Origin of the sequence: Paraburkholderia atlantica, from assembly GCF_009362785.1 — a bacterium.
GTDB lineage: Bacteria > Pseudomonadota > Gammaproteobacteria > Burkholderiales > Burkholderiaceae > Paraburkholderia > Paraburkholderia atlantica.
This window is the reverse complement of record NZ_WHNQ01000028.1, coordinates 1-94163: the sequence shown is the minus strand read 5'-3', so window position 1 is coordinate 94163 and position 94163 is coordinate 1. Positions and strand designations below refer to the sequence as shown.

The window sequence follows — 94163 nt, the reverse complement described above, 5'->3', positions numbered from 1 at the left end:
TTCTGCCGGGCAGTACGCAGGCTGCATGGCATGAGATGGCCGCCGCCGACGCATTCGTACTGTCGTCGCGCTTTGAAGGGATGCCGGTGGCGTTGATGGAGAGCATGGCGCTCGGTGTCCCGGCGGTCTCGTTCGACTGTCCGAGCGGGCCGCGCGAGTTGATGCGCGACGGTCAGGACGGTTTGCTGATTCCGCCGGGCGATGCAACGGCGCTCGCCGCCGGACTGCGGCGCATGCTGTCGGACCAGGCGCTGCGCGAAGAACTCGGCGTCAGGGGCGCGCGCTCGATCCGGGATCGTTATTCCGTTGCCCGTATTCTGGCGATCTGGGACCACCTGTTCGGTCAGCTGCGCCTGGGTTGAAGAGTTTTCTGGAGCACGATGATGCCGATGAATGAAATCGGTCTCGGCGGCTGTATCAGGCACTGTTTGACCCGGAGGATGCATGAGCAAGGTTTATAGGTACGTCTCCAAGGCGACGCGTTCGGACGCCGTTGCCAGGAGCCTTGACGTGGTCTCCCGATTCCCTCTTTCCTGTGTCGCCACGGCCCTCAAGCTGACAGCCGACGGCAGAAAAAAGCCAATGGACAAAATGGCATTGGAGGCACGCATACAGAAGCTGAGGCCGTATCGGCCGTCCGCTCCTCAGCAGTTGGCCTGCATGAACGAGGACACGGGCCTATGGCTTTCCATCATCGTGCCCGTGTACAACGCGCAAGCCTATCTGCTGAAGTGCATTGACTCGATTCTGACCCAGAACACCACACTCGCGTACGAACTGATTACCGTCGATGATGGATCGACGGACGGTTCTTCTGTCATTCTCGATCGCTACGCGAACCGCGCCCGCGTGACCGTGGTGCACATCGCGAACGGCGGCGTGGCGCTTGCCCGCAACGAAGGTCTCAGACACGCAAAAGGCAAGTACGTGATGTTCGTCGACGCGGACGACTACCTGCCGCCGGACTGCGTCGAGACCCTGCTCGCTCCCGCACTTCGACACGACGTCGATATCGTGCAAGGCAGTTACTGCGTCGTCGACGTGACTGACAAAATACATAGAACGCAGGTCTTCAACGACTCGGTAGCGACTCGCGCTGATCCGGATATCTTCAGTCTGTCGGGTTATCCGTGGGGAAAGATCATCAAGCGTGACCTTTTCAAAAGCGTGCAGTTTCCGGTGGGCATGGCGTATGAAGATTCGGTCGTCACGCTGGTGCTGCTTCCGCTGGCCAACGGCTATGCGAGCCTCAGTCAGCCGGTCTACTACTATCGTGAGAACCCGCGCGGACTGACGGCTGTCTTGACCAGAGATCCAAAGACACTGGATGCCTATTGGATCGTGTTGAAGCTTCTGTCGGACAGACGTTCATTGGGTTTGCCGACTGACAACCGCGTCCTCAACCAGGTTAAGAGTCATTTCGGTGCACTGCTCTACGGGAGACTCGCCAGTTTCGACAATGACGTAAAGCGAGCTGTCTTCTATCTATGCTGCCTTCAACTGGAAGCGTTGCGAAGGGAGTGCAGCGTTGGCATCAGCAGCGACAAGGGCGATAGGCTCGATTGCGCTTTCCGCACACGAAATTTCCTGCTTTGGAAGTTGCTTTGTTTTTTCGAGTTGTAATTTTCGCGATCATGTCTCGCGTTGCGCGGGATTGCCAAATGACTGGACGTATCCAGAAACACCGTCAGGCGTTACAGACGGGCATCACTGTCTTGCCTGCCTATCCACCTGACGGCGTCGCGCATCGCAATCCAGCGCGGCATCCGGCCGGATTACGAATCGATGTGCACCGACACGCCGGTCGCCGAATAGACAGGCGTCGCCTTGTGGCCATCGACTGTGATCGTCGTGAACTGCCTGGTCGCCCCGTTGCCATCGATCAGAGCGATGATGTCGCCGACCTTGGGCGCATAGCCGTTCACGAACTTCACGTATAGCGTGCCGCCTGCGATGGTCAGCTGATTGCCAACGTGCAGTTGGCCGGCGCCTTTTCCGTCGATGTCGAGTTCGAGTGTCGTGCCGGCGAGTTGCGTGTACTTGCCGACGATGGACACGGGCGAAGACGCAGCGATGGTGACGCCGCCCGCACCCACATACACGTCGCCCGTGCCGAACGCGTTCGGGGAATCGGCCTCGAGCACGCCGCCATTGACCTGGGAACCGCCCGACCAGATGTTGTTGCCACCGAGCTTCAACGTACCGCTACCCTGCAGCGTCAGCTTCCCCGCGCCGGAAATGTCGTTGCGCCACAAATCCGACGCGTTGAATCCGCCTTTGGACGCATCCATCGAAACGATGACGCTGCCATTGAACGCACCGTATCCGTCGCCGGCCGCGAACATGTTGAGGCGGCCCCAACCTTCCGCGTCATCCATGACCGGATAGCCGGAAGGAAGCTCGGTCGTTTTGAGCACTACGCGGCGCTGGGCGGCGCTCAGATACGGAAAGCGCGTCTCCAGTAATACCTCCGCGCCCTTCGGCACAACGGGCGGCGCGTCGGTCGATTCGATCGGCGCAAAGCCGAACGTCATGCGGCGAGTGAAGTCCGCTTTGTTCGTCGCATAGTCGGCGAAGCGGTCCGTCGCTGCCGTGCCGGAGTGGGCGAAAGCGGCGAAGTTCGTCGAATTGGTGTTGGTCGACTGCATCAGGGCTGCGTGCGCCTGGCTATATGCGCCGCTCTTCAACGTGGCGTTGCCCGGATCGGAAAGATTCGCGGCAGTCGCCGCAAGTGCAAACATCCGACCGGCAATGACGTCGAGCGGCGAATGCATCCCGGCAAAAATGCGGTTTTCGCCGAGTTCGAGGCCGCGGCTCGCCATCTCCTGGAATCGCTCCGGCAGCACGTAGGCCATCGTCATCGCGTCGCGCATCGCCTCCGCCTCGTGACCGCTGATATATCCGCCATCGGTCGAAGGCGTGGTGCTCTCGGCAGGCACCAGAGTCGGAGCTACCACGACATTCGTGCTCCAGCGGTACGGTCGCGCGTACTTGTAGAAGCGTTTGGCCGGCTCGGTCGACGCGTTGTTGCCCATGTTGTTGAGCAGGTCGACAACCTGGCCGAAACTGCTGTTGCCGCCACTGCTGCCGACGCCGACGTTGTTGCCGGCGTCGTTGTACAGCACGGTCCTCGCATCGGCAGGAATCGACGTGATCGTCGTTGTCTGCTGCGCCGCCGTGCGCCACGCATTGGTGAGCGGTCCCAGGCCATCGGTCACGCTGTAGCCTTTGCCGCGCCGGTCATCGTAGTAGGCTGCATCGGCCTGCGCCTGGGTTCGGTTGGTCGTCTCGGTGACCACGAATTGGATATTTGCGGCATGGACGGCGCTATTCACGACAGCCCCGCCCGGCGTACCGTCATTGGGTAGTCCCGTCCACGTGGACTGCACGACAGCCGGAAAGGAACCATTGGCGGGGGCGGAGACGCCCGCATCGACAATCTCGGTCAACGGTTGCCAGATATCGAGGAATCGCGAGACGACACGCACGCCCGCATTCGTGGCGAGCGTCGCATATCGCGCATCGCCGCGCTGGTTGGTCGCAATCGTGTCGACGAACGCGGGTACGTCGGGGATTGCGGCGTTGTCGATAAAACCGGGGTCGACAGGGGGCGCCGGGATCGAGGCCGTCGCCGTTGCCGTCGACGTATTCGAGGCCGTCGGCGTAGAAGAATCATTGCTGCCACCGCACGCGGCTAGTGCCGCCACGCTTGCGAGAATAGTGAGGCGCAGCGGGAGAGGGACGCGAAGATGGGTCATCACGAGACGTTCTTGTGGTTGTTGGTGGCGTCGAATTGTGCGGATGATTTATGACGGCATTGTTGCGACCTTTTTTGCAGGCAAGGGACATGCATTGCGGACGTCTGAGCGCAGAGAGAGAAAGCCAATCCCTAAAGCCAATCCCTAAAGCCAACCCTTTACCGTCGCCACTCGCCAGACGACAAACACGACGAGGCCCACCGACGCGGCGGTCAACAGAATGAAGTCAATCGAGCGCACTAGCTTTTTCATATCAAAGTGGGATCGGACGTGCGACGTCCGCGTGTGAACAGGGAGTGAGGGCCGACGGGGCGCCCGGCATTCAGCGTGTGTATGAAGTTACGCCCTGCAAGCTTAAAAGCCGCTTATCCCGTGTTCGAAGTCGGTCCCCTCGACGACCCGGGTTCGCCCCAGTCGCGCCGGCACTGCGGACTGACGCGCCGCAATGGCGAGTTCCGCGCCGGCCGGCAAACCGTGCCATCATGGCGAGCATTCAGCAGATGTTTGCGAGCGGACGGAAGCCGCGTTTGTTGCAAGCGCTTCATCAGTACCGCACGCTCCGACGCGCAGCACTGGCCAGCCGAAGCGGGACGCCCAGCCGGCGGCATCCGGCCATGTCATACAGCCGTGCTGCTCCGTCTACCAGCCGGACGAGGAGGTCATCATGCTCGCAGTTCACAAGGCGGTGTTTCCGGTCGCGGGAATCGACACGCGCTTTCTGCCGGCCACGAAGGCGAGTCCGAAGGAGATGCTGCCGGTCATCGACAAACCGCTGATTCAATACGCGGTCGAAGAAGCGGTTGCCGCGGGTATCACCGAGCTGATCTTCATCACGGGCCGCGGTAAACGCGTGATCGAAGACCATTTCGACAAATCTTACGAAGTCGAACACGTGCTGCGGGCGCGCGGGCTGCAGAGCCTCGCCGAACTCGTGCAAAGCATCAAACCGCCCAACGTCAACTGCATCTATGTTCGGCAAGCCGAGCCGCTCGGACTCGGGCATGCGGTGTTGTGCGCGCAAAAGCTGATCGGCGACGACCCGTTTGCGGTCGTTCTCGCCGACGATCTGATCGAGGGCGAGCCGCCCGTTCTCGAGCAGATGGTGCACATCTTCAGTCATTACGATTCGTCGGTGATCGGGGTCGAGGAATTCGAAGCGGACGGCGCTTGCTCGCATGGCGTGGTCGGTGGACGACATTGGGACGAGCGCGTGATCAACGTGTCGAGCATCGTCGAAAAGCCTGCGCCGGAAAAAGCGCCTTCATGCTTCGGTGTCGCGGGGCGCTATGTGTTGATGCCAGCGGTGTTCGACCATTTGCGCGCGCTGCAGCCGGGCCCGCACGGCGAGATTCAACTGACACCCGCCATTCATTCGATGCTCGAGGACGAGCAGGTGCTGGCGTATGAATTCATCGGCAAACGCTATGACTGCGGGACCAAACTCGGTTACCTGCAGGCGACCGTCGACTTCGCGCTGCGGCATAACGAAGTACACGATGCATTCGGTGCCTGGTTGCGCAAGCGCGTACACGGCGAGACGGCCGCGCCCGGGCACCGCGCATAGCGCCGCGAATTCGGCGATGGAACGGTCTGATCAAAGCAGCGCCCGGTAAATCTGTGCGCTATGGCACACACGCCGGCGCATCGAATGTCCATGATTTACCGATAAACGTCATTCATGGCAGTCGTCCCGGGAGTGGCCAACCGGGCTGGTTCCGATGGGTGTCACCATGGGCTTGCGCGTAACGCGCTATATTTGAATTCTCACTGCGCGATGCGGCGAAGCGCTACTTGCCGCGCGAGTATGCGCCGCGGAAGCTTCATCTATCGTTGTGAGCCTTGGTGATTTTCAATCCCCGGGATTAAACGGGCTCGTGTTGGACCGTTGCAGACAGGCCTCGCTCGGGTCTTCTTGTTAACCACGACTTCACAGGACGGCAATATGTCACTTCGTATCAATGACACCGCGCCCAACTTTACCGCGCGGACCACGCAGGGCACCATCGATTTCCACGACTGGATCGGCGACCAATGGGCGATCCTGTTCTCTCACCCGAAAGACTTCACGCCGGTTTGCACGACTGAACTGGGCTACATGGCGAAGATCGAGCCGGAGTTCACCAAGCGCAACGCGAAGCTGATCGGGCTATCGGTCGATCCGGTCGAAGACCATGAAAAATGGGCCAAGGACATCGAGGAAACGCAGGGCGCCGCCGTCAAGTACCCGATGATCGGCGACACTGACCTCTCGATCGCCAAGCTGTACAACATGCTGCCGGCCGACGCGGGCGATACCAGCGAGGGCCGCACCGCCGCGACCAACGCGACCGTGCGCTCGGTTTTCATCATCGGTCCCGACAAGAAGATCAAGCTGACGCTGACCTACCCGATGAGCACCGGGCGCAACTTCGACGAAATCCTGCGCGTGCTCGATTCGATCCAACTGACCGCCAAACATAGGGTTGCGACGCCGGTCAACTGGAAGCAGGGCGAAGACGTGATCATCACGTCCGCGGTCAGCAACGAAGAGGCGCAGCAGTTGTTCCCTGGTTTCAAGACCATCAAACCGTATCTGCGCACCACCAAGCAACCCGGCTGATCGGTGTGGCACGGCGGCCGTTCGCGGCCGCCGCGCCGATCTTCTCAAGAGATACAGATGATTTTTCGCCAGTTGTTCGATCCTGTTTCGTCGACCTACACGTACCTGCTCGGCGACAGCGGCGAGGCGGTGCTGATCGACCCCGTCTACGAGCAGGTGCCGCGCGACCAGGCACTGCTGCGCGAACTGGGCCTATGGCTGCTCACTACGCTCGATACCCACGTGCACGCCGATCACGTAACCGGCGCATGGCGCATGCGTTTGCGTTGCGGCAGCGAGATCGCGCTTGCCGCGGTCGTCGAGGCGAAAGGCGTGACGCGGCCGCTCGCGCATGGCGATCGGATCGACTTCGGCACGCGTCATCTGACCGTGCGCGCGACGCCTGGCCATACGAATGGCTGCCTGACCTATGTGCTCGACGATCAGAGCATGGCCTTTACCGGCGACAGCCTGCTGATTCGCGGCTGTGGCCGCACCGATTTCCAGCAGGGTAGTCCGCAGCAGTTGTTCGCGTCCGTGCGCGAGCAGATCCTGTCGCTGCCGGACGGCTGCCTCCTTTATCCCGCGCACGATTATCGCGGCATCACGGTGACGAGCGTGACCGAGGAGCGGCGCTTCAATCCGCGTCTGGGCGGCGACGTCGACGTCGGCGATTTTGCCGGGTACATGAACAACCTGAATTTGCCGCATCCGAAGCAGATGGCAATCGCGGTGCCCGCAAACATGCGTTGCGGGCAGCCGGAAGGCGGCGCCGAAGTCGCGACCGAAACGCCGGATTGGGCACCGTTGACGCTGCGCTTTAGCGGCGTGTGGGAAATCGAACCGATGGCGCTGCTCGAGCATGGCGCGAAGTTTCAGATCGTCGATGTACGCGAGGCGCCCGAGTTCATCGATCGCTTGGGTCATCTGCCGGACGCGAAGCTGGTGCCGCTGTCGCAATTGACAGGGCGGCTCGAAGAACTGGATCGCGAGCGGCCGGTGGTCGCGGTGTGCCGGTCCGGCGTGCGCTCGGCGCAGGCGAGCGTGTTGCTGACGAAGGCGGGGTTCGGCAAGGTGGCGAATCTCGCCGGCGGGATGCTGCGGTGGCGGACGGAGGGGTTGCCGGTTGCGTCGGACAGCGTTTGACAGGAAGCCGACGCGACCGAACCCCGCAAACTCAGCCTCGACCCTGAGGGCCCACAGCGACACCACCCTTCGAATAGCCGGCGCTCCGTTGCGCCGACCGCGTAACCAGCCAGATCCCCCCGCATACCAGCACCAGCGCGACGAGATTCTTCAATTCCATGATGTTCTCGTTCAGACAAATCGCGGACAGCACGGTACCGAACACCGGCACCAGGAAATTGAAAACGGTAACTTTGCCGACCTGGTTATATTTGAGCAGAAGACTCCACAACGTGAAGGCCGCCGCGGACAGCAACGCCAGATAGGCCAGCAATGCCGTCGATCCCAGTGTGAACGCGTGCAACGAACCACCGGTCGCGTACCCCGCCGCGAGCAGAACGACGCCGCCAAACCCGAGCTGATAACCCGTCATGACCATGACGTCCATGCTCTGCGAAATGCGCTTGCCGTAAATCGATGCGGCGGACAGCACGAATGCGGCAATCACGATAAAGCCTTCGCCGAGCAAGGTGAACGCAAATTCAAACAGACCGTCGCCGAAATTGACGACCATCACGCCGACGAATCCCAGCAGACATCCAAGCGCTTTGCGTGGCGAGACCTTATCGTTCTTGTAGATGAAATGGGCAAGCAGCACGCTGAAGAAGGTCGTCGTCGAGTTCAGGATCGAACCGCGCACGCCGGTCGTGTAGGCGAGACCGATATAGAAGAAAACGTATTGAATGGCGGTTTGCGTGAAGCCCAATAGCATCAGCTGTCCGCTATTGCGTCGATTTAATTCGAAAACAGGCTTTTTCGAAAAGGCCGCGAGAATCAATAACAACAACCCGGCGAGCACGAACCGGTAGCCTGCGAAGATCAGCTTCGAGGGGATATCGTTTTGTGTTATTCCGAGCAACGCGTAGCCGATTTTAATTGCCGGGTATGAGCTGCCCCAAAGCAGGCAGCATAGCGTCGCCACGATGACGAGCACTTTCGGTTGGGTGAAAAACCGCGCGGAATCGCGCGATCCGGTTGTGGCTGAAGGCACGGACATATTTCGAGTGATGTTGTCTTTGTGCACTATGTGGGCAGGCCACAGCAGTGCTTTTTATTGCGGTATCGATGATTTGCTTTTCAGTGATACCGTATGAAGGCTTCGCGAAATTATACGCAAATGCAATTGTAATGTCAGGAAGGAGCGGCTGCGTCGCCTCTCGCCATGCGCCGCACGTCAACGCGAATGAGGGCCGCTAATACCCATCGGCCATCGCGCGAAAGGCCACGGGCGACCGGACGTTACGCCGGCTGCTATGTCCGCATCACTGTGTCGGGCGATCTTCCGACCATACGCTGGCGAGTGGTGCGCACCTTCACACCTGCGGCGCAGGCACCCGTGGGTCCAGTCATTCTGCGCCGATCGCGCGATGCTCGCTTGCGCGGCTTCACGCAGTCCGCGCGCCGATTGTCGATCCGCGTCCGAGTCGCTCGTCGTAGAGATAAACCGATCAGGTTCATCGAGGTTCGAGTAAGCGCGAAGCTTCCGAACAACGCCTCCGAACAATGCCTATTTCTTCTTCACGTCTCGCGCTCGCCTGCCACTCGTCGCCGTATCCGCGAACAGGTCGATCACGACCTCGCGCAGCCAGCGATTGCCTTCGTCCTGATGGACCCGTTCGTGCCACAACAAATGGATCGGCGCGGCGGGCAGCGTCATCGGCAGCGCGCGCAGGCTGAGCGAGAACGGCGTGGCCAACTCCAGAGCGAGGCGCTCGGGCACCGTGGCGATCAGGTCGGTACGTTGCAGGATGTAGCCCACACTCATGAAGTGCGGCACTGTCAGTCGCACCTGACGCCGCACGCCGCGCCGTTTCAACCACTCGTCGACCTGACCGTGGCCAGTGCCGGCGGACACCACCACCAGATGCTCGGCTTCGCGCCACGCGGAAAGCGTGAGCGGCGCGTCCTCGAGTGGGTGACCGCGTCTGAACAGACAGACATAGCGCTGATCGAACAGTCGCCGCTGATAGAAGCCACCCTTCAACTGCGGCAACAGTCCGATCGCCAGATCGACGCGGCCATCGGCCATCTCGTTGCTCAGATTGACGCTCGTATTGCGGACCGTATTCATCGCGACGCCGGGCGCGACGCGCGACAATCGTTCCAGCAATGCGGGCAAAAACACGACTTCGCCGATGTCGGTCATACCGATCGTCATCGTTCGCATTGCGCGCAGCGGATCGAAGCCCGTCACCGGATTGAGCGCGGCGTGCAAGGTGGCCAGCGCCTGCGAGACCGGTTCCGCGAGACGCAGCGCGAACGGGGTAGGCACCACACCGCCCGGCGCACGCACGAACAGCGGATCACCCAGCAGGCGGCGCAGCTTCGCGAGCGCGTTGCTGACGCCCGGCTGGCTCATGTTCATCTGCTCGGCGACGCTCGCCACGCGGCGCTCCTGCATCAGCCGCTGGAATAGCAGCAGCAGGTTGAGGTCGAGATCGCTCAGTTCCATGGCTTCGGCATGACGTAAGGCTCATTCATTACGGTGATGAAGGAGATTCAGTTCATCTTATTGAGCAATGAAGGTCTAGTGCTGAAAATACCGACACGGCATCCGCATGCGACGCGCCGAGCGCGCGTCCCGAGCGACCGAATCGATAAACCCGCATATCGGAGACACAATCATGACCCGGATGGATCTGAGCATCGCGATCGTCGGCGCCGGCATCGGCGGCCTTACGCTGGCGCTCGCGCTGCGCGAGCATGGCATCGATGCCCAACTTTACGAGCAGACCGACGAGTTGCGCGAAGTGGGCGCGGCCGTCGCGCTGTCGGCCAATGCGACGCGCTTTTACGAGCGCATGGGACTACGCTCCGCGTTCGACGACGTATGCGCCGAAGTCCCCGGGCTCATCTATCGTGACGGCCGCAGCGGCAGCGTGATTGGTCATCATCGCGGCGTGCCCAGCTATCGCGAGCAGTTCGGCGGCTCGTATTGGGGCGTTCATCGCGCCGATCTGCAGGCGGTGCTGTCGAAGGCGGTCGGTCTCGAGCACATCAAGCTCAGCCATCGGCTGGTCGATCTCGTGCAGCATGCCGATCGCGTTAGCCTCGCGTTCGACAACGGTGGGCGCATCGATGCGGATCTCGTGATCGGCGCCGACGGCGCACGCTCGATCACGCGACGCTGGATGCTCGGCTACGACGACGTGCTGTATTCCGGTTGCTCGGGCTTTCGTGGCATCGTGCCGGCCGAGCGCATGGACCTGTTGCCCGATCCGGAGACGATCCAGTTCTGGGTCGGGCCCGGCGGCCATCTGCTGCATTATCCGATCGGCGACAACGGCGATCAGAACTTCCTGCTGGTCGAGCGTCATCCGTCGCCGTGGCCGTCGCGCGACTGGGTCATGCCGTCGACCGAAGGCGAGCAACTTCGCCTGTTCAAGGACTGGCATCCGGCCGTCGTGCAGATGATCACGGCGGTGCCGATCAGTCAGCGCTGGGGCCTGTTTCACCGTCCGCCGCTCGGCCGCTGGAGCAAGGGTCGCGTGACGCTGATCGGCGATGCCGCGCATGCGCTCGTGCCGCATCACGGCCAGGGCGCAAATCAGTCGATCGAAGATGCCGTGGTGCTGGCCGCGCAACTGGCCAAAGCGGGCCCAGGCAATTGGCGGGAAGCGCAGGAAGCCTACGAGCGTCTGCGCCGGGGCCGCACGCGCAAGGTGCAGTACGCGTCGATCAGCACTGCGGACGTGCTGCATCTGCCGGACGGCCCCGCCGCGCAGGAACGCAACGCGCGGCTCGGGGCGCGCGATAGCATGCTGCATCACCTCGACTGGATTCACGACTTCGATGCGCTCGCGCAGGAGCCGAGCGAGCGGCAAGGGGGTACGTGGCTTTGAGTCTGTCCTTTAGGCTGCGGTAGCGACGCGGTTGGCCGCGCGTGACGGACATACGCTGATCTACGGCATCGAGTATCAGGCAACGCGCGACCTATCGGCTCTGCGGCTTTTGGATGCGAGCCGTAAATCCGGAGTTCACGCGTTGCTTCGAAACCCGGCGCGTAATTCCCAGTAGAGAAACGTCGAATAGCGACAGCATTGAACCGCGTAGATCGGTCGTATTAGCTCGCCTCTGCTATTCGAGAAACTGGGCGCCGGTCGCAATTACACCTATGCCGCTGCGACTGCTGCGTTTGTTCTGCACCGGTTCGCAGTTGACGGTCATTTTTGCCAGCGGTCAATGGCCGGTAGCGGCAGGCGACACCACGCTCGGGGTCGCTAGCGTGTTGTTGCTCTTGGGCGCGGGGGTGTCGGACGTCGAGCCGGTGTTGTTGCTCGGCAGGCCGGAGTTCGGCGCCTTGGCGCCCATGCCGCTGTCCGAGTTGGTGTTGCCCGGCATGCCGTAGCCGCCCGACGTTGTGCCGTTCATCTGATTCGACGGACTAGCCGTGCTGCCCGCGGTGCCGGTCGAACCGCCGCCGCTCTGACCTCCGGCCATCTGCGCAAAAGCGCCGCCCGACAGCGAGAGTGCGGCGACGGCCGCGACTAGTGTGATGGTTGCCTTGTTCATGATCCGCCCCTCCTTGATTGGACTGGAAGATAGACGCAGACAGTTGTCGCCCGCGCTCCAGGAATGTCGCAATCAGCGTGCCGCGTGCTTTCTGCCGCGAAATAAGCCCCTCCGCCGGAATAAACGCCATGCGGTTCTCGTTCATTGACCGTTAGGTCCTTTGGGGCAGAACAAGGAGTGCGGTCATGAAGTCTCTACTCGCTATATTCAGCGTCGTTGCATGCGGCGCGGCCGTCGCGACTCTGGTCTCATGCGGCGGCGGGGGCGGCGGTAGCTCGAATTCGAGCAGCACGAGCCCGCCCGTGCAGTCGTCGTTCGCAGCGACGGCGCTCGTATCCGATGGCGCGGTGCCGGCCGCACACACCGACGCAAATCTGAAAAACCCTTGGGGCGTCGCCTTCAATCCCAAAGGTTTCGCCTGGGTCGCGGACAACGGCACCAATGTCGCGACGCTCTATGACGGCAATGGCGTGCCGCAATCGCTGGTCGTCACGATACCCGATGGCAAGAACGGCTCGGCATCGCCCACGGGCATCGTCTTCAACGGAACACAGAGCTTCCTCGTCACGGAAAACGGCAAGTCTGGAGTCGCGGCATTCATCTTCGCGGGCGAAGGCGGCACCATCACCGCATGGGCCCCCGCCGTCGGGCCGACCAATGCGTTCGTCATGTACGACGATGGGGCCGGTGGTGCCGTCTATAAGGGCCTCGCCCTCGCGGCAATGAACAACGGCAACTTCCTCTACGCGACGGACTTCCATAACAACAAGATCGACGTCTTCGATACCACGTTCACGAAGGTGTCGATGCCAGGCGCCTTCACGGACCCGGCGATGCCAGCCGGTTTCGCGCCGTTCGGCATTCAGGCGATCGGCTCGAATCTGTTCGTCACCTACGCGATGCAAGACGCAGACAAACACGACGATGTCGCGGGCGCGGGGCTCGGCATGGTCGATGTGTACGACACCGCGGGCAACCTGAAGCAACGCTTCGCGACAGGCGGTCCGTTGAACGCGCCGTGGGGCATTGCACAGGCGCCCGCGAGCTTCGGCTCGATGAGCGGCGCGATCATAATCGGCAATTTCGGCGATGGCATCATCAATGCGTTCAACGCATCGAGCGGTCAGTCGATGGGACCGATCAGTGGACCGAACAACAGCCCGATCGTGGAGCACGGCGTGTGGGGCATCGCGTTCGGCAACGACCTCAGCAATCAGCCTTCCAGTACGCTCTTCTTCGCCGCGGGTCCGAATGACGAAGCCGATGGCGTCTACGGAAGAATCGATCTGAATACAACAACGTCGAGTTCGGGCACGGGCACGGGCACAAGCGCGGGCGGAGGGGTGAGCGTTGGAATGTAGCGCCAAACGCGCAGTAGACTAGCGCCGCTCTTGATGCGAGAGCGGCGGTGATCTTTATCCTCGACCCGCGAGAGCGGGATCAATCTCGTTGTGTGTCAGGCCGAATGCCGCCACGCACGCACGATGCTCCGGCGAGCCCAGATATGAACGAAGGGCCAGGTTTACCGCCTGAATCAGATCGCTGTTACTTCTATTGAACGAGAATGCTCCGAGCGGCGGCTTCTGCTGCTGGCCCTTCGTTCCCCGTTCGTGCTCGACGGCCTCGAGCATCGAACCTCCGATCCGGCTCGCCACTATCCGATTTCCCAAGGCCGTGCTCGCATATGCATCGATGGCGCCACAGAGAACTGCTTCGATAGCGTCGGCCTGATGCTCGAAGACGGTGATCTGATCCTCGCTTACGCCAGATGCTCTCGCTGAGTCGTGCTGAACCTGTCCGGCTATGATGCCGAGGCGCGCATCGGCGCGTTTGGCGAGTGACGCGTAGCTGTCGAGCGCTTTCGGGTTTCCAGTCCGAACCAGGAAACCGTCTGCGATCCCCCATACCGGGACGCTGAACGCGACTCTATCGGCGCGTTCGCGCGTGACGAACAGCGGAACGTTCATATCCCACCTGCCTGCTTCGACGCCGGGCAGGAGTTCACTAAACGATGTCAGATGATGTTCGATCCGGGTGACACCGATCGCCCGAAGCACCGTGTCGGCCAGAGCGATGTCAGCACCTGTGGCAGTACCATTTGTTTCTGTCCAACCGAACGGAGGCTCTTCGATGTACGCAATCGTGACCTTCATCGCTGGATCTCCCATTTCTTGCTGTTACCTAATGGTCACAAACCTGTTACGCACTGCATCGCGCGAATCGGCAGTTTCTCAGCGAAAAGATTTTCGCGCTCGCCACAATATTCGCGCTTCTGAAACGTCTTCAGGTGCATGGAACCGCCACCCACCTCGCAGCCGATGACCGACCGAGACAGCGACATCGCCGCGACCGTGGTGCGCGAGCGCACGAGGCTCGTCAATTTTATCCGGCGTCGAATACGCGACCCAGACGATGCCGAGGACATTCTGCAGGATGTGTTCCACGAGTTCGTGCAGGCTTACCGGCTTCCCGCTCCGATCGAACAGGCGAGCGCGTGGCTTTTTCGCGCGGCGCGTAATCGCATCATCGATCGCTTTCGCAAGAAGAAAGAGCAACCGCTGACAGATCTGTTTGAGGCCGACGAAGATGCCAGCAGTGAGTACCGCCTCGACCTCGCGCTACCGGCGCACGAAGCAGGTCCTGAAGCCCTCTACGCTCGCGCTGTATTGCTCAAGGCTCTGCAGGACGCGCTCGACGAGTTGCCGCCGAATCAACGTGAGGTATTTATCGCGCACGAACTGGAGGGGCGGTCCTTCAAAGACATGGTGGCGGAAAGCGGCGTCGCGCTCAATACGCTGCTCGCGCGCAAGCGCTATGCCGTCTTGCATCTGCGCGCCCGACTGCAGGCCATTTATGACGAACTGGATATTTAGAGGAGTCGACGGATGAAGTTTCGAATCAGATGCGTGGGCAAAGCGCTGCTCGTGGTGGTCGCCATAGCCGTGCTCGGGTTGGTGGTCATGATGCTATGGAATTGGGTGGTTCCGGCGCTATTCGTTGGCGCCCGCGCGATCGACTTCGCGCATGCGTTGGGCTTGCTGGTTTTGAGCCGCATCCTGTTTGGCGGATTCCGCGGACACGGCGGCTGGCGCGGACGGCGTCACTGGCGAAAATGGGAGGCAATGACGCCAGAAGAACGCGAGCATTTTCAGGCGGCATGGCGATCGGGCCGCGACCGGCGCGCGGGAGATTGAACATGCGCGAGAAATCGACGGACGACTGCAAACAGCAGCCGGGCGCGATTGCGCCGGTTATCGACATGAAGCGTTGCGAAGGCAAGGGCGATTGCCTGGAGGTCTGCCCGGAGAATGTGTTCGAGATCCGGCGCATCGATGACGTCGATTATCGCGGCCTCGATTGGATGCATCGCCTCAAGCTAAGCGTGCATGGAATGAAAGTCGCCTACACACCGAATGCGCACGCCTGCCGGTCGTGCGGTCTTTGTGTGGCGGCGTGCCCTGAAGGCGCGATCAAGCTCGTCAAAACGGCATAGCGGTATTCGGCAAGGAGCGCACATGGTTTCATCAAGCACAGATCTTCTGCGACGGCTTCACGAACAGAGTCAGACGGAAGTGATAGCCCGCGCACGTGCGCAATTCCAGGGATCGAGTGAGGAGTTTCTGACTCTGTCGGAAGATTACGAAACTCTCGCACCGCGACTTCGTGGACGGTTTCTCGAAACGCTCGGACTATCCAGCGAAGATTTCGAATCGTCGCAAGGCACGCCGTTATCGTTAGCCGTGTCGGCGGAAACGGGAAGGTTTTTGCGCAACATGGTGCTTTCGCACAAACCAGCTCGAATCCTCGAACTCGGCAGTTCCTGCGGGGTGTCCACGCTGTATTTCGCCGAGGCTCTTCGCATTTTGGGCAGTGGCTCGGTTGTCGCGACTGAACTCGATGCTGGCAAGTGCGCGCAACTGCGGGCCCACGTCGAAATGGCGGGCGTAGACGCTTATGTCGACGTGCGGGAGGGCGATGTGTTCGAGACCGTTGCCGGACTGGACGGCACTTTCGACATGGTGTTCATCGACGTATGGGCCGACAGCTATCTGAATCTGTTCAAGCAGATCGAGCGCCTGCTGCGTCCGGGGTCGATCGTTCTCGCCGACAATATGTACACAGCCGAAGACGCCGTTCGGCCATACAAGCACTATCTGGACGACGATCCGCGTTTTTCGACCACGACGCTGAACTTCGAATCAGGGGTCGAATTTACAGTCGTCGTGTCTTAGCGAAGCGGCCACGCGCAGGCTCGCAATATGTCTCGGCGTCGGATGACTGGATCGCGTTTACCCTTCTTTTCATCGTCGGTGAGCGGCTGGTCTTTAACGGTCAGGAAACAAAGTCAGCGGCCCATTACTTCTGATTATTGGCACTTGGCGGATTTGCTATAGCCGTTGTCCGGCGCGCAGAGTCGGGCCGTTTGCCGAAGACATGGAGGCGGACCCGATGATGCGGTACGTGTCGCGCGACCGCTCTTGACGTTGGCTTCTTGCCGAATGCATCATAACCGTGATGCAGGCATCGAAGTTCTGTCAGTCGCAGCTTCAGGAATGTTGATACCCGTGCGTAGTCATTGTTGGGAGACGTGCAATGCACCACCCGTCCCAAGCCGTTGTTCAATGGACGAAAGACAGCGCGAAACAGCTTCTTCCTGATGCGGTTTTCCTCAGCTTGCTACATCGGAAGCGAATCGGGCGCTTCCCCAACCTCTTTCACCCCACAACCTACAACGAGAAGATCCTGCTACGTTGCTTGCGGCCAGACTCTCGCTACAGCGCGTTGACCGACAAACTGACCGTGCGCGATTACGTCAGGGAAAAAATCGGTGAGAAGTACCTTATTCCCATGATCTCCGCGCCCGCGGACTTTACGCAAAAGGAATTCGACATGTTGCCGAATTCCTTTGTCATGAAGGCAAATCATGGAAACAATTTCGTGGAAATCGTCCGGGACAAGTCGCAGCAGAGTTTCGAACATCTCCAATATCTCGCCAGCCAATGGTTATCCACCAATTTCTACCGAAATGCTCGGGAACGGCACTACCGAGGAATTCAACCACGCATTTACTTCGAGAGTCTGCTTCTCGACGAACACGGCATGATTCCAGCCGACTACAAGATTCACTGCTTTGCGAACGGGCCGGGGCGACCTGTGATGTTTATCTTCGTCATTTCAGACCGTTTCGGAAGTAACACTCGCGGCGACACATACGACGCACAATGGAACCGTATCGACCTCGAGTTTGCTCCCTACCTTCGCAGCACGAGGCCGCCACCGCGGCCGAACAATCTGGATCTGTTGCTTGATACAGCGGCACTGCTGTCCGAGGGTTTCGATTATGTTCGCGTCGACCTATACGCACCATCTGGCCGGGTGTTTTTCGGCGAACTCACTTTTACGCCGGGGGCCGGCGTAAGTCCCATGCTACCCGATCGTGTCGATTATGAATGGGGACGTCTTCTGACATGAGGTATCTGGGAAAGCTGGAACCACTCCCTGATCTGCGTCAATGTTCTTCAACGGGAAGTAGTGTGGTGTTTCGCGGCATCGACGCCGACGACATGTGTATGGGTTCCCCAAAGTGCTGACACGTGGGGCTCGCCGACCACATCAAAAGTCTCAGTGACACGCCTCGTCAATCCGATCGATAAAGTGTCGCTCGACGGATCTACCCAGGCCAGCGGACTTCTGGAATAAGCCTTCCGCCGCACACGTTTACTGCACGTATCGCGCAAAGCACAAAGCGCTCATGCCGTCGCACAGGCAGGGGTGTTTGCTTGTCCGATGAATTGGCCGCGGCAATCGCTCGACGTAGGGCACGCGCGATAGGTCGATGCAAAGGAGGCCATCATGTATGCCACTTACAGAATCACCATCCTCGCCGGTGTGATCGCGCTCGGGATGACATCGCACGCAAGCTGGGCGGAGCAAACCGTTAACGCAACATTGCTATCGGACTCGATCCAGCTCGGGACGCACACCGTCAAGGCGGGTCGCATCACGCTTGAAGTCAAGAATGCCGCGGACAACAACATGGAACACGAACTCGTCGTGCTCAAGACAGATCTCTCGGACGATGCACTTCCGGTCAGCAAAGGGCAGGTGCTGGAGCGCAGGCTGAATAAGATCGGCGAAGTCGAAGACATCGCGCCGGGCAAGAGCAAGCGCGTGTCGTTCAAGCTCGCGCCTGGCCACTACGCGCTAATCTGCAACAAGGCGGGACACTATGCAGCGGGAATGCACACGGTGCTCGTCGTCACGCCGTAATCTTTCGGCGTGGCGCCCCGAAAATTCCGCTTGAAATTAGCCGATCACTGCCGAATGCGGATGTCGCTGTTCGACTCCATCACAGTCATCCGGTCACGCGGAATCAACGTCGTCATCACGCTCGAGCCCAACGGCACAATTTCCCTAGCGCAACAGCTCGACTATCACGACATCGGTGTCGTCTCGCGCCACCAACGTAAGCTGCGATTGGTCGCGTACGGCAACTCCATCGCGCGGCGCGAGCCGGACTTTGCCGACATCGAGGCGACCATGATCGGTAACCAGATACGCCCGGCGTGACGTCGGCAGCACGTGGTGCAACGTCGTGCCTTCGCGTAACGTCGCGATACGCACGCGCGCGTCCGCATGGATGGGCAGCGCGCCCGCGCGCACATCGTCGGGATCGCCGCTCGCCAGCGTGACGAAGCGGCCTTCGCGACATCCGCGCGAACAGATGCGGGTCGCCCAACGGGGCGTGCCGCCCGGCGTGCGCGGATGCAGCCAGATCTGGAATAGCCGCGCAGGCACATCCTCTTCGTTACGCTCGGAATGGTGGAGCGCGGTGCCCGCACTCATCGCCTGTACGGAATCGGCGACCAGTCGCGCGCGATTGCCCGCGTCGTCTTCGTACGTGATCGCGCCCGAGCGCACCCATGTGACGATCTCGACGTCGCGGTGAGCATGCAGGTCGAAGCCTGAGCGCGGCGCGAACTCATCGTCGTTCCACACGTAGAGCGCGCCGAGCGGCGCATGGTCGGTTCGGCTGCATTGGCCGACCCGGAAATGCGCTCGCGTGTTGAGCCAGTCGCGCCTGACTGCGCCACACGCAAGATAAAGACGATGTTCGATCATGATGTGCTTGCGCTCGAATGCCGTATGCGCCGGGCGCGGGTGCAATCGTCGAAGACCGCATCCACGCGCCCGAGCTACGTTTAGATCTGCTGCTGGCCGCCATCGACGAACAACTCGATGCCGTTCACGAAGCTGGCATCATCCGAGGCAAGGAACAGCGCGGCGCTCGCGATTTCGCCGGGCTCGCCAAGACGTCCCATCGGGATCTGCGCGGCCAGGTAATTGGCAAGACCCTGGCGCTGGGCGGCGTCGTCACCGGCCAGATCGAGCAGGCCAGGCGTGCGCGTTGCGCCCGGGCTGATCGTGTTCACCCGGATCTGGCGCTCCTTGAGGTCCAGAATCCAGTTGCGTGCGAACGAGCGCACCGCAGCCTTCGAAGCCGAATACACGCTGAATGCCGCCGTGCCCGCGCTACCTGCGGTCGAACCCGTGAGAATCACCGACGCTCCCTTTGACAGCAGCGGTAGCGCCTTTTGCACCGTGAACAGCACGCCCTTCACGTTGCGATTGAAGGTGTCGTCGAAGTGCTCTTCGGTGATGTTGCCAAACGGCAGCATCGAACCGCCACCGGCATTCGCGAACAGCACGTCGAGGCGCCCCTGTTCTTCCTTGATCTGCGCATACAGCGCGTCGAGCTCGGCAAGCTTGGTGGAGTCGACGCGGGCGCCGGTTGCGTTGCCGCCCGCTTCGCGGATGCCCTTCACCGCGGCATCGAGTTCGGCCTGACGGCGGCCCGTGAGGTAGACGTGCGCGCCTTCGGCTGCGAAGCGCTGGGCGGTGGCAAGGCCGATGCCGCTGGTTGCGCCGGTAACGAGTGCGATCTTGTTGTCGAGTTTGCGTGCCATGGTGTTGCTCCTTTCGTGTCGTTCGGTGGAAGTTGAGGTTCGGTGTTGCGTGCTGCGATGTGAGGAGAATATCGACGCCCCGGGCTTTTCGAAATAGAATTGGTTGCAATCTAACGTTGCAAAAATGAAAAGATGAGGGGAAATGGCGAAGCTGCCTGATTTCGAAGGACTCGCGATGTTCGCGAAGGTCGCCGAGGAAGGGTCGTTCGCGGCCGCTGCGCGCGCGATGGGGGTGTCGGTGGCTACGGTCTCGCGTGGCGTCGCTCGTCTGGAAGACCGGCTGGGCGCACGGCTTTTCAACCGCACATCGCGCCAGCTTTCGCTTACCGAGTTCGGCCGGACCATCTGCGAGAAGGCCGGAGAGATCTACCGTCAGGCCGAAGAAGCAGAAAGCGCGGCGCGCGAGATGTCGGTGCAGCCGCGCGGACTGGTGCGTCTGGCCGTGCCGATGTCGTTCGGGCTGCGCTGGGTCGCGCCGCTGCTGCCCGGATTCTTTCGCGCGTACCCGGAGGTGTCGATCGACCTGCATCTTTCGGATGCGTCGGTCGATCTGGTCGCCGATGGCTTCGACGCCGCGCTGCGTATCGCTGCGCTGCCGGATTCGTCGCTGGTCGCGCGACGGCTGTGCGCGGTCACACAGTTCGTGGTCGCGTCGCCGGCGTATCTGAAGCGCGAAGGGCGGCCTGCGCACCCGCGCGAACTGGTGGAGCGGCCGTGCCTCTCATACGCGTACCGCGCGCGCAGCGATGTGTGGCGCTTCACGAACGACGCGGGCGAGGAGGAGCCGGTCATGCCGACCGGCCCGCTGCGCGTGACGAATTCCGATGCGCTGCTGCCCACGCTGCTCGACGGCCTCGCGATTGCCGAGCTGCCCGAATTCATCGCTGGCGAATATCTGGCCGATGGCCGCCTCGAAGCGATCCTCACCGACTGGTCGCTGACGAAGGGCGGTCTTTACTTCGTCACGCCGTCGGCGCGCGCGCGTCCTGCGAAGGTGGCTGCGCTGTCCGATTATTTTGCGGAGCATCTGTCCGAGCCGTCATGGCGATGGCCGAAGTGATGCCGCTCATGGCCGAACTCGGTCCGGCACGTCCGGCTCGGTTCGAGCCACTGCTGCCGGTTGCCATCGCGTGACTCTGGTGGCGCGTTTCGGAGGTACAGCGGCCATTCACGGGATGAATACGGGTGGCAACGGCGGCAGCCTGGGGCAGCCAACGTGCCACGAGGTCTATATTTCAGTGGCCAACCCGATATACGCGACCGCTATGGACGCCCTCCACGCTGCGTCGATAGGCCATTGCCACACGTGTCGCCGGCACGCCTTCGTAGCCGGGAAAGAAGCGACCAAACCGGTTCATGGATTCGAGCAGCATGGTCGGACTAACGGCATTGATTCGGATGCCCCGGCGAAAATCGCAAGCAGCGGCACGCACGAAGCCTTCAATCCCGGCATTCGACGCTGCGGCATGGGAACCCTGCGCAATCGGATCGTCGACGGCGATACCGGAGGTCAGCGTAATAGAGCCGCCGTCGCTGAGGTAATGCTGACCAATCAACGCGACGCGCACCTGGCTGAGCAGTTTGTCCTGCAAGCCTCTATGGAAATCGGCCGCTGTCATTTTCTCAACAGGAGCCAGGATGACATTGCCTGCAGCGGCAACGATGGCATCGATGGGGCCGATCTGCTCGAACAGCGCGCTCACGCTGTCGTCGCGGGTGATGTCAACTTGATGATCACCCCGGGTACGACCGACACGAATGACTTCGTGTTTGCCGTCACGCCCAAGCTCATCCGCCACGGGACGACCAACGTCCCCACCGGCACCGATTACGACGATCTTCATAAAACACTCCTTTTCGAATTCAGGTTGAAACGTCGCCATTCTTCCCCGAACCGAAATACCCATAAATGTGCTTTAATTTCCGGCACTTCTAACCCAGAGTTCGCAATATGGACAGACTGCGTGCCATGGAAACCTTCGTTGCCGTCGTCGAGGGAGGCAACTTCACCGAAGCAGCGCAGCGGCTGGACATATCGGCGGTCATGGTCGGCAAATATGTGCGCGAACTTGAAGAGCGTCTCGGTGCGCGGCTGTTGGAGCGCACTACACGGCGCCAGAGTCTGACTGATGCCGGCCGCGTTTTTTACGAAGACGCGAAGCGTGCGCTCGAATACATGCGTATCGCGGAAACGTCGGTCGAGCGGCTACGCGCATCACCGTCCGGCACGCTGCGTATCAGCGCGCCGATCACCTTTGGCGCCTGTGTCATCGCCCCGCTGGCCGCGACGTTCCGGCAGATGCATCCGCTCGTGCGCGTGGAACTGGAACTGAGCAATCGCAACGTCAACCTGATTGACGAGGGTTTTGATCTGGCGATCCGCATTGGTGAATTGGGCGATGCCGATCTGGTTGCGAAGCCGTTGACGATGTACCGCATGGTGATTTGTGCGTCGCCGGGCTATCTCGCTCAATACGGGTGTCCGGAGACTCCGCAGGATCTGGCTGCCCATCACTGCCTGTCTCATACGGTATGGAATAGCCCTGGCGGCTGGAAGCTAGAGGATGGGGACAGCCTGCGTCTGGCAACGGAATCGGTGTTCACGTGCAATGACGGCAACGGCTTGCGCATGGCTGCAATCGCAGGTGCGGGATTGTTGCTGCAACCGGAGGTCCTGGTGGCCCACGATCTGGCAAGCGGAACGTTGGTACAAGTGCTGCAAGCCTACTCGCCCAAACCGCACCCGGTCCACATCGTGTATCGACACGACCTGCGCCCCCTGCCGAAGCTCACCCGATTCGTTGCGCATCTGCTCGAGCATGTGCGGGAGCGAGAAGCGTCCCAGTGAGCTTTTTACGCTTGATGGTCCGCACGAAAATGGTGCCCCGTTTCGGCTGACAGAAGCGCCTCCGGCTAGAACATCGACGCCCGGCTTCAAAGATGTAACAGGCGCTCGCGCAAACAGCATTGGGTACGAGGTGGTCCGGCGGGCGGATGACCGCTTGCCGAGGGGGCGCTGTCATGTGGATATCCGACCAACGCATCTGACGAAGGTTGCGTCATGGCCGCACTGCGTCCGAGAGCGCTCAGTTCGACGCCTAGTTGCCGTTCGACCCGGTACCACGTCAACGGCAGCTTTCGAGGATCCAACGGCCGCCATCCATGAGCCTGGAGCGACCGGCAGGTTCTCAGCTTTTTGCCGGTCGGCGAGCGCACGGTTTTCGGTGACTTGACTATGATGATCTGGTAACGGCCTCGATTCTGTGGCAATACGGGGAGATCTCCAATCGGCGATTAGGGGAGGCGCAATGAGCGAGCAACAAAATGTTCAATTGGTGCAGCAAGCATACGATGCTTTCAGCAAAGCCGACATTGGCGGCGTCCTGAAAACGCTCGCCGACAATGTCGACTGGTTCATACCTGGGCCTACAGAGGTCATCCCATTCGCTGGTAGAAGGCACGGCCCTCAGGGGGTCGCGGAATTCTTCAGTGTGCTTGCTGCGACTCAGACTGCCGAAAGGTTCGAACCTCTCGATTTTGTTGCCAGCGAAGACAAGGTCGTCGTCCTTGGGGTGCAGCGCTGGCGCGTAAATTCAACGGGCATTACGTATGAAGATGAGTGGGCTCACGTGTTCACGATCGAAAACGGAAGAATCACGAAATTCAAGGAATACCACGACACGGCGCCTGAAGCGGCGGCCCATCGACGATAGAAATATTGGCCTGCATTGATTGAAGCGCCACGCAACGTTCAGCAGCCGCGGAACTGGTCGCCGATACAGGCGGGGCTTCGTTTAATGACCGCCCCAAAGACAACAATGACAGATCTCGGGTGTGGAGCGGTCACCCTAATGTCCGACCCACGCCGCGTGCGAGCGACTCTTGATGGCCGAGCTGAACCGGCCAATCTGCATCGTCCGTCCTATCCAGTCCAGAGTTTCACGTCTGAATCGTGGGAACGAAGTTTGAAAATGCCTCAAAAAATCAGTGGGCAATTTGCGGCTTGCGTTCCCATCTATCGGCCTCAAACCCTTGTCGGTAAGGATGAAGTTAGTCCGAAGATCGAATACCGGCTGGGCGAGCTTGGGTACTTCCCCGCATCAGCTCGCGGACCCCGCTTCCATAAGCTCGCTGACGCGCTGCTTAAAGCTTGGCAACAGAAGCCTGTTTGCATAGCCGCTGAGGTGATCGCCATCGAAGACGAGCGGCCGGCCGTCGGCGGTGTGCGTTAAGCAGACCGAGTCTGGGCACAGTGGTGGCAACGGGTCCCATACGCTAACTGCGGGGACCGCCTGCACGATGTGCGCATAGGATTCGAGCACCGGCGCCCGCAAGGCTTCCAGATCCGCACGGGCGATGCTGTCGCCGCCGGAACAGATCGGATTGTCGCGATTGAACCAGTCAGAACATCGGAACGGCTGGCTCCGGAACTCGGGTGTCGGCCCCTCCAGGATGACCTTCGCCCCTTTGGCTGCCAGTTTCTGCAAGATTGGAATGGCCTCTCGCACGCCGTCTACCCGGCTTTGCACGGCCTCTGGACCAAACATGTAGTCCCAGGCGCTCGAGTCGTCGAAGCGGGCCCACTCGTCGGAGAAACGTGGCAGCCGCAGCGAAGGCAGGAAGATCACGTCACCGGGCCTGACCTGCGCCTCGATTTGAGCGATTGCCGCATCCGTCCCCGGTGCGCAGCTCGCCACTTCATCTTGTTTGCGCGGCAGCAAAACCATGAACGGACAGCCACCATTGTTGTACGCGAAGACCTTCACGCCAGTATCCCGGGCGAATTCGCGCAACATCCTGTTGTAGGCCATCGCGTGCGAATCGCCGATCACGTACAGGCGCCCGCGATAGGTCGCCGGAAGCGAACATCCCGAACGTGAATATGTCCATACGCGCCCCCCGTTGAGCTTCGTCCTATCCCACGTGTCCAGACATCCGTCATTGCTGGCCTCGAGGGGGCGGCTCGGATACCAGTCGTCGGCACGTTGTGACACCACGCTCAGCGACAGATTCAGCTGGGCTACCTGAATGCCGATCCACAACAGCGCTCCGCACGTCAACGTAGCTACGCCCGCGCCTACGAGAGCGGGACGCCGCATGCCTTTCAGGACCGCCGAGCGCCGCACAGGATTCTCGACGTAGTACCAGGACGCTGTCGCCAGCGCGAAGGTCAGTACGACCGCAAGCACGCGCCAGACAGGCGCATCGATCCCCGTCGTCCACCGCAGCAGCACGATCACAGGCCAGTGCCAGAGATAAAGCGAATATGAGATCGCGCCGACGAAAGTCACCGCTGGTGAAATGAGCAGCCTGTGCAGCCAATCCCGCGGTGCTCTTCCGTGCAGCGCGTACAGTACGCCAAGCGTGCCGGCAACCGGCAGCAGCGCTCCCGGAAAAGGAAGCTGCTCCGGGCGCAAGACCGTGAAACCGGCCGCAAGCAGCACCAGCGAACCACCGAGCAACGCCATCGAACCCAGCGTCCCATTGCGGTCGATCACGCCGAGCGGGCGCTTCGCGACCGCGAGCAACTGGTATAGCAGGATACCGGATGCCAATTCCCAGAAACGCCCTGGAATCAGGTAAAAGTTGAGCCCTTCATTTCGCCTCGAAAGCCACCATGCGCTCAACACGGACAGAGCGAGCCCGCCGGCGAACAGAACCACGCAAAGCGTCTTTCTCGGACGTTTGGCCACCCACATGAAGAAAAGCAACGGAAAGATCAGATAAAACTGCTCTTCTACGCCAAGCGACCAGGTATGCAGGTACGGATTGAATTCGGCGCGTGGCGAAAAATAGTCATCACCGGCTACCGCGAGCACCAGATTGCTCAACCCAAAGAAAGCAAAGAAGCCGGTGTATTTGTTGGTATCGCTCAGCCACGCGTTTGGAATGAACAGTGCTGAAAACAGGCCGGTCACCAGCAGGCACGCCACGAGCGCTGGCACGATCCGCTGCACTCGACGCGAATAGAAATAGAACACGAAGCGCGAAAACTGCATCGATTCGAGATTTCCAACGGATGCACTTACAACAAAGCCGGAAACCACGAAAAATATGTCGACTCCTGCAAGCCCGCCGGGTAACCACCGCGCGTACAGGTGATAAACGATGACCGACAATACTGCGACCGCACGCAAACCGTCGATGTATTCCGCGTGCGCAGGACGGGCGAGTTGCGGCGCAGTAGTCGCGCTATGGCGTGGATTCATGGCATGAGAGTTAATGAGGTCGGTCGGAATCCGTGGACGCCAACGGGTTTCGCAGCGATCTTGCTCAAGTAGAAACGCTGCGTGAAAACCGCGGGAGACAGATAGTCAAGCTGTTGCCATTTCTCTCGTCTGCTTTTACGTACGAGTGTGACGTAAAAAGTTTGGGGACATGTATCGGCCCGCGACGTGTTTCGTGCGCTGCCCCTCAGAAGCGATAAGAAATGTCGACTTCATCGTCGAGGAACTTCATCGGCGCTATGGATTCCTCGCTGAGCGCGAGGCTAAGGGTGCTGAATGCAAATGCCAGTGCCAGCGCGAGCTGCAACTGGCTGAATTGCCGGGGGCCACAGGCCCTTGCAGAGAGATGGTTGCTGGCAACGGCGGTAGCCGCGTTCACCAGCTTTGCGCAGGCAACATCTGTAATCGCGAAATCGAATCTCGCCCTCGCGCGCAGCAGCTTTCAAAACTCCAAAGCGATGCTTTCGAAACACCACCGTACGGCTTTCTGAAAGCGCGACACTACTTGCTATGGCATGACTGCTCGACTGACCGCTACTGCCCGAATCGCTCTGGCCGATCAGACATCGCCTACCCGCGGAAAACCGCCGTTGATGTGCCGGTCTATTTGAGCCCCAAACGCTGTCTGACCAACCTATGCAACTCAGGAAGCGCTTTCTGGCGCACGAAGGATTCCGGGTCCTCTATATCGATTTCGTGAAGTGTTTGATTGGGTCCGGCTACGGGGGCTGAAATCGGCATGCCGGATATTGCGCTCTGAGGCGGTATCCAGGTTCCGACCAATCTGCCTTTTTGACTGATGACCGAGATTTTCGACATTTCAGTTCCAGTCCTGGATATTCAAATTGTGCGGAACCGGACGTGGACCGGGATTGGTGATCGTAATCGTGTAATTCAGACCGTTATTAGTCGCGATCACACCCTGATTGACGGTCACAAGCACGTCGCTGCCGATCACATCGTCGATGATGTTTGGAGCCTGAACAACGACGCCTCCGTCGAGCCCGCTGCCGATCGTCGTGGTCCAGGTGACCGTTTGCTCCGGCTCCAAAGTGAAAAGCCCGCCGACTGAACGATATTGAGCCATGGTGTTGGGATCTCCAATGCTCGCCTTGCGAACATGCAAAGATCATAGTCCATTCCAGCAGCAATAGATGTCGAACGCGCGCTCCTGGCCGAACTGAGTCCGATACCGTCCGATTCAGCTCGACCCACAACAGATGTTTGGCCGATTTGCTTAAGTCAGAGACCGAGCGCTTCGTAGTGAAGGAGCGAGGAGCGCGCGAGCCCTACCTCGCGAGCCAGTCGTCCGAGAGTCAGTGGTGTCATGACGGGCAGAAAGCGAGAGCGCGCATCGGCGCGGCGTCGGTGAAGTCGCGGGTAGTGTCCATCTGGATCGACAGGATGTCTGTTGAACATGATCTCGATCGTGAAGGTGACTACGGTAGTAGGGTCAAGCAACGCCGCAGCACGCGGCCCGGCACGTTAGCGTTTCTTATTTAAGCTTAGCTAAATTAGCTTTTCTCGTTTCACTGTTGGCCGCACACTTGCGCCATCGGACTCTCCATGTCCCCGATCCGACGTCGCAATTCAATGTGATCCAGTGGGCCATCCCGTCGGCCCGTCTTTGCACGATGCAAAGTGAGGAGGCAGTCATGGCTATCTATACCGGGAAGTTTGCCAGGTTCTATGGCGCAATTCATTATCGTCGTGAACCGGTCATCTACGCACCCACGATAGATGCCAGTAATAGATTGGCACTCTTTGCAGCGCTGGCTGAAAATCCGTCGTCGGCAGAACAGCTTGCAGAGATAACCGAAACAGAAGTCCGCTGCGTGCGCGAGTGGTTGGCCGACCTCGCTGCGGCTGGCTATCTCCAGTACGACGCGGCTAGACAGAGGTACTGGATGACCGAACAGCAGGCATATGCGCTCGCCGACAAACCCGGCAATGTGTACATCAAAGACGCATTTGCAACCTGGCGCAAAAAGAAGCTATTCGGCAGATGACGCAAAGCGATCAATGCCCCGCGCTTTTCGCCCGCGCGGCCAATCAATGAGCCGATTCGCGCCCGTCTCAGTTAGAGATAGCCCGAACCTGTCGCGATGCCGCCCGCATCCGTTGGGACTTCTCTTTTACCAACCATTGCAGCGATTCCTGCACGACCTCGGGCGGAACTTCCTTGAAGGACGCGTTGCGAATTAGCGCCTCGCTTGCGGCAATGTCGTTGAACTGCCCCAGCTTGTTCTGCACGGATGTCAGTTCCTTGATGGTGCGACCGTGTCCGCCTTTGATCACGGGTTGAAAAAACTCCAGCAGGTACCTGAGCTTTTTGCCTGCCTTTCTGACATCGTGCAGATCCTCTTCGTGGGTGTCCTCGCTGCGTGCGGCGCGTCTGCTGCGCTTTTGAAGCGCACGCTGCGCCAGACGGACACGCTTCTCGGCGAACGCCCGAATCGGTAGACCGTCGCAGCGCGACAGTAGTGTGGTTTGCGCGCGAAGCAGGGCGTCGTTCAGGAACGCCTCGACATCGTCGCTTTTGATCATCGTCTGGCTATGCACCACCGCCTGCGCGCGCTTCTCGCGCGCCGCGGCCATCAGCGGTTCGATCGAGACACCGGACTGCTGGGCGGCTTTCAGCAGATCGCCTGCTATGTCCCAGTCACGCGTTCCGCCCGCGACGGCCGCAAGACGCTTGAATTCCTCGGTGGCGTGCGCGGTCGATTCGTCGCCGAGGTATGGGGAGTACGCCCAGTACAAAGCACGAAGCTTTCTGAAAGCGACGCGAAGCTGATGAAACCCTTCTGCATCGCTCTTCGTGGATAGCTCTTTCGCCCTTTGCACGGCTTCGGCCACCACTGGCGCCGCGAGCGACGAGAAGGTACTGGCAATGGAACTCGATTTTGACAGCGATGGACCGGCCGTCCGGCGGTTGACCTTGAAGAGCGAATTTGGCCGTGGCAAGGACCAGTCACCATCCATATCCATTGCAGCCTCAAGTCGGGTAAAAAAACGCACTGCCGAGACCTTACCATAGGGAGCTTCGGCCGCCGAGATTGTGACGCGCCGATGACACGCATTAAGATTCCGCGCGCGCTTACCGTCCTCACTTCGAAAACATCACCGCATTCTGCGGTTCTGTATTAGCATGCTCAACTATGTCTGATACCGCCCGATACGCCGCCGCGTCGCGCACGTCTTGAGAGCATCCAGGGCATAAGTGGGAGTTCGGTTTGAAGAAACGCGCCACCGTGATCTGTCGCAGAGGTAAGCGAATCCTTCTGGTCGCACGTAGTGCATCAAAGTGGGCTTTGCCGGGCGGAATTCTCAAGCGCGGCGAACACCGAACGGACGCCGCACTTCGGGAACTCAAGGAAGAAACACAACTCTCCGGGAAGTCAGCCAAGCACCTGTTCGACTTCCGTGGCAAGCAGAAACACCACCACGTGTTTTCCTGCGAAATATCGAATCGCGCAAAAGCTCGTCCGAGTAACGAAATATCCAGGTGTCGCTGGTTTCATCTGGATGACATCCCTCGCCTCGTGACCAGCGGGCCGACGACCGATATCGTGAAACTGATGAATCAGCGGCGCAGGAAGTAGCCCTGCCCGCAGCCACGCGAGCGAGACCGGCGCACCGGCCTCGCTCCAGTTTCAAAGTCCCGCAAACTACGCCGCCAACTTCAGCGCCTGCGCAAAATCGGCAATCAGATCGTCGATATCCTCGATGCCCGCCGAAAGCCGCAGCATGCCGTCCGAAATCCCCATCGCCTTGCGCGTTTCCGGCCCGGCTTCGAAAAAGATCGTCGGCGCGACGGGAATGATCAGCGTGCGCGTGTCGCCGAGACCGGTCGCCTTGACCGGCAGCTTCAGCGCGTTGACGACTTCGATCATGCGATCCACGTTGAGCAATTCGAACGACAACAGCCACGACGCGCCCTTGAACAGCGTCTGAGCGATGTCGTATTGCGGATGGCTCTTCAGGCCAGGATAGAACACTTTGCCGATCGCTTCATGCCCTTCGAGAAACTGTGCGAGCGCGAGCGCATTGTCGCTGCTTTGTTTCACGCGCAATGCGAGCGTTTCCGCGCCCATCGCGATCGAGTGCGCCTGCTCGGACGACAATGACGCTCCCATGTCTCGCAGGCCCTTCTTGCGGATCTGCAGAAGCCCTTGATCTTTCGCCGCCGAGCGCCGATAGTCGTCGGCGATATTCGGATACGCGCTCCAGTCGAACAGGCCCGTATCCGTCACCGCGCCGCCGAGCGCGGCGCCATGACCCGCGATAGTCTTCGTCAGCGAGTTGATGACTAGGCTCGCGCCGACCGCCTTCGGCTTGAACAATGCAGGCGAGGTGATCGTATTGTCGACGACGTACGCGATGCCGCGCTCGCGGCACACGTCACCGATACCTTGGAGGTCCGGAATCTGCGTACCCGGATTCGCGATGGTTTCGACGAACATCATGCGCGTATTCGGCCGGATTGCGTTCTTCACGTCGTCGAGCTTGCACGCGTCGACGGTCGTGACTTCGACGCCGAGCGCGCGCAATGTGCCGAACAGACTATTGGTGTTGCCGAACACGTAGCGGCTCGACACGAGATGATCGCCCGCGCGCAGCAGCGTGAGGAACGTCGCGGTGATGCCGGCCATGCCGGTGCTGAAGCAGACCGTGCCGACGCCTTCTTCGAGGCTGGTGATCTTGCGCTCGAGCGCCGCGGTGGTGGGGGTGCCCTGCCGTGCGTAATTGAAGCCGCCTTTCTTCGTGCCCTGGAACACGCCGATCAGGTCCTCGACGCGCTCGAAACCATATTGCACGGACGTATGAACTGGCTGACGCAAGGCGCCGTGCTCAGTGCCCGCGGTTCTGTCGCCGTGAACGATGCCAGTGGTGAAACCTTGCTTGTCCATTCCTTCTCCGCCTTTTCAGATCGATTGCTTGCGACCGATTATCGCCTGTAACCGTCCGCCGGCGAAGTCTTTAGCGTCCCGCCCGCCGGCGCCGGACACTCCGAATGGGCAAAACGCGCTCCGCGATGTTGCGCTGGGGGGTTGACTAGCCTCGGTGGCACGCACAGGCTCTAAGTCTCCATCGACCACCACGGGAGGGAGCGTGGCCAAGCCGGATCATCCAGGCAGCAAGCCGAATACGGCGCGCATCATTGCCGCGCAGGCGAGTCCGTGCGACGAACTCGTCATCCGCACCCAGCCCCTCACGATTGACCGCCCGTGCCCGCGCAAGCGGCTCGCGCTCGCCGCGACCATCGCTGGTTCGAGCATGGCGTTCATCGATGGCTCCGTCGTCAACGTCGCGCTGCCGTCCATTCAGAGCGAACTCGGCGCGAGCGTCGCGGCGATGCAGTGGGTCGTCAACGCGTATCTGCTGTTTCTCGGCTCGCTCGTGCTGGTCGGCGGATCGATGGGCGACAAACTCGGCCGGCGCACGGTGTTCGTGGCGGGCGTCGCGCTGTTCACGCTGGCGTCGGCTGCTTGCGGGTTTGCACCGAATGCGCCGGCGCTGGTCGCCGCGCGAGCGGTTCAAGGCATCGGCGCGTCACTGCTGGTACCTAGCAGTCTCGCGATCATCGGCGCGGTGTTCGACGACGCCGCGCGCGGACGGGCAATCGGCACCTGGGCGGGCGTCGGCGCGATCACGTCGGCCGTGGGGCCGGTGGCCGGCGGCTGGCTCGTCGACGCGTGGTCGTGGCGTGCGATCTTCTTCCTGAACGTCCCGCTCGCGGCGCTGACGATCGCGCTCGCCATTCTGGCGGTGCCCAACAGCCACAGGGCCGATGCGCCTCGACAGCTCGACTGGCCCGGCGCACTGAGCGCGGCCACCGGACTTGCCGCGCTGACGTTCGGCCTGACCGAGGCGTCGGCGCGTGGCTTCGGGCATCCGCTCGTGTTCTGTGCGATTGGCGCCGGCGTACTGATGCTCGCGGTATTCGTGATCATCGAGGCGCGCAGCCCGAACCCGATGGTGCCGCTCGACCTGTTTCGCTCGCGCGACTTCACGGGTGCCAACCTCGTCACACTGCTGCTTTACTTCGGCCTTGGCGGCGCGTTCTTCTTCCTGCCGTTCACGCTGATCCGCGCGCATGACTACACCGCGACCCAAGCGGGCGCGGCGCTGTTGCCGGTGCCGGTCATCATCGGATTGCTATCGCGCTTCACCGGCGGTCTGACGAACCGCTTCGGTTCGCGCGCGCTGCTGACCGTTGGCCCGGGCGTTGCCGGAATCGGGTTCGCGCTGCTGGCGCTGCCGTTCGTGCGCGGCAGCTATCTGGCTGGATTTTTCCCCGCGCTCGTCGTGCTCGGGCTCGGCATGACGATCACCGTCGCGCCGCTCACCACGACCGTGATGGGCGCGGTGCCGAGCGACCGCACAGGAGTGGCGTCCGGCATCAATAACGCCGTTGCGCGCGTGGCGGGCCTGCTGGCGATTGCGGTGCTCGGCATCGTCTTCGTGTGGTCGCATCACGCGGCGCTATCGGTCCGCCTCGACGAACTGCATGTACCGCAAGATGTACGCCAGCGCGGGCAACTGCTGGCGCCGGTCGAGCAAGCGGGAGCGGCAGCGGGCGCCTCGCCTACGCCGCGAGAGGCAGCCGTGGCGCGCGCGCAAGCCGAGTCGATGACCGACGCGCTGCGCGCCGTCGCGCTCGTCTGCGCCGCGTGTGCGTTCGCTGGAGCGGGGCTTGCGATGGCCACGCTGCAGCCGCTGAAACGTCCGGCGGTAGCGCGCCCGCAGTGAGCTACGAAACTCAGTGGTGAACGGGCCGCACCGGCGAGCCCGTCGGCCGGATCACCGCAGCCTCTCGCGCCTCGATTCTTTCCGCGGACGAAATCGGTTGATGCGGAATGGTGGCGCTGTCGTACCCGTGCAGTTGCTCATCGATGACGAAGTCCGCGACTCTCATCGCATCCATCGTGTTGCCGTCCACGTCGTTCCACTCGCGAATCGCGCGATTGACCTTGGTTAGCGAGGTGACCGCGAGCAGGATGGCGTCGGTCTCGGTGATCTTGCCTTCGAGATCATCGACGAGGTAATCCGCAACACGCAGCGCCGCGCCGATCAGATTGCTGTCGTCGCTCAAGTCCGTCAATACCGCATGAACCACTGCGAGGCAAGCATCTTTGCGTGCAAGTGCGATGTCTGTCATGAGGTTCTCCAGAGTCGAGATGCCAACACAATTTACTCCGAGTGCTCGCTGCATGTCGAATGCGCGGGCGGCGAAGCCGCCACCGCGTTGCCGTTACCAGCGCTGGTGGACGTGGGGCGCGATATGGTGCTGATAGACGTCCCGGACCCGTTGCATGACCTCGTCGGACAGCGGCGCGAGGTTTGCGGCCGACACGTTCGACGCCGCCTGGGCCGCGTTTTTACTGCCAGGGATGATGACGGAGACGGCCTCCTCCATCAGGATCCAGCGCAGGGCCAGCTGCGCCATGGAGGCGTCCACGGGGACGAGGCCGCGCAGTTCGTCGACCGCTTTCAACGCGACGTCGTAGGGCACGCCGGAGAACGTCTCGCCGACGTCGAACGCCTCGCCATGCCGATTGAATGCACGATGATCGTCCGACGCGAAAACCGATTCCGCGGACATCTTGCCCGTGAGCATGCCGCTAGCCAGAGGCACGCGCGCGATGACCGCAACGTCTTTCTGTTGCGCCTGCCTGAAGAACAGATCGGCGGGGCGCTGACGGAACATGTTGTAGATGATCTGCACCGAAACCACGTTCGGGTATTCGATCGCCTTCAGCGCTTCTTCGACTTTTTCGACCGACACGCCGTAGTAGCGGATCTTGCCGGCGGCGACGAAGTCGTCCATTGCGTCGAACACTTCGGGACGGTAATAGACCTCGGTGGGCGGGCAATGCAGCTGCACCAGGTCGAGCGTGTCGACGCCGAGGTTCGAACGGCTCCGGTCGATGAAAGCTTCGAGCTCGCGCTTGTTCAGATAGCCGCTGGTCACATGCGGATCGAGTCGGCGCCCGAGCTTCGTGGCGACGATGGGGCGTTCGCCGCCTCGTTGCCGCAGCACGTCCCGGATGATCCGTTCCGAGCGGCCGTCGCCGTAGACATCGGCGGTGTCGAGGAACGTGACACCGTTGTCGAGCGCGGCGTTCAGCGCGGCCTTGGCGTCATCTTCCGCAACGCTGCCCCACGAGCCGCCGATCGCCCATGCCCCGAAACCGATTTCCGACACATTCCAGCCGGTACGACCAAATTTTCTCGTCGAAAGCGTCATTTGGATGCTCATCCTCTGTTTTTGCGAAGTTACGTCGCAGGTGCTTCACTACCCTTGCGGGAGTGCCGGCGACCTCGGTACGTAGTGTAGCAAGCGGGCGGCACCGTTGAAGTGGGTGGAATAGGCGTCGGGCGGAGCCGATGCTCGCTCCCGCGATGCGATGAAGTATGATTTCCACGGCATCGAAACGGCCGCTCTGACAACAGGACGTGGAACCGGGACAAAGGTGGCAGATGACAACCAGCACAGGTTCTGACGGCATCGCGAACGAGACCATCGCACCATCGCGAACCGCGCTTATCGTGATGCACTACCAGACCGACATTCTCGGACTGTTTCCATCGGTCGCGCCGGCGTTGCTCGCCAATACGCGCAGGTTATGCGACGCGGCGAGGGCCAAAGGCGTCAGCGTCTATTTCGCCAATCTCCGGTTCAGTCCGGGCTATCCGGAAGTCAGCCCGTTGAACAGGAATGGGCAGGGAATCAAAAACCTCGGCCTGTTCCTCGAAGACCGGACCGCGCCGGAGTTGGGCCAGCAGGCCAACGAACCGCTCGTCATCGCGCATCGTGCGAGCGTGTTCTTCGGCACCGATCTGGAGGCGCGACTCTCCGCGCAAGGTATCGATTCGCTGATCATGGTCGGCATCGCGTCGACCGGAGTCGTGCTCTCCTCGGTCGCGTACGCGAGCGACGCGGACTTCCGCTTGTACACGGTCAAGGATTGCTGTTTCGACCCGGACCAGGTGGTTCATGAACATCTGTTTGCTACGGCATTCGCTTCACGCACAACGGTGCTGTCGCTCGCGGATGCGTTACGACTGCTCGCATAGACCGATATCAACGACTCGACTCGTTATCGCACCGGCGCCTTCGGCCCGCCTGACGTGACCGAATAGCCGTCGTTCAGCGTCTGCAGGAATGCGATGACGTCGCGAATCTCCGTGTCGCTCAGCGCGGGCTTGCCGCCGAGCTTCCGATCCATCGGCGCGTCCGCGAGGTCGACGTTGTCGCGATAGCGCGGCGGCAGATCGTCGAATTTGTCGACCTTGCCGTTGGCTCCCTTCGGATACCACTTTCCCGGCTTGGTATCGCGCTCGACATAGAAGCGCAGCACGTCCTCCAGCTTATGAAAGCGGCCGTTGTGAAAAAACACCGAGCGCGTCGCGACGTTGCGCAGCGTCGGTGACTTGAACATGCCGCAGAAGCCGGTTTCCTTTGCCAGATCCGAGCGATAGGGGCCGCACAGCCCGAGGTCGAAATACTTCGGATCGCGATTGGCCGGAATTTCGGGGTTGCGCGGCACGCCCAGCGCGATGAACGAAAAGTCGGCGAACTGCGCCGGCCGTCCGCCGGGCCCCGGCGCGTCCAGATGGCACTTCGCGCAATTGCCCTTGTCGGGGTTGTTGAACAGCGCGTAGCCGCGCAGTTCCTGCGCGGTGAAGTCCGCATTGCCCGACATCGCCGCATCGAACTTGCTCGTGTACGGATGGAAGCTCGCGTCCTCGCTCTGAAATGCTTCGAGTGCTTCGCCGATGTGCGCGAACGCCTTATCCGTTTGCGAGAAGACCTGGGCGCCGAAGACTTTCCTGAAGGTGTCGGCATAGGCGCTGTGCTGCAGCTTCGCGACGACTTCGGCCGCGCTATGGTTGGCCATCTCGTTGGGATTGAGCATCGGCATCGATGCCTGATCGTGCAACGATGCGGCGGCTCCGTCGCGCATGAAGCCGCCCGTCGGTCCTTCGTCCTCGGTATCTTCCGAGGCGGGCGTATAGAAGTGCCGGGTGAACAGCGGCGTGTAGCTCAGATAGCGCAGCGACGGCACCGAACGCGTACTGGGCTGGCGCATGTCGGCGCCGCCCAGTTGCACGGCAAGGCCGTTAGGCGGACCGTAGGCATGCTCGGGACTATGGCAGCTCGCGCACGACATCTTCCCCGAGGCCGATAGCGACGCGTCGAAGAAGATCTGCTTGCCGAGTTCGGCTCGCGGGCTCAACGCGGCGGCGCTCGCGGGGTAGCGAACCCATCTTTGCACCGACACTTTGGCGGCCGCCCTGGGCGCCGCCTTCGACGCCGCGGCCAAGCCACTCGCCGCCGGTGTATTGCCCGACGGCGCTTGCGCGGTGGCCGAAAAGCTGATGCTCAGCGTAGAGGCGGCGAAGGCGGCAATGAAGCAATCTCGAATCATCTGCATGCGTGCGTCGTTTCAACGAAAAACGGTGGAGCGAAAGCCCCACCGTTCTTTCGATACCCTCGTCGATCAGAAATTGAACATCGCCATCAGGTCGCCGATCGAGGTCGTGTTGACCGGCAGATACGGGCTCTGCGTCGAGGTGACCGGATTCGGCAGCCGGTCGCGGCTACGCGTCGACAGCGGCTGCAGGCGCCAGTTGCGTTCGATGAATTTGAGCACCGACGCATGATCGTAGTACGTGTGGTCGACCATCCCCTTGCGGGCATACGGCGACACCACGAGCATCGGAATCCGCGGACCATCGCCAAAGAAATCGAGGTTCTGGATCGCGCCGGTGTCGAAGTGGCCGCCGCCTTCGTCGGTGGTGATCAGGATCGCTGTGTGCGCCCACAGCGCCGGATTGGCCTGCACGTTGGCGATCACGGTCTTCAGAAACGCCTCATAGGTGGCCGGGGCCGAATAGCCGGGGTGACCGCTGTCGAGGTTCTTGGGCACGACGAACGACACCGCGGGCAGTGTGCTGTTCTTGATGTCGTTGGTGAACGTCGTCAGATCGGTCAGGTTGGCCTTCAGCGCGGGCGTGCCCATCACCTTGCTCGACGCGACCAGCGGATCGCCGATCACGTTGTACTGCGCCGCCTGCGCGAGCGCCGCCGCCTGCGCCGCGGGCAAACCGTTCGCGAGTTGCAGCAGCTGAGTTTCGGCGGCAAGATCGCTGGCGGTGCGTCCGCCTGTGTACCACTTCCACGACACGCCCTTGGCGGCCAGCGCCTCGGCGATGGTCGGCACGGTCTGCGGCGGATAGTTGTAGTTGTTCGGACCGATCGGCTGGACGTTGCCGTTCAGGTCATAGCCGGGGTTGTAGTTGTTGACGAGATAGTACTTGCCCGCGTCGCAATTGCTGGCGACCTTCTTCGTGGCGAGGAAGTTGACGATCGCCGACACGCCGGGCTGGCTCGCATCCGAACAGTTCACGTAGGAGCCGCCCTCGTAGCCGTCCTGCGTGTAGAAGTTCTCCGTTTGCGCGAGCGGGTTCGGATTCTCGATCTGATTGGCCGGCGGGGTTGCGACGGCGCCGGCCGTGTTGAAGTACGGCAGGTCGGCCGTCGCGATCGAGAAGAAGTTGGCGCCGGTGCCGCCCATGACCGACTGGTGGTAGTTGTCACTCACCGCATAGGTTTGCGCGAGCGACTGGAAATACGGCGCATCGCCGCTCGACATGTTCATGAAGCCCATCAGTTCGCCGCCCTGCGACGGATTCTGCGGCGTGATGCCGGTCGTGTCGCCGCCCTGGCCGACCGTGGTGGCCACCCACGTGAACATGTCCAGCTTGCTGTTATCGCCGCCGGTTTGCTGCCACATCTGGAAGAAGCGATGCACCGGGTCGCCAGTCATCGAGTAGAGCGTCAGCAACGGCGTGACGGCGGTGACCTGCTGCGCGTACGGCACGTACTTGGTGATCTGGAACGGCCCGTTCGGCAGCGTGGCCGGGAAGCGCGTATCAGGCGTGCCGCCGCCGGTCGTGAAGGTCTGCAGGTTTTCGATGCCGATCTGTTCAGGCTGCGGCAGTGTCGCGTACGCGGCGCCGCGCGTCGGATTGATCGTGTAGGCCGTTTGCGGCTTGCCCTGGTTCTGCGCGGCCAGCGCGAAGTTCGGACCCGGCGTGCCGTCCGCGTTGATGATGCCTTCCGACAGCAGGTTCTTGACCGTCTGGCCGGCCGGCGCGACGTAGCCGCCGAACAGGCCGTCGAAAGTCTGGTTCTCGCCGACCACCACGATCACGTGCTGAATCGGCGTGGTGGTTGTGCTGTTGCTGAGTGCTAACGCCGAACTCACGGCGGCGGCCGGCATCGCGCCGGAGACCGCGCCGGTGGGCGGAATCGAAACCTGCGCGCGGTTGGCATCGACGCCGGCGGCGACCGTGCCGGCGTGCACCGTGAAGCGCGCGATATCGAACAGGTTGTCGAGCGGGTTGCTCGCATCCGCTTTATAGGGCGTGCCGATCGGGTCCGCGACGGTAGCGGCCGGCACGTTGAACGCGGTGAACAGCGGCTGCAACGCGCTCGCAACCGCCGCGTCGGCCTGGGCGATGCTGCTGGCGGAAATCTTCGCCGACGTGATTTGCGCGCCGGTGGGCGCGCCATTGGGCACGATCCCGAGCACGCGCTGCGTGAGCAGCGAGGTCAGCGGATTCAGATTGGCGACCACGGACACCGCCGCACCCGACGACGCGGGAGCGGGATTGATCACCGAGGACAGGGTGGCCGGCGTGCCGTCGATATCGTTGAACGGTGCGGTCAGAACGAACGGCGCCTTGCCCGTCATCGACACGGTGAACTTGCCGGTCGCATCGGTGAGGCTCGACTGCGTGCTCTTCCCGTCGCTGTCCGTGACCGTGACGCTGACGCCGACGATCGGCGCGCCCGCGGCGGCGATGCCCGTCGCGGTGACGCTGGTGCTGGTATTCGCGCTGGCACTCGAGCCGGTGGCGGGCGAACTGACATTGTCGGAGCCGCAAGCGGCGAGCGAAAGCATGACTCCCAAACCGGCGAGTGTCGAGGCGCTTCTTTTCATGGTCGTAGCTGGGTCGTGTGGGTTGTCGGTCGTCGTTTTTTTTCTTTGCCGCAAGACTCAACACCGCTCGACGTCGCGGGCCTGGCTGGCGTCGCGATCTTCCCAATGCCATATGACAGGGACGTGATGACGTCCCGCGGCCCGACCGACGGTTCGCTCTAATTCGTGATGACGGGCGGTCGCCTCGGCATGTGATTTGCTGACTAGAACCGGAAGACAAACCCACCAGGCGACAAACCGTGGCGCCGAAAGCAACGCACATCACCTCGTTTCAGATTTTCGAGAGCGTCGTCATCCGCTTGTACGACGGTGGGGTGCTGTCGCCGGCTGTGCTCGAACGTGTCGTCGGCGGTTTCGCGCAGGCGAATGTCGACTGGCATGGCACCGTGCAGGGCCGTTCCGTCGATGGCCGTTCACTGCACGAGATCGTCGCGCTGACGATGCTGCCCGGACAGCCGGTTCGATCGGCAACGGCATCCTTCATGTCCGTGATCGAACATATCGCGGGCGTCGCCTCGCACGCCGAACCAACGCCCGCGAGACGCGGCAGAAAAGCCGTACCGCCGGTGGACGAAACGGAAACGGAAGCGGAATCGCCAGCGCAAGCGGAATCGCAAGAACTGCTTGCGCAATTGTCCGGCAACCAACGACCCGGCAAGCGCCGCCGCGCGAATCAGCAAGCGGATCGGCCGGCGAGCCCGCACGGCTACAACCCGTTCGTCAACGCCCAGCCCCCGCGCTCGAAGAAGCCGTGAACCCGGTTGCGGCTCGCTTCGCAAGCGCGTGACGCTGGCAACTCCGCCAGTCCCGCTTCCGACGCTGCCGTACACTATCCGCTGGCCGCATCGCCCGCGGCCGTCAGCTCCAATCCATGCCCACTCCACTCAATCCCGCCAACTGGCTAACCGCCCGCCGCGATGCCGAAACCGGCATCGAGAGCCTGCGCGCGCATTTCAGCGGCCACGCGTACGATCCGCACGATCACGACGACATGTTGATCGGCTACACCGAGCAGGGCGTGCAACGCTTCCAGTGTCATCGGTCGTTGCACACGAGCGTGCCGGGCCGCGCGATCCTGATCGAGCCCGGCGCGCTGCACGACGGCCACGCGCCCGAGGCGGGCGGCTTCACGTACGCGATGCTGTATCTGCCGCAAGCCTGGGTCGAGCGCGCGGCGCACCGGCTCGATCTGCCGGGGCTGGCCGGCGTCGAAGCGGCGTTCGGCCATACGCTCGTCGATGACCGAGCGCTAGTCGAGGCGATCCGCCAGGCCTTCATCGCGCTTCACGGCAACGAGGGCAGGCTCGCGCGCGATCAGACGCTCGATCGTCTGCTGCTGCGACTCGGCGCGCAGTTGCGCGACGCGCCGCTCACCGGCGACTCCGCCGCGTCCCCGGCGATCGCGCGGGTGCGCGATCTGTTGCACGAACATATGGACGGCAATCTCGGGCTCGACGAACTCGCCGAACTTGCCGGCATCGACCGGTTCAGGTTGACGCGTCTGTTTCAGCGCGCGTTCGGCACGTCGCCGCACGCGTATCTGGTGCGCTTGCGCCTGCGCGCCGCGCGGCGCCTGCTCGCAACCGGCCGCACGCCCGCGCAGGTCGCCGCCGAAGTGGGCTTTGCAGACCAGAGCCATCTCGGCCGCTGGTTTCGTCGCGCGTACCGGATGACGCCAGCCGCGTATCGGCAGATGTGCACAAACGTTCCAGACTGATCGCGCGGCATCGTCGATCATGAGCGGCTCAACGAGGAGTCATCATGTTCGATACCAAAGTGGCGCTGATCGTGCGCAGCGATCTCGCGGTCTGGCAGAAGCTCAATGTGGTCGCGTTTCTCGCGACCGGCGTCGCGGCCGCGGCGCCCGATGCGCTGGGCGAGCCGTACGAAGATGCCGCCGGGCACCGCTACGGCCGCATGCTTGGCCAGCCGATGATGGTGTTCGCCGCCGACCGGTCCGGTCTGCAGGGTGCGCATCGGCAGGCGCTGTCGCGCGAGCTCAGAATCGTGCCGTATGTGCACGCGATGTTTTCGACGGGGCATGACGCGGCGAACCGCGCAGTGTTTCGCGCCGAGGACGCGGCGAATCTCGACCTCGTTGGACTCGCACTGCACGGACCGAAGAAAGCCGTCGACAAGGCCGTGAAAGGTTTGGCCTTGCACGAATGACTCAACGAGTGCGAGCGCCGCTCGATGGTCGGCGGCACTCGCGTCGAAGTTGAAAGAGAAACGTTTGCCGCACCGGACGCGAATTGCGTTAAAACAAAAAAAGCTTATTCGGCGAATGCACGAAGCATCAATTGCGGTTTCATTTCACATCGTTTCGAGTCTCGAAACGGTATTGCGTCAAAGCGCCAGTCTATCCAAAGGGCATAGATCAGAAACGCACAAGTAACGCACCCCCGCTATAGCGGATCGTGTCGCCGTCGTGGCAATGCAATTGCAAGTCTTTGTCGAGAAACGAATTGTCGGCGCTTGCGCCCGCGCGGTCGCCAACTCGTTCCAAATTATTTTTTGCAAAAACGGTTTTTCTATAGCATGGACATGCTCGCAAGAAAACCTTGCGTATACGTTTCGACCTGAATTTAACCTCAGTGAGAATTGAACCTGTTGATGTTACACTGCAAGCCGCTGGAGCCATTCTGGCAAAGGGCTTTGGTGTTTCCAGCTCAATTTTGGTCTGAAACGCGTCCACGACTTGTCGCTGGTGTCGTGCGTGCGGCAGCCATTCACTGGACTTCTCCAACACCCTGCTGCGTTCCCGGATTCCTCAGGTACTAATACCGTGTACTCTCAAACGCAAATCGACCCGGTGGTCAGCTTCCGCAACTCGCAGCGCGAGCATGTGCGTGGGACGATCATTAACCTCCAGAGAAAGTCTTTGGTCATGGAGGTCTATAACCCCTATTCCATCGTGCAGGTCAGCGAGGTGTTAAGCGAGCTGAGCGTGCGCATGGGCACCAAGAATGCCTATCTCGGCAAGGCAGTGGTGGTGAGTCTGGTGAACACCGGTCTGACCGCGGTGGTTTCACTGGCACTTATCGACGAATGGCGCGAACTTAGCGTTCTGCCTAATGAGGCGAAGTCGGTCGGGCGGGAAGCAGAACTCTTTATTAGCGACTGGGACGCGCGCTTCAATATCCGCCGCGACTATCAGATCGTCGTGAACGAGATGCGCGCATTCCTGTCGGAAGTGTCGCGCTGGGTGGAGCAGGTCGACCTGACCGAGAGCTTGCCGAAGACCGAAGGCGGCAGGCTGCGCGAGGACCTGTTCTACGAGCTCGCCACGCCGATCATGCTCAAGATCAAGTTCTTCCTCGACCGTCTCGAGGAAGAGGCCGAGCGCGTCGACGCGGAGATCGCACCCGTGCATCGCACGTATGCGCAATCGGCACTGCATCCGTTGCTGCTGCGCGCGCCGTTCGTCTACCGCACGTTCACCAAGCCGCTCGGCTATGCCGGCGACTACGAGATGGTCAACCAGATCCTCAGCGATCCGCAGCAGGGGCCGACCACTTACTTCCAGATCGTCAATACCGCGTTCCTGCAGGCGGCGGTCGCGACCGCGCACCGCAACCGCATCACACTGCTGATCGACTTCCTGACGCGGCAGGCCGAGGCGGCGCGCGCGGCCGGCAGGCCGTTCCGCATCCTCAACGTCGGTTGCGGGCCCGCTTTCGAGATCCAGCGCTTCGTGCGTGAATATCCGCATCCGGAGCTTCTGTCGTTCGAACTGGTGGACTTCAGCGAGGAAACGCTGGCGTTCACGAAGGACGCGATCGAGAGTTCGGCGCACGCCGCGGGCCATAGAGTCTCGGTGCAAATGGTGCATCAGTCGGTGCACGACCTGCTCAAGCGTAAGATTTCAACCGACCCGTCCGCGCGCGAATTCGACGCAGTGTACTGCGCCGGTCTGTTCGACTATCTGTCGGACAAGGTCTGCGCACGGCTGCTCAGTTACTTCGCCGCTCGCACGCGACCCGGCGGCCAGTTGCTGGTCACCAACGTCCATTCCGCGAATCCGGAGAAGTACGGGATGGAGCATCTGCTCGAGTGGTACCTGATCTATCGGAACGAGAGCGGCATGAGCTCGCTGCTTCCCCCCAACTCCACTGACCAGAAGCTCTACGTCGACGAGACCGGGGTGAATGTGTTCGCGGAAGCAACGATCCTCTGAAACCGTGTCGACATCCCTGTCCATGACTACCAGTCCCCTGCAGAGCGGCTATCAAACCGAGCTGGCCGACTTTCGCGTCACGTTCAGCCGGGGCGGCGCGTGCACCGCGATTGCGCTCGTGCTGCTCGGCGTGGGGCTGGATTACGCGCAGTATCCGCAGTATCAGACGTCGTTCGCGCTCGCGCGTCTGCTCGTGTCGTTGATGATCGGCGGTATCGTCGCCTTGCTCGACACCGACATGGGGCGACGGCTCACTCCATGGCTGACGCTGTCCTGGCTGCTCCTGCCGCAGGCGATGATTTCATGGATGATCTGGCGCACCGACGGTGTCCTGTCGCCCTACTACATGGGCCTGAATCTGGCCATCTTCGCGTCCGGGATTGCGTTGCCGTTCGGCTTGTGGCAAAACCTCGTGTTCGGCGTGCTGTCCTGCTTTCTGTATCTGCTGGCCTGCCTGTTGCCTCCGCATGGAGGTGTGCCGCTCGGCACGATGACCGTCAATGTTCTGCTGCTTCTGTTCGCCGCGGCCGCGAGCGCGGTCTACACGTTCTTCAACGAACGCGTGCGCTTCATGCTGTTTCGCCTGAAGGCCGAGGTGTCCGAGAAAAACGCGGAGGTCTCCGCGAAGAACGCCGAGCTCGAAGTGATCAATCGGCAGTTGCTCGACATCAAGGGCCAACTGCTGCAGCAGGAAAAAATGGCCGCGATCGGTACGCTCGCGGCGGGCCTGCTGCATGAAGTGAACAATCCGGTGAACTTCTGCCTGATGGCGATCGAGGTTGCGCTGGAAGAGCCGATCTCGAAGAAGGAGCCGACGCTGCAGGAGTGTCTGGTCGATGCGCGGCAGGGCATGCAGCGCATCCAGCACATCGTGTCGGACCTGAAGACGTTCGCGTATCGCAAGCCCGGCGCCGAGGCGGAACTGGGCACGCCGTTCCTGTTCGAAAAGGCGCTCGATTCGGCGATCCGGCTCGTCGGGCATGAATTGCGCGGCGTCACGGTGACGCGCGAGCTGCCCGCGGATACGCTGGTGCAGGGCGACGAGGCGGCCATCATCGGCGTGCTGATCAACCTGCTGTCGAATGCGGTGCTGGCGATGCGCAAGGCGGGCACGCCCGCGCCGGCGATTCACGTCAACGTCAGATGGACGGAAGAGCGCCTGCACGTGACGGTAAAAGACAACGGGCCGGGCATCGCGCCGGAGAACATCGCGCGCGTATTCGAACCGTTCTTTACCACCCGCGAAGTGGGACAGGGCCTGGGCCTCGGACTGTCGATCAGCTATGCGGTGATCGAGCGCCATGGCGGCCTGCTGTTTGCTGAGAGTGAGCTGGGAAGTTGGGCGGCATTCAGTTTCGATCTGTCGCCCGCGCCCTGACAAACACCATGAATGACATCCGACAGACACAGCCCACTCTTCTCTACGTCGATGACGAAGAGTTGGCGTGCAAATATTTCGCGCGCACCGTCGGTGCCGATTACGAGGTCCTGCTCGCGACGAGCAGCGACGAGGCCATCGCTATTCTCGAGCAGGACAGTGCCCGCATCGCAGTGCTGGTCACGGACTTCCGCATGCCGGGGCGCGACGGTGGCGACCTGCTGCGCCAGGTGGCGCTGGAGTATCCGCACATCGTTCGGATTCTGGTCACGGCTTACGCAGACGTCGAGATGCTCTTGCAGACGGTCAACACCGGCGAGGTGTTCCGCATCCTCGAAAAGCCGCTGAAGCCGGCGGCGGTGCGCGATACGCTGCAACTGGCATTTGACCGCTACCACGAACGCGCGATGCAGAATCAGCGTCTGATCGCGATCGACGAAACCCTCGCGTTCATCGCGCACGAACTGAACACGCCGCTCGCTGCGATCGCGTTGAACGCGCACAGCATCGAAGATCGCACCGACGCGGAGCGCGATGCCGAAGGCGAAATTCTCGGCGCCGCGAAATCGATGCGCGAGAGCGCGCAGTACTGCATGGCGGTGGTGTCGTCGTTCTGGCGCTCGGTCCACAACGGCCGTCGCCGGCAACAGGAGGGCGACGAGGCGCGTATCGAGAGCACCGCGCATGGGCTGATCTCGGCGTTGCTCGATACGTATCCGTTTACGACCGCGCAGCGCTCGTGGGTGCAGGTCGACGTCGAAAGCGACTTTGCCGTGCTCACGCAGCCGAATTGCGTGGCGCTCGTGCTGTCGTCGCTGTTGTCCAACGCGTTGCGCGCGCTCGCGGATGTGCCGTCGCCGTCGGTGCGCTTTACCGTAACGACGGAACCCCACCCGAGCATCGGCATCTGCGACAACGGGCCTGGAATTCCGCCCGAGATCAAAGACCGCCTGTTGACGGACCCAATTACAACGCACGCGAAATCCGGGGGGAACGGCTTGGGCCTGATTCTATGCAACCGTGTCATGCAGTCCTGTGGCGGCGGACTCAGGATCGAGTCCACGTCGGGGGGAGGCACCACCGTAGTGCTGGATTTCCCCCATATCAAAGGTCAAACGCACAGGAGTTGTTGATGAACGAAGCAAAAGCCACAGAGGAGTTGGCGCCGGCGATCATCTTTGTCGATGACGAAGCTACCGCCGTAAAGTACTTCCAGCGTGCCATCGGAAGCCTGGCGCCGGTCCTGACTGGCGGCTCGGTGGAAGAGGGCAAGGCGCTGCTCGACGAGCACGGCGACAGGGTCGGAGTCCTCGTCTCCGACCAGCGCATGCCGGGCGAGTTCGGCAACGAGCTGCTGCGCTATGCGAGCGAGCGCTTTCCGCATGTCGTGCGGATTCTGACCACCGCGTATTCGGAAATCGATCAGACCGTCGCGGCCGTCAACCTCGGCCATATCCATCGCTACATCAAGAAGCCGTGGGACATCACGGCGCTGCGCATGGAGCTGAAGCAGGCGCTCGAACTGGCCGAGCTGCGCAAGGAGCGCGACACGCTGGTGCGCGAGAAGCTCGGCGTGCTGCAAAAGCAGGTGGTCGCCACGCGGATTGGTCTGGTGCGTTCGCTGTCGGCTACGCTGATCGGGCCCGAGCGCTTCCAGCCGGTCGAGACGTATCTCGCCGCGGCGGTGCTCGCCGAAGTGCCGAACTCCGAGCCGGACTGGCTGCTGCAGGACTACTCGGATCTGATCGCGGCCGAGAGTGCCCGCAGCGGCGCGTTCGGTCATGCCGTGGTGACGCATCTGGCCACGCTGCGTAACCGGCACGGCGGCGCGAGCGTGACCGCGAGCGACGCGCTGACGGTGCTGGCCGCGGCGCTTTCGGAGGCGGGCATCAATGTGCGCCGCGCAGCCGATGGTCTCGTGTGCGACCAGCCGGCCACGCTCGCGGAGTTTCTCGCGGAGCCGGGCAACAACGCGGTGTCGAGCGGACACGCGGCATGGCTGGCGAGCCTGCTGTGGCTCGACGGCACTGACGGTGCATTGCAGCCGGCACGCGAAGGCAATGCGATCGCGTTCCGGCCGGCGCAGCGCGGTAGCGAGTTCGCCGCTGACCGCCTCGCCACGTGGATCGAGCAGTTCTGATTTGCCTGCTTCGAGGGCGCGCCATTCGACGCGCCTGCCCTGCTACCGGCTTCGCGGTGCAGCCCCCCGCGGCTAGCAGCGCGACGCTGACCAAGGCTTGCTCGAGCCGTTCCGACTCCAGTCGATTTCCCCCTTCGGAGGAGGGAGGGCCTTGTCGTGGGCATGCGCTCGATGCCCGGCAATCCATACGACGGTCAGATACAAAATTTCTGACCCTCCGGCCTTTTCGCAGGAAAGGCCGCGCCGAAGCGGGGCCCCTAGTCGTGTGCTGACGGGTTGATAACTTTGGTGCGCGGTGTCACCCTTGGATCATCACACATCCATGCGCAGCTATCCTTACAGATCGGATGCAACTCAACTTCGACCTGGCGGACAGCGAGTTCACCGTCAGCCCGCTTCACCACGAACCCATCCGTAAGAGTTTTCGGCACGATATAGATATTCTCACTTCTGATGCCGAGCTTCCTCAAATACGCTTGAACGTTTTCGCCGCGGCGCTCTTGCAAAACATCAAGATCGTGCTCGCCAATATATGCACCGGCCATCACGATCGCCTGAATCTGCACGTCAGGCCACTTGTTTGCCTCTTCCACGGCCTCTGCGATTGCGCGCCGATTTTCCATTGAAAGCTCTACCGTGTTGAATGGCAACTCAATGGCCGCTACCTCGCCGATAGTACAAGCATTAACCGGGCGTCCCAAGCAAAACCAAACGGCAAGCAATGCCGCGAGACAGCCGCCGCGCAATATCGGATGTCTACTCACGGTGCGATATTTACTCCATCGAATGTTGCTATGTAGCCAGCGATGCTGTCTGCGTTGCTAATTGCCTGGTGAGGCTTATTTCTCGCGAAGATCATCGCCCCGGCTTCGCTGTCGAGATACATGTGGTCTTGCGAATCAAAAGTGTCTGTAAAGTGAGTACATTCGTGGATTATCGTCTTGACCTTGCATATTCCCCACAACTGGGCAAACGGACTTCCACAAAACTTCGAGTAAATAGCGATAACCCGCTTTTCCGAGTCTGGTTTGCAGACTGCTGCGTGATTGACGCCTGAATCTGGTGTGATCGCACACGACAGGTACCTGTTTATTTCACTGTCCCAGCGCACAATTTTTTCCGGCTCGAGTTCCTGCATCGCTGCAAGCAATCTCGGAAGCCCTTCGCAAAGTACCTTCTTTGCATGTACATCCGCACTTGCAAAGAAGGTCGTCACCCGGTCCTGCTCTCTCGTGTCCCAACGGGCAAGGCCCGCAATGCGCTTTTTGATCAACTCGACGCCAATATCCCGTGCCCGCATTGCCTGTCTGCGGAACTCCTTGTTGGTCATGTTGGAGCAGATCGGGACGGTGTTAATGGTGACGTCCCTATTTGAACCGGGAATCGTGTTTGTAAATGCGGTGTCATCGAGAGTTACCCATTCGGTGCTGTCCTTCACTATGCTAGCGCTCCACTTCAATCGTGAGAAACTTGAAACCCTGTGTTGTAACGCGAGAAGTCTGCCCCGCTGCGTTCGTCTTGCCGGTACAGATTTCCTGGCCTTCGGCGACAATCCGGTATCGAACATCCGGTACAGGGGCGCCGTCGTTATCCCTAATGGTGAACCGTTCATCGAACGGGCCCGCCGGTCCCGGTTATCTGATCCCTCGAACATATCCGAAAAGCGAGCCTCCATTTCTGAAATGATCGCCTCTGCGGAGCGCATCCTTTCGTACATTGGACCCTCCATCGGTCAATTCAGGCTTTCAGCCCATTAGACCATTGAGCACACATAAGAGCACCAGCGGTTGCCGTCCGCGGTATGTTCAGATTGAACACAAGCTACGAATTAACAATGAAAAATGCGAGACGGTCAACGACTTTAAATCGAGATAAAGCCGTTTTGACATATTTCACGTTTGCTGTGCCTATCTCAATTTCAGATGCATTTTCCAATATCACCATTCAACAAAATGGCGACATCGAGCCGCTTTTCCCGAAAGTGATCGACGCCGGCTAGTGCTTTTGTCCACGAAGCGTGCATGTCTGCGAGTTTTCCGTTTGTCAGCGCCGATTGGTCTCTGACCCACCGGGGGGCGGACGAAAACTTGGACTAATATGCTGACGTGCAGAAGGCAATAACAGAGTTCTTCGAGCACAATCACCGTTGCTACGGACCTCGCCGGTCCGCCCCATCACCCCTGCTTTCGCACCACAAACCGCCGCGTGCGAATCCATTTGGTCGCCACCCACTTGTCCCCTGACCGCAGCGGCGTGCTCGCGTGCAGCGAGCTCGGATCGCACATTCCGTAGCGATTGCCGTATTCGAAGTAGAGCGCATGCCCACGCTGCGGCACGATCGACCACCCGAGCTGCGGAAACACCGTCTCACCGCCGCCTTCCACGTCTTTCAGATACATCAGCAGAGTGCCCATGCGCTGGCCGCTGCGCGCGATTGACTCGCGATTCGCTGCGTTGCCCGTCATCAGATAGTCGACGTGCGGCGTCGACTCGGCGCCTTCCTCATAGTGCAACATCTGCAGGCCCTCGCCGTTCTCGACCGGCGTTGCCGTCAGTTCCGCGATGCGTGCCTCGATGCGCGCGATCAACGGCGTCTCGCCCAAACGGAAAAACATCCCGTGACTGCTGCGATGAGTGGCGATCACGTCGCGGCCGGTCACCGGATCGACGACGGCCGAGCGGTCGAGCCGCGGCTGTGCCAGTGCGATCAGCTGCTCGCATTCATCGGCACTCAGGAAGTTGGCAAGGTGCACGGCGGCCGGCCGTTGCAGCCGCGACAGCACGCGCACCTTGCGCTCGCCGAGCTGGATCAGCGGACCGTCGGGCACGCGCAGCGGCTCCGGCTGGTAGCTGAGCGGCGCGCCGCCGACTTCGAGCTTGTCGCCGGGCAGCGCCATGCCGTGCACGAACGCCGACGCGACCGCCTCGACCATCGCCGCGGCGAGTTCGGTCGCGTTGTTGCGGCTCACCAGTTCGTTGACGATCGCTTGCGGCGCGACACCGCGCGAAAGGTTGGCGGCGATCCAGTCGCGGACTTCGGCGGGGAAATGGACAGTGATGGACATCGGGGCGAGGTGTGGGGGGGCGTGACAGTCGCGGCGCGCGCAACGCTGGCTGGCGATCATATCGGACGAATGTGACGATTCTGGGCGGACGGTCCGGTTTTCATTTGGCTGTCGTCTGTTACCGCATGTTGCGATGTCCCGGCGAGCTCAGAACTCGGCCCATGCGAATGTCCGCCGGCCACGCGCCGCCTGATCGACACCCCGATCCTTCCACCCGCCAACATGTTGCACCCCTGTAACTCAAGCCCGACGCAAGCCGGCTACATTCACGCATGCCCCACATCGAAGTCGCGTCCCGCTTCCTTACGTCTTCATAACAACAGGACCCGAGGGCTTCGACTGATGACAACGCGCGCGAACCGTGTCACTTTTGCGCAGTCCCGTCAGAGGACGAGCTTCCAGCCGAATCTCGACACCAATATCCGTGTTCCCGGAGATCAACATGAGCGATACCGTGTCCCCGCCGCCAAAGCGCTCCCGACGCGGACTCATCATCTTCGCGGTTGTCCTGCTCGTGCTGGTAGCGCTCGTCGTGGTTCATCTGCTGACGCGCAAGAAGCCGGCGCGCGAGAACGCGGCAATCGTCGTCACCGTCGCGCAGGCGACGCTCGGTTCGATGCCGGTCACGCTGAGCGAGCTCGGCACCGTCATTCCGATCGCGACCGTGACCGTGCTGCCGCAGCTGAGCGGCTATCTGACCGAGGTCGGCTATCACGAAGGCCAGGAGGTGCAAAAAGGCCAGTTCCTCGCGCAGATCGATCCGCGCCAGTATCAGATCAGCAAGCAGCAGGCGCAGGCGACGCTCGCGAAAGACCGCGCGTCGCTCGCGCAGGCGCGCGCCGATCTCGAGCGCTATACGCAGCTGAACGAGCGCAAGTCGATCGCGCAGCAGACCTACGCGGATCAGCAGTTCCTCGTGCAGCAGGACGAAGCGGCGGTGAAGGTCGATCTCGCCAACATCGCCCAATTCGATCTCGACCTCGCGTATTGCCGCATCACCGCGCCGATCGCGGGCAAGGTCGGCTTGCGGCTCGTCGATCCGGGCAACTACGTGACCGCGTCGTCGACGACCGGCATCGTCGTCATCACGACCGTGAAGCCGACCACGGTGCAGTTCACGGTGCCGCAGGATTCGCTCGCGTCGATCGTGCAGCGTCTGTCCACCGGCGCGAAGCTGCCGGTCACCGCGTATTCGAGCGACAACTCGCGCGAGATCGCGACCGGCACGCTGTACGCGGTCAGCAACCAGATGGCGACCGCGACCGGCACCGTGACGTTGCGCGCGACCTTCGCGAACGACGACGAAGCGCTGTTCCCCAACGAGTTCGTCAACGTGAAGCTGCTCGTCGACACGATGCAGAATGCGGTGCTCGTGCCGACCGCCGCGGTGCAGTCCGGCGCGCCGGGCGACTTCGTCTATCTGGTCAATCCGGATAGCACGGTGTCCGTGCACAAGGTCAAGCTGGGCCCAAGCGACGGCAGGAATACGGTGATCGAGTCGGGTCTCGCGGCCGGCAACCAGGTCGTGACGGACGGCACGGATCGTCTGAACGACGGCGCGAAAATCCAGCCGGCGCATCCGAAGTCCGCCGCCGCGGCAAGCGGCGCGGCCGCCGCCGACCCGAAGGCGCCCGCGGCGGCGTCAGAAGCAGCGCCGGCGTCGAGCGCGCCGGCCGCGCCTGCGCCGGCCGCGTCAGAAGCCGCTTCGTCGTAACGGACCGCCGCGCCGATGAACATCTCCCGCCTGTTCATTCTTCGCCCGGTCGCGACGCTGCTGTTGATGATCGCGCTCGTGCTCATCGGTCTGATCGCGATGCGCGTGCTGCCGGTGTCGTCGTTGCCAAACGTCGACTATCCGACGATTCAGGTGCAGACCTTCTATCCGGGTGCGAGCCCGACGGTGATGGCGACCACCGTCACCGCGCCGCTCGAAGTGCAGCTCGGCGAAATTCCGGGCCTGCAGCAGATGACCTCGTACAGCTCGGACGGCGCGTCGGTGATCACGCTGCAGTTCGATCTGTCGCTGAACCTCGACATCGCCGAGCAGAACGTGCAGCAGGCGATCAACGCGGCGAACAGCTACTTGCCATCTGGCCTGCCGGCGCCGCCGACCTACGCGAAGGTCAATCCCGCCGACCAGCCCATTCTGACGCTCGCGGTCACGTCGAAGTCGATGTCGCTGACGCAGCTCGAAGACGTCGCCAACAACCGCCTCGGCACGAAGATTTCGGAAGTGTCGGGCGTCGGCGTCGTGACGACGAGCGGCGGCAACGTGCCCGCGATCCGCGTCGAGGCCGACCCGCACAAGCTCGCCGCCTACGGCCTCAATATCGACGATCTGCGCACGCTGCTCAGCTACGTGAATGTGAGCCAGCCGAAGGGCAATTTCGACGGCCCCGATCTCGACTACACGATCAACGGCAACGACCAGATCACCGATCCGAAGGACTATCTGGACACGGTGATCGCCTATCAGAACGGCTCGCCGGTCTACATGCGCGACGTCGCGCGCGTGAGCCAGGCCGCGCAGGACGTCGAGCGCGGCGCGTGGTACAACGGCTCGCCCGCGATCGTGCTGAACGTGCAGCGCCAGCCGGGCGCGAACGTGATCCAGACGGTCAACCAGATCATGAAGGTGCTGCCGCAGCTCGAATCGACGCTGCCGGCCGGCATGAAAGTGACGGTGGTGTCGGACAGCACGGGTGTGATCCGCGCGTCGGTCGCGGATGCCGCGTTCGAGCTGATCCTCGCGATCGTGCTGGTCGTCGCGGTGATCTTCGTGTTCCTGCGCAACGTGCCCGCCACCGTGATACCGAGTATCTCGGTGCCGGTCTCGCTGATCGGCACGCTCGCGGTGATGTACCAGCTCAACTACTCGATCGACAACCTGTCGCTGATGGCGTTGATCATCGCGACCGGCTTCGTGGTCGACGACTCGATCGTGATGATCGAGAACATCGTGCGCTATCTGGAAGAGGGCATGTCGCCGCTCGAAGCCGCGCTCGAAGGCGCGGGGCAGATCGGCTTCACGATCCTGTCGCTGACCATTTCGCTGATCGCGGTGCTGATTCCGCTGCTGTTCATGGGCGGCGTGATCGGGCGCCTGTTCAGCGAGTTCGCGGTGACGCTCGCGGTCACGATCGTGATTTCGGCGGTCGTGTCGCTGACCGTGGTGCCGATGCTGTGCGCGCGGATGCTGCGCGCGCAGGCCGAGCGGCATCCGAGCCGCTTCGAGCGCATCAGCGAGCGCCTGTTCGACAAGACGCTGGCCGCCTACGAGCGTGGCCTGCGCTGGGTGCTCGACCATCAGACGCTGACGTTGATGGTCGCGGTCGCCACCGTCGTGCTGACCGGCATCCTGTATGTGGTGATTCCAAAGGGCCTGTTTCCGGTGCAGGACGTCGGCGTGATCCAGGGCATCAGCGTGGCCGACAACTCGGTGTCGTACGCAGCGATGGTGAAGCGGCAGAGCGCGCTCGCCGATGCGGTTCTGAAGGACCCCGACGTGGTGTCGCTGACGTCGTACGTGGGCATCGACGGTACCAACGCGACGCTGAACAACGGCCGCTTCCTGATCAATCTGCGCGACCGCGACAAGCGATCCGACACCGCGCAGGAAATCGCCCGCCGGCTCGCGCAGGAAGTCGCGCATGTGCCGGGCGTGAAGCTTTTCATGCAGCCCGAACAGGACCTGACGCTCGACACGACCGTGTCGCCGAACCAGTACAGCTTCGTGTTGCGCGGACCGAGTCAGCAGGCGTTCCAGAAGTACGTGCCGGAACTCGTCGCGCGTCTGAAGCAGATTCCGTCATTGTCCGACGTACAGAGCGATCTCAACACCGACGGCCTCAGCGTGAACGTCGAAGTGAACCGGCAATTGGCCGCGCGCTTCGGCATCACGCCCGCGACGATCGACAACGCGCTGTACGACGCGCTCGGCCAGCGCATCGTGTCGACGATCTTCGAGCAGTCGAGCCAGTACCGCGTGATTCTGGTCGCGAAGCCGGAGTCGATGCCGACCGTGCAATCGATCGGCAATCTGTATCTGCCGAGCCAGACCAGCAGCACGGGTCAGGTGCCGCTGTCCGGCATCGCGAAGATCGAGATCAGGAAGGCCCCCCTCGTGATCAGTCACCTTGCGCAGTTCCCGTCGGTGACGATCTCGTTCAATCTCGCCAAGGGCGCGTCGCTGAGCACCGCGGTCAAGGATATTCGCGAGGCCGAGCAGGCGATCGACCTGCCGCCGTCGATCACGTCGTCGCTGCAAGGCGCGACCGCGGCGTTCGAGGATTCGCTGTCGAGCGAAGTCTATCTGCTGATCGCCGCGCTCGTCGCCGTGTATATCGTGCTCGGTGTGCTGTACGAGAGCTTCATCCATCCGGTCACGATCCTGTCGACGCTGCCGTCGGCGGGCATCGGCGCATTGCTGTCGCTGATGCTCGCGGGGATGGATCTCGACGTGATCGGCATCATCGGTATCGTGCTGCTGATCGGCATCGTCAAGAAGAACGCGATCATGATGGTCGACTTCGCGCTCGACGCCGAACGCAATCACGGCAAGGCGCCGCGCGAGGCGATCTTCGAGGCGTCGCTGCTGCGTTTCCGGCCGATCCTGATGACCACGCTCGCGGCGATGCTCGGCGCGCTGCCGATGCTGCTCGGCACCGGCACCGGGTCGGAACTGCGCCGCCCGCTCGGCCTCGCGATCATCGGCGGTCTGACGCTGAGCCAGGTGCTGACGCTGTTCACGACGCCGGTGATCTATCTGTTCTTCGACCGCATGGCGACGCGCGTGAACCGCTGGCGCGCCGAGCGCGCTAAGCGCAACGCAGGCGGCGCGGAGGGCACGCGGTGAACATCCCGGCGATCTTCATCCGGCGGCCGGTCGCGACGACGCTGCTCGCGATCGCGATCCTGATCTCCGGCACGCTCGCCTATTTCCGTATGCCGGTCGCGCCGCTGCCGAACATCGCGTTTCCGGTGATCGTCGTGCAGGCCAATATGGCCGGCGCGAGCCCGAACGTCATGGCGTCGACGGTGGCCGAGCCGTTGGAGCGCCGGCTCGGGACGATCGCCGATGTCGAGGAGCTGACCTCGATCAGCTACGTCGGCTCGTCGATGATCATCGTCGAGTTCGGTCTGAAGCGCGACATCAACGGCGCCGCGCGCGACGTCGAGGCGGCGATCCAGGCCGCCCGCGCCGATCTGCCCACCACGCTGCGCAGCAATCCGAGCTACCGCCAGTACAACCCGGCCGACGCGCCGATCATGGTGCTGTCGCTGACCTCGGACACGCTGACCAAGGCGCAGCTCTACGACTCCGCCGATTCGGTGATCCAGCAGCAGCTGTCGCAGGTGCAGGGCGTCGGCCAGATCACGCTCGGCGGCGGCGCGTTGCCGAGCGTGCGCGTCGAGTTGCAGCCGGGCAAGCTCAATAGCTACGGCATCGGCATGGAAGACGTGCGCGCGGCGATCAGCGCGGCCAATGCCGACAGCGCGAAAGGGCATATCGACGTCGGTGATCAGCGCTATGTGGTCACCTCGAACGATCAGATCACGCACGCGGCGCCGTATCGCGATCTGGTGGTCGCGTATCGAGACGGCGCGCCGGTCAAGTTGCGCGATGTCGCGCAGGTGCGCGACTCGAACGAAAACATCCGTAATGCGGGGCTCTTCAACGGCAAGTCGGCGATTCTGGTGATCGTCTATCCGATGCCGGGCAGCAACGTGGTCAGCACCGTGGCGCAGATACGCAACGTGCTGCCGGCGATCGAAGCGACGTTGCCGAGCAGCGTGCACGTGGACGTCGCGATCGATCGCTCGCAGTCGGTCACGTCGTCGGTCAGCGATACCGAGCGCACGCTGTTCATCGCGGTGCTGCTGGTGGTCGGCGTCGTGTTCATCTTCCTGCAGTCGCCGCGCGCGACGCTGGTTCCGGCGGTCGCGTTGCCGCTGTCGATCGTCGGTACCTTCGGGCCGATGTATCTGCTCGGCTATAGCATCGACAACCTGTCGCTGATGGCGCTGACCATCGGCACCGGCTTCGTCGTCGACGACGCGGTCGTCGTGCTCGAAAACGTCGTGCGGCACATGGAGCTGGGCTTGAGTCCGAAAGAGGCCGCGGTGAAGGGCGCGGGCGAAGTCGGCTTCACGGTGATTTCGATGAGCCTGTCGCTGATCGCGGTGTTTCTGCCGATCATCCTGTTTCCGGGCATCGTCGGACTGATGTTTCATGAGTTCGCGATCACGCTGTCGATCGCGATCCTGATCTCGCTGGTGATCTCGCTGACGGTCACCCCCGCGATGTGCGCGTACGTGCTGAGCCGCGACAACGCAGGTCATTCGAAAGCGCGCTGGGCGCAGTGGGTCGAGCGCCAGTTCGATCGCTTCAAGGATGCCTACGCGCGCTCGCTGACGGCCGTGCTCGATCATTCGCTGCTGGTGATCCTGCTGCTGTTCGCGCTGCTGATCGGCAACGTGTTCATGCTGAAGCTGGTGCCCGCCACCTTCTTTCCCGAGCAGGACACCGGCATCGTGATCGGGCAGATCATCGCCGACCAGAGCATTTCGTTTACGGCGATGCAGAAGAAGCTCGTGCAGTTGCAGTCGATCGTGCAGCGAGACCCGGCGGTGCAGTCGGTCGCGGGCTTTACCGGCGGGCGCGCGCTCAATACCGCGAACGTGTTCATCGAGTTGAAGCCGCTGTCGCAGCGGCACGCGACGGCCACCCAGGTCGTGAATCGCCTGCGTCCGAAGCTCGACGAAGTGTCGGGCGCGCGGCTCTTTCTGCAAGCGCAGCAGGACTTGCGCATCGGCGGGCGGCAATCGGCGGCCGAGTATCAGTACACGCTGACGAGCGACGATTCCGCCGCACTGTTCGCGTGGACGCCGAAGCTCGTCGCCGCATTGTCGAAGGAGCGCGGACAGCTGCTCGACGTGAACTCCGACTTGCAGCAGAACGGCCTGCAGACCTACCTGACGATCAATCGCGCGACCGCCGCGCGCTTTGGCTTCGCGCCGAACCAGATCGACAATGTGCTGTACGACGCGTTCGGCCAGCGCACCGTGTCGACGATCTACAACCCGCTGAACCAGTACTTCGTCGTGATGGAGGTCGCGCCGGAGTACTGGCAGTATCCAGAGACGCTGAGCCAGATTTACCTGAGCACGTCCGCGGGCAATCCGACCGGCACGGCCGCGACGCAGATGCCGCACGGCACGGTGTCGGCGACTAGCGCGGCCACGACCAGCGCGTCGTCGAACACGAACTCGCGCAACTCGGACGCGCAGTCGAACGCGACCAACAACAGCATCGCCAACAGCAAGGGCGGCAGCTCGACCGGCAGCGCCGATAGTACGGCCGCCGAAACGATGGTGCCGCTTTCGGTGCTGACGTCGTACAAGAACAGCCATACGTCGACGCAGGTGAACCACCAGAGCGGGCTCGTCGCCGCGACGATCTCGTTCAACCTGCCGGCCGGCGGGTCGCTGAGCCAGGCCGGCGCGGCGATCAACGAGACGATTCGCGAGATCGGCATGCCCGCGAGCATCCACGGTTCGTTCGCGGGCGCGGCGGCGGCCTATTCGCAATCGATGGGCGTGGTGCCGCTGCTGATTCTCGCGGCGCTCGGCGTCGTCTACATCGTGCTCGGCGTGCTGTACGAAAGCTCGATCCACCCGCTGACGATCCTGTCGACGCTGCCGTCCGCGGGCATCGGCGCGACGCTCGCGCTGCTGATCTTCGGCACGCCGTTCTCGGTGATCGCGATGATCGGCATCATCCTGCTGATCGGCATCGTCAAGAAGAACGGCATCATGATGGTCGACGTCGCGATCCAGTTGCAGCGCCAGGAACAGATGCCCGCGCGCGACGCGATCCACGCGGCCGCGCTGATCCGTCTGCGGCCGATCATGATGACGACGTTCGCGGCGGTGCTCGGCGCGGTGCCGCTTGCGATCGGCATCGGCCAGGGCGGCTCGCTGCGCCAGCCGCTCGGTATCACGGTGATGGGCGGGCTGATTCTGAGCCAGATGTTCACGCTCTATACGACGCCGGTGATTTATCTGTATCTCGACCGTCTGCGCGCACGGCTCGTCAGATGGTCCGCGGGGCTGCGCTGGAACCGCGACGCGACGCCGGGACAACCGGATACGAAGGCATGACGATGAAGATTTCTTCTGAACGAATGACGGGGCCGTGCGCAGGCTTGTCCAGCGCCGCGACGCTCGCCGTCGCGCTGCTCGCGCTATTCAACGCCGGCTGCATGGTCGGCCCGGACTATCACCGGCCGCAGGTTCGCGTGCCAGCCAGTTACTCGGAGCTGCCCGGCTGGACCCAGGCCGAGCCGAACGCGACCGGCCCGAAGGGCACGTGGTGGACTGCGTTCAACGATCCGCTGATCGACGAACTCGAACCGCTCGTCGCGGTGTCGAACCAGACCGTGCGCGCGGACTACGCGAACTACCAGCAGGCACTCGCCGAAGTGCGCGCCGCGCACTCGGCGTTGTTCCCGACGATCGGCGCGACCGGTTCGGCGACGCGCGAACGAGCGGGCAGCGGTTCGGTCAGTGCATCGGGAAGCTTCGTCAATGGTACGTCGACGCGCATCGTCAATTCGGGTTCGCTGGAAGGCAGCGTGAGCTGGGCGCCGGACCTGTGGGGCCAGGTACGCCGCACCGTCGAGGAAAACGCCGCGAGCGCGCAGTCGAGCGAAGCGACGCTCGCGAACGCGACGCTCTCCGAGCAGGTCGCGCTCGCCACTGCGATCATCGAGCTGCGCACCAGCGACGCGAACATCGACCTGCTGCAGCAGACGGTCGTCGCGTATCAGCATTTTCTCGACGTCGTCACCGAGCAGGATCGTGCGGGCACGATTCCGCCGAGCGACGTGATCACCGCGCGCAGCCAGTTGAATACCGCGAAGTCCGATCTGATCGCGCTCGGCGTCGCGCGCGCTCAGCAAGCGCATGCGATCGCGGTGCTGGTCGGCAAGAACCCGGAGGAGCTGTCGGTCACGCATAGCGCCGCGATGCCGGCGCTGCCGTCGGTGCCGGTCGGCGTGCCGTCGACGCTGCTCGAACGCCGGCCCGACATCGCCGCCGCCGAGCGCAAGATGGCCGCGCAGAATGCGGCGATCGGCGTCGAGGTGGCTGCGTATTACCCAGACATCTCGCTGTCGGCCGCAGCCGGTTTCACGCAGTCGCCGCTGTCCGGTCTGCTGAAGGTCGCGAACTACGTGTGGTCGCTGGGCGGCAGCGCGACCCAGACGCTGTTCGACGGCGGCCTGCGCAGCGCCGACGTCGACGCGGCAAAGGCGGCCTATGACGCGGCCGTCGCCAACTATCGCGGCACGGTGCTGGGCGCGTTCCAGAACGTCGAGGACGATCTGTCCGGCCTGCGCATTCTCGCCGAGCAGGCGGTCGTGCTCGAAACGGCGGTGCGCGACGCGGACCGAGGCGTGGAGATCGCGTTCAACGAGTATCAGGCGGGCACCGTCGATTACACGACGGTCGCGACTTCGCAAGCGACGCAGCTGACCACGCGGCAGACCGCGCTGAACGTGCAGGAATCGCGCTTGCTGCATGCGGCCTCGCTGTTTGGCGATCTGGGCGGCGGGTGGTCGACCGATGATCTGCATGATCCGCGGCATCCGGCGACGGCTGCTTCTGCGGCTTCCTCTGCGGCTTCCTCGCCTTCGACTGCGTCTGTTCCATCGGCTACGTCACCGGCGACGTCTGCGGCTATCATGCCGGGCGCGCGGCAAGCGCGGCACGATCAAAACGACTAAGGACGAGCATTGGCCAAAGGCATCCACGGGCACCACGTCGGCGACCCGGTATCGACACCCGAAGACGACGCGCCACACCACCCGCCGCCTCGCGAAGTGACCTCGCTGGGCCTCTTTCTGATCTTCGCGCGCATCGGTCTGACGAGTTTCGGCGGTGGCCTGAGCGGCTGGTTCATGCGCGAGTTCGTGCACGACCGGCACTGGATGAGCGAAGACGAATTTCTCAACGGCCTCGCGTTGTCGCAGGCGCTGCCCGGCGTCAACGTGAAGAATCTGGCGATCTGGATCGGCTACCGGCTGCTCGGCTGGCGCGGCGCCGTCGCGGGATTCTGCGGCATCATTTTTCCGGCGGCCGTCGTGATCATTCTGCTCGGCGCATTCTTCTCGGCGATCGCGTCGTTTCCGCTCACGCATATCGCGCTCGCGGGCGCCGCGGCCGGTGCGATCGGGTTGTCGCTGTCGATGGCGATTACCGCCGCGCGCCGCCTGCCGCGCCGCGTGTTTCCGTATCTGGTGCTGCTCGCGACGTTCGCGGCCGCCGCGGTGTTTCGCGTGTCGCTGGTGTGGACCGTACTCATCGCCGGCGCGTTGAGCGTTGGCTATGAATACGTGCGCGAGGCGCGCCAGCCCTGATCGGCTTTTAGCGCCGCAAGTCCAACTCCACAAACAGCTTCTGCCGTGCTCAGAACTCTTATCGCCCTGTTTTCGGTTTTCGCGCCGCTGTCCATCGTCACCGTCGGTGGCGGGCAGGGGATCATCCCCGAAGTTCAGCGCCAGGTCGTCGACGTGCATCACTGGATGACCCATGCGCAATTTCTCAGCGACTTCGCGATCGCGCGGCTCGCGCCCGGTCCCGGCTCCTTGCTCGCGACGCTGATTGGCTATCAGGTCGGCGGCGTCGGCGGCGCGCTCGTCGCGACCGTCGCGCTATTCGGGCCGACCGCGTTTCTGATGTATGGCGTCGTGCACGTCTGGAATCGGCACGAAGGCGCGCGCTGGCTGAATGCGTTGCAGGCTGGGCTGCGCCCCGTGGCCGCCGGGCTGATTCTCGCGGCGGTCTATGTGCTGATCAAGGAACTCGAAGGCGGGTGGATTGCATGGCTCACCGCGGCCATCGCGACCGTGCTCGTGATGCGGACGCGTATCAATGCATTGGTGCTGATCGCGGGCGGGGCGATCGTGTTCGTGCTGGTGCACTTTGCGGGGTTGCTGTAGCGCGCGGAGTGGGGACGGTGTAATGGCGCGTTCCACCAGAATTTTTTTACTTATGTGTAATTCGCCTGATCGTACTAGTCACGAGGTCCGCGTAGAACAGATCGCCGTCCTGGCCTGCCTTCAGATCCACCGGTCCCCCCGGCAGACCTTTTGCAAAGGTCTGAGGCACATTGTTCGGAGGTTGCATGGTCCAGATGCATTGGCGCAGAAGATCGCCAAAGTACAGTGCGTTTTTGAATTGGGCAGGATAGGTTGTGCTCGTATCGTCGGTAAACCCGATCGCAGAGATGACACTGCCGTTCTGGTCAGGTCCTCCGCCGGACGGCTTCGCGCCGCAAGTTTTTCCGTGACTGTCATCGACCGAAACGTAGCTCGTGTGAGCGTACGCAAAAAACGGCGCCGTGGCGCCCACGAACTTTCCGCAGTAGCCCGTGTTTTGATAGTCGGGCTCGGGCGCCGCAGCGAAGTTATTACTGGGGCTCCACCCTTCGTAGCACGGCCAGCCGAAGTCCTGGCCGGCGACAGTGAAATGATCGATAGCCTCCCAACTATTCCATCCCACATTGCCGATATACAGCTCGTCCGTACCTGGCAGGCGAGCGAACCGGAACGGATTGCGCAACCCTTGTGCAACCACGGCAACGCTTTGAGTTGTCGTACCCGGGTTCGTTATCCGGAGAATAGCGCCGTCGCTATAGGGTGAAACGCCCTGACTGCGAAATGCGCCCTGCGGCAAATTCGTGCGATCACCGCACGCGGTATCCAACTGTCCGTAGTCCACCTGGTCGAAGCTCGCGCCGTCGCCAGCGCTAACGTAAAGCGTTCTGTTGTCAGATCCGAAGACGAGTCCGCCAATACTGTGAGACCCGTAAAAGAAACACCATGTCTGATTGCCGGACCCTGCTGGCGGCAGGATTTTCGTTTCGCCCGTGCCCGCTCCCGACGCTGTCAACAGCGAAAGCTGGCCATGAGTCAGAACGTTACCGCTGCAAGCGCCGGTAGCCGGAGGCGTCGTGTAAAGCACGTAAATTTTGCCGTCGTTCAGAGGATCGACCGCTAGTCCGAGAAGTCCCCGGTCGCCATCGTTGCAGACCTCACTGCTGAGGTCGGCAATGAGCGTACATGTAGGTGTCGACAAATCACAATTCCAAATCCTGCCACCTTTTTCGGCGACGAAGACCCGGGTCTGGCTTGAGTTGAAACTAATTGCTGTTGGCTGATTGAGACAACCGCTGTACATAACCCGCTCCGTAAAGCCCTTGGGCAAGATCGGCTGCGGCCGGGGCGTGGAAGTGGGCTGACATGTGATCGACTGTCCAACGGCGACGGAGCCCGGTACAGCGGGGGGCTCCGGAGGGCGGGCGTGCGCCGCATCGGAGAAACGCACCACCAGCAGAGCTGCAAGTACGACCATCACGCGGGTCTGAGTTGCCCGCCAAATAATGCGAGGCGTCACCTTGTCCTCCAGTTCGCGAGTTGAATACGAAGACACCGGCGGACGTACAACCAGTGACTGTTGTAAGCGCATCGCGATTCGCGAATTATGAATGGTTGAATGATAGGACTGACGCCTTGCGATGGCGGCCAATTCTCTGCCACCGCACGCCACCTCGCGGAAACCGCGCGACATACCCCGACCGCGGAAGCTGAGACGAACTACCGTTTTTTCGCCCCAATTGCTCTAGGACAATTATTTTCCGCCCCGTTTTTGCCTCACTATGGAAGATCAGGCAACACGACACGACTTCGAACGGAGCCGGCGTCACCATAAACGGAGGAGCAGCGGTGATCGACGAGTGGCGCGAGGCCGTGCGCGCGGTGCACGGCGTGGAATCGAAATACAAGCGGCTGGTCAAGGCGATTGCCGGCGACATCGAGAGCACGTCGCTGCCGCCGGGCGCGCGCCTGCCGCCGCAGCGCGACGTCGCGGCCGAACTCGCGATCAGCGTGCAGACCGTGACCAACGCGTACAAGGAATTGGAGCGGCAAGGACTGATCCGCTGCGAGGTGGGGCGCGGCAGCTTCGTCGCGGCGCGCGTCACCGAAACGATGTCGAGCTACATGCTCGATACGGCCGAGCGCTCGGTGGTCGATTTTTCGATCGCGCGCATCATTCACACGTCGGAACACGATGCGATGTGGCGCAAGATCTGCGCGACGCTGTCGACGCTCGACGATCAGCCGTGGATTCGCGCGTTCCGGCCGATCGCCGGCTTCGAGCATCATCGCCAGGCGGGCATTGCGTGGCTCGCGTCGCTCGGCATGCCGGCGTCGGCCGATACGCTGCTCGTCACCAACGGCGCCGCGCACGGCATCTTTCTCGCGCTCGCTTCGCTGGTGGGACCGGGCGATACCGTGCTGTGCGAGAGCCTGACGGATCACGGCGTGATAGGTTCGGCCAACGTGCTCGGCTTCACGCTGAAGGGCCTCGAAATCGACGAGTACGGCATTCACCCCGAACACTTCGAGGAGATGTGCGACAGCGAGCGCATCTCTGCGCTCGTCTGCACGCCGACGCTGAACAATCCGACCGTCGCGTTGATGCCCGATTCGCGGCGTCGCGCAATTGCGAAAATCGCCGAGCGCTATGGCGTGTACGTGATCGAGGACGACGTGTACGGGCCCTTGCCCGCCAAACATTCCACGCCGATTTCGAGCCTGATTCCCGATCTGTCGTTCTACTGCACGAGCTTTACGAAGTCGGTGATGGCCGGTTTGCGCATCGGCTATATGACGACGCCGCGCCGGCTCGCGCTGCGCGCCGAGAGCGTGCTGCGCGTGAGCAGCTGGATGGCGACGCCGCCGATGGCCGAGGTCGCCACGCGTTGGATCGTAGACGGCACCGCGGCGCGGCTCGTCGAAATTCAGCGCGAGCGGCTCGGGCGGCGTCAGGCGCAATTGCAACAGACGCTCGGTAAATATGTCCTGGGTGCGCATCCGCAGGCACTATCGGCATGGCTGCGGGTGCCCGACCACTGGCGCACCGACCGGCTGGTGCGCGAACTGCGCAACCGCGACATCGCGGTGACGTCGCCCGATCCGTTTCTCGTGCGCGACGCGGATCGGCCTAATGCAGTGCGGGTTTGCGTCGGCGCGGAAGTCAGCGAGGACACCTATAAAGGCGCGCTCGAAACGATGCGCGATGTGTTCGAGCAGTACCCGCAGGTGCACGATTTCACCTGATCAGGAAGGTGCGCGAATTGCGCAGCGCGACGGACCGAAATGAACTAGGACAATAAAAATCCATTTTTAGAACACTAGACTGGGCTGCATGGAAAGAGATGCGGCCGCGAATCACTGCGTTTATCTGCGACAGCCGTGCCCGCATCGAATAGCGAATCGACCTCTTTGATGCAGGGCCTCATGCATGTCCGTTCCATCGTCAGCCGATCTGTCGTTAGCCGACATTTACCGCGCGCGCAACCGTATCGACGGTCGCGTGTGCCGTACGCCGCTCGTCGAATCACCGAGCCTGTCGGCGCACGCCGGCACGCCGGTCTATCTGAAACTCGAAACCGTGCAGCCGACCGGCAGCTTCAAGCTGCGCGGCGCGACCAATGCGCTCGCGCAACTGGCCGAGCAAGGCTGCACTCGCGTGGTGACCGCATCGACCGGTAATCATGGCCGCGCGGTCGCGCATGCGGCGCGCGCGCTCGGCATCGACGCGACCGTGTGTCTGTCGCGCCTCGTGCCCGCTAACAAGGTCGATGCGGTGCGCGCACTCGGCGCGCACGTGCGGATAGCCGGCCAAAGCCAGGACGAGGCCGAGCACGAAGCATTGCGGCTCGCAAGCGAAGAAGGTTACGCCTACGTGCCGCCATTCGACGATCCGCGCGTGATCGCCGGACAGGGAACGATCGGGCTCGAAATCGTCGAGGCCTTGCCCGATGTCGCGAACATCGTCGTGCCGTTGTCCGGCGGCGGGCTGTTCGCCGGCATCGCGCTGGCCGCGAAAACCACCAGTCCCACGATCGGCTTGACCGGCGTGACGATGGCGCGTGGCGCCGCGATGCACGCGAGTCTGGCGGTAGGTCAGCCGGTGCTGGTCGAGGAAGTCGATACGCTCGCCGATTCGCTCGGCGGCGGCATCGGACTCGAAAACCGCTACACGTATGCGCTGACGCGCGCTCTGATCGACGAAACCGTGCTGCTCGACGAGGCGTCGATCGCGCGCGGCATCGCGCATGCGTACCGGCAGGAACGGCTCGTCGTCGAAGGCGCGGCGGCGGTGGGGATTGCCGCGGTGCTCGATCGCGCGCTGCCCGCTGAGCGCATCGCGCGCGGACCGCTCGTGCTCGTCGTGACGGGCGCGAACATCGATATGGATCTGCATCGGCGGATCGTCGGCAACGAAACGACGCAAGCCGCGCCGTCACTGAACTCACACATCGCATCATGACCTCGATCACGCTCCTTGGCGAAGCCGAGCTTCGCAAACTCGTGCCGCTCGATCTCGCGGCCATCGACCAGATCGAAGCCGCCTTCGTCGCGCTCGCGACCGAAGCGGTCGCGATGCCGCCGATCCTGCGGCTCGATCTGCCCGCGCATAACGGCGAAGTCGACGTGAAGACGGCCTGGCTGCCGCGCCTCGACAGCTTCGCAATCAAGGTCAGTCCTGGCTTTTTCGATAACCCGTCGCTCGGTCTGCCGAGCCTGAACGGCCTGATGCTGGTGCTGTCGGCGAAGACCGGGCTGACCGAAGCGGTGCTGCTCGACAACGGCTATCTGACCGCGATACGCACGGCGGCCGCCGGTGCGGTCGCGGCGCGCTGGCTCGCGAAAGGGCACACGCCGCACGTCGCGGTGATCGGCGCGGGCGAGCAGGCGCGCCTGCAACTGCGCGCCCTGATGCTGGTGCGCCGCGTCGAACACGTGCGCGTGTGGGCACGCGACGCGGCAAGCGCGCTGCGTTTCTCCGCGGAAGTGAACAACACGCTCGGCGTGCGATGCGATGTCGCGGCCAGCGTTCACGACGCGCTCGCCGAAGCCGACGTCGCGATCACGACGACGCCGAGCCGCACGCCGCTCATCGAAGCCGCCGATCTGCATCCGGGCCTGCACATCACCGCGATGGGCTCGGACGCCGAACACAAGAACGAAATCGCGCCGGCCGCGCTCGCGGCGGCGCGCTACGTGTGCGACCGCGCGCAGCAAACGCGGGTGCTCGGCGAACTGCATCACGCGATTGCCGCGGGCACGATGCGTGACGATGCCGCGATCGTCGAATTGGGGCAGGTGATCGCAAAACAGGCGGCGGGCCGCACGAGCGACACCGATGTGACGATCTGCGATCTGACCGGAACCGGCGCGCAGGACACTGCGATTGCCGCGCTCGCGTTGCAGCGGGCGCGTGCGGCGAAGGCGGGAACGATATTCGGCAACGGCGCGCCGCTGAAATGACGCGCGACCAACGGTAAAACGCCGCACAAGCGGCTCACGAAGGAGTAGCACAGATGCGGGCATCCCCGATTCAACCGACGGTCGATTTCAACGCCGACGGCGAACAGCATGGTTTCCTGAAGCTGCCTCATTCTCACGACGTCTCCGCGTGGGGCGCGGAGATGATCCCCATCACCGTGATCCGTAACGGCGAGGGACCGACCGCGCTGCTAACGGGCGGCAACCACGGTGACGAATACGAAGGACCGATCGCGCTGTCGAAGCTTGCCGCCACCTTGAAGGCGAGTGCAGTACGCGGGCGCGTGATCATCGTGCCGTTCATGAATTTTCCGGCGTTTCGCGCGGGCACGCGCACGTCGCCGATCGATCGCGGCAATCTGAATCGCAGCTTTCCGGGCAAGCCGGACGGCACCGTGACCGAGAAGATCGCCGATTATTTTCAGCGCTATCTGCTGCCGCTTGCCGACTATGTGCTCGATCTGCATGCGGGCGGCCGCACGCTCGACTTCGTGCCGTTCGCCGCGATTCACGTGCTGCCCGACGCGACGCAGCAGGCGCGCTGCGAAGCGGCAATGCGCGCGTTCGGCGCGCCGTACTCGATGCGGATGCTCGAACTCGATAGCGTCGGCCTGTACGACACGGCCGTCGAGGAAGCGGGCAAGGTGTTCGTGTCGACCGAGCTTGGCGGCGGTGGCACGGCAACGGTGCAGAGCGTGGCGATTACCGAGCGTGGTGTGCGCGGCTTTCTGCAGCATGCGGGCATCATCGAGCACGAGGAGTCGGGTCGTAACGCACCACGCACGACCACGCTGCTCGATATGCCCGACGGCACCTGCTACACGACGAGCGAGCACGATGGCCTGCTCGAATTGTGCAAGGACCTCGGCGAGATGGTCGACAGCGGTGAGGTGATCGCGCGGATTTACGATGCGAAGCGTACCGGCGCGGCGCCGATCGAATATCGCGCGCGACGCGCGGGCATGCTCGCCGCGCGGCATTTCCCGGGGCTCGTGCGGATTGGCGATACGGTTGCGGTAGTCGCCGACGTGCTCGAACGTGGCATACCGGTAACGGTCTGAACGCGCGATGAAATTCGATCGCTACGATCTCGCGATTCTGCGCATTCTCGCGCGCGACGGGCGCATCACGAAGTCGCGCCTCGCCGAAGAAATCAATCTGTCGATTTCGCCGGCATGGGAGCGCGTGAAGCGCCTCGAAGAAGAGGGCGTGATTCGCGGGTATCGCGCGGATATCGATTGGGTGCGCGCGTTCAAAGGCAGCCGCGTGGTGGTCGAGGTCACGCTCGCCCGTCATACCGCGCCGGACATGCGGCGCTTCGAGGAGCGCATCGCGGCCGCGCCCCAAGTCGTGCAATGCCTCGCGACGGGCGGCGGCGTCGACTATGTGATGCACGTGCTGTCGCGCGATATCGACCACTATCAGCGCTTCATCGATACGTTGCTCACCGACGAATTGGGCATCGAAAAGTACTTCACCTATATCGTCACGAAAGTGGTGAAAAGCGGCGCCGAAGGACTGCCTGATTGGGCGGAACAATCGATTGGCGAGAACGGTTGAATGGCGCGGTAAATGCGGTCGAAATACGGTCAAAAGTCCCGCCCGAAAAAAGCATCAACCACGCGGCGAATTGCAGAAAAAACGCAGTCTTCCAACCGCGACAACAAAAAAATCCGCAGTGCATCAGGACCTACAGTGATAGCAGAGACATCGCACACAGGAGGTCGTCATGTTGCTGGGTCATCCGGTCCTATTCAAATCGCTGTGCTACGTGGATGGACGCTGGGTTCATAGCGCGAGCGCCGCGAGCGTCGCAGTGCAGAATCCCGCGAATCAGGAAGTACTCGGCCATGTGCCGATGCTCGACGCGGCGCAGATCACTGCCGCGGTCGATGCCGCGCAGCGCGCGTTCGACACGTGGCGTTGGGTGCCGGTCGCCAAACGTTCGGCGCTGCTATTGCGCTGGCATGAGCTGATCCTGCGTCATCAGCAGGATCTCGCTGCGATTCTGTCGCTCGAACAGGGCAAGCCGCTTGCCGAAGCCCGCGGCGAAATCGCGTATGGCGCGAGCTTCGTCGAATGGTTCGCGCATGAAGTGCGGCGCCTGAATGGGCGCACGATTCCGACGCATATCGATGGCGCGCATCTTGGCACGATCATCGAGCCGGTCGGCGTGGCCGCACTGATCACGCCGTGGAATTTCCCCTGCGCGATGCTCACGCGCAAGGCCGCTGCCGCGCTGGCAGCTGGTTGCACGGTGGTCGCGAAGCCCGCGCACGAAACGCCGTTCTCCGCGCTCGCGCTCGCGCAACTCGCCGAAGAAGCGGGCTTTCCGGCAGGCGTGTTCAACGTCGTGCTCGGCGAGCCGCAAATGGCGATGGAAACGCTGGTTTCAGATAGCCGCGTGCGCTCGGTCAGCTTCACCGGATCGACGCGTGTCGGGGCACTGGTGATGCAAACGGCCGCACGGGCAGGCATCAAGAAGACGGCGCTCGAATTGGGCGGCAACGCGCCTTTCATCGTGACCGAAGATGCCGACCTCGCACAGGCCGTGCGCGTCGCGGTTGCAGCGAAGTTCCAGACCTCGGGCCAGGACTGCTGCGCGGCGAACCGGATCTTCGTCGCGCGTCCGTTGTATGAAGCATTCGTCGCGCGATACAGCGATGCCGTGAAGGCGTTGAAAGTGGGCAGCGCATTCGACCCGCACGTGGACGTGGGCCCGCTGATGCACCAGGCCGCGTTCGACACGACCGTGCAGCGCGTCGCCGACGCGCGTGAGAAAGGTGCGCGCATCACGGTAGGCGGCGCGCCCCACGAGCGCGGCGGCTGGTTCTTCGAGCCGACCGTTGTGGCCGATGCAGCGCCCGGCATGCGCATCTACGACGAAGAGAACTTCGCGCCGATCTCGGCGGTCTCGCCGTTCGATTCGCTCGACGAAGTGGTCGAACGCGCGAACGACACCGAGTACGGACTCGCCGCCTACGTCTGCGCGAAAGATCTGAACACCGTGTTTCAACTGATTCGCCGACTCGACTTCGCGATGGTGTCCATCAACGGCGCGAAGTTTACCGGCGCGCCGATTCCGTTCGGCGGCATCAAGTCGTCGGGGCTTGGACGTGAAGGCGGCGTCGAAGGCTTCGAGCCGTTCGTCGAGACACGTTATTTCTGCCTTGGCCAGCTTGGCTTGCCGGTCAGCGACAGCGCCCCCGCTCGTGCCGCGGCACACGCGATGGCGACGGACGCAACGGCCTGAACCTACTGATTCATTCATCCAGACATCACACGAAGGAGCGACCCATGACTAAATTCGATCAACTGCTGAGCGCCGATCGCGCGCACTTCATGCATCCGTCGACGCACGCGCACGATCACGCGAGCGGCGCGCTGCCGGGCCGGATCGTGACCGGCGCGAAAGGCATCCGTATCGAGGACCATCAAGGCAAGTCGTTTATCGATGCTTTTGCCGGCCTTTACTGCGTGAACATCGGCTATGGCCGCACCGAAGTGGCAGACGCGATTTACGAGCAAGCGAAGAAGCTCGCTTATTACCACACGTATGTCGGTCACTCGACCGATACGATCATCGAGTTGTCGTCGCGCATCATCGACTGGTCGCCGAAGGGCATGAAGAAGGTGTACTACGGCCTGTCGGGTTCGGACGCGAACGAAACGCAGATCAAGCTCGTCTGGTACTACAACAACGTGAAGGGCCGCCCGAACAAGAAGAAGATCATTTCGCGCGACCGTGGCTATCACGGCTCCGGTATCGTCACCGGTAGTCTCACGGGCTTGCCGAGCTTCCATCAGTTCTTCGATCTGCCGGTCGAGCGCGTCAAGCACACCGTGTGTCCGCACTGGTATCGTCGCGCGCCGGCGGGCATGAACGAAACGCAGTTCGTCGCGTACTGCGTCGACGAACTCGAAAAGCTGATCGCGCGGGAAGGCGCCGATACGATCGCGGCCTTTATCGGCGAACCGGTGATGGGCACGGGCGGCATCGTACCGCCGCCGGCCGGTTACTGGCCCGCGATCCAGCAGGTGCTGAAGAAGCACGACATTCTGCTGATCTGCGACGAGGTGGTGTGCGGTTTCGGCCGGCTCGGCTCGAAGATGGGCGCGCAGCACTACGGCATTCAGCCGGATCTGATCACCGTCGCGAAGGGTTTGACGAGTGCGTATGCGCCGCTGTCGGGCGTGATCGTCAGCGAAGGCGTGTGGGATGTGATCGATAAGGCATCGCAGGAATCGGGCGCGTTGGGGCATGGCTGGACGTATTCGGGCCATCCAATCTGCGCGGCTGCGGCGCTCGCCAACCTCGACATTCTGGAGCGCGAGAACCTGACGCAGAACGCGGCGCAAACCGGTGCCTATTTGCTCCAGCAATTGCATGCGGCGTTCGACTCGCATCCGCTCGTTGGCGAAGTGCGCGGCGAGGGCATGCTGGCCGCGCTGGAGTTCATGGCCGACAAGGATCTCCGCACGCCGTTCGATGCGGCACTGAAGGTCGGGCCGCGGGTGTCGGCTGCGGCGATGCAGCGTGGATTGATCGCGCGGGCAATGCCGCATGGCGACATTCTCGGCTTTGCGCCGCCGCTGGTGACGTCGCGCAGTGATGTGGACGAGATCGTGAAGCTGACGCGCGAGGCGGTGGATGAGGTGGCGTCGCAGGTGTTTGCGCCGGCTGCTTCGCTTTGATGAACTGAGGTGTGAGAAAGCCCCGGCTGCTGGGATGTGGGTTGTGGTTGGGGCTTTTATTTACTTCGGGCGGAATAGGTGTGAGGCGGTTCAATTTCGATAGAATCCAAGGTTTCGATGACCGATCGTGTTTCGCGCAGATCACCGCCCACGATTTCGTGCCGGTGTCTGTCGAGAAATCGGATCTTCGTGTCGATGGTCAACGTAACTGGGACGTCACCGTGGGAGCTATGCCACACGGCTTGAAATTTATACGGTCCCATCCGAGCACCGCCCATATGCGGCATTGTCGCGCTACCTATCCTGTTTCCCCATCCCGTATCCGTAACTGAAAATTTTTCAGTTATGAACTGTTCCAATTCAGCGCGCGCCTTGAGCATTGGAACAATGTCGTCGCGAAAACTGACCGATCCATCCGCATAAGCGGTCGGAATCAATAGCGCTCCGACGAGCGTAGCCATAAATCTTTGAGCACAGATCCTTTTATTCACGATTCAAGATCTAGAAGATCTGGAAGAGCATGCCTTTAAATCTATGCCGTGCTTTAGTCCTCCCGGAACGGACTCCGGTTGCCCTTGTTCCGCAGGTCCTATCGTCACGCTATCGATATGCTCTTCAATGCGGACTGCCTTAAGCAAACTTCCATTGACCTTCCTGCCACGCGAGTCGATAAAATCTATACGCGTGTTTATCGTCAGAACCACTGGTTTTGAACCTGAATTCCCGCGCCAGTTTGCCCACATCGAATAAGGCCCGATTCTGGAACCCCCTAAAGCTTTCGATTGAACGTCTCCAATTCGCGTTCCCATTGGATCGCTGACGATATCGAAGTTGCAAAGAACGAGTTCTCTTAAAACCGTGCTCTGATTCAATAGCGGTACGATAGACGAATCGAAATCGACTGAACCCGTACCATCTAGCGCGAAAGCAGTCAGCGGGAGACACAACAGGAGCGGAAGCAGTCTTTTCATTTAATAACCCAGGAATTTGACCCGCGCATTTTGTAAATCACCGCCAGATGCTTGCCAGGCACGTGTAGCGGCGCTACCGGGGCCACTAAAATGGTCGATATGTGCGCCGCGAATACCCCCGCCGGTATCATCGGCGGATCGTTCCCCGACTACTCGGCTACCGTTGCCAGAAGTAATATAGACGCGAGATCGTGGGGGAATGACAGTGGGATCAACAGCGATCGAGCGATTGGCGACAACATCGGCAAATCGACCGTGCGCAGCGTCTGTTTCACTCAGCCGCGCTTGAGCGGGATTGTTCAAGATATCAGGATTCCCGGCGGCGTTGTGATGCCATCCACCGCCACCGCCGTTCCAGCGAATGAACCGATGATCCAACGTTTCGCCCGTTCCTTGCATTGGTACGCCGCCCGCTCCGTATAAGAAATCTTGGCGGTGACTACCAGACACGCCACGTGCTTGCACCATGGGACCATGCGCATCGCGTTCGTCCGCAATGATGTAATGCGTAATGTGAAAACCGGATTCATACCACGCTTCTTTCAGAGTTATGGGAAGAGGAACCGACGTTATATCTTCGTCCGCTATCGATAACGTCAGGTCTCCCGGTTCGCGCGACTCAAGAATGATCATCGCGCAACCGTTCCAATCGGTTGGCCCCGCAACCCGTACCGTATCGTTCATACGGCTACTCTTGATCGATATAGTGCGGCCGGAAAGCGCCGGACCGCCAAGGCTTTTAACCTTAGCTTTGATCGGCATACGGTACAGAATCTTTCCGTGCTGCACGCGCGCGGACGATGGAATTACAGGCAACTTGTCGTCATACCTGTTGTCCGGAATTTCCCATGACAAGAGGTTCGATGCAATCCGAACTTCAACACATGAGTCCGGATTTGTGTTGGTAAATGCGGAGTCGTGAACCGTTACCCAATTTGCATTGTCCGGCATTCTAGCTTCTCCAGTTGAAGTTTAAGGTTTGATGCTCTGGGCGCAGCTACGCGCGCTTTGCGTCATGTTGCCCGGCTGATTTCAAGCGATAGCCGCCGCGCGTCTATGCTACTGATTCGTTGCGTACGACCATCAGCGTCCGTGACACCACTTGCCACGACGTTCGGGCCAACACGCACCCGATAGTGCGCGTTCGCGAATGGTCGGCCTGTACCATCTTTTAGTACGAACTGCTCGTCGAATCGTTTCCGTGAGCGTCCGCGACAATCACACGCCCATGCGTAACCTCGCGCTTTGATCATGTCGTACCCGGTTGCTAGCGAACGCAGCCGATCAAAAGGAAAGAACTCTCCGGTTTCCGCATTCATAGCCTGTGCCGACGGCATCGGCGGGAAGTTGGCGTAGATCGAATAGGTAATGCGACAAAGGTCGCAGACCTCCTCGTCCGGCGTCTTCTTTCCAGTGCCATCCTGATTCCGTTTCTCCATTGGATTCCTCAAGAACTTTCAGGTGATGTCGGATACTTAACCATCGAAACGAATCACGTCAACAGTTTTAAATCGAGATAAGACTGTCTTGAAAAACATTGACGACGACTGCTACGCGCGAAAAAAAACCCGCCATGAGGGGCGGGCTCGCAAGATGACGTGTGCGCAACTAGGGCTGAGATGGGCCGTAACGCATCGGCCAGTGTTTTAATCGCAATGAGAGTTAATGCGAAGCTTCGTCGCCGTAATGCCGATCCGGAATAACAACGATATTCCCCACGAAGCGCTTTTCCATAAACCGCGTCTGCGCGTCATGAAACTTCGACAGCGGATAAGTCGCCGCGAGAACCGGTCGAATCGTACCGCTCTGAATATAGTCGAGCACACGTTTGAATGCGCCGCGCGTGCCCTGCGACGATCCATTCAACTGCAACTGCTTCAAATACATCGTGCGCAAGTCGAGTTGCACGACCGGCCCGGCGATCGCGCCCGCGGTCGTATATCGCCCCTCGGGCCGCAGCACGTTCAACAGCTTGCCGAACAGCGCCCCGCCAACCAGATCGGCAACCACATCGACGGGCCGGCCACCGGTCATCCGTTCGACGTCCGCGATGAAATCGCCGCTGTCGCGCAGCATCACGCCTTGCGCGCCGAGCGCGAGCACGGCTTCTTCCTTGCCTTTGCTGACCACCGCATACGGAATTGCGCCGCGCGCGCGGCATAGCTGGATGATGGCCGAGCCGACGCCGCCGGACGCACCGGTAATCAGCACCGCTTCGCCGCGCTTGACGGCCGCGCGTTCGATCATCTGCTCGCCAGTGTGATAAGCGCACCAGAACGTTGCGAGCTCGGCGTCGGAATAGGTGGAGTCGACACGATGCGCGTTTTCGGATGGCACGGCCGCATATTCAGCGTACCCGCCGTCGCGGCCATGGCCGATGTAATCGATATCGGCGAGGCTGTCGTCGTCGCGGTTGTAGATCGACGCGTCGACGATCACGCGCTCGCCGATGCGCGCATCGCTGACGCCGCGACCCACCGCAACCACGCGTCCGACGATATCCGCGCCCTGAATGCGCGGAAACGTCAGCGTCGAGCGGCCGCGTCGCCACGTAGATACCGCTTGCGGGTCGTCGTCGGTGCCGTAGGCGCCCTGACGGACCCACACGTCGGTATTGTTGAGACCGCATGCGGTCACATCGATCAGTACCTCGCCGGCCGCACAGGCCGGCACCGGCACGTCGTCGCGATAGACCAGTTTATCGAGGCCGCCGTGCCCGGTCAGCACGACGGCCTTCATCGTTTTCGGAAGCATGTTTCCCTCTTGTTGGATCGGGCATCGTGCTTCGCGAGTCGATGCGGGCACGACGCCCGTGCGCTTACGGTTTGACGAACAGCTTGCGTGGCGTGCGGCAGAAGGTCTCGACACCGGTCTTGGTGATCAGGATGCTCTCGGTGATTTCGAGGCCCCAGTCGTCGAGCCACAGGCCCGGCATGAAGTGGAACGTCATGCCGGGTTCGAGGACGGTCTTGTCCCCAGGACGCAGACTCATCGTGCGCTCGCCCCAGTCCGGCGGATAGCTCGCGCCGATCGGATACCCACAGCGGCTGTTCTTCTCGATGCCGTATTTATGCAGCACCGCGAAGAACGCATTGGCGATGTCCTCGCAGGTATTGCCCGGTTTCGCCGCGGCAAGTCCCGCCTCGATCCCTTCGACGACCGCGCGCTCGCCCTCGATGAAATGCTTCGGCGGCTTGCCCAGATACACGGTGCGCGACTGCGGGCAGTGATAGCGCTTGAAGCAGCCGGCGATTTCGAAGAACGTGCCGGCGTCCTTCGCGAACGGCGTGTCGTCCCAGGTCAGATGCGGCGCGGCGGCGTCGGCGCCGGTCGGCAGCAGCGGCACGATCGCCGGATAGTCGCCGCCATGTCCGTCGATGCCGGTAATGCCTGCCGAGTAGATCTCCGCGACGAGGTCGTTCTTGCGCATGCCCGGCTCGATTCGCTCGACGATATGCGCGTGCATCTTCTCGACGATGCGCGCGGCCACGCGCATGTACTCGATCTCGCGTAGCGATTTGACCGCGCGCTGCCAGTTGACGAGACCGGTCGCGTCCTGCCATTTCGCGTCCGGCAGATGCGCGACGAGCGAGCGATAAGCGGCGGCGCTGAAATAGTAGTTATCCATTTCGACGCCGATCTTCGCGTTGGCCCAACCGCGCGCCGCGATCACGTCGCGCGCGAGATAGTCCATCGGATGACGCGCGGTGGATTGCACGTAGTGATCCGGATAGCCGACGATCTGATCGTGCTGCATGAAGACGGTGCGTTTTGCACCATTCGCGTCCTGACCGCGGCCGAACCAGACCGGCTCGCCATCGAGCGCGAGCAGCACGCACTGATGCACGTAAAACGACCAGCCGTCGTAGCCGGTGAGCCAGGCCATATTGGTCGGGTCCGACACGATCAATAGCTCGATGCCGGCCGCCTGCATGGCCTTGCGCGTCTTGGCAAGACGCGCGGCGTATTCGTCGCGTTCGAACGGCAGGCGCACGACGGGCACCTCAATTCGCGATTCCTGTTGCGTCGTATCTGACATCTTCCCCTCTCTCTGAGCGTGACGTCGTTGCGGGAAGTGGCGCGCGGTGCACGTGAATGCGGCGCCACGGGTATTTCTCGCCGCAGTCTAATGCCGCGAAAAAACGCCGCCGAATGTGCTAGTTCAATGTTGGTGACGTTATCGACGGATGCGGTGTGCTTGTTGCAGTGCACCCTTCGCCTGCCTTTGCCCGTGCGGAAAAAAGAATTGTTCTAGAGCAATGTGGTTTGCAAATATGGCTGCGTATTCTGGTTCGCATTACCGGCGTTTCCGGCGCCGCAGCCGCATTCCATTGACTCAAGTCACGTACGACGAACGGGATCGAATCGATATGAACACTGCGCGAGTTACCGATCTATTGAGCGCTTCAGGCATCGCCCCGGCAAGTCTTTCCTCCGAGCGCACGGCCGCGCCTGCAAGCACTCGGGCGCGCCGCGACGAAGGCCCGGCGAACAAGCCATTGATCCGACTCGACCGGATCACGAAACGATACGGCGCGCTGACCGTGCTCGACGAACTATCGCTCGATGTGATGCCCGGCGAGAAGCTGGCTCTGATCGGTCCGTCGGGATCGGGCAAGACGACGATCCTGCGCATCCTGATGACGCTCGAGACGATCGACGGCGGCCATATCGAGGTCGACGGCGAACAACTGTTTCATATGCCGCGCGGCGGTCAGATGGTGCCCGCGAATGAACGGCACCTGCAAAAGATGCGCGAGAAGATCGGCATGGTGTTTCAGCACTTCAATCTGTTTCCGCACAAGAGCGTGCTCGACAACGTGACGCTCGCGCCGATGCTGACCAAGGGCGAGAGCCGCGAGTCGGCGGAGAAGCGCGCGCTGGAACTGCTCGACATGGTCGGCATGGCCGATAAGGCGAAGAGCCGTCCCGCGCAACTGTCGGGCGGGCAGAAGCAGCGCGTGGCGATCGCGCGGGCGCTCGCGCTCGCGCCGCGAATCATGCTGTTCGATGAAGTAACGTCCGCGCTCGATCCTGAACTCGTTGAAGAAGTCCTGAACGTGATGCAGCGGCTCGCGCGCGAAACCGATATGACGATGCTGCTCGTCACGCATGAAATGGGCTTCGCGCACGACTTTGCGGACCGCGTGCTGTTCTTCGATCGCGGCAGGATCGTCGAGGAAGGCAAGCCCGAGGACATCTTCACGCATCCGACCCACGAGCGAACCCAGACCTTCCTGCGCAAGATCCTCGCCGCGGGTCATCGAATCTGAGGCGGGCCGCAAGAGGTTGTTTTTCCGACGCTATACATCACCCACTACTACGTCATACCACTACGCCATAGGAGCCAGAGATCATGAAGCTGAAGGGGATTCTGATTGCAGGAGGGTTGTCGCTGCTGACGCTCGCGAGCCTCGCATACGCCGCCGACGATAAGCTCACGCAGATGCGCCAGCAAGGTTTCGCTCGCATCGCGATCGCGAACGAACCGCCGTTCACCGCAGTCGGCGCCGACGGCAAAGTGACGGGCGCGGCGCCCGATGTCGCGCGCGCGGGGTTCAAGAAGCTGGGCGTCAACGACGTGGTCGCGTCGGTCTCCGAGTATGGCGCGATGATTCCGGGCCTCGCGGCCGGGCGGCATGACGCGATTGCGGCGGGGCTCTTTATGACGCCGCAGCGTTGCGCCGCCGTCGCCTATTCGCAGCCGGTGCTGTGCGCGGTTGAAGCGTTCGCGGTCAAGAAGGGCAACACGAAGGGCATCAAGAGCTACGAGGAAATCGCGAAAGATCCGAAAGCGGTGATCGGTGTGGAAGGCGGCACGACCGAGCAGAAGCTCGCGACCGCCGCGAATATTCCGACCGACCGCGTGGTCATCGTGCCGGACGGGCAAAGCGGTCTGAAGATGCTGCAGGACGGCCGCATCGATGTATTCGCGTTGCCGCTTCTTTCGATCACCGATCTGCTTTCAAAGGCGAAAGACCCGAACCTCGATTCGATCGCGCCGGTGCAGAACACGCCGGTGCAATGCGACGGCGTCGCGTTCCGCAAGCAGGACACCGCGCTGCGCGATGCGTTCGATGTCGAGCTGAAGAAGATGAAGGATTCCGGCGAGTTCGCCAAGATCGTCGAGCCCTATGGCTTCTCGGCGAAGGCGGCGATGTCGGCGAGCCGCGAACAACTGTGCGCGGCGAAGAACTGAGGCCGCGATAGCACGCCATGCGCGCGGCACGGTCGCGCGCATGGCCCCCGATATATTGCGCGCGAGGTGCGTCGATGAACCACTGGTCCGGTTATTTGGAGCTGATTTTGCAGGGGGCGCGGACAACCGTCGAACTGACGCTGATGGGCGCGGTACTCGCGCTCGTAATGGCGTTCGTCGCGGGGCTCGGGCGTCTGTCGCGCTTCTTCGTGGTGCGCGCGTTGGCCACGTCGTATATCGAGTTCTTTCGGGGCACGTCGATATTCGTGCAGCTGTTCTGGGCGTACTTCGTGTTGCCGATGGCCGGCCTCACGCTGACGCCGCTGCAGGCCGGCGTGCTCGCGCTCGGTTTGAACGTCGGCGCGTATGGCGCTGAAGTGGTGCGGGGCGCGGTCGCCGCGATCGGCCACGAACAGCGCAGCGCCTGCATCGCGTTGAATCTTTCCCGCTATCAGCGCATGCGGCACGTGATCCTGCCCCAGGCCTTGCCGCTGATGCTGCCCACCTTCGGCAACAACGCGATCGAGCTGCTGAAGGGCACGGCCGTCGTGTCGCTGATATCACTCGGCGACATGACCTTCCAGGCGCAAGTGGTGCGCTCGCAAACCGGCAATACGTTGATCCCGTTCGCGACGATTCTCGCGCTGTACTTCGGCATGGCCTGTCTGATCTCGTTCGGTATGCGCAAACTGGAAAGCCGGATGAGCTTCGGTCTCGACCGCATCAGGAGATAGACGAATGGAATGGGACTGGAGCTTCGTGCGCGAGATTCTGCCAATCCTGCTGCAAGGCTTGGAGATCACGGTGCTCGCTACATTGCTCGGCGCGGTGGTGGCGGCCGTGGTCGGCATGGTGATTGCCATTTTGCGGCTGGCGCCGAATCGCGTGGTGTCGCACGGCACGTCGGCGGTTGCGGGTTTTATTCGTGGCACACCGCTGCTCGTGCAGTTGTATTTCGTGTTTTACGTGCTGCCCGACATCGGCATCAGGATGCCCGCGCTCGCGGCCGGGGTGCTCGCAATCGGTGTGCATTACGCGACGTATGCGGCCGAGGTTTATCGCGCGGGCATCGAAAGCATTCCGCGCGGGCAATGGGAAGCCGCGAAGGCCTGCAATCTGAGCCCCGCGCAAACCTGGCAGCACGTGATCCTGCCCGAAGCGGTGCCGCCGATGGTGCCCGCGCTCGCCAATTACCTGATCTCGATGTTCAAGGAAACGCCATTGCTATCGGCGATCACGGTACTCGAATTGATGAATCAGGCGAAGATCATCGCGAATACGGACTACCGCTATCTGGAGCCGATGACGCTGGTCGGCGTGCTGTTCCTGATCATCAGCCTGATCGCGGTGGCCTGTGTGCGCCTCCTTGAGAAGCGTTTTCCGGCTCCCGGGCATTGAACGATGCAAATAACTATTCGGCAGTTCGAGCGCGCGCCGCATCTGATCGAACGCGCTTTCGACAAACGTATCGGCCTCGTGATTCTCGCGACCGATCACACCACCGAGCCGGATTTCGCGGCACTCGTTGCGAACGAGCGTATCGGCATTTACGTGAATCGCGTGCCGTATGCGAACCCTGTCACGCCCGACAATCTGCGCGCGATGCAACCGTCACTGACCGCCGGTGCTGCACTGATATTGCCCGACGAAACGCTCGACGTCGTGATGTATTCGTGCACGTCGGCATCCGTGATGATCGGGGATGCGCAGATCGAGCGCGCTATTCATGCGGCGAAGCCATCGGCCAGAGTGGTCACTCCAACGGCTGCCGCAGTCACTGCGCTGAACACGCTCGGCGCGCGGCGTATCAGCGTGCTGACGCCGTACACCGCCGAAACGAGTCGGCCGATGGCCGAGTACTTTGCCGCGCAAGGCTTCGCGATAGATCGCTTCTCATCCCTGGGTCTGACCGACGACCGGGAGATGGCACGGATTTCGCACGACGATATCGTAGCCTTTGCGCGCGAGGCGACGGCGCGGGACTCCGATGCGCTGTTTATCTCGTGCACCGCCGTGCGAGCCGCGCGGATCATCGCGCGAATCGAAGAGGCCACCGGCAAGCCGGTGGTCAGCAGCAATCTCGCGACCGCATGGATGTGTTTGCGGCTGTGCGGCGAGAACGAGCCGAGGCCGGAACAGGGGCGTTTGATGACGCTGCCGTTGCTGATGCGCTGATACGAATGACGTTGGGCTTTCAGCCATTCAATGGCTTGCGCCCGACGTCAACTGCCCGATCATGTTGCGGATCGCGCGCATCTGAACGCCTTGCCGATCGGCGAAATGTCGGCCGGTATATCCCCACCAGTCCCAGCATCCGTTCGGGTTGATTGCTGGAATCGATACCGCTTGCGGATATAGCACGACGATCCGGTTGTTGTCCGCCCACTGCGTATAGCCGGCGTGCCGGACGAACGTGGTGCCGTAGGGGAGACCAGTCGATGAGTCGGGCGGGACATACGCCTGTCCCTGCCGGCAGCCGTGCAGCGCAATGTGCAGCCGGCACGGTGCACCCGAATCGCATGTGCTCGGTACATACAGCCATCCGCTGGTATCCATGCCCGTCGTCCGCAAAAAGCTCGCTAGCCGGCTGGCCGGTAGATAACGGCTCTGATCGAAGCGGATGAAGCGCCCCGGTGGCGTTGCCGCGGCAGGCGGGGCGAGCGGAGCAGGTCCGTAGATCCAGCCCAGTATCTGCTTTGCGCCATCGACATTGCACTTGCCGATGAAGGGCGATTCGCTTTTTGCGCAGGCCACGCCATAGTCGATGGTGGGCATCGTGTGGCCCGCATCGGCGATGCCGGTTTGAGTCATGTTCCGTGCCGGCACGCCGAGTGCCGCATAGAACGCCTGCAACTGAGCGACGATGGGCGTAGGCACGGTCGCATCTTTCGCCCCCGAGATCGTGACGATGCGTTGGCCCGGGATTCTGGCGACATCGTCGATCAGGCGATTGGCCGAAAACATCCTGGCCATCGAGACGAGCCGCGGCACATTGGTACTGTCGGGCGAGACCCGGCAGGCGCTCGCGGGTCGGATCGTGCATGAGCATCGGGTCGTGGCGATCAGAAGGCTGTTTCGCGAGCAATAGTACGGACCGGCCGCAACGACGCCCACGCCCTTGATGATCGACGAGTACGCGACAGCCAGTTGCACTGCCATGTACCCTCCGGCCGAGAGGCCGGAGACGGAGGTCTGCGAGATATCGATGTTGAGCGCCGGCAATGGCGGGTAGCTGGCTGCTTCGGCGCAACAGTCTGCCGACAGCATCGACAAAGCGGTGACACATATGCAGAGCGCTGCTTTCACCGGTTGGCCTCGCACTCGAATGCTTATCGGTAGAACGGACGACGGCTTGAAATTTTACAGCGTGCGGTGCACCCAAATCGTGTTGTTTTTCCCGATCGCGCGCGACGCGTCGCAGACGCACGCGTACGGATTACCGCATCGGTTGCCGGCTTTATGGAAAACCCCGATGCCTGCATCGTCCTAGAACATCGTTGCAGAAGCGTGTCGCCGGTATCTTGGATTCGGGCGACGTTGCCTGTGTCGCATAGAGACATCCCAGGAGGAGACATGCATTACGCACATTCATGGACCGCGCAGAGCGCGCAACCGCAAGCGCAAGCGCGCAGCTTGCTGCGACGCGCGATCGCCGCATCGGCGCTCGGCAACGCAACCGAGTGGTTCGACTACGGTATCTACGCCTATGGCCTCAGCTACATATCGGCCGCGCTGTTCCCCGGCAGCACTTCGCAGGCTACGTTATTCGCACTCGCGACGTTCGCCATTTCGTTTCTCGTGCGTCCGTTAGGCGGCCTGTTCTGGGGGCCGCTCGGCGATCGCCTCGGCCGCAAGCACGTGCTGGCGTTGACGATCATCCTGATGTCGGTCGCGACGCTGCTGGTCGGACTCGTGCCGACTTACGCAAGCATTGGCTGGTGGGCGCCGACGATCCTCGTTGTGCTGCGAATGATTCAGGGCTTTTCGACGGGCGGCGAATATGGCGGCGCGGCGACTTTCATGGCCGAATACGCGCCCGACAAGAAGCGCGGCTTTTGCGGCAGCTTCCTCGAATTCGCGACGCTGTCGGGATTCTCGCTCGGCGCGTTTCTGATGCTCGGTTGCTCGGTCGCGCTCGGCAACACGGCGATGCATGCATGGGGATGGCGTTTGCCGTTTCTGATTGCGGCACCGCTCGGCCTGATCGGTTTCTATCTGCGCTCCAAGCTCGAAGACACGCCGGTCTTTCGCGAGCTCGAAGAAACGATGCACAAGGAGCAGCATAGCTGCGTCACGCTGAAGGCATTGCTGAGCGACTACTGGAAGCCGCTGATCCAGCTCGGCGGACTCGTGGTTGCTTTGAATGTCGTCAACTACGTGCTGCTCGCCTATATGCCGACGTTCATGCAGAAGCAGCTTGGCATGAGCGACAACATGTCCCTGCTCGTACCGCTGATCGGCATGCTCGCGATGATGGTGTTTCTGCCGTTTGCGGGCACGTTCTCGGATCGCGTCGGCCGCAAGAACGTGTGGTGGTTTTCGCTGATCGGCCTGTTCGTCGCGGCGATTCCGATGTTCCTGCTGATGAAGCTCAGCGTGACCGGTGCCTTCATCGGCTTTGCGGTGCTCGGGCTGTTGTACGTGCCGCAACTCGCGAGCATCTCGGCGATGTTCCCCGCAATGTTCCCGACCCAGGTCCGTTACGCGGGGATGGCGATTGCGTATAACGTGTCGACGTCGATTTTCGGCGGCACGGCGCCGATGGCTAACGAATGGCTGGTCGCGCATACGGGCAATGCGCTGGTGCCCGCTTATTACATGATGGCAGCGTGCGTCGTTGGTGCGATTGCGCTGGTCTTCGTGCCTGAAACGCGCGGGTGTTCGTTGCGCGGGCAGGGCATTCCGGGGAAGCAGGAAGTGGTCGGTTGAAGTCGGCTAGCGTGGCCGGTCGCGTATCGATGCGGTTTGGCCACGCGTGTTTGATTGGACGCTTACTTCAACCGGCTTTCCGCGAGCCTCGACTTCAGCCGTTCATATTTCTGCCGCGACGTATCCGCGAACGCCGCCTTACGACTCGAACGCGTATCGTCGAATGGAATCGGCTCGGCGAACTGCCTTCGAGCGCGGGAGGCGTCAACTGCGCCGATGTGCTTCAACGCAATTCAACCACCGGACAGAACCCTGTCTTCGATTTCATAGCGTTCATTGCCGACTGAAATCAGATTGATGCCGGCATGTTTGCGCGTCAGCGTATCGCCGGGCATCGGCTGATCGTTCGCGGACGCCGCCGTGCCCATCACACGGCCGTTGACGCCGAAGAAAATCGCCCGCGTCGTGCCGTCGGGCCAGTAGACCACGACCGTTGTGGATCGATCGCCGTGATGCACGACGCCGAACTTGCACATCGTTCTGGTCTGTCCGTTGCCGCGCTCGCAAGGCAGCGTGCCGCTCGCGGCGATCGGGGATTCCTTCACGGGCGCGTGACCATTCGGCGAGCTGGTCTGAGCGCTTTCCGTCGATATGGAAATCAGCGTCACGCCGTCCGCTTCGCCGACCACGCGCGCGCGCCGCTGATGCCCGACGATCGCGCGTACGGCGGCGCCGTCGCGCGGACCAGGGCAGCCGACCAGCATCGCCATATGGTCCAAATAGTTCGCGGTCGCGGCCGACTCGCCGAGCCGCCGGCAGACATCGCCCGAGTGCGGATAACCATCGCCGAGCACGACGAACGACGCGGGCCATTTGAACGGCTTCTGCGTGCCAGCGGCCTGCGCGGAGGTCGAGGCCCCGCCGCTACCGAAAGCCATCGCCGCAATCGCGGCATATAGCGCCAAAGCGAAAGACCGGGTTGCGCGTTGCATCGATGTTCTCCTCGGCATGCTCACGTTCGAGCCGCGCCAGCCGCCAACGCGGCCTGCGCCCGCTGCAGCCACTCGCGATTGTGTTCGCGCGCGTGACGCGGCCAATGCTTGGCATCCTGCACGATTTCCGCATAGAGGGCGCCGGCGCGGCGGCGGTCCGCGTCTTCCGGTTGCGCGGCGAGCCAGTCGGCGAACAGGCAGCGCGCCGCGACGTCGGTTGCGCAGGTCAGCGAGTGTTCGAATGCCGCGCGCGCGCCCGGCGCGTTCAGCGCGGCCAGCGTGCGCGCGTACAGCAGCGCCGGCTCGCCCTGATTGCGCGCGTGCGGATTGATCGAGAACAGATTCGCCAACGTCGTATCGGCGGCCGTGTAGTTGCCGAGCGCGAACTGCGAGCGCGCGAGACCTATCAGTAGCGCGGGATCGTTCGCAAAGGGTCCATTCGCCGCGGCCTGAAAATGTTCGAGTGCTTCACGCGGATTGCCGGCCGCGAGCAAGGCTTCGCCGAGCCGCATCCGATGCTGCACGGTCGGCGAGCGCTCGAAAGCGGCGCGTGCTTCACGCAGCGCGCGATTCGGATCGACGAATTGCGTGATCGCCTGCGTGGCCACTCGCGCGCCGCGCGTATGGCGCAGACCCGGCAGATAGATCGCGAAGAAGTACACGACGCTGCCGAGCAGCGGAAAGGCAAACAGAATGAATAGCCAGTAGATGCCCTGGTTATTGCGCATCGCGTGGATGGCGAAGAAGATCGCAATAAAAACGTGAAGACCAATTCCAAAGAAGTAGGGCATATCGAGTCAACCTTCGAGCATGAGGAAAAGCGACGAAACTGTAGCGCTCGGAATGGTAGCGGATGCGCGGCACCTTCAGTTCGCCGAGCGTCAACGAGTCCCAGGTCTTGCCGCCGTACAGTAGCACGAGCGGACTGCATCGGTGCCTGTCCATACCGGGTTCCGCGGCCGCCATCGGGCTCTTCAGTCCACGTTCAGACGCAGGTGGTGAGCAGCAGCGCGGGCCCGAATGTGATCAGGGTCGCGACCAGCGCCGCGATCAGAGTCCAGACGACGACGGTATGCATGAACGAACTGATAAGTTCGGGTCCGGGGTCGCGGGTCGCGGCGCGATAGCGCCATAGCCAGCCGAGTGCGACTAAATGCAGCAGCAGAATGATCGCGAGACTCACGCGCAGCGGGCCGGCCGGCCACGCGAACGCGCAGCCGATCGCATGCAGCGCATACAGGATCACGAACGCGAGACACCAGATCGTGAAGCCGACGGCGAGCCACCACAACCGCCGTGGCGAAAGCGGACGCGCATTCATGGTCGGGCTCCCAGCATGGCGACGAGGCTCGGCAGCGCGAGCACGAGTCCGAGCGCGATGACACCCGTCGTCAGCGTGTAATCGACCCACAGGCGCGTGAGGCGCAGATCGGTCAGGCGTCGCGCGGAAACGAAGCCCGCGCCGACACGCAGCACGTTGCTGATCAGGAACAGCAGCCCGACGCCCGCGTGAACGGCGATATACGTGAGCAGCGCCGCGGCCGTCGCGCCGAGCGCATGCTCGCGCGGATTCGGGGTCACGCCGTCGATCAGCATCACGGAGGCGCCGAGCGCGACGATCAGCGCGATCGCGGAAAGCCCGATCGCGCCGTGCGGTTTGCGCTCGGCGGCGGCCGCGCGCAACGAGCCACGCGTGGCGGCCGCGGCCACCGCGAGCGCGACGACTACGACGAGCGCCAGCAGACGGTTCGGATGCGGCGCGACCGCGGCCGGCCAGTTCGGCGCGGCGATCCACAGATAGAACGTGCCGAAGACCAGCGACGTGAACAGCGTGCCGTCCGCGACCAACGCACAGATCATCGAAATCCATGACGGCGCGCCGGCGACCTCGGTATGCGGCGGCACGCTGACGCCGCGGCCGACCGGCAGCGCGCCGTAATCGCGCGCGTGGCCGGCGCTCTGACCTGCGTAGATGAAGAGGCCGAACGTCACGAACGCGAATGCGACCGACAGCAGATAAAACTTGAACAGCATCGCGAGCACCGCCGCGGCGGTCACGAGTGCGGTGACGAGCGGCAGATACGTCGAGTTCGGCAACACGATCAGCTGTTCGGGCTCGCCCGAGGTCATATGCACACCTAGAGCCTCCTGCCAGCCGTTGCGCGTGAAGCCGAGGTAACCTTCGCCGCGTGCGAGCGAGGTCGCGAGCTGGCCCGGTGGCACCTTTTCGGTTTCGGCGTCGATGTGCGGGATCGACGCGAATGCGTACGGCGCGGGCGGAATCGGCATCGCCCATTCGAGCGTGGTCGATTGCCACGGGTTACGCCGCACGCGTTGGCCGAAACGCAATTGCACGATGATGTCGATCACGACGAGCGCAAAGCCGATCGTCATCACGAAGCTGCCCACCGACGACAGCAGATTGAGCCAGTTCCAGCCTTCGTCGCCGCTGTACGTGAAGACTCGCCGGGGCATGCCGAGCAGGCCGGTCAAGTGCATCATGAAGAACGTCATGTTGAAGCCGATGAACACGAGCCAGAACGCCGGCACGGAAAGCTTATGCACGGCGGTGCGCCCGGTCAGCAGCGGCAGCCAGTAATAGAACGCGGCGAGCATCGGAAACGCGAGCGCGCCGGCCACCACGTAGTGCATGTGCGCGACGACGAAGTAGGTGTCGTGTGCTTGCCAGTCGAACGGCACGATCGCGAGCATCACGCCGGTCAGCCCGCCGCACGTGAACACGAAGAAGAAGCCGAAGATGTACAGCATCGGCACATCCCAGCGCGGGCGGCCGTGCGACAGCGTGGCGAGCCACGCGAAGAACTGGATCGCGGTGGGCACCGCCACGATCGCCGAGCCCGCCGAGAAGAACGCGAGCGCCAGATGCGGAATGCCCACCGTGAACATGTGGTGCACCCAGATGCCGAAGCTCAGGAACGCGAGCGCGATGATCGCGACGACGATCGCGCGGTAGCCGATCAGGCGGCGTCGTGCGAACACGGGGATCATCGTCGACAGCACGCCGGCCATCGGCAGGAAGATGATGTACACGTCGGGGTGGCCGAACAGCCAGAAAAGGTGCTGCCACAGCAGCGGATCGCCGCCGCGCGTCGGATCGAAGAACGGCAGGTTGAACGCGCGCTCCACCTCGAGCAGGATCGAGCCGAGAATCAGCGGCGGAAACGCGACAATCATCATCATCGCGGTAACGAGGATGTACCACGCGAAGATCGGCATGCGATCGAGCGACATGCCCGGCGCGCGCATCTTCAGGATCGACACGACGATTTCCATCGCGAGCGACAGCGCCGAAATCTCGACGAACGTGATGCCGAGCAGCCAGACGTCGGCGTTCAGTCCGGGCGTGTACACGTTGGAGCTGAGCGGCGTGTACATGAACCAGCCGCCGTCGGGCGCGCTGCGCAGAATCAGCGACACGGTCAGGATCGTGCCGCCGAACAGATAGCACCAATAGCCGTAAGCGGTCAGGCGCGGAAACGCGAAGTCGCGCGTGCCGAGAATCTTCGGCGTCAGATAGACCGCGAAGCTTTCTACCATCGGAATCGCGAACAGGAACAGCATCATCGATCCATGCATCGTGAAGACCTGGTTATAGGTCTCGACGTCCATGAAGGCCGCATGCGGCGTGGCGAGTTGTACGCGCGTGAGCATGCCGAGAATCCCGGCGATCGCGAAGAACACGAACGACGTGATCATCATGCGCATGCCGAGGATCGTATGGTTGACCGCGGCGAGCTTCTGCACGCCCGGCCCGGTGCGCCAGATCGCGGCAAGCTGGCGATGCAGTCGCAACGCGGTGATGCCCTGTGATGGCGGCTCGACGGGCACACTCATTTCTTCACCTCCCCGTTGGCGGCGGCACTTTTGACGGCAGCCGGGAAATCTTCCGGACGATCGACGATCACGGTGAAGCGCATCCCCGCATGACCGATGCCGCAAAACTCGTTGCATTGTCCGGCGTACTGGCCGGGCACGTCGGCCTCGATGCGCAGCAGGTTCTGGTGGCCCGGCACGGCGTCGATCTTGCCCGCGAAGCGCGGAATCCAGAACGCGTGCACGACGTCCATGCTGGTCACGGAGATGTCGACTGGCGTGCGCGCCGGCAGATGCAGCACGTTGTCGGTTTCGACGTTGCCGAGTTCCGGATAGCGGAAGGTCCAGCGCCATTGCTGCGCGATCGCCTCGATGCGTGCGGGCGCATGCGCGCGGAGCGGCAGCAGCAACTCGCCCGCGTACAGTGCGTAGCAGATCAACGGAATCAGGATCACCGCAGGCAGCACGAGGCCACCGAACACGATCCAGCGCGCGGGCGACAGATGCGAGCCCCAGCCGGGCCGGAACACCGTCAGCAGAAACAGCACGAGCACCATCGCGAACAGGATCGCCGCGCCCGCGAGCATCACCCACCACAGCCCGGCGATCGATGCGGCGGCCGGACCCGATGGCTCGAGCGTCGACAACGGCCCGGTGCAGCCGGACAACGCGGCGAGCGATCCGGCTTGGACCGCCAGACGCAAGCAGCTATGATGGTTTGCACCACCGGGCGTTCGATGCGAGGGCACACCACCATGGCAAACAAGGGCAATGCTGGAAGCGAGACGCGAAGTGAAGTGATGCTCGAGCTGTTGCGGCTCGACAAGGGCTCGGCGGTGGCGCTCGTCGGTCATCCGATTCACGTGATGATGGTGCATTTCCCGATCGCGTTCGTCGTCGCGACGTTGGGCGTCGACGTGATCTACTGGTGGACGGGCGACCCGTTCTGGATTCGCGCCGGCTTGTGGGCCGCCGGCTTTGCATTCTGGAGCGGCGTGGCCGCGAGCGTGGTAGGTACCGCCGAACTGCTGCTGGTGCGCGGCATCCGCCTGAAGGAAGCGAGCTGGTCGCATGCGGTCGCCGCGATGACGCTCGTCGCGCTCGCGGGAGCGAACTGGGGTGGGCGCCTCTATTACCCCGATGAGATCCTGCCGCATGGGCTCGTGCTGTCGGTGCTCAGCTCGGTGATGACGGGCTTCGCCGGCTGGCATGGAGGCAAGCTCGTGTTCGATCATGGCGTGGGGATTCTCGTTTCGCCGAAGGAGTGATGCAGCCAGCGGCCAAGTCCGCCGGGTTCGAACAGATGCGGGGCCAGCAGATTCGAGTCGATGTGGGGCTTGGCCAGCACGATCCAGATGATCGCGACGATCACAATCAGATAAGCGATGGTCAGCGCGATCGCCGAGGCACGGCTGAAGCGGCCATCGGGCAGATACAGATCGTGCAGTACGAGGCCGGCCAGCACGTGCAGCATCGCCATGATGCCGACGAACACCATCTTCGCCGTGAACCATTCGACGAACGTGGCCTGCAGAAAAATCAGCGCGGTGCCGCTCGCAATCGCGACGAAAGCGGCGGGCGAAGTCAGTTCGACGAACACGAGACGCGTGATGCGGTGAAGACGGTCGAGCTCGGTGCCGGCCGCCAGCCCGCGACGCTGCCAGAACAGATACGGCAGCACGAGCAAACCGCCCGACCAGATCGCGATCGCGGCCAGATGAATGAACTTCAGAAGGGTCGTCACAGCGCGGGCTCTCTGCCGCGCAGGCTCGACCAGACGAGCGAAAGTCCTGCCGCGAGATAAGGGATCATCGCCAGTACCCACATCAACAGTCCGGCGAGTTGCTGGTCGGCGAGCGGAGTGAGCCCCCACGCGGCGGTGGTCGCGAAGTGCGCGACGTAGAGCGGCACCGGCGCGAACACGATCAACGCGCCGAGCAAACCCATATGGCCGATCGTCGCGACGAGCGCCATTAGCGCGGGGCCGGTCGGCAGCGACGGCGAGAAGATGCTGCGCCACATGAGCCATGAACTGCCAAGCAAAGTGATCTGCATCAGCCAGTAGCCGGGCAGCGTCGCGAGTCCCCACCCATAGGGCCCGGGCGCATGCCACAGCCAGATGATCACCGCATGCGCTGCGACCACCGGCACGAGCGGCGGATGTGCGAGGCGCGTCAGCGGAAACGCAAGGGCGAGCAGGGGAGCCACTGCAGCGATCAGAATGACGTGATGAGTGACGCGCGCGGAGAACAATGCAGAGGACAACGCGCAGAGCGGCGACACGAACACGACGGCAATCAGCGCGACGGCGCCCCATCCCGCCCGTGGACTCGCCGTGCGGCCGCTCGCCACGACCCATGCGAGCGCCGCGAGCGCGACCAGCAATGGCGGGTCCGTATTCCAGCGCAACCACAAGCTTTCAGGGACAGCCGCGGGACCACAGTAAGCGACTGGAAAATATGGCATGGCGCGATGTCTTCAACGAGTCCAGGTGCCTCTTTAGTACACGAGAGCAATAGCGTGACAGATAGCACCTTTGAATTGTCGGGACGGCTCACGATCCAACTGATCGCTTGTGTACTCTAGCGCAAATAATCTGTTTAGGGACGGCTATCCGAATCATGAAAGTTTTTGCGTGACAGAATGTTTTCATTTTGTCACTCGCGCTTTTTTGCCGGCAGAATAAAGGCTGATGTAATGGCGGCGATAAGACTGCGATGGTGCGGCGCAATACTTCAGGCGCGGCTTACCCGGCATACTATGATGAAATCATGTGACGGAGGCCCGCCATGTTTCATGATCCCATTCGAATTCCCGCAATTATCGAATTGTCGGTGCTTGCAATCGCGCTGATTGTTGTCAGCATCCTACGCGTGAGGCAGCAAAGAGAGCGGGCGCGAAATCGGGCACTGACGGAGAAGCGACGGTCTGAGAAAACGAGAATGTAATATTCGCTTTTACTGCATCTTTTAATGCGTCTCTATTCAGATATGTTGCTGGTCGTTGCCAGTTCTATTGACGATCAATGCGAGGTCCGTATCGGCGATACACCGCTCGCCGAACAGATTTGACGAAGTGGGTGGAAGCAATGCATCGGTGGCGGCGAAGAGTTTTTGAGCCGCTTCCTGTGCGCGCGACGAAAGCGGGCCGCCGCGCGATCCATAGAAAATGACTTCGGTGGAACGGTCATCGCGAATCGGCAGCAGATCGCTGCTCTTGAATCGGCCGCCGGAGAGCGATAGTGCGTGGACGCCTCATCGTTTCTTCGACCGGTATCTCAGCCGCCGAACAAAATCACGCGAGGGGCTTCAAAAAAAAATTTTAGCTGATACAATGGCGCCCCTCTGCCCAGGTGGCGAAATTGGTAGACGCACTATCTTGAGGGGGTAGCGCCGAAAGGCGTGTGGGTTCAAATCCCGCCCTGGGCACCAAAGTATATTCCGGCAAGTTCCGGAGAAATACGGAAACCCGCGACAGCACAAGGCTTCGCGGGTTTTTTTGTTTCCTGCATTGTGCGGTGAAGTGCTGGGACAGCCAGCGCAATTGGTGGTATTTTTGGTGGTATCGGCTGAATTTCTGCTGTGGTACTGCAGGAGATACCACCATGCCGCTCACCGACACACAGGTGCGGACCGCACGTTACAACCCAGAGGGCGCCGGCAATCGGTTGTCCGATGGTGGTCGCATGTACCTCCAGCTGGACAAGTCTGGCGCCAAATACTGGCGTATGAATTACCGGTTCGCGGGCAAGGACAAAACACTCGCTCTCGGCGTTTATCCGGATGTGTCATTGGCTGCGGCACGGAAGAAGCGCGACGAGGTCCGTACGAGACTAGCTGCGGGCATGGACCCAAGTGCGGTAAAAAGGGCTGATAAGCGTGCAGCCCGACTCGCAGCAGGCAATACGTTTGAAGCGATTGCATTGGCATGGATGCAAGAACGTAAATCCTACGTAGAACCTCGCCAGCATGAGAACACGCTCGCGCGTTTTAAGAACGATGCGTTCCCGTGGCTCGGCAAACGTCCCATTTCCGAGATTGATGCCCCAGAGATTCTTGAGACTCTGAAACGCGTCGATAGCCGCGGCGCGCGCTATACCGCCCATCGCTTGCGCGGAGAAATTAGCCGAGTCTTTCGATATGCGATCAAAGAGAACTTCTGCAAGTCGGACCCAGCCCGCGATCTTGTTGGGGCTATTCCACCCGCGCAAACAACCCACTTCGCGTCGATCATTGAACCGGACAAAGTAGGTGAAATGCTGCGCGCGTTCGATGGCTTTAGCGGCACATTTCCGGTTTTCTGCGCGCTCAGACTTGCTCCGATGCTGTTCGTCCGGCCTGGCGAGCTTCGTACGGCAGAATGGAGCCACATAAATCTGGACCGCGCCGAATGGCGCTATGCGGTGACGAAAACTGATACGGCTCATCTTGTACCGCTCGCTGCACAGGCCGTCGCTATCTTGCGGGAACTCAAGGCGTTGACCGGCAATGGTTTATACGTGTTCCCGGGCGCGCGCGATCGCAAGCGTCCAATGAGTGAAGTCACAATCAACGCGGCGCTGCGCCGCTTGGGGTACGACACACGCACGGAAATCACGGGCCACGGCTTTCGCGCCATGGCACGAACGATCCTGCATGAAGAGCTTGAACATAAACCAGAGGTGATCGAGCATCAGCTCGCGCATGCGGTGCCTGATAACTTGGGCTCTGCCTACAATCGCACGAAATTCATTAGAGAACGTCGGACGATGATGCAGGAGTGGGCCGATTATCTTGAACGGCTGAAGACCGGCGCAATTGCGGCGGGTACGCGCACATAGCGAGTCATCCGTATCATGTGCCCGTGGCGCGCGGTATTCCGAAGGCGTTCGGACGACGGCATACCGTGTATATGCGTTGTTCCAGGTAACGTTGCTAAGGGTGTGTGGGAACGCGTGATCCGCGCCGGGGCCGACGAAACCGAGATCAAGCGTGTTTTGATCGATTCGGCCATCGTGCGCGTACACCGGAACATCGGCTGACGCTTCTTCAGTCGATCGTGCGTACCGAGTCCGGATTCAATCCTTATGCGATCGGCGTGGTGCATGGTATCGGCTGCGCGCTCCATACGTTCTGCTACTAGCCGCTTTGCAATGGCGTTCGCAGTTCCCGTGAAGTGCTATTCAGTCAGGCTATAGAGTTCGCTGAATATCCGCTGGCGGACTGACGACGATTTGGATCACTCGGCTAGGGACGGAAATGTGCTCTGGCCAACCTGCGCGCTGACTGGAGCATTGGGCGGGCCGCTTGCTGGTCTGACTAATCTGAGTTTCCCGCAACACCACATCTCTAATGGCGCCCAAAACCGGCGATAGCCTATCCTGCCATCCCTCGATTTTCATGTTGTTTTTGGCCCCGGGTGTGACTTCGGTGTGCGCGCTGTGCAGCCATGCACAGCAGAAATGCGCTTCCGTGTGACTGCCGTTGGTTGTGCAATTAAAGGTCGTGATGCAACGGAGCGGGCGAGTTGAGCATTATTTGCGCGTGCTGTGCGCCTCGGGTGTGATGCACGGAGAAAACTCGTCGGCAAGCAGTTGACGTCCAACGTGTTCGACAGTGCCACCTGGTGCAAAGCAGTGGCATGCACCTTCGATCTTCCGTCGCATAGCAGTGAACATCCGTACAAGCTGCGTGACCGGACGCGGAGACGGTATGGCGATGGTGAAGCAAGGCGATGGTGCGTCGCGTTCGTTCTTCGGTCACGTCAAATGCGTTGCGGTTTTCTTTCGACGTGAATCGATGGGCACACAGTATTCGCAGCCACTGATGCTACTGTCCATGAGCGACGCACGCGTGTAATTCCACGTGCATCGGCGAGACACCGGATAAGGCAGAAAAAATATTTGGCTCTTTTGAAATTTGAATGGGTTATGCAGCGTGCGGATTGATCGACGCGAAGTTGAGCTTGCCGGCGATCAGGAACAGCACGGTGCGCATAGTTTCGAGGTTTGCGTAGCCACGAGCGCGTCGCTTGGCGGCTTGAAACAGGCCGTTGAGTGCTTCCAGAAAGCCGTTGGTCTGGCGCGTCTGGGTCCATGCGACGATGCCGTCGAAATGCTTGCGTATCATGCGGGCGACCTCCTTCATCGGTTCAACCTTGGAGCGCATCACGTTGGTACACCACTGCTCGAGCATCGCACT

84 protein-coding genes and 1 tRNA gene are annotated in these 94163 nt (G+C 61.9%); 49 read left to right on the top strand and 36 right to left on the bottom strand.

All coding sequences use genetic code 11. The features are described 5' to 3' along the window. Together GCT19_RS30510 and GCT19_RS30505 are read left to right on the top strand one after the other, a co-directional pair. Positions 1-362: glycosyltransferase (locus tag GCT19_RS30510; protein ID WP_152853992.1), on the top strand; the 362-nt coding region annotated here is incomplete at its 5' end. A gap of 82 nt (positions 363-444) precedes the next feature. Next, entirely contained in the window at positions 445-1623 is a 1179-nt protein-coding gene (locus GCT19_RS30505; protein ID WP_018433355.1) for a glycosyltransferase family 2 protein, read from the top strand. 152 nt (positions 1624-1775) lie between these two features. Here GCT19_RS30505 and GCT19_RS30500 read toward each other — a convergent pair whose 3' ends face one another. Continuing rightward, positions 1776-3758 carry a phosphatase PAP2 family protein gene (locus tag GCT19_RS30500; protein WP_152853991.1) on the bottom strand — a complete coding sequence of 661 codons (1983 nt, stop codon included), beginning with the start codon at positions 3756-3758 and terminating at the stop codon, positions 1776-1778. A 664-nt stretch (positions 3759-4422) separates the two neighbouring features. Here GCT19_RS30500 and galU point away from each other — a divergent pair. From galU to GCT19_RS30485, 3 genes are all read left to right on the top strand, one after another. Next, the gene (gene galU / locus GCT19_RS30495) at positions 4423-5322 is read left to right on the top strand and encodes a UTP--glucose-1-phosphate uridylyltransferase GalU (RefSeq protein ID WP_018433352.1); all 900 of its coding nucleotides are present in this window, start codon (positions 4423-4425) and stop codon (positions 5320-5322) included. A gap of 378 nt (positions 5323-5700) precedes the next feature. Next, on the top strand, positions 5701-6357 hold the full coding sequence (locus GCT19_RS30490; protein WP_018433351.1) for a peroxiredoxin: 657 nt from the start codon (positions 5701-5703) through the stop codon (positions 6355-6357). Between the two features lie 57 nt (positions 6358-6414). Beyond that, a complete protein-coding gene (locus GCT19_RS30485) occupies positions 6415-7482 on the top strand; it encodes a rhodanese-like domain-containing protein (protein ID WP_018433350.1) in 1068 nt (355 codons plus the stop codon). 31 nt (positions 7483-7513) lie between these two features. On the opposite strand, the gene GCT19_RS30480 is transcribed toward GCT19_RS30485, so the two are convergent. Beyond that, a complete protein-coding gene (locus tag GCT19_RS30480; RefSeq protein WP_018433349.1) occupies positions 7514-8518 on the bottom strand; it encodes a DMT family transporter in 1005 nt (334 codons plus the stop codon). A gap of 510 nt (positions 8519-9028) precedes the next feature. After that, positions 9029-9973, bottom strand: a complete 945-nt coding sequence (locus GCT19_RS30475; RefSeq protein ID WP_152853990.1) for a LysR family transcriptional regulator — start codon at positions 9971-9973, stop codon at positions 9029-9031. Between the two features lie 172 nt (positions 9974-10145). On the opposite strand from GCT19_RS30475, the gene GCT19_RS30470 reads away from it, so the two are divergent. After that, the gene (locus tag GCT19_RS30470; RefSeq protein ID WP_152853989.1) at positions 10146-11363 is read left to right on the top strand and encodes an FAD-dependent monooxygenase; all 1218 of its coding nucleotides are present in this window, start codon (positions 10146-10148) and stop codon (positions 11361-11363) included. 337 nt (positions 11364-11700) lie between these two features. Here GCT19_RS30470 and GCT19_RS30465 read toward each other — a convergent pair whose 3' ends face one another. Continuing rightward, positions 11701-12033: a hypothetical protein gene (locus tag GCT19_RS30465; protein WP_152853988.1), complete on the bottom strand. Its 333-nt coding sequence runs from the start codon at positions 12031-12033 to the stop codon at positions 11701-11703. A gap of 185 nt (positions 12034-12218) precedes the next feature. Here GCT19_RS30465 and GCT19_RS30460 point away from each other — a divergent pair, with 185 nt between their 5' ends. Continuing rightward, the gene (locus tag GCT19_RS30460) at positions 12219-13394 is read left to right on the top strand and encodes a TIGR03118 family protein (protein ID WP_152853987.1); all 1176 of its coding nucleotides are present in this window, start codon (positions 12219-12221) and stop codon (positions 13392-13394) included. Between the two features lie 54 nt (positions 13395-13448). Here GCT19_RS30460 and GCT19_RS30455 read toward each other — a convergent pair whose 3' ends face one another. Beyond that, a complete protein-coding gene (locus GCT19_RS30455; RefSeq protein WP_152853986.1) occupies positions 13449-14186 on the bottom strand; it encodes a transporter substrate-binding domain-containing protein in 738 nt (245 codons plus the stop codon). 138 nt (positions 14187-14324) lie between these two features. Between GCT19_RS30455 and GCT19_RS30450 the strand changes: the two genes are divergently transcribed. The 6 genes from GCT19_RS30450 (at position 14325) to GCT19_RS30425 (ending at position 18303) form a co-directional block, all read left to right on the top strand. Then, positions 14325-14906, top strand: a complete 582-nt coding sequence (locus tag GCT19_RS30450; RefSeq protein WP_013092677.1) for an RNA polymerase sigma factor — start codon at positions 14325-14327, stop codon at positions 14904-14906. Positions 14907-14918: 12 nt separating this feature from the next. Continuing rightward, on the top strand, positions 14919-15227 hold the full coding sequence (locus GCT19_RS30445) for a hypothetical protein (protein WP_013092676.1): 309 nt from the start codon (positions 14919-14921) through the stop codon (positions 15225-15227). A 2-nt stretch (positions 15228-15229) separates the two neighbouring features. Then, positions 15230-15526: a 4Fe-4S dicluster domain-containing protein gene (locus tag GCT19_RS30440; protein WP_152853985.1), complete on the top strand. Its 297-nt coding sequence runs from the start codon at positions 15230-15232 to the stop codon at positions 15524-15526. Between the two features lie 22 nt (positions 15527-15548). Then, a complete protein-coding gene (locus GCT19_RS30435; RefSeq protein ID WP_152853984.1) occupies positions 15549-16265 on the top strand; it encodes an O-methyltransferase in 717 nt (238 codons plus the stop codon). A gap of 361 nt (positions 16266-16626) precedes the next feature. After that, positions 16627-17505 (top strand): ATP-grasp fold amidoligase family protein, encoded by an 879-nt coding sequence (locus tag GCT19_RS30430; RefSeq protein ID WP_152853983.1) that lies wholly within the window; start codon positions 16627-16629, stop codon positions 17503-17505. A gap of 381 nt (positions 17506-17886) precedes the next feature. Continuing rightward, on the top strand, positions 17887-18303 hold the full coding sequence (locus GCT19_RS30425) for a cupredoxin domain-containing protein (protein ID WP_152853982.1): 417 nt from the start codon (positions 17887-17889) through the stop codon (positions 18301-18303). A 144-nt stretch (positions 18304-18447) separates the two neighbouring features. Here the strand turns inward: GCT19_RS30425 and GCT19_RS30420 are convergent, their stop codons facing one another. Next, the gene (locus GCT19_RS30420) at positions 18448-19155 is read right to left on the bottom strand and encodes a pirin family protein (RefSeq protein ID WP_152853981.1); all 708 of its coding nucleotides are present in this window, start codon (positions 19153-19155) and stop codon (positions 18448-18450) included. Between the two features lie 80 nt (positions 19156-19235). Continuing rightward, a complete protein-coding gene (locus GCT19_RS30415) occupies positions 19236-20000 on the bottom strand; it encodes an SDR family NAD(P)-dependent oxidoreductase (RefSeq protein ID WP_152853980.1) in 765 nt (254 codons plus the stop codon). 142 nt (positions 20001-20142) lie between these two features. Here GCT19_RS30415 and GCT19_RS30410 point away from each other — a divergent pair, with 142 nt between their 5' ends. Beyond that, complete coding sequence (locus GCT19_RS30410) at positions 20143-21060, top strand: LysR family transcriptional regulator (RefSeq protein ID WP_018433335.1); 918 nt, start codon at positions 20143-20145, stop codon at positions 21058-21060. 175 nt (positions 21061-21235) lie between these two features. On the opposite strand, the gene GCT19_RS30405 is transcribed toward GCT19_RS30410, so the two are convergent. Then, on the bottom strand, positions 21236-21844 hold the full coding sequence (locus GCT19_RS30405) for a short chain dehydrogenase (protein ID WP_018433333.1): 609 nt from the start codon (positions 21842-21844) through the stop codon (positions 21236-21238). Between the two features lie 107 nt (positions 21845-21951). Between GCT19_RS30405 and GCT19_RS30400 the strand changes: the two genes are divergently transcribed. Together GCT19_RS30400 and GCT19_RS30395 are read left to right on the top strand one after the other, a co-directional pair. Beyond that, positions 21952-22848 (top strand): LysR family transcriptional regulator, encoded by an 897-nt coding sequence (locus tag GCT19_RS30400; protein WP_026228262.1) that lies wholly within the window; start codon positions 21952-21954, stop codon positions 22846-22848. A gap of 460 nt (positions 22849-23308) precedes the next feature. Then, the gene (locus GCT19_RS30395; protein WP_018433331.1) at positions 23309-23713 is read left to right on the top strand and encodes a nuclear transport factor 2 family protein; all 405 of its coding nucleotides are present in this window, start codon (positions 23309-23311) and stop codon (positions 23711-23713) included. A gap of 387 nt (positions 23714-24100) precedes the next feature. Here GCT19_RS30395 and GCT19_RS30390 read toward each other — a convergent pair whose 3' ends face one another. The 3 genes from GCT19_RS30390 to GCT19_RS30380 all read right to left on the bottom strand — a co-directional run bounded on the left by GCT19_RS30390 (position 24101) and on the right by GCT19_RS30380 (position 27314). Beyond that, the gene (locus GCT19_RS30390; RefSeq protein WP_152853979.1) at positions 24101-26209 is read right to left on the bottom strand and encodes an acyltransferase family protein; all 2109 of its coding nucleotides are present in this window, start codon (positions 26207-26209) and stop codon (positions 24101-24103) included. 205 nt (positions 26210-26414) lie between these two features. Next, a complete protein-coding gene (locus GCT19_RS30385; RefSeq protein WP_152853978.1) occupies positions 26415-26606 on the bottom strand; it encodes a hypothetical protein in 192 nt (63 codons plus the stop codon). 441 nt (positions 26607-27047) lie between these two features. Continuing rightward, on the bottom strand, positions 27048-27314 hold the full coding sequence (locus GCT19_RS30380; protein WP_013092634.1) for a hypothetical protein: 267 nt from the start codon (positions 27312-27314) through the stop codon (positions 27048-27050). A gap of 568 nt (positions 27315-27882) precedes the next feature. Here GCT19_RS30380 and GCT19_RS30375 point away from each other — a divergent pair. Beyond that, positions 27883-28236 carry a helix-turn-helix domain-containing protein gene (locus tag GCT19_RS30375; RefSeq protein ID WP_152853977.1) on the top strand — a complete coding sequence of 118 codons (354 nt, stop codon included), beginning with the start codon at positions 27883-27885 and terminating at the stop codon, positions 28234-28236. A 67-nt stretch (positions 28237-28303) separates the two neighbouring features. Here the strand turns inward: GCT19_RS30375 and GCT19_RS30370 are convergent, their stop codons facing one another. Next, a complete protein-coding gene (locus tag GCT19_RS30370) occupies positions 28304-29215 on the bottom strand; it encodes a CHAD domain-containing protein (RefSeq protein ID WP_152853976.1) in 912 nt (303 codons plus the stop codon). Positions 29216-29460: 245 nt separating this feature from the next. Here GCT19_RS30370 and GCT19_RS30365 point away from each other — a divergent pair, with 245 nt between their 5' ends. Next, positions 29461-29829, top strand: a complete 369-nt coding sequence (locus GCT19_RS30365; RefSeq protein ID WP_013092630.1) for an NUDIX hydrolase — start codon at positions 29461-29463, stop codon at positions 29827-29829. 66 nt (positions 29830-29895) lie between these two features. Here GCT19_RS30365 and GCT19_RS30360 read toward each other — a convergent pair whose 3' ends face one another. Continuing rightward, positions 29896-31137 carry a cystathionine gamma-synthase family protein gene (locus GCT19_RS30360; RefSeq protein ID WP_152853975.1) on the bottom strand — a complete coding sequence of 414 codons (1242 nt, stop codon included), beginning with the start codon at positions 31135-31137 and terminating at the stop codon, positions 29896-29898. 202 nt (positions 31138-31339) lie between these two features. Between GCT19_RS30360 and GCT19_RS30355 the strand changes: the two genes are divergently transcribed. Next, the gene (locus GCT19_RS30355; protein WP_321576893.1) at positions 31340-32980 is read left to right on the top strand and encodes an MFS transporter; all 1641 of its coding nucleotides are present in this window, start codon (positions 31340-31342) and stop codon (positions 32978-32980) included. Positions 32981-32990: 10 nt separating this feature from the next. Here GCT19_RS30355 and GCT19_RS30350 read toward each other — a convergent pair whose 3' ends face one another. Continuing rightward, a complete protein-coding gene (locus tag GCT19_RS30350) occupies positions 32991-33389 on the bottom strand; it encodes a hypothetical protein (RefSeq protein WP_013092627.1) in 399 nt (132 codons plus the stop codon). A gap of 93 nt (positions 33390-33482) precedes the next feature. Continuing rightward, positions 33483-34478, bottom strand: a complete 996-nt coding sequence (locus tag GCT19_RS30345; protein WP_184128911.1) for an aldo/keto reductase — start codon at positions 34476-34478, stop codon at positions 33483-33485. Between the two features lie 233 nt (positions 34479-34711). Here GCT19_RS30345 and GCT19_RS30340 point away from each other — a divergent pair, with 233 nt between their 5' ends. Continuing rightward, positions 34712-35308: an isochorismatase family cysteine hydrolase gene (locus GCT19_RS30340; RefSeq protein WP_152853973.1), complete on the top strand. Its 597-nt coding sequence runs from the start codon at positions 34712-34714 to the stop codon at positions 35306-35308. Between the two features lie 23 nt (positions 35309-35331). On the opposite strand, the gene GCT19_RS30335 is transcribed toward GCT19_RS30340, so the two are convergent. Both GCT19_RS30335 and GCT19_RS30330 read right to left on the bottom strand, forming a co-directional pair. After that, positions 35332-36669: a cytochrome-c peroxidase gene (locus GCT19_RS30335; protein WP_152853972.1), complete on the bottom strand. Its 1338-nt coding sequence runs from the start codon at positions 36667-36669 to the stop codon at positions 35332-35334. A 66-nt stretch (positions 36670-36735) separates the two neighbouring features. After that, positions 36736-39243 (bottom strand): alkaline phosphatase family protein, encoded by a 2508-nt coding sequence (locus GCT19_RS30330; RefSeq protein WP_227749355.1) that lies wholly within the window; start codon positions 39241-39243, stop codon positions 36736-36738. A 239-nt stretch (positions 39244-39482) separates the two neighbouring features. Here GCT19_RS30330 and GCT19_RS30325 point away from each other — a divergent pair, with 239 nt between their 5' ends. From GCT19_RS30325 to GCT19_RS30295, 7 genes are all read left to right on the top strand, one after another. Further along, entirely contained in the window at positions 39483-39998 is a 516-nt protein-coding gene (locus GCT19_RS30325; protein ID WP_321576892.1) for a hypothetical protein, read from the top strand. Positions 39999-40114: 116 nt separating this feature from the next. Beyond that, on the top strand, positions 40115-40960 hold the full coding sequence (locus tag GCT19_RS30320; protein WP_152853971.1) for an AraC family transcriptional regulator: 846 nt from the start codon (positions 40115-40117) through the stop codon (positions 40958-40960). Positions 40961-41004: 44 nt separating this feature from the next. Beyond that, entirely contained in the window at positions 41005-41412 is a 408-nt protein-coding gene (locus tag GCT19_RS30315; protein WP_013092622.1) for a DUF2000 domain-containing protein, read from the top strand. Positions 41413-42028: 616 nt separating this feature from the next. Then, positions 42029-43420, top strand: a complete 1392-nt coding sequence (locus GCT19_RS30310; RefSeq protein ID WP_176135292.1) for a class I SAM-dependent methyltransferase — start codon at positions 42029-42031, stop codon at positions 43418-43420. A gap of 22 nt (positions 43421-43442) precedes the next feature. Continuing rightward, complete coding sequence (locus tag GCT19_RS30305; protein ID WP_013092620.1) at positions 43443-44798, top strand: sensor histidine kinase; 1356 nt, start codon at positions 43443-43445, stop codon at positions 44796-44798. An 8-nt stretch (positions 44799-44806) separates the two neighbouring features. Then, positions 44807-45931, top strand: a complete 1125-nt coding sequence (locus tag GCT19_RS30300) for a hybrid sensor histidine kinase/response regulator (RefSeq protein WP_013092619.1) — start codon at positions 44807-44809, stop codon at positions 45929-45931. Further along, entirely contained in the window at positions 45931-46938 is a 1008-nt protein-coding gene (locus GCT19_RS30295; RefSeq protein WP_018433318.1) for a response regulator, read from the top strand. The genes GCT19_RS30300 and GCT19_RS30295 overlap by 1 nt, the downstream gene beginning before the upstream one ends. A gap of 257 nt (positions 46939-47195) precedes the next feature. On the opposite strand, the gene GCT19_RS30290 is transcribed toward GCT19_RS30295, so the two are convergent. The 3 genes from GCT19_RS30290 to GCT19_RS30280 form a co-directional block, all read right to left on the bottom strand. Further along, the gene (locus tag GCT19_RS30290; RefSeq protein WP_035490540.1) at positions 47196-47702 is read right to left on the bottom strand and encodes an OmpA family protein; all 507 of its coding nucleotides are present in this window, start codon (positions 47700-47702) and stop codon (positions 47196-47198) included. Next, entirely contained in the window at positions 47699-48655 is a 957-nt protein-coding gene (locus tag GCT19_RS30285) for a M35 family metallo-endopeptidase (protein ID WP_227749354.1), read from the bottom strand. The genes GCT19_RS30290 and GCT19_RS30285 overlap by 4 nt, the downstream gene beginning before the upstream one ends. 457 nt (positions 48656-49112) lie before the next feature. Then, a complete protein-coding gene (locus tag GCT19_RS30280; RefSeq protein ID WP_152853969.1) occupies positions 49113-50003 on the bottom strand; it encodes a 2OG-Fe(II) oxygenase in 891 nt (296 codons plus the stop codon). Positions 50004-50445: 442 nt separating this feature from the next. On the opposite strand from GCT19_RS30280, the gene GCT19_RS30275 reads away from it, so the two are divergent. Genes GCT19_RS30275 through GCT19_RS30250 form a run of 6 tightly spaced genes read left to right on the top strand, consistent with a single transcriptional unit; the run spans position 50446 to position 61006 of the window. Next, positions 50446-51717, top strand: a complete 1272-nt coding sequence (locus GCT19_RS30275; RefSeq protein WP_152853968.1) for an efflux RND transporter periplasmic adaptor subunit — start codon at positions 50446-50448, stop codon at positions 51715-51717. A gap of 15 nt (positions 51718-51732) precedes the next feature. Further along, a complete protein-coding gene (locus GCT19_RS30270; RefSeq protein ID WP_152853967.1) occupies positions 51733-54858 on the top strand; it encodes an efflux RND transporter permease subunit in 3126 nt (1041 codons plus the stop codon). Further along, positions 54855-58166 (top strand): efflux RND transporter permease subunit, encoded by a 3312-nt coding sequence (locus GCT19_RS30265; protein ID WP_176135287.1) that lies wholly within the window; start codon positions 54855-54857, stop codon positions 58164-58166. Before GCT19_RS30270 ends, GCT19_RS30265 begins: the two co-directional genes overlap by 4 nt. Next, positions 58163-59791: an efflux transporter outer membrane subunit gene (locus tag GCT19_RS30260; protein ID WP_152853966.1), complete on the top strand. Its 1629-nt coding sequence runs from the start codon at positions 58163-58165 to the stop codon at positions 59789-59791. Before GCT19_RS30265 ends, GCT19_RS30260 begins: the two co-directional genes overlap by 4 nt. A gap of 9 nt (positions 59792-59800) precedes the next feature. Further along, on the top strand, positions 59801-60424 hold the full coding sequence (locus GCT19_RS30255; protein ID WP_018433309.1) for a chromate transporter: 624 nt from the start codon (positions 59801-59803) through the stop codon (positions 60422-60424). Positions 60425-60469: 45 nt separating this feature from the next. Further along, the gene (locus GCT19_RS30250; protein WP_013092611.1) at positions 60470-61006 is read left to right on the top strand and encodes a chromate transporter; all 537 of its coding nucleotides are present in this window, start codon (positions 60470-60472) and stop codon (positions 61004-61006) included. 46 nt (positions 61007-61052) lie between these two features. Here the strand turns inward: GCT19_RS30250 and GCT19_RS30245 are convergent, their stop codons facing one another. Next, positions 61053-62420, bottom strand: coding sequence for a PQQ-dependent sugar dehydrogenase (locus GCT19_RS30245; RefSeq protein ID WP_152853996.1), 1368 nt, complete (start codon positions 62418-62420; stop codon positions 61053-61055). A 371-nt stretch (positions 62421-62791) separates the two neighbouring features. Between GCT19_RS30245 and ehuR the strand changes: the two genes are divergently transcribed. The 7 genes from ehuR to GCT19_RS30210 all read left to right on the top strand — a co-directional run bounded on the left by ehuR (position 62792) and on the right by GCT19_RS30210 (position 71119). Beyond that, complete coding sequence (gene ehuR / locus GCT19_RS30240; protein WP_013092609.1) at positions 62792-64189, top strand: MocR-like ectoine utilization transcription factor EhuR; 1398 nt, start codon at positions 62792-62794, stop codon at positions 64187-64189. Between the two features lie 184 nt (positions 64190-64373). Then, complete coding sequence (gene eutB, locus GCT19_RS30235) at positions 64374-65405, top strand: hydroxyectoine utilization dehydratase EutB (protein ID WP_018433307.1); 1032 nt, start codon at positions 64374-64376, stop codon at positions 65403-65405. Beyond that, positions 65402-66406, top strand: coding sequence for a cyclodeaminase (locus GCT19_RS30230; RefSeq protein WP_152853965.1), 1005 nt, complete (start codon positions 65402-65404; stop codon positions 66404-66406). Before eutB ends, GCT19_RS30230 begins: the two co-directional genes overlap by 4 nt. Before the next feature lie 53 nt (positions 66407-66459). Beyond that, positions 66460-67485 (top strand): N(2)-acetyl-L-2,4-diaminobutanoate deacetylase DoeB, encoded by a 1026-nt coding sequence (gene doeB / locus GCT19_RS30225; protein ID WP_152853964.1) that lies wholly within the window; start codon positions 66460-66462, stop codon positions 67483-67485. Between the two features lie 7 nt (positions 67486-67492). Continuing rightward, positions 67493-67984, top strand: a complete 492-nt coding sequence (locus tag GCT19_RS30220; RefSeq protein ID WP_018433304.1) for an Lrp/AsnC family transcriptional regulator — start codon at positions 67493-67495, stop codon at positions 67982-67984. Positions 67985-68153: 169 nt separating this feature from the next. Next, a complete protein-coding gene (locus GCT19_RS30215) occupies positions 68154-69677 on the top strand; it encodes an NAD-dependent succinate-semialdehyde dehydrogenase (RefSeq protein WP_018433303.1) in 1524 nt (507 codons plus the stop codon). 44 nt (positions 69678-69721) lie between these two features. Next, complete coding sequence (locus tag GCT19_RS30210; protein WP_018433302.1) at positions 69722-71119, top strand: aspartate aminotransferase family protein; 1398 nt, start codon at positions 69722-69724, stop codon at positions 71117-71119. 56 nt (positions 71120-71175) lie between these two features. Here GCT19_RS30210 and GCT19_RS30205 read toward each other — a convergent pair whose 3' ends face one another. The 5 genes from GCT19_RS30205 to doeA all read right to left on the bottom strand — a co-directional run bounded on the left by GCT19_RS30205 (position 71176) and on the right by doeA (position 76129). After that, the gene (locus tag GCT19_RS30205; RefSeq protein WP_018433301.1) at positions 71176-71580 is read right to left on the bottom strand and encodes a hypothetical protein; all 405 of its coding nucleotides are present in this window, start codon (positions 71578-71580) and stop codon (positions 71176-71178) included. Positions 71581-72090: 510 nt separating this feature from the next. Beyond that, the gene (locus tag GCT19_RS43605) at positions 72091-73041 is read right to left on the bottom strand and encodes a 3D domain-containing protein (RefSeq protein ID WP_084598312.1); all 951 of its coding nucleotides are present in this window, start codon (positions 73039-73041) and stop codon (positions 72091-72093) included. 62 nt (positions 73042-73103) lie between these two features. Beyond that, complete coding sequence (locus GCT19_RS30195) at positions 73104-73529, bottom strand: hypothetical protein (protein ID WP_152853963.1); 426 nt, start codon at positions 73527-73529, stop codon at positions 73104-73106. 223 nt (positions 73530-73752) lie between these two features. Beyond that, the gene (locus GCT19_RS30190) at positions 73753-74844 is read right to left on the bottom strand and encodes an alcohol dehydrogenase family protein (RefSeq protein ID WP_152853962.1); all 1092 of its coding nucleotides are present in this window, start codon (positions 74842-74844) and stop codon (positions 73753-73755) included. A 64-nt stretch (positions 74845-74908) separates the two neighbouring features. Then, the gene (gene doeA / locus GCT19_RS30185; RefSeq protein ID WP_013092598.1) at positions 74909-76129 is read right to left on the bottom strand and encodes an ectoine hydrolase DoeA; all 1221 of its coding nucleotides are present in this window, start codon (positions 76127-76129) and stop codon (positions 74909-74911) included. A 331-nt stretch (positions 76130-76460) separates the two neighbouring features. On the opposite strand from doeA, the gene ehuA reads away from it, so the two are divergent. The 5 genes from ehuA to eutA all read left to right on the top strand — a co-directional run bounded on the left by ehuA (position 76461) and on the right by eutA (position 80464). After that, positions 76461-77363: an ectoine/hydroxyectoine ABC transporter ATP-binding protein EhuA gene (gene ehuA / locus GCT19_RS30180; protein ID WP_018433298.1), complete on the top strand. Its 903-nt coding sequence runs from the start codon at positions 76461-76463 to the stop codon at positions 77361-77363. Between the two features lie 83 nt (positions 77364-77446). After that, complete coding sequence (ehuB, locus tag GCT19_RS30175) at positions 77447-78289, top strand: ectoine/hydroxyectoine ABC transporter substrate-binding protein EhuB (protein WP_018433297.1); 843 nt, start codon at positions 77447-77449, stop codon at positions 78287-78289. Between the two features lie 74 nt (positions 78290-78363). Next, positions 78364-79023, top strand: coding sequence for an ectoine/hydroxyectoine ABC transporter permease subunit EhuC (ehuC, locus tag GCT19_RS30170; protein WP_013092595.1), 660 nt, complete (start codon positions 78364-78366; stop codon positions 79021-79023). Positions 79024-79027: 4 nt separating this feature from the next. Further along, entirely contained in the window at positions 79028-79687 is a 660-nt protein-coding gene (gene ehuD / locus GCT19_RS30165; protein WP_018433295.1) for an ectoine/hydroxyectoine ABC transporter permease subunit EhuD, read from the top strand. A gap of 3 nt (positions 79688-79690) precedes the next feature. Continuing rightward, positions 79691-80464: an ectoine utilization protein EutA gene (gene eutA, locus GCT19_RS30160; RefSeq protein ID WP_018433294.1), complete on the top strand. Its 774-nt coding sequence runs from the start codon at positions 79691-79693 to the stop codon at positions 80462-80464. A 27-nt stretch (positions 80465-80491) separates the two neighbouring features. Here the strand turns inward: eutA and GCT19_RS30155 are convergent, their stop codons facing one another. Continuing rightward, positions 80492-81556 carry an extracellular catalytic domain type 2 short-chain-length polyhydroxyalkanoate depolymerase gene (locus GCT19_RS30155; protein WP_456299583.1) on the bottom strand — a complete coding sequence of 355 codons (1065 nt, stop codon included), beginning with the start codon at positions 81554-81556 and terminating at the stop codon, positions 80492-80494. Positions 81557-81862: 306 nt separating this feature from the next. Here GCT19_RS30155 and GCT19_RS30150 point away from each other — a divergent pair, with 306 nt between their 5' ends. Beyond that, positions 81863-83218 (top strand): MFS transporter, encoded by a 1356-nt coding sequence (locus GCT19_RS30150; RefSeq protein WP_018433292.1) that lies wholly within the window; start codon positions 81863-81865, stop codon positions 83216-83218. A gap of 233 nt (positions 83219-83451) precedes the next feature. Here GCT19_RS30150 and GCT19_RS30145 read toward each other — a convergent pair whose 3' ends face one another. The 5 genes from GCT19_RS30145 to coxB all read right to left on the bottom strand — a co-directional run bounded on the left by GCT19_RS30145 (position 83452) and on the right by coxB (position 88688). Then, entirely contained in the window at positions 83452-84150 is a 699-nt protein-coding gene (locus tag GCT19_RS30145; protein WP_152853960.1) for a hypothetical protein, read from the bottom strand. Between the two features lie 20 nt (positions 84151-84170). Then, positions 84171-84941, bottom strand: coding sequence for a tetratricopeptide repeat protein (locus GCT19_RS30140; protein WP_018433290.1), 771 nt, complete (start codon positions 84939-84941; stop codon positions 84171-84173). 194 nt (positions 84942-85135) lie between these two features. After that, positions 85136-85471, bottom strand: a complete 336-nt coding sequence (locus tag GCT19_RS30135) for a hypothetical protein (protein ID WP_152853959.1) — start codon at positions 85469-85471, stop codon at positions 85136-85138. After that, a complete protein-coding gene (ctaD, locus tag GCT19_RS30130) occupies positions 85468-88005 on the bottom strand; it encodes a cytochrome c oxidase subunit I (RefSeq protein WP_152853958.1) in 2538 nt (845 codons plus the stop codon). The genes GCT19_RS30135 and ctaD overlap by 4 nt, the downstream gene beginning before the upstream one ends. Next, positions 88002-88688, bottom strand: coding sequence for a cytochrome c oxidase subunit II (gene coxB, locus GCT19_RS30125; protein WP_152853957.1), 687 nt, complete (start codon positions 88686-88688; stop codon positions 88002-88004). The genes ctaD and coxB overlap by 4 nt, the downstream gene beginning before the upstream one ends. Before the next feature lie 51 nt (positions 88689-88739). Between coxB and GCT19_RS30120 the strand changes: the two genes are divergently transcribed. Beyond that, positions 88740-89252 (top strand): DUF2231 domain-containing protein, encoded by a 513-nt coding sequence (locus GCT19_RS30120; RefSeq protein ID WP_152853956.1) that lies wholly within the window; start codon positions 88740-88742, stop codon positions 89250-89252. On the opposite strand, the gene GCT19_RS30115 is transcribed toward GCT19_RS30120, so the two are convergent. From GCT19_RS30115 to GCT19_RS30105, 3 genes are all read right to left on the bottom strand, one after another. Further along, positions 89216-89728, bottom strand: coding sequence for a CopD family protein (locus GCT19_RS30115; RefSeq protein WP_018433285.1), 513 nt, complete (start codon positions 89726-89728; stop codon positions 89216-89218). The genes GCT19_RS30120 and GCT19_RS30115 overlap by 37 nt on opposite strands. Continuing rightward, on the bottom strand, positions 89725-90450 hold the full coding sequence (locus GCT19_RS30110; protein WP_227749353.1) for a cytochrome c oxidase assembly protein: 726 nt from the start codon (positions 90448-90450) through the stop codon (positions 89725-89727). Before GCT19_RS30110 ends, GCT19_RS30115 begins: the two co-directional genes overlap by 4 nt. A gap of 518 nt (positions 90451-90968) precedes the next feature. Then, complete coding sequence (locus tag GCT19_RS30105; protein WP_321576894.1) at positions 90969-91187, bottom strand: hypothetical protein; 219 nt, start codon at positions 91185-91187, stop codon at positions 90969-90971. A 143-nt stretch (positions 91188-91330) separates the two neighbouring features. On the opposite strand from GCT19_RS30105, the gene GCT19_RS30100 reads away from it, so the two are divergent. Both GCT19_RS30100 and GCT19_RS30095 read left to right on the top strand, forming a co-directional pair. Then, a tRNA-Leu gene (locus GCT19_RS30100) sits at positions 91331-91415 on the top strand. Between the two features lie 173 nt (positions 91416-91588). After that, entirely contained in the window at positions 91589-92803 is a 1215-nt protein-coding gene (locus GCT19_RS30095; RefSeq protein ID WP_152853955.1) for a tyrosine-type recombinase/integrase, read from the top strand. A 1087-nt stretch (positions 92804-93890) separates the two neighbouring features. Here the strand turns inward: GCT19_RS30095 and GCT19_RS30090 are convergent. Beyond that, positions 93891-94163 (bottom strand): transposase (locus GCT19_RS30090; protein WP_193727467.1); only part of this gene is annotated, 273 nt, incomplete at its 5' end.

Bases quoted from the DNA above. Each gene is read 5' to 3' on its own strand.
- GCT19_RS30505 (WP_018433355.1), top strand. From the start codon at position 445: ATGAGCAAGGTTTATAGGTACGTCTCCAAGGCGACGCGTTCGGACGCC.
- GCT19_RS30500 (WP_152853991.1), bottom strand. From the start codon at position 3,758: ATGACCCATCTTCGCGTCCCTCTCCCGCTGCGCCTCACTATTCTCGCA.
- galU (WP_018433352.1), top strand. From the start codon at position 4,423: ATGCTCGCAGTTCACAAGGCGGTGTTTCCGGTCGCGGGAATCGACACG.
- GCT19_RS30490 (WP_018433351.1), top strand. From the start codon at position 5,701: ATGTCACTTCGTATCAATGACACCGCGCCCAACTTTACCGCGCGGACC.
- GCT19_RS30485 (WP_018433350.1), top strand. From the start codon at position 6,415: ATGATTTTTCGCCAGTTGTTCGATCCTGTTTCGTCGACCTACACGTAC.
- GCT19_RS30480 (WP_018433349.1), bottom strand. From the start codon at position 8,518: ATGTCCGTGCCTTCAGCCACAACCGGATCGCGCGATTCCGCGCGGTTT.
- GCT19_RS30475 (WP_152853990.1), bottom strand. From the start codon at position 9,973: ATGGAACTGAGCGATCTCGACCTCAACCTGCTGCTGCTATTCCAGCGG.
- GCT19_RS30470 (WP_152853989.1), top strand. From the start codon at position 10,146: ATGACCCGGATGGATCTGAGCATCGCGATCGTCGGCGCCGGCATCGGC.
- GCT19_RS30465 (WP_152853988.1), bottom strand. From the start codon at position 12,033: ATGAACAAGGCAACCATCACACTAGTCGCGGCCGTCGCCGCACTCTCG.
- GCT19_RS30460 (WP_152853987.1), top strand. From the start codon at position 12,219: ATGAAGTCTCTACTCGCTATATTCAGCGTCGTTGCATGCGGCGCGGCC.
- GCT19_RS30455 (WP_152853986.1), bottom strand. From the start codon at position 14,186: ATGAAGGTCACGATTGCGTACATCGAAGAGCCTCCGTTCGGTTGGACA.
- GCT19_RS30450 (WP_013092677.1), top strand. From the start codon at position 14,325: ATGGAACCGCCACCCACCTCGCAGCCGATGACCGACCGAGACAGCGAC.
- GCT19_RS30445 (WP_013092676.1), top strand. From the start codon at position 14,919: ATGAAGTTTCGAATCAGATGCGTGGGCAAAGCGCTGCTCGTGGTGGTC.
- GCT19_RS30440 (WP_152853985.1), top strand. From the start codon at position 15,230: ATGCGCGAGAAATCGACGGACGACTGCAAACAGCAGCCGGGCGCGATT.
- GCT19_RS30435 (WP_152853984.1), top strand. From the start codon at position 15,549: ATGGTTTCATCAAGCACAGATCTTCTGCGACGGCTTCACGAACAGAGT.
- GCT19_RS30430 (WP_152853983.1), top strand. From the start codon at position 16,627: ATGCACCACCCGTCCCAAGCCGTTGTTCAATGGACGAAAGACAGCGCG.
- GCT19_RS30425 (WP_152853982.1), top strand. From the start codon at position 17,887: ATGTATGCCACTTACAGAATCACCATCCTCGCCGGTGTGATCGCGCTC.
- GCT19_RS30420 (WP_152853981.1), bottom strand. From the start codon at position 19,155: ATGATCGAACATCGTCTTTATCTTGCGTGTGGCGCAGTCAGGCGCGAC.
- GCT19_RS30415 (WP_152853980.1), bottom strand. From the start codon at position 20,000: ATGGCACGCAAACTCGACAACAAGATCGCACTCGTTACCGGCGCAACC.
- GCT19_RS30410 (WP_018433335.1), top strand. From the start codon at position 20,143: ATGGCGAAGCTGCCTGATTTCGAAGGACTCGCGATGTTCGCGAAGGTC.
- GCT19_RS30405 (WP_018433333.1), bottom strand. From the start codon at position 21,844: ATGAAGATCGTCGTAATCGGTGCCGGTGGGGACGTTGGTCGTCCCGTG.
- GCT19_RS30400 (WP_026228262.1), top strand. From the start codon at position 21,952: ATGGACAGACTGCGTGCCATGGAAACCTTCGTTGCCGTCGTCGAGGGA.
- GCT19_RS30395 (WP_018433331.1), top strand. From the start codon at position 23,309: ATGAGCGAGCAACAAAATGTTCAATTGGTGCAGCAAGCATACGATGCT.
- GCT19_RS30390 (WP_152853979.1), bottom strand. From the start codon at position 26,209: ATGAATCCACGCCATAGCGCGACTACTGCGCCGCAACTCGCCCGTCCT.
- GCT19_RS30380 (WP_013092634.1), bottom strand. From the start codon at position 27,314: ATGGCTCAATATCGTTCAGTCGGCGGGCTTTTCACTTTGGAGCCGGAG.
- GCT19_RS30375 (WP_152853977.1), top strand. From the start codon at position 27,883: ATGGCTATCTATACCGGGAAGTTTGCCAGGTTCTATGGCGCAATTCAT.
- GCT19_RS30370 (WP_152853976.1), bottom strand. From the start codon at position 29,215: ATGGATATGGATGGTGACTGGTCCTTGCCACGGCCAAATTCGCTCTTC.
- GCT19_RS30360 (WP_152853975.1), bottom strand. From the start codon at position 31,137: ATGGACAAGCAAGGTTTCACCACTGGCATCGTTCACGGCGACAGAACC.
- GCT19_RS30350 (WP_013092627.1), bottom strand. From the start codon at position 33,389: ATGACAGACATCGCACTTGCACGCAAAGATGCTTGCCTCGCAGTGGTT.
- GCT19_RS30345 (WP_184128911.1), bottom strand. From the start codon at position 34,478: ATGACGCTTTCGACGAGAAAATTTGGTCGTACCGGCTGGAATGTGTCG.
- GCT19_RS30340 (WP_152853973.1), top strand. From the start codon at position 34,712: ATGACAACCAGCACAGGTTCTGACGGCATCGCGAACGAGACCATCGCA.
- GCT19_RS30335 (WP_152853972.1), bottom strand. From the start codon at position 36,669: ATGCAGATGATTCGAGATTGCTTCATTGCCGCCTTCGCCGCCTCTACG.
- GCT19_RS30330 (WP_227749355.1), bottom strand. From the start codon at position 39,243: ATGAAAAGAAGCGCCTCGACACTCGCCGGTTTGGGAGTCATGCTTTCG.
- GCT19_RS30320 (WP_152853971.1), top strand. From the start codon at position 40,115: ATGCCCACTCCACTCAATCCCGCCAACTGGCTAACCGCCCGCCGCGAT.
- GCT19_RS30315 (WP_013092622.1), top strand. From the start codon at position 41,005: ATGTTCGATACCAAAGTGGCGCTGATCGTGCGCAGCGATCTCGCGGTC.
- GCT19_RS30305 (WP_013092620.1), top strand. From the start codon at position 43,443: ATGACTACCAGTCCCCTGCAGAGCGGCTATCAAACCGAGCTGGCCGAC.
- GCT19_RS30300 (WP_013092619.1), top strand. From the start codon at position 44,807: ATGAATGACATCCGACAGACACAGCCCACTCTTCTCTACGTCGATGAC.
- GCT19_RS30295 (WP_018433318.1), top strand. From the start codon at position 45,931: ATGAACGAAGCAAAAGCCACAGAGGAGTTGGCGCCGGCGATCATCTTT.
- GCT19_RS30285 (WP_227749354.1), bottom strand. From the start codon at position 48,655: ATGTACGAAAGGATGCGCTCCGCAGAGGCGATCATTTCAGAAATGGAG.
- GCT19_RS30280 (WP_152853969.1), bottom strand. From the start codon at position 50,003: ATGTCCATCACTGTCCATTTCCCCGCCGAAGTCCGCGACTGGATCGCC.
- GCT19_RS30275 (WP_152853968.1), top strand. From the start codon at position 50,446: ATGAGCGATACCGTGTCCCCGCCGCCAAAGCGCTCCCGACGCGGACTC.
- GCT19_RS30270 (WP_152853967.1), top strand. From the start codon at position 51,733: ATGAACATCTCCCGCCTGTTCATTCTTCGCCCGGTCGCGACGCTGCTG.
- GCT19_RS30260 (WP_152853966.1), top strand. From the start codon at position 58,163: ATGACGATGAAGATTTCTTCTGAACGAATGACGGGGCCGTGCGCAGGC.
- GCT19_RS30245 (WP_152853996.1), bottom strand. From the start codon at position 62,420: ATGGTCGTACTTGCAGCTCTGCTGGTGGTGCGTTTCTCCGATGCGGCG.
- eutB (WP_018433307.1), top strand. From the start codon at position 64,374: ATGTCCGTTCCATCGTCAGCCGATCTGTCGTTAGCCGACATTTACCGC.
- GCT19_RS30230 (WP_152853965.1), top strand. From the start codon at position 65,402: ATGACCTCGATCACGCTCCTTGGCGAAGCCGAGCTTCGCAAACTCGTG.
- doeB (WP_152853964.1), top strand. From the start codon at position 66,460: ATGCGGGCATCCCCGATTCAACCGACGGTCGATTTCAACGCCGACGGC.
- GCT19_RS30220 (WP_018433304.1), top strand. From the start codon at position 67,493: ATGAAATTCGATCGCTACGATCTCGCGATTCTGCGCATTCTCGCGCGC.
- GCT19_RS30215 (WP_018433303.1), top strand. From the start codon at position 68,154: ATGTTGCTGGGTCATCCGGTCCTATTCAAATCGCTGTGCTACGTGGAT.
- GCT19_RS30210 (WP_018433302.1), top strand. From the start codon at position 69,722: ATGACTAAATTCGATCAACTGCTGAGCGCCGATCGCGCGCACTTCATG.
- GCT19_RS30205 (WP_018433301.1), bottom strand. From the start codon at position 71,580: ATGGCTACGCTCGTCGGAGCGCTATTGATTCCGACCGCTTATGCGGAT.
- GCT19_RS43605 (WP_084598312.1), bottom strand. From the start codon at position 73,041: ATGCCGGACAATGCAAATTGGGTAACGGTTCACGACTCCGCATTTACC.
- GCT19_RS30195 (WP_152853963.1), bottom strand. From the start codon at position 73,529: ATGGAGAAACGGAATCAGGATGGCACTGGAAAGAAGACGCCGGACGAG.
- GCT19_RS30190 (WP_152853962.1), bottom strand. From the start codon at position 74,844: ATGCTTCCGAAAACGATGAAGGCCGTCGTGCTGACCGGGCACGGCGGC.
- doeA (WP_013092598.1), bottom strand. From the start codon at position 76,129: ATGTCAGATACGACGCAACAGGAATCGCGAATTGAGGTGCCCGTCGTG.
- ehuA (WP_018433298.1), top strand. From the start codon at position 76,461: ATGAACACTGCGCGAGTTACCGATCTATTGAGCGCTTCAGGCATCGCC.
- ehuB (WP_018433297.1), top strand. From the start codon at position 77,447: ATGAAGCTGAAGGGGATTCTGATTGCAGGAGGGTTGTCGCTGCTGACG.
- ehuC (WP_013092595.1), top strand. From the start codon at position 78,364: ATGAACCACTGGTCCGGTTATTTGGAGCTGATTTTGCAGGGGGCGCGG.
- ehuD (WP_018433295.1), top strand. From the start codon at position 79,028: ATGGAATGGGACTGGAGCTTCGTGCGCGAGATTCTGCCAATCCTGCTG.
- eutA (WP_018433294.1), top strand. From the start codon at position 79,691: ATGCAAATAACTATTCGGCAGTTCGAGCGCGCGCCGCATCTGATCGAA.
- GCT19_RS30155 (WP_456299583.1), bottom strand. From the start codon at position 81,556: ATGCTGTCGGCAGACTGTTGCGCCGAAGCAGCCAGCTACCCGCCATTG.
- GCT19_RS30150 (WP_018433292.1), top strand. From the start codon at position 81,863: ATGCATTACGCACATTCATGGACCGCGCAGAGCGCGCAACCGCAAGCG.
- GCT19_RS30145 (WP_152853960.1), bottom strand. From the start codon at position 84,150: ATGCAACGCGCAACCCGGTCTTTCGCTTTGGCGCTATATGCCGCGATT.
- GCT19_RS30140 (WP_018433290.1), bottom strand. From the start codon at position 84,941: ATGCCCTACTTCTTTGGAATTGGTCTTCACGTTTTTATTGCGATCTTC.
- GCT19_RS30135 (WP_152853959.1), bottom strand. From the start codon at position 85,471: ATGAATGCGCGTCCGCTTTCGCCACGGCGGTTGTGGTGGCTCGCCGTC.
- ctaD (WP_152853958.1), bottom strand. From the start codon at position 88,005: ATGAGTGTGCCCGTCGAGCCGCCATCACAGGGCATCACCGCGTTGCGA.
- GCT19_RS30120 (WP_152853956.1), top strand. From the start codon at position 88,740: ATGGCAAACAAGGGCAATGCTGGAAGCGAGACGCGAAGTGAAGTGATG.
- GCT19_RS30110 (WP_227749353.1), bottom strand. From the start codon at position 90,450: ATGCCATATTTTCCAGTCGCTTACTGTGGTCCCGCGGCTGTCCCTGAA.
- GCT19_RS30095 (WP_152853955.1), top strand. From the start codon at position 91,589: ATGCCGCTCACCGACACACAGGTGCGGACCGCACGTTACAACCCAGAG.